Origin of the sequence: Aphanothece sacrum FPU1 (assembly GCF_003864295.1) — a bacterium.
Taxonomy (GTDB): domain Bacteria; phylum Cyanobacteriota; class Cyanobacteriia; order Cyanobacteriales; family Microcystaceae; genus Aphanothece_B; species Aphanothece_B sacrum.
Window position 1 is genome coordinate 230686 of sequence record NZ_BDQK01000016.1, and the last position, 110369, is coordinate 341054.

Consider the following 110369-nt stretch of genomic DNA (forward strand, 5'->3'; position numbering starts at 1 on the left):
TTATTAGCCCACGAAGTTGAAGAAGCAAAATTTCCTATGCCGTCAGAAGATACGGGAATGGTAGAAAATGAATGGGCAATTCATCAGATTGAAACCAGTGTCAATTGTTCCTTTAATCCTTTTTTAAATTGGTTTTGCGGCGGACTAAATTTTCAAATTGAGCATCATTTATTTCCAAATATTTGTCATATAAATTATGCTTATATAGCCCCTATTGTTGAAAAGACTTGTCAGGAATTTGGCGTAAAATATCAAACAAATAAGTCACTTTTTGCTTCTTTGTCATCACATTTTCGATTACTGCGTCGTCTTGGTAAATCAAGTTCAACTCTTTAATTTATTTGGCTAGGTTGGCTTTCTTGTATTAAGTAAATAGCCAACCTATTTTTATTACTCTCCTAACTTTACAGAATCATAGTGATTGTTCTAAAATTATGTTATAGTTTCTCAAAAAGCGAAGATCTGATTTTCATGAAAAATGGAACATAATGCTATCGCAAAAACTCTAATAAACCATTATTTTGATCATTTCTGATTGTTATGACTACCATCAAATTAGCAACAAATACTCTACTCAATGAAACTCAAGAAAATAAGTTAGCTAATCAAAATTCTATTGCTCGTCTGAGTAGAATAGCTGACATTATTTTTGCGCTGGCAATGGCTCAATGCTTTTTTGCTGTCGATTTTCCAGTTAAATTTGATCATCCGACTAATTCACAAGCGATCACTTTTTTACTAGAGCAAATAAAACCTCTAATTAGTTATATAATTGCTTTTGTTATTGTGGGGTTTTATTGGGTTGATAATCTCAATCAATTTAAGTATTACAAGAAAACAGATTCCGTCCATAGTTTTATCTATCTACTCTATTTAATGGGAATGTTTCTGATTCCTTACTGTGATACTTTAGTTATCTATTTTCCCGACAATGCACTTGTCAAAATCTGCTTTAGCATCAACACTACATTTATTGGGTTGCTCTCATGTTTGAACTGGATTTATGCTACTCATAAACGTCGGCTAGTAGATTATGATCTAAATCATAAAACTATCATTTCAACACGCTGGCGAATCCTAATAGAACCGATTTTTTCTCTATTAACTATTGGAGTAGCTTTAATCGATCAATCTTGGTGGGAATATGTCTGGTTTTTATTGCCCATTCCTTATTTTTTGAATGACAAAATATTTGGAAATTCTGAACAAAGGTAAATTATGTTTTCCTCTCCCTTACAATTACCTAACTTTCGTTGGCTTTGGTTAGGACAAACTCTAATTTTTGCGGCAGTTCAATTCTGGTTTGTCTCATTAGCTTGGTTGGTACTCCAGAAAACAGGTTCAGGTTTAGCTGTTGGTTTGGTCTTAATGTCGGCTGCTATCCCACGAGCTTTATTCATGTTAATAGGAGGAGGTATTAGTGATCGACTACCTCCCAAAAATGTCACTACTATTTCCTCTTTAATTAATGCTATTCTCATAGGATTAGTTACTATTATCTTATTTTTTGATGCTTTTGGGCTTAAATATTTGATCGTCATTGCTATTATTTTTGGACTATCAGAAGCTCTTTTATATCCATCAATTCTGGCACTTTTACCTCAATTAATTAGGAAATCTAAATTAGCACAAGCTAATGCCTGGATACAAGGTAGTGAAGAACTTTCCGAAATTATTGGCCCTGCTACTGCGGGCTTTATTATTGGTGCATTTGGCATAACCTTTGCTTTTGCTATCAATACTCTGACCTTTGCTTTTGGTAGTCTATTTATTTATCTAGTTCGGACTCGCCGTAAATTTGCTATTACTGAGTCACAAACACACTCTTTAAAAGATGAAATTATCGTCGGTTTACGCTATGCTTGGACACAACCTGCTATACGCATCAGTCTGTTACTATTAGCAATGATTAATTTGGCTATGTTAGGCCCTTTAATTATTGGCGTTGCCGATTTAGTATACTTACGTTTTAACGGTAATGCTACAATTTTTGGCTATTTACAGTCAGCCTACGGTATAGGAGCATTAATCGGTGTCTTTTTTGCGGGTCAACTTAATAGTATTAAGACTCCTAAAACTGCTTTAATCTTGCTTACTTATGGTCTAGGAATAGGACTAATATCATTAGGATTTCTGTATAATATTTGGGTAGTATCAGGGGTAATTTCTTTGATGGGAATAGGATGCGGTATGGTCAGTGTATTAGGAATGACTTGGTTGCAAAAAAATACACCCGTTCAAATGCAAGGAAGAATAATGGGTCTAACTATGTTTGCAGCAGTAGCTCTTGACCCTTTTTCTCAAGCTATCTCTGGAATTTTACTTGAGATAAGTCTTACAGGTTTATTCGTGGTAGCAGGGGTCACAATGGTACTTACAGGATTAATTTCATCGATGACTAACTATAAGGAGATAATAAATATGTCTGCGCCTTCCTTTTTGCCAAAATTTCGTTCTTGGCAATGGATTTTAGCGATTGCTGTTGGGGCCACAAGTATCTTGAGTGTTGGTGTTGTTTCTCAATTTCTGCCCCTGAAAGGGAGTAGTTCACCCCTGAAAGAGTCCAAAGCAACAATTCCTCCTATCACCAAAGTTGCTGCTTTAGGACGCTTAGAACCGGAAAATGAGGTCATTCGTCTGGATGTACCTTTACCATTAGAAGGAGATTTGGTCGAACAATTATTAGTTAAAGAAGGGTCAAAAGTATCAGCTAATCAAGTAATAGCTATTTTAGATTCTCGTAGTCGCTTACAATCCTTGGTAACACAAGCTCAAGAACAGTTAAAAATAGCTCAAGCGCGTCTGTCTCAAGTTCAAGCTGGTGCTAAAATTGGAGAGATTAATGCCCAAAAATCAACAGTTGAAAAAGTTAAAGCTGATTTAGATGGGCAAATGAAGGAACAAAAGGCAACTATTGCTAAATTAGAAGCTCAGTTATGGGGAGAAACCGCAACACAAAAAGCAACAATTTCTCGTTTACAAGCAGAATTAGAAAATGCTAAAACTGAGTGTCAGCGTTATCAGATTTTATATCAAGATGGAGTTGTTTCTGTTTCTGATTATGATAGTAAATGTCTCAGACAAACAACTCTTCAAGAAAGTGTCAAAGAATCTCAAGCTAATCTTAACCGTATCATCACTACTTATCAAGAACAAATACAAGAAGCTCAGGCTAATTTAACTCGTACTTTAGCAACAGGAAGCCAACAAATTCAACAAGAAAAGGCTACACTTAACCAAGTTTCTGAAGTTCGTCCAGTTGATATACAAATAGCTCAAGCTGAAGTTGATAATGCTTTTGCTAATTTACAACAAGCAAAAACTAACTTAAATCAAGTCTATATAAAAAGCCCTATTAATGGACAAATTATTAAAATTCATACAAGAGTTGGGGAAAAAATTGGTGATGCTGGTTTAGTAGAATTGGCACAAACCAATGATATGATTGTTGTTGCAGAAATCTATCAAACTGATATTGAGAAGGTAAAATTAGGACAAAAAGCTGTTATTACTAGCCAAGCTTTTTCGGGTCAATTAAAAGGGACTGTCTCTCAAATTGGTTTACAGGTGAGTAAGCAAAATATTTTTAGCACTCAACCTGGAGAAAATCTTGATCGCCGGGTGGTAGAAGTGAAAATACGTCTTAATCCTCAAGATGCTAAAAAAGTAGCTGGTTTAACTAATTTACAAGTCCAAATTAAGCTTGATATTAAAGAATAAAGTATCTAAAATATTCAGACTTATATAAAAATCAACTAATTATTTATGTTCACTAAATTTTTTCGGAAAACTCCTTTAGCATGGCATCAATTAATCAAAGAAAAAATACGTCTAAGTGTTGCCATTGCCGGGATTGCTTTTGCTGATATTCTGATTTTTTTTCAATTAGGAATTTTAGACTCTCTTCTTGATGGATCTGCCAAATCTCATCAGATTTTACAAGGAGATCTGGTATTAGTTAACTCTCAATTTCAAACATTATTCTTAGTCAAAGATTTTCCCAGAGAAAGACTACAGCAAACTCTCGCTTATGATGGAGTAGAATCAGTATCACCCGTCTATATAAAGTTTGCTCAGTGGCGTAATCCTCAAACTCAGCTTAGCCGTAGTATTTTAGTCTGGGGAATTGATCCAATTAATTCACCTTTTTCTTTCCCAGAAATTAAGGATAATCAATCACAATTACAATTATTAGGTAATGTGTTATTTGACCAAGGATCTCGACCTGAATATGGAACAATACCCGACTTATTAAAAGAGCAAGAAAAAGTAGAAATTCAGATTAATGAGAAAACTGTAAATGTGATTGCTTTATTTAATCTAGGAGCTTCTTTTGTTACTGATGGTAACGTAATTATGAGTGATTCTACTTTTTTAAGCCTCTTTCCTAATCAGCAACCTAACGATATTTCTTTGGGATTAATTAAAGTTAAAGTTGGGACAGATATTAAAGCACTTCAAGCACAAATGATTGCTAATTTACCTAAAGATATCAAAGTCGTTACTCCCTCTGAGTTAGCTCAAAATGAAATTGATTATTGGACAACTCAAGGTATTGGTTTTATCTTTGAGTTAGGGGTAATGGTAGGTTTTATTGTGGGTGTTGTAATTGTTTATCAAATTCTTTATTCGGATGTATCAGATCACTTACCAGAATACGCTACTCTCAAAGCAATGGGATACAGTGATGGTTACTTATTAGGTGTCTTAATGCAGTCTGCATTATTATTAGCAATTTTGGGTTATATTCCTGGTTTTGTATTATCTTTAGGTCTTTATCAAGTTGGTTCTGTTGCTACTCAATTACCGATTATGATGAAAGTTAGTCGCGCTCTTATCGTGCTAATTTTAACAATTATTATGTGTGCTATTTCAGGGGTGATCGCTATGAATAAACTTCGCTTAGCTGATCCGGCTGATATTTTTTAGTTTTAAGGATAGTTTAATCTATGCAAAGTCTTTCATTTAACCCAACAAATTCAATAGAACCTGTTATCTCTATTGGTTCTCTTAATCACTATTTTGGTGAAGGAAAACTCCGTAAACAAATCTTATTTGATATTAATCTTAATATTAATCTAGGAGAAATTGTCATTCTTACAGGTCCTTCTGGTTCTGGCAAAACGACTCTACTAACTTTAATGGGTGGGTTACGTTCTGCTCAAGAAGGAAGTCTAAAAATTTTGGGACAGCAAATACGTGGAGCAAATAAAAAACAATTAACTAAACTTCGTAAGCAACTTGGCTATATTTTTCAAGCACATAACTTAATGATGTTTTTAACAGCTAAACAGAATGTTCGTCTATCTTTAGAACTTCATGATCATTTCCTAGAGCAAAATCTTGATGGTAAAGCACAATCTATATTAGAAGCAGTTGGTTTAGGTAATAGAGTCGATTATTATCCAGAAAATTTATCCGGTGGACAAAAACAAAGAGTAGCGATCGCTCGTGCTTTAGCAAGTAACCCTAAAATTATTTTAGCAGATGAACCCACTGCCGCACTTGATAAAAAATCGGGGCGAGATGTAGTAGAATTGATGCAGAATTTGGCCAAAGAACAAGGATGTACTATTCTTCTTGTTACTCATGATAATCGGATTCTTGACATCGCACATCGCATTATTTATATGGAGGATGGCCGCTTAATCCCTAATCCGGTTTAGTTAATGGCGTTGCATCACTGCGGGATGATTTATAATAAAGGGAAAAATTTTATGGCAGCGATCGCCGCTAAAATTAGAAACTTTAAAAATTAGGAAAAAGTCAAATCATCCCGCAGTGATGCAACGCCTAATTTTGAGTATAATTTTTTATTTTTTATTTTTTAGCGATCGCTAAACTCTGTAGTTTAGACTAAATGTGTTGGTATACTTTGACTCTAAAGAAAGCCTAAAAAATAGAGACAATTTGACAATAACAGACTAAAACCAAAGAATCAAAGATCAATTAAGGGTAAGAATAATGAAGATCGCCCACAATATTACAGAACTGATCGGTCGGACTCCCTTAGTTCAATTAAACCGTATTCCTCAGTCAGAAGGCTGTTTAGCTCAGATTGTGGTGAAATTAGAAGGAATGAACCCTGCGGCTTCCGTTAAAGACCGTATCGGGGTAAATATGATTAATGCCGCCGAACGAGAGGGATTAATTATTCCGGGTAAAACTCTTTTAGTAGAACCGACATCAGGGAATACGGGAATTGCTTTAGCTATGGTTGCAGCAGCTAAAGGCTACAAATTGATTTTAACCATGCCTGAAACCATGAGTCAAGAGCGACGGGCCATGTTACGCGCTTATGGAGCGCAATTAGAATTAACCCCTGGCAATGAAGGGATGAGTGGGTGTATTCGACGGGCCCAAGCTTTAGTAGACACCCTACCCAATGCTTATATGCTGCAACAATTTAATAATCCTGCTAACTCAGAAATACACCGTTTAACCACGGCTGAAGAAATTTGGGAAGATACGGACGGACGAGTTGATTTTGTGATTGCTGGAGTCGGAACCGGAGGAACTATTACGGGGATAGCTGAAGTAATTAAGCAACGCAAACCCACCTTTAAAGCGATCGCTGTTGAACCTGCTACTAGTCCGGTTTTATCGGGAGGAAGGCCAGGTCCTCATAAAATACAGGGTCTTGGGGCAGGTTTTATTCCCGAAGTCTTGAAGGTAGAATTAATTGATGAAGTTATTACCGTTACCGATGAAGAAGCCATCAATTATGGGCGACGGTTAGCTCGTGAAGAAGCTATATTATCAGGTATTTCTAGTGGTGCGGCCCTATATGCAGCTATTAAAGTTGCTCAACGGCAGGAAAATCTCGGTAAACTAATTGTGATGATTCAGCCAAGTTTTGGCGAACGCTACTTAAGTACGCCCCTATTCCAAGACTTAGATCCCCCTTTATTGGCCGCACTAACTTAAGGAAAGGTTGGCTGACCTGAGTTAGGTGTTAGGAGTTCGCCAGGTCGGAGTTCTGATCTTTTCAACGATAGAATAGAGGTTGCCAGACTACTGATTTTGACAAGTTGTCCACCAAAATCCTTATGTCTAACTCAGGTGGCTGATGTCCCCGATGTAATCACAAAATACCATGACAGATGCCAACCATTACCAAATCCTCGAAGTTAGCCAAAATGCTACTCAAGTCGAAATTAAACAGGCCTATCGAAGGTTAGTTAAGCAGTTTCATCCTGATACTCAAAGAGAAACCGCGAACCACGAAACAATGATCCGCCTTAATGCTGCTTATGAGGTATTAAGCGACCCTCAACGACGGCAAACTTATGATCGACAGTGTATCCCTAATTATCCATCAGCCCGACGACAACAACGAACATCTGAGGCTCAGTCTCATTATCAACGTCGTCGTCAAGTGGAAAAAAACATAGAAATCTGGGTTAGTGATTGGATTAAAGACATTTATAAGCCGATCAATCCCTTAATTGCTTCTATTCTTAACTCCTTGGAAGAACAAATAGATGAGTTAGCGGCTGATCCCTTTGATGATGAGTTAATGGCAGTCTTTCAGGATTATTTGGGTGATTGTCGCACTTTATTACAACAGGCTAAACAAATTTTTGCTTCACAACCCAATCCTGCACCTATGGCTAAGGTAGCAGCTTCTCTTTATTATTGTCTCAATCAAGTGGGGGATGGAATTGATGAATTAGAGTGGTTTTCTCTTAATTATGATGATCATCATTTACATACGGGTCAGGAATTATTCCGCATTGCTCAAGGATGGTTTCAGGAAGCACAAGAATTCATAGAATTGACGCACATCTAAATTTTATTTTTGACGAGGATTATAACTTTTGTGGCTCAATTATCACAAGAAATAACAAAAATAGTTTTAATAATCTACAGATTGACTAGGATAAGATATCTCAAGCACAAGACATTCCCCATCAGCCATAAATGGTCCATGTACTTCACCAGGGGGACGACTGGCATAGTAGCCCGTCGAAAGCCACTGATTAAAGGCTGAGTCAAAGAGACGACCGGATAGAATCAGAATTTCTTCGGGATAAGTATGACTTTTTGACCCAAATTCTGAAGTATTGGCACCATCAATAAACTTGGTCAGTCTTGTATAATCACCATTTTTTGCATCAATGGATAGGGTTAACTGCCACAACTGGCCATTAGACCCTTCAACTTCTTCCCATTTGTGACTATTGGCTGAATCTAATGGATTCCAATATGTTGCGAATGATTTCATTAATCTTAACCTTGATCTGATTTTTATGATAAATACTTGTTAAACTGTTTTTGTCCCTAACGACGGTTTAAAACTAGAGGTATGTTCCCTTCTAAGCTTAAACAGTGATATGGTCGTTAGTGGGGAACATTCCCTTAAAATTCCTTTTAAAAATATCTATGAATCCCATTAATATTTCTAACTTATCTGAACTAACAACCGATCATTTACCTATCAATGATGATCAACCCCTAATAGATATCCTTGAAGTCAGCAAACCAATGATAGAGGATGAAACCCTTAATATACAAGAGGAACCCGATAATATTATTCCTGTTTGGGTTAAAAATTGGCTTAATCCTTTAATTACACCCTGGGGAATAGGAAGTTTTGCTTTATTATTATTGACTAATCTGATGATTGTGGGGGGGCAACTCTGGCAAGCTAAACAGTTAAATATTGCTCAAAAATCCTCACAGATAAATACTTCCGTTGTTTCGCCCCAAAAACCTACTATTACTTCCAGTCTTAACCTAGCGAGAAGCCATTCTCAGACATTTTTCTTAGATTCCTTAAGTATCTTAACCCCTCAATACTCATCGACGAAAGTTGCTAATTCATCGGTTGGGGTGAATGTCCCCAATACGGTCTATCGGACTCAAACCCCATTGAGTCTCAGTCAAGCTTTATTACCCCCTTCCTTACAACCTCAATTAATTCCGTCTTATTCTATGTCAGAAGTACCAATCTCGATACCAATACCTCCCAAAGTACAAACCCCTAGTAAAATAGCAATGCCCATTGCGCCGCCAACGGTTCCTATTCCCTCTGTTAAACCCATAGGGATAGAACCGCCGCCTCCTCCCCCAAGTGTGTCTAATATCTCCCCCGATGATAAAGTACGTCAATCTATACAACAACAACTTAGACAGGAAGAAGCCAATGGTTCAACAATTCCTTTGGGGTTTAATCAGAAAACTCGCTTAGAAATGCAAAATCAGCAAAATAAAGTGACTCCTGCTTTGCTACCTCGACAAATTAATCGTCTCGAAAAACTCCAAGAACGAGAAGTCCTAGATTCCGTCAACAATGGACGTAGTAATAATTAAAAAAAAAGCTAGTCATACCTTGCCATATATTAAACGTTGAACAATTAACAATTGTTATTGACAACCATCCCATAAAAAGCTGTCCTTGTAGGACGGGCAACCTCAAACCCAAATTTCCGGTAAAGTAGGAATAGGTTATTTATTAAGGGGGATGATAATGGAATGGTTAGAACGAATTAGTAGGGTTGTCCGCGCTCAAATTAATTATTTAGTTCAGGAAAATCAAGATCCTGAAAAGATTCTTGAAGACGCGATCTCTCTAATGGAACAGGAATTGATTACTATGCGACGAGCTTTAGCTGAAGCGATCGCTACTTATAAACAAGGGCAACGACAAGTCAGCCTCAATGAAAGAGCGGGTCAAAAATGGTATGAACGGGCCCAGTTAGCCTTAGATAAGGGTAATGAACCTTTAGCTAGAGAAGCTCTCGTTAATCGTCAATCTTATCAGATCCAAGCTCACGAAATCACAACCCAACTCGAACAACAACGGCAAATTATCGACAAAGTTAAACAAGATTTATATGAACTTGAACGCAAATATAACCAAACGAAAACAAAAAAAAATATTTATTTAGCCAGACTGCGATCTGCTACTGCCTCCCAAAAAATGCAAGAAGTGATGTCTAATCTCAATACAACAGGATCTAATAATATTTTTGAGCAAATAGAAGCCCGAATTTTAGAACTTGAAGCTCACTCAGAATTAATGAATGGTATGAGCAGCGATCCTTTAGAAAAGCAATTTACCGCTTTAGAAGGTAATCACACAGTTGATAATGAATTAGCTAATCTCAAAGCCAAAAAGCTTAAACCAAAGCAATAATTACTATAAATTATGAATTATGAATTATGAATAGGATGTCAGTATATTTTAGCAAAAAAGTACTAAGATGGGCGGCAAAAATGCTGTAAGATGAACTGTAATCAATGGCTAATTTAAATCGCAATTAATATGAAAAGTTTGGATAAAATACTTAATCCTCGTCATTATGCTTGGGCAGTCGTTGCTTTATTATTTTTTGTCGTACTACTCAATTACGTTGATCGCTTAATGATCACTTCCATGCGACAATCAGTCGTTAGTGACATTCAAATGAACGATGCTAATTTTGGGCTATTGACATCAGTATTTTTGTGGTCTTTTTGTCTGGTCAGTCCTTTTGGGGGATATTTGGCAGATCGTTTCAGCCGTCGTTGGGTGATTATTCTCAGTCTATTAGCCTGGTCAATTCTAACTTGGTGTATAGGATATGTTCATTCTCTCGGTGAAATCCTGGTGATGCGGGGATTGATGGGAGTTAGTCAGTCTTTTTATATGCCGGCCGGACTAGCCATGATTGCTGACTATCATCTCGGTCAGACGCGATCGCAAGCGATTGGTTGGCACATGGGAGGACTTTATACAGGGGCAGCTTTAGGAGGAATCGGAGGCTATATGGCTGATTTGTGGGGCTGGCGGCAGGCTTTTATCGTTTTTGGAGCGATTGGAGTAGCTTATGCTTTGTTATTGCTATTTACTCTTAAAGAAGCACCCAAAACCATAAGTGTTGATCCGGTTAAAAATCAGGTTGAAAGGGTTAGCTTAAGACAGGGACTCAAGACTCTTTTGACTAATCGGTCTTTTCTATTTTTGCTACTGTATTTTTGCTTATTTTCTCTGGCTAATTGGGGAATTAACGGCTGGATGCCGACATTTCTTTTAGAACGCTTTCGTTTAAGTCAAGGTGAGTCGGGACTAATGGCAACCCTGTACATTCAAGCGGCTTCTTTTGTTGGGGTACTAGGTGGCGGCCCTTGGTCAGATAGTTGGCGGCGCAGAAATCCTCGTGGACGGCTTTACGTGCCTTTTCTGGGCTTTTGTCTGGCGGGGCCATTTTTGTTTCTAGTGGCTACAACTTTCTCTACTTTTTGGGCGATCGCAGGGATGATTGCCTATGGTATTGGTCGAGGTTTCTCTGATACTAGCACCATGCCCATTCTTTGTCAGATTGTTAACCCGAAATATAGGGCGACGGGTTTCGGTATTCTCAATGGTTGCAGTAGTTTCGTGGGTGGTGTGATGATTTATGTCGGAGGACTACTGCGGGATCAAGGAGTTAATTTAGGACAAGTGTTTCAATTTTCTGCTTTGGGATTGACGATCGCTGGTGTGGTATTGTTAGCAATTCGACCAGAAAAAGATGCTTTAACAATTGATAATTAACCAGAGAAATTAAACAAGTTCTCATTAGAAAGGTAGGGGTCAACGGCCGTTGACCCCTAAAGTTTACTCAAGATTAGCAGGGTTGTAATCTTTTATGTCGATGGTAACGGGGTTAACTTGCCAAATTTCTTGACAATATTCCCGAATGGTACGATCTGAGGAAAATTTACCCATCCTCGCTGCGTTAAGAATTGACATCCTTGTCCATTTATCTTGGTCGCGGTAAGCTTGACTGACTTCATCTTGAGAGTTAACATAAGCTTGATAGTCCACTAACAACATATAGGGATCATGGGATAATAAGGGATCGATAATGGGTTTAAAGAGATCTTGATTACCATAACTGAAGTAACCCGAAGAAATACGATCAATGACTCCCCGCAGTTCTTCATTACGGTCGTAATACTCCTTGGGATAATATCCTTTGGCTTTCATGGTGTATACTTCTTCGGCCGTTAAACCAAATAAGAAGAAATTCTCTGGGCCAGCTTCTTCGCGTATTTCAATATTAGCCCCGTCTAAAGTACCAATAGTCATGGCCCCATTCATGGCAAATTTCATATTACCTGTTCCAGAAGCTTCTTTTCCAGCCGTAGAAATTTGTTCAGACAAATCAGCGGCCGGGTAAATACGTTGACCCAAGGAGACGTTAAAATTAGGCAAGAAAACGACTTTGAGACGACCTCTGACATCAGGATCTTTATTGACCACTTCACCGACCGCATTGATCAATTTAATGATCAATTTGGCAATAAAATAACCAGGTGCCGCTTTACCACCAAAAATAAAGGTACGAGGCAAAATATCAATGTTAGGGTCTTTCTTAATACGGTTATAAAGGGCGATAATGTGTAAAACCGCTAAATGTTGCCGTTTGTATTCGTGAATACGTTTAACTTGTACATCAAACAAGGAATTAGGATCAACTTGGATGTTACAGTTTTTGAGAATATAAGCCGCTAAATTGCTCTTATTTTGCTGTTTAATTTCTCGCCAGCGATCGCGAAAATCCCCGTCTTCAATGAATGCTTCTATCTTACGCATTTCATCCAGGTTTTTTAGCCAACTATCACCGATTTTTTCCGTAATTAAGGACGCTAATTCCCGATTACTTAGTAAAATCCAACGACGCGGTGTAACCCCATTGGTCTTATTATAAAACTTCTCGGGCCAGAGTTTAGCAAACTCTTTGAGGGTGTCTTTTTTCAGGAGTTCGCTATGTAAGGCAGCCACTCCATTAATAGCATGAGAACCCACACAGGCTAAATTAGCCATACGAATCAGTTTTTCTTCTCTTTCCTCAATTAATGAGAGATTAGAGATTAATTGATCATCTTGTGGGAACCAAGTCTTAACATCTTGTAAGAAACGGTAGTTGATCTCATAGATGATTTCTAGATGTCGGGGCAGTAAACTACTAAATAGACTTACAGCCCATCTTTCTAAGGCTTCTGGCATTAGAGTATGGTTGGTATAAGCCAGGGTTTTTTGGGTGATATCCCAGGCTTTGTCCCAATTATAGTGATAGTTGTCTACTAATAAACGCATTAACTCAGCTACGGCAATGGCCGGATGAGTATCATTGAGTTGAATGGCAACTTTTTCGTGGAACTGATCTAAATTGGCATGATTTCGTAAATGAATACGGATTAAATCTTGTAAAGAAGCCGCGACAAAAAAGTATTGTTGTGCTAGGCGTAATTGTCGTCCGGCCGGGGTGTTATCATTGGGATATAAAACTTTGGAGATGGTTTCTGCATCCATTTTCTCCTCAACTGCACGATCGTAATGTCCAGCGTTGAAGGCTTCAAAATTAAAGGCTTCACTGGCTTCTGCTTTCCACAGTCGTAGAGGATTAACTGTATTGGTTTGATAACCAGGAACGGGGGTATCATAGGGAACAGCTAAAATGGTACGAGCAGGAATCCACACAGTTTTGGGTCGGCCATATTCATCATGACTCATTTCTGTGTGTCCCCCTAATTTTACCGTGACGGCCTCGTCGGGACGGGGTAATTCCCAAGGGTTATCAAACCGTAACCAGTTGTCGGGAATTTCTACCTGCCAACCATCTTGAATCATTTGATGGAAGATGCCAAATTCGTAACGAATGCCATAACCAATAGCTGGCATGGCTAAAGAGGCTAGAGAATCCAAAAAACAAGCGGCTAACCGTCCTAAACCTCCATTACCCAGGCCTGGATCTGGTTCTTGTTCGATGATTTCATCAAAATCTAGTCCTAAGTCTTCCACAACCTGACGCATTTTATCATAAAGTCCCAGGTTTAGCAAGTTATTGCCTAAGTGACGGCCCATCAGGAATTCTGCGGAGAAGTAGGAGACAATTTTAACCTGTTCTTTTTTGTAGGTTTCTACTGTCTTTAAGAAACGATGCAACAAGCGATCGCGGACTGTATAAGATAAAGCTAGGTAATAATCGTGTAAGGAGGCTTGAGAACGATCGATTCCTTGTAGATAAAAGAGGTTGTCTAGAAACGCCCGTTTGAGGGTTTCTACACTCATTCCGGTGCGATCATCTTCAGTCTTAATGTTAGGGTTTTCTGTTTGATGGGTCAAGGTACTATCCATAAATTAGTCGTGAATGGGTTAACCAAAATTATTGAGATGATCTAGATTAGCAATTAATCGTTAGCATATACGATCATGTGGGGGTCTTCGCTTTTATTGGTTACGCTTTATTGACAAAGTGATTTTTATCAATATTATATAAGCTTATCTCGTTAAAACATTGTTAAGTTTAAGATACGGTCTTGATTCAATGTTGGTAACAGTTTAGATATAGCTAATTTTGGGTTTTATCTTAACGGATAAGGGGACAATTAAACTTCTCTCTTTATGTTTATTTAATGGTTCTGATGAAATATTAATTAATGTTTAATAGTCGCCGCCATTTGGGGCATTTACAGATTCACGAAACCAGTAAATAATATCATCATCAAGATATAGTGTAATCTGAGTTTTATCCTTAATAACTATACAAATAATAGCCGTCCTTTTGGTTCAGGAATGGTTCGTCCTAATTCTTTTGCCGTTTCAATCCATTCTTGAATAACAATTTCAGCATTTTGTACAGCTTCTTGATAGGTTTCTCCATCTGCCATACATCCTGCTAATTCTGGAACTTCAGCAATAAAAGCTTGATCTTCTTCACTCCAATAGATAATTAATTCATAGCGAATTTTCATCTTTCCCTCCTAATTTATATTTTAAAATTAGATTACGAATTTGTTTGACTTGATAAGTTTTTGCTTTTCCTTGACTACTTAATGTCAAAGAATGCAAGTTTTTTAACAAGAGTTTAACCCCATATATTAATATTTATAGTTCTATTAATACCCTGATTTTAGCTGCTTGTGTATCAACTTTCGGCTTAAGAATAATTTCAATATCTTTATCAAGAGCATTGAGGATAGAAAACAAATCTTCAAGAAAAAATTGACTAAGTTTTCCCTTGATTAATTGAGATGCTTCTAATTTTGATATGCCTAAAGTTTCTGCCGTTTCAGTTTCCGTGAAGTTCCTTTCATTGACAATATCAATAATACGAGATAGAATCTGAGCGCGGACTAAAGTTTGTTTTGCTTCTGGATCACCTAAATCATCGAAAATATTACCATTACTTTTTTCAAAATCGCTCATTATCGGACTAATTCTTCCCGTAAAACACGACGCGGTAAAGCTTCTAATGATTCATCTTTATACTGTATATGTTCCCGTAAAACTTCGTTAATTAATTTTTGATAGTTGCCTCCATTTTTGGCATTTACAACTTCACGAAACCAGTCAATAATATCATCATCAAGGCATAGTGTAATCTGAGTTTTTCCTTGAGGAATAGGATCAATTGCACATTATTTTTGTGGTAATAAAATCGTATTACTATTTCATAGTTTATTCTTCATATTATTCCACTTATTCTTTATTTAACCCTGCCTTAAAAATATTCTCGATTTCTTGATAGTTCATTTGGGAAGGGGGGGGATATTTAAAGAGGTTTTTTTTACGATCTAGTAAGATTTCTAAGGCTTGACTAAAAGCTTCTTCATCGTGGCGATGTTCAGATAAATATTGACGAAGTTCAGTGTTATTCATGTCAGAGAGTTGTTTTTTCATAATTCAAAGTCCCAAATTCCTGCTTGATTGATTGTAATTTCTAGTCCATTATTAATTCCTGCTAAGAGGTAGATTGTTTTTAGTCTTTGGTCATAACGGAATAGGTTGATGGGTTGATAAAGATTTGAGAGTAGTTGACAAATAAAGATTGCGGTATCTTTCTGTTGATCGGTAGGCAATGAATTATTAACTCCTTGTATTAATTTCTATTCTATCTTGTAAGAGTTTAAACATCTATTTTCTCATTCTAGCTTATTATCCTTGTAGGGGCAAATGGCATTTGCCCTCCGATATGATATTCTACCCCCTGGAAAATCCTGCTGAGTTTCGCATTATTGGCGATCGCAAACTTTACGATCGCTTCCTCGGTCAAGAAATCAACGACCTAAGCAACCCCGATAAACCCAGAATTTGGCGACTCCTGCTCAAAAGAGACGGTTATTCCTATATCTTCCCTGCCCTCCCGGAAAACAATCCCAAGTTAACTATTCCCGTGGCGATCGTTTATGAAAGGGATAATGGTGTTCAGTTAACAATTCTTAATTCTTCCCCATCCTGACCTTGATGACGATTCCCCTTTCCGTTGTAAATTTATCCGTAGGGTCTTAATAATATTAAGCTTGATCGATTTGGATGATGGGCGGGTTTATTTAACATATTGGTCACAATCATAGGCTTTTGTCAAAAACCCGCCCCTACAAGTTCTAACTTTTTTAAACTCCTACATTAAAGAAAATAGTTGCACGACGAATCCCTTTTTCACTTCCTTGACTACTTAAAGTCAAAGAATGCAAGTTTTTTAACAATGGTTTAACCCCAAATTCAACCACCCGCGCAATGGGTAATTTTTGAGTTAAAATAGGTTGAGTTTCTGTCCAATTGACATAAAAATAACCATCATTTTCAGGAGATAATCCCTCAATAACGTGCTGAAATTCTTCCGTTTCTAATAACTTAGGTGTGGTATTTGAAATAGCTTGAGAAATTCCTTCTACAGAACTCGAAAAAATGACATAGTTGTCAATTTCTCCATGTACTCCGCTTACTTGCGCTTCTAAACGGGCTAAATTAGTCTTACCTTTGTTAATAGCTGTACTTAACTTTGTCCAAGCAGTAACATCGGTATCTAATAAGGATAAATTCCCTACACTATAACCCTGGTCTTGTGCTAATTCATCAAACTTTTCTAGCACTTCATTAATATTAACTCCAGGAATTTTTTGCGCCACAAAAATCCAATCGGGTTCACCCCCATCAGGATGAGGCACTAAACCTAAACTAAATTCCCCTTGAACCCAAGGAAACACCTCTTTAGACAAATTTAGACCTAAAGGTTCTTGTAGATAGGTTATAGAACGATTTAAGAATTGTTGTAAGGGGCTATCTTTTTCTAATCCTGTCTCAATTTGCTGCCATAATTGATTTAAATCTGTTCCTGCGGCCGTTAAGACGCTACTAGCAGGAATATAAGCTAATGCACCTACAGGGTTAGATAAGGCAGCAGGACGATCATTTGCACCGGATACGCCAATTAAGGCGGTTTGTGCGACTAAACCCTCAGATTTAAGGGAAAATGCCACTGTTAAGGTTTGGGTAATTTCGGGTAATTCAGGAATGGATAAATTGCTTAACCAAGCAGATAAGGCCGGAAAATTAGTATAAACAATGCCAATTCTAGGGTCTATAATGGTATCTAAAGCTTGTTGATAAGCGGTTGAATTTTTTAAATTTAAGTCAGGAACTTGTACATTATTGATCGCTTCTTTTAACACAATTGGATCGTTAGCAAATAACACCATGTTATTAACAAATGCACTCGCTGACAGAGGAGTTTTAGAATTAATTTCACGAGAACGTTGATAAATTAAATTAATGCCTTTGTAAGCTTCAAAAACCAAATCAGAAGTTCCCGCGATCGCGTCTTTAGAATAGGAAGTTTGGAGAAATTCTTTAGCTAACTGTTGATCTTTTGTGGAAACTGCTAATAAATAACCAGCATTAATACCATTATCTCGATTATGATCAAAATCAAGAGAAGTAACAGCTAGAGTAATTTCTTCTCCTAACCAAGGTTGAATTTGAGTGGAATAGTCTAAACCTGTTTTAGCGAGTAAAGTTTCTTCTATCTGACGAATTTCTCGACGCGATCGCCGTCTATTTTGAGGCAAGGCGATCAAACGAGCAAAGCTTTCTAAGCGATCAGGATTGGTTAGTAATGATACCATAACTGGGGCTTGTTTAGGAACAAAAACTGCTGCCACAGGATTTTTTGTTACCCCACCCTCTAACAAATTGAGGGGACTTTGGGCTAAGATCGAATAGAGACTACCACCAGCGAGGGATAGGAAAAGGACAGCAGTTATAGCGAGGGTGATCAAGAAAGGACGAAACTTCACAGTAATTTTTCTGGGGTGATCGACTACCATTATTGATTGTAATCTGCTTTGATAATTAAAACCGTATTAATCGTTTAAGCTGTTAAGTTAGATAACAATATTCTTTTTTTTACCATTATGTCTCCATATCCACCCCTTTCTCAGATTACAGTTGAAGAATTAGCTAAAAAATTAACACAAAGAGATCATGAGTTACAATTGATAGATGTGCGAGAATTTCATGAAGTAGAGATAGCCTATATCCAAGGGTTTGAAATACTTCCCCTAAGTCAAGCAACCCAATGGTCTGAGGAGATTAACACTCGCTTTAACCCTGAGATAGAAACTTTAGTAATCTGTCATCATGGAATGCGATCGGCCCAGATGTGTTATTGGTTACTGAATAAGGGCTTCACTAATGTTAAAAATGTCTTGGGTGGTATTGATGCTTATTCCCTGAAAGTTGATCCGAGTATCCCTCAATACTAATTATCGGCAACTGAGGGCAAGAACTCAAATCTTCTGCTGTATTTTTTAAGAATCTTGGTTCAACCTGTCTATTTTCTCCCAAGAGGCGTTATACTGTCAGGAAAAATTGACTTAAGATTTTGTTTTTTTAATACAATTAGCCAATTTATCTAATGATGACTGTTGCAACCTCTTTAACTAAACGGTATCAAAATATTTTACGAGCAACTATTCAACATTATATTGCCACGGCCGAACCTGTTGGGTCAAGAACCTTGGTAGAAGAATATAATTTTAGTGTTAGTTCAGCGACTATTCGTCAAGCATTAGGAAAATTAGAAAAAGATGGGTTATTATATCAACCTCATACCTCTGCGGGAAGAATTCCTTCTGACTGTGGTTATCGAATTTATGTTGATAGTTTGATGACACCAGATAATAAAATTGGTCAAAAGATAGAACAACGTTTAACTAAGGAATTAAGACGAGAAACCTATAGTTTTGAGAGTTTGTTACAGAGGGCCACTCAAATTTTAGCTAATTTAAGTGGTTATATTGCCCTAATTACTCTGCCTCAAACTTCTACTAATCAATTACGTCATCTGCAATTAGTTGAAGTTTCTTCAACACAAGTTATGTTAGTTATTGTGACTGAAAATTATCAAACTCAGTCAATTTTAATTGATCTTCCTGCTTCTAATTGTCAAAATGAGTCAAACAATGAAGATAATTTAACGGAAGAATTACATATTTTATCTAATTTTTTAAATGCTCAACTAAAAGGCAAATGTATATCAGATTTTGCTACTTTAAATTGGCGAGAAATTGATCAAAATTTTGCTTGTTATAGAGATTTTTTAAAACAATTATTACAACAATTACATTACTCTTTAAAATCATCAATTTCTACTCCGATAATGGTTCATGGTGTGTCAGAAGTCCTCAGACAACCAGAATTTTCTCAATTACAACAGGTGCAAATGTTGTTACATTTATTAGAAGAAGAACAAGATCAATTATTACCGTTAATTTTTGAAACATTTGAACATCAACCATTAAATAGACGGGTTAGTATTAAAATAGGCTCAGAAAATCCTTTAGAATCTATGCGTCCCTGCACTTTAATTTCGGCTATTTATCGACAGGGTGATATTCCCGTAGGAAGTGTAGGAATTATTGGGCCAACACGAATGTTATATGAGAATACTATCTCCTTAGTTGAATCCACTGCCGATTATTTATCAGAAACGTTACGTTAAATTATGAATTATGAATTATGAATTATGAATTATGAATTATGAATTAAGTAAGTACACAAGATTAATTACCCAAAATTTGTAGTAGGGGCGGGTTTTTTACATAAATCAATGATTCTCACCAAATAAATAAACCTGCCCCTACCGTTGTCTCTGTTAAACTTTATCTAGGTATTAAAACGAAAAATGAACCGATTAAAAAAAGTCAATAAAATTCTAATTTATAATTTATAATTTATTTAAAGGTTATAACCAGGTGGAAACTGAGCGTAAAGTATCAGGAATAGGAGTATCTAGAGGGAATTCTAAAATTGTTTCTGAATAGCCTAAATAACCCGACTCAGAAAAGGAGAGAAGCATTCGAGATAAAGCAACCCAAACAGGTTGATCAAATTCCCAATTACATTCTTTTCTAGTATAACAGGCAATAGATTTCAATGCCCAAAAATAACCATTGCGAACAATAGATCCACCTTTTTTATAAGGGGGTAAATCTTCTTTGTCAATTACCAAAATTTCATCTTTTAAATAAGCTCTCATAACTTATAATAACTATATCTTTTTCTTTTTCTATTAAATCACAAAAAATAAAACCATAGAAATATTGTTAAAAATGAATAATAAGTCAATATATAGGATAATTTTTATAAAAATTGAGCAATTTTTTCTACTGCTAATTCTAAAATTGGTGGCTCATGAACTAAAGCAAATCTAACATAACCCTCACCCTGTTGACCAAACCCCGCACCAGGAGATACAGCTACTCCTGTTTGAGCAACTAACTCAGTACAAAATTCAATAGATCGTCTTTCCCAAGGTTTAGGTAACTTAGCCCAAACATACATTGTTGCTTGAGGATAATCAACTGGCCAACCCCTATTATTTAACGCTTTAATAAAAGTATCCCGTCGCTTTTGAAACCTTGCTACAGTCTCTTTAACCGTCTCTTGAGAACCTTGCAAGGCAGCGATCGCCCCATTTAAAATGCCTCGATATTGATTAAAATCAACGACGGCTTTAACTTGTCTAAGTGCCTTAATAATTTCAGCATTACCGATAGCATAACCAATACGAAACCCTCCCATATTATAAGATTTCGAGAAGCTAAATAATTCAATAGATAAAGACTTATCTCGATCTGCTTGAAAAATAGACGGAGGTGAAGCAATACCATCAAAAACAATATCCGCATAAGGAAAATCATGGACTAAAATTAACCCATGTTTCTCACAAAAAACAACAGCTTCCTCAAAAAAAGATAAAGGGGCGATCGCGGTTGTTGGGTTGTGGGGATAACTCAAGAGCATTAAACGAGCTTTAGCCAATACCGAAGACGGAATATCAGGGAAAATAGGCAAAAATTGATTCTCGGACCGTAAGGGCATAGGATAAATTTGTCCCCCGGCTAAATAGACACCCCCCGCATGAGAAGGATAACCCGGATCGAGTAATAAAGCATAATCTCCCGGATTAAGGAACGCTAGGGGCAAATGAGCCGTCCCTTCTTGAGAACCGATCAACGGTAACACCTCCGTCTGAGGATTAACCGGAATACCGAAACGTTGAGTATACCAATGAGCCACCGCTTCCCGGAAATCATGAGTCCCATGATAGAGTAAATAACCGTGAGTCGTTGGGTCATGTAACGACTGCTCAATAGTAGCGATCGCCACCGCCGAGGCCTGAAGATCGGACGATCCCAAGGATAAATCTAGGATAGTTTTCCCAGAGGCGATCGCTTGAGACTTAGACCGATCCATATCGGCAAAAACATTAGTTTGCAGGGCTTGTAGGCGGTTGGCAAAACGCATAGTTCATTTAATCGTGGGTCAGATGAGGATCAAGCATTGATTGAAGTTGTTGTTTACCGATCGCCCCTTCATAAGAAACTAAAAGTTCTTGTCCCTTAAAGAGTCTAATAGCGGGAACCCCTTCTACTTGGCATTTTGAACGAGCATTAGGGTTAGGATCAACCGCTAATTTCACCACCTTGAGGCGATCGCCATACATTTCCGCAAGGGCCTTGACGGAAGGAGAAACCAGACGACAGGGGCCACACCAGTCTGCCCAAAAATACACTAATACAGGGACATCGGAGTTAAAGACTTCTGTTTCAAAGTTAGGATCAGTAATTTCGAGAACACTACTCATTTTGATAATTGATAAATTCGAGGTAATTATCTATTGTCGATTTTTGAACGTTGATGAATATTAGAGATTATCGAGTTGTTTGCGTAACTGTTCTAATTCATCATCAACCACTGAATCTTTAGAAGTCCCTTGTGGGGGTAAAGACTTTTGATCCATAGAAGAACCTGAGATTTGTTGACCAGTCCCAGAACCCGAAAACTGAGCTTTGAGCATAGCTAATTCGTCTTCTACATCACTTCCTGATTCTAAAGCAGCCCATTGATTTTCCACCCCAGTTCCGGCCAATTCTCCCATAGCTTGAGAACGAGCTTCCATGTCTAAGACCTTGTTTTCCATGCGTTCAAAAGCGGCCATAGAACTGCCCACATCCATGTTGCCCAAAGTTTTGTTGACTTCTTCGGTTGCTTTAGCTGCTTTTGCTCTAGCGATGAGCATATTTTTCTTAGTTTTAGCTTCAGAAATTTTGCTCTCTAAAGCCACTAAATTACGGCGTAGGGTATCAACTTGACTATTTTGCATATCGAGTTGTCCTTTCATGGTAGTGGCTGTTTCCGTAAAGGTTTTTTTACGGACTAAGGCCTCTCTGGCCAAAGACTCCTCTCCTTTAGAAAGAGCTAGTTTAGCCCGTTGTTCCCATTTATTGGATTCAGAGAGATTTTGTTTATATTGTTGTTCAGTGCGGTTACGATCAGCCATAGAACGAGCGACAGCTTGTTTCAATTGAATCAAGTCCTCATTCATGTCAATGATCGTTTGTTCTAAAACTTTTTCAGGGTCTTCGGCTTTACTAACCAGATCATTAAGGTTAGCGCGGACAACTCGGCTTAGGCGATCAAATAATCCCATGATTCTATATTATCCTCTCAGGGTTTACAGGGTGGAGTCAAAGTTTAAAATATTGATTGCTTTTTCTAGTTTGGCATATCACAGGTCAAGAATTGCTGTAGTTAGGGTAGTTTCGTAGGTTGGGTTGAGGAACGAAACCCAACAGACAGATTTTTTTTGTGAGGTAAGGGCGAGTTTATTTAATATATTGCTTAAAATCCCGTTTCCTAGGCTCTCCATCTATAATCAAATAAAATGTAGCGATAGCTACGTTTTACCTCCCTGGTGAAGAATGGATATTCATTTCGATACTTTATTGGGATTTCCTAACGTTACGATTTTCACTTGTTATCAAAAAGAAGGATTTATTATTTTAGAATTAGAGTTGACTAATCAAGGAATTAACTGTCCTCATTGTCAAACTTATACTGATAAATTACATCTTAAAGGAAGATTTCAAGATAAAATTGCTACTGTTAATAATCACACCCTAATAATATATGGATGTTAAAGCCGCCGTTGCTCTTGCCCCTGGCCAACCTCTTAGTATTGAAAAAGTACAATTAGAAGGGCCCAAAACCGGAGAAGTATTAGTTGAAATTAAAGCCACAGGGGTTTGTCACACGGATGCTTATACCCTCTCAGGAAAAGACCCAGAAGGGTTATTTCCGGCTATTCTAGGTCATGAAGGGGCAGGTATGGTAGTTGAGGTCGGGGCGGGCGTAATTAGCCTTAAACCTGGCGATCATGTGATTCCTCTTTACATCCCGGAATGTCGTCAGTGTGAGTATTGTCTTAGCCTAAAAACGAATCTTTGTCAAGCAGTACGAGCAACCCAAGGACGGGGGTTAATGCCGGATGGAACTAGTAGGTTTTCTTTAGGGGGTGAGAAACTGTATCATTATATGGGAACTTCTACTTTTTCTAACTATACTGTATTACCAGAAATTTCCTTAGCTAAAATTAGAGAAGATGCCCCTTTTGATAAAGTTTGTTATATCGGTTGTGGGGTAACAACTGGTATCGGTGCTGTCATTAATACGGCTAAAGTTGAACCGGGTTCTAAGGTTATTGTTTTTGGGTTAGGGGGTATTGGTTTAAATGTGATTCAAGGAGCAAAAATGGTCGGGGCAGATATGATTATAGGAGTAGATATTAACCCCAAAAAACGCAGTTTAGCTGAAAAATTTGGCATGACACATTTTGTAAATCCTCAGGAAGTAGTGGGAGATTTAGTGCCATATTTAGTCGATTTAACTAAGGGTGGGGCAGATTATACTTTTGAATGTATTGGTAATGTTAAATTGATGCGACAGGCCTTAGAATCATGTCATAAAGGATGGGGAGTTTCTACTATTATTGGAGTAGCCGGTGCGGGAGAAGAAATTAGTACCCGTCCCTTTCAATTAGTAACAGGAAGGGTCTGGAAAGGAACGGCTTTTGGTGGAGCAAGAGGACGTACCGATGTGCCAAAAATTGTTGATTGGTACATGGACGGTAAAATTAATATTGATGATTTGATTACTCATGTAATGCCATTAGAAAAGATTAATGATGCGTTTGAGTTAATGCACCAAGGAGAATCCATTCGTAGTGTTATTATGTTTTAGTTTAAGCAGGTAGATTTTTTATTGACTCTGGATGTAAATAAACAATATCCACTACATAAGTATTTTTGCTAATGTAGCCTATCAGATCGGCGATCGCACTATTAATTATGTAGGGTGGAAAAGCGTGCGCGTAATCCACCATGAAATCAATAAGCGTAACTCCTAGGTGCGTTACACGCACCTAGGAGTTACGCATTGACAGAATCCTATAAATGTGTATCTAGGTAGAACGGTATAAAATAATACAAAAAACTACCGTGAATGAATATCACTGGCGATCGTTCAATGGTTCAAACAATTGAAAAATCGTAGCTAGATTATAGTAATAATGTACGATTCGTAACTCCTAGCACGTTTTCGCACCCTACAAGATCAGCGATCGCACTATAGTGCGGGTTCACCAAATTCAGGAAGGGCTACTTTAACTTCTGTCGAGTTGTAACCAAAGGCTTCAACTTGAGATTTAATAAGTTCAAGGGAATCATAATAAGCAAGACTTATTCCTTTATAGAAGGAGGAATCTTCACCTTTAATGTTAGCTTCTTTAATCTGTTGTAGTGACTCGTTGTACTTTTCTTTGAGAAGAAGTACATGATCTTTAATAAAATTAACTGATTCTGGATTCATTGTCCTCTTTCCTTAAGTATTCCTTCAAGTATGGTTTTCTGCTCTATTTGTCGCTTGATATCGCTTTGCCATTTTTGAGGAAGGGCTTTTTGTTGTCTGGGATCAAGATTATTAAAGTTAGATATATATTTTTGAGGGTTTCTAATTTTATCTTCATGTTCTGAAATTTGCTTATTTATAGAGTCAATACCCTTTTGAATTTCAGTGTTTGACCTTGTGGTATATTCGTTATAGAAGCCAGAGTGTTTACCTCCTTGTTGAGCAATATTATATGCTTCATTCACTATTTTATCCTTAGTTATATCTGAGCTTCTCTAATACAACTATTATAACTATAATACGAGATCGCCTATGTATTAGGTTATTATCGTTGGGTTTCGTTCCTCAACCCAAGCTAAATTCGTCGGCGTTGCATCCGCACTCGCAAAGCGAGACCGCACTACAGATCTTTAGGTTGCAAACCTGTTTTTTTAGCAATACGGGACAGCATCTTGGGGCCTATCTCCTCTCTATCATGAAAGGCAAAAACGAAGTCTGGCCAGTCAGGATGGGAAAGAATACAATGAGATCCTTTTGTTTCTCGTTTAATCTTCCAACCAATTTGCAGTAATGCGGCTAATAATTGCTTAGCTTTTGTTGATCTCCATTGACTCATGCTGGTTGAAAAGATACGTTAATTAACCCTGATGAGACATTCTTACCATTTTCTAGATTATCTGCTAAGATTCGTAATGCTAGTGCTTGAACTCGTGTTATTGCTTCTTCAACGGTTTGACCATAAACCATGACACCTGGTAAATCTACTACTTCCGCAATCCAGCGTCCGTCTTCTTCTTGTTCAACTTCAATTGTATAATTCATAATATTACTCTTAATAAGCTTTTAATGCCCAGATTTTAACAACAATTATAACCCAATAAATTAGGTGCGTTACACGCACGTTTTCGCACCCTACAAGATCGGCGATCGCACTTTGATTCAGCAACGCCAGTCACATAATAGGGCATTGGTTGGGTTTCGTCCCTCAACCCAACCAACAAGATCGATGATCGCACTGCACTATACTCTAACAGGTGTTAGATGATAAATACAAGCAAATTTAGCAGCCGTTTTCAGGTCATTGTCACCCAGTGCTAAACGAACAGTATCCAATTTTTCTGCATCTTCAAGGGATAAATAAGGAGACCATTCATCATCATTATAACTCAGTTCAACTTCAATTTCTGCCATATATTCTCCTTCGTGAATGATTTTAGTTTGAGTTTTAGTCTTCATGATTTTTTCCTCGTAAAATTATTTTCCCAAAGGCTAGGATCTGGTCGATAGGCTGTCACTAAAACCGCAGGAGATTCAGCATTTTTAGGAATTCCCCAAACAACGTGAATCGGCTGATTTTCTGCATCTTGTTGTAGTACGAGAACACAAGCTCCTTTGGGATAATCAGGATAGTCTTCTATGATTTGAGCCTGTGTTATGCTATTGACAATATCTCCGACAAAAATATTGTCGTTAGCCAGTTCATCATAGCCATGTGCTGATATTTTGACTTCCCTATTTTTAACCAATTTTATAATTTTTGTGAATGTTTGACTCATAGAATTTAATATTGATTTATCGTTGTTGGGTTTCGTTCCTCAACCCAACCTACAAGATCGGCGATCGCACTTTCCCCGTTAGTGATTGTTCAGATGAATTTTTAAGATAAGCTTTCAAAGCCTCATTAATTAATGTTTGATAACCTAGTCCAGCAGTTTCAGCACGTTCTTGGAAAGTGGCTAAAATTTCATCGTCTAGATATAGGGTGATGCTTGTTTTCCCTTCTGATGGAATGATAGCACCACGCTTACCTTTTGAAAAATCATATTCCTTCCTCATAAGATTTAGCCTCGTGGGATGTTGCGCGACGAGCAGAAATTAGCCTAATTTTGTCACCGCGCATGGTGTAAACAACGACCAACAATAATCCTGAGTTTCCCACTCCCACTGCAATGAAACGTTCTTCTCCTATTGCGTCAGGATCAATGTCATGAATGGCAAGGGGATCAAAAAACACCAATTCAGCTTCAGCAAAGGAAATCCCATGCTTTTGCCGATTAGTTTGTGCTTTTCGGGGATAATATTCAAAGGTCATTGTTTAACAACAATTATACCTTAACAAATTAGGTGCGTTACATTTAATTAAAATCTCCGACAAGATCTGCAACAAATATTTAGAGTTAAGGAGGAGATGATATATAACAATGCCATCACCATAAAAGATTAATTACAATGTCAAATTATCGAAGATTATCTGTGTCTGGAGGGACATATTTTATTACTCAAGTCACTTACCATCGGCAAAAATGGTTATGTAGTGAAATAGGACGAAAATTTCTGAGAGAAGCTATAGAAAAAGTCCTGGCGTGGGGACATGAAACCCTGAAAGCCTTACCAGATGACGAAAAGAGCAAAACATGGTAAAAAGAAAATGTTCTTTTTTTAGCGATCGCCGTCTAAACCCAAAATGTTACCAGAAATTTATAACAACCATTTAACAAAGTATCTGAAAAAATCGGAATATTTAATACTGTTAATCATGATAGAATTAGTGCAAGTATATAGGAAAATTAGGTTTTATGAGTTAGCTAGTTATTTTCCCAGTCCCATTTTATTTGAAAGTAAGAGAAAAAAGTTAAAACGGTTTTTCGAGATTCCTTGTTTGACAATTGAAGGAGTATGGATACCTATCATAAAACAGTGGTTAAAGCAATCATTTAGTACAGGAGATGTCTTACATATTGCCATAGATAGAACCCAATGGGGGTTGATTAATATTTTGATGGTAAGTCTGGTAATTGATAATAGAGGAATTCCCTTATATTTTGAGTTGCTAGATCACATCGGTAATAGTAACTTTGACACACAGAAAAGTATATTAGCCCGAATATTACTCTTTCTAAAAGAATATAAAATAGTTGTCTTAGGGGATAGAGAATTCTGCTCAGTTGAACTAGCAAAATGGTTACATGGACAAAAAAGAGTTTATTATGCACTCAGATTGAAGAAAAGCAACTATATTGAAGTAGAAAAGGAAATGTGGACGCGACTAAAAGATTTAGGATTATCTTCAGGAATGTCTTTATTTTATCAAGGAGTTAAAGTTACGAAAACAAAAGGATTTATAGGCAGTAATATAGTGGCGAAATGGAAAAAGAAGTATAGAGGAATAGAGACAAAAGAAGCTTGGTTTATTATCACAAATTTAACCAGTATTGATGAGACGATTGACGCTTATAAAAAGAGATTTTGTATTGAGGAAATGTTTCGGGATTTTAAGAAAGGTGGTTATGATTTAGAAAGAACGAAATTAACAGGACATCGCCTTACTTCCTTAATTATATTGATTACTCTAGCTTATTCAATGGCAACATTTTCTGGAAAAATTATTAAAGAGAAAGGATTGGCAAAATATGTGGGGAGAGTCAGAAAAAACAAGAAAATGCGACGGAGACACAGTAACTTTTATATCGGTCTTCATGGAAAAGATTGGGTTGACTCTTGTGATTTATTTACCGTTGAAGCCCAGGCATTAATGCAATTAAGCCCCGAAAAACGCGCCTATTATCGACGAGGACGACGGGCTATATCCCTGATTAAGTCTAGCTTATAGATTTTTATGTCCCCACGCCAGAACAATTTCCTAAAGTCCGACTACAGAAAGGATAAAGGGCAGGTTTTAAAAGTAACTTTACCCCTAAAACTCGCCCTAAAAAATCATAACAATTAATTAGTTATTATTAGCTAAATTCAGCATAGCGATCATAACCCCTAAACTTTCTTGATACAAAGCATCAGGCCCCCACCGTTGCAGTTGTTTTCCTAATAATTGTTCGGTTTTTTGATCCGCTAAAGAGGTCACTTGTTCAATACGACAAGCTTGGGCCCCACCCGATGCTTCCATACGCATACATCCGGTAGTTCCCGAACACAACACCGTACAACAGTCAGCTTGTAGATTAGTAGAACTCAATTTTAGACTAATTAAGTCCCCTAAAACTTCGCCCCAGTCGGTCATAGGAACGCCCGCTAACTCCGCTTCAATGGTCTTCTGTTCACCGTTGAGGAACTTAATACGACGGATATCATAATCTCCCCCTTCGTATTCGTAAGCAACAGGCCGCCATTGTAAACGATTTGCCACCCAAGCTAAATACATCAACGCTTGAGACGGATTTCCTTGTTCATAATCAATGGTAACCCGATCAACTTCCTTAACCGCATTGCGACGTTCTGGAGGATCAAAAGCTGCGGCCGTTAATTCTTGCCAAGGGCCAATTCTTGCCCAGTTTAAATCAGCTAGAGGAATCTTTTGCTCTAACATCTGGCCTAATTCTAACAGATTCTCTTGAGGATTAATAAAGGTACTAGAATCAATAATAACCGTATCCCCTCTAGACGCTAAGCGTTTAAACAGTCCATATTCTGGTTGTGGACTCGCTTTCCACCAAACAAAGGTAGGAAGTCCACTAATAATCAATTCTGAGATAATACCGCCAATTCTTTCTAAAGCGGCAGCAGTCCCCCGTAAAGTAACATATTCACAACAAATTAGGGCATTATGACTGCGTTTATTAATGGGACAGTAGGCAGATACTTGCGCTTTGACCCCTTCATCTTCCCCAACGGTGGGACATAGGGTAATAATACGGCAAGGGTTAGATGCTGCAATACTATCCGTCAAACCTGTTCCTTCTAAGTCAGGAGAATAGGACTTAGCCGCTTTTTGTTGTGCTTCACTTAATCTACCATCGGTTTTAGCTAACTCAAATTCTGCTTGTAATTTTTCGATAAATGCTTCATTAGATTTGCCCGTTGTTTCCATTCCGTAAGCTTTCTGGGCTGATTTAATGGCGGCCATTGTACGAGGGCCGGCAATACCATCAACAGGGCCCGTATAAAAGCCTAAAACAGATAACAAATATTGAGTCGGTTCGGGTTCATAGACAATAAAGGTGAAAGTAGTCGCCCTGGTAGCGGCTATTCCATCTTCATTATTGCTGTATGTTTGCCAAATACCGCGTAATTCTTGCTCAATGACATCAATAGAGACATCTTTGGGGTCTTGTAGGGAAACGAGAGGGGGAGTTTGAGTCGTCATAGTGTTTTTGGTAGTGACTGAGAAGTTTGTCGGGAAGTTTTTTCACCGTAGGGGCGGGTTTTTCACAACAATTTGTTATTGTCACAAATAGATCAAATAAACCCGCCCGTGCATTATTGTTTTAACCGATAAATTAGATCAACCCGCCCGTACATTATGATTCAGCATTAGGGGCTTAATATTATTAAGCCCCCACAGAACTTACAAGCGTCTCCAACGACGACCATCACGGTTAATTAAGAATTCAGCTTCGGTGGGTTCCCAGGTTCCTGCTTCATATTGAGGCACACTATTAGGTTCTGCGGGGCCATCCCAAGCGGACAGTACAGGTGTTACCACACGCCAAGCTTCTTCTACTTCATCCGCACGGGTAAACAGGGTTTGATCCCCTAACATAGCATCAAGTAAGAGACGATGATAAGCATCAGCACTAGCCATTCCAAAGGAGGAACCATAGTCAAAGTCCATTTCTACCGTACGGGTGCGTAGTTCTGACCCTGGCATTTTGGCTTCAAACCTCAGCGCAATACCTTCATTGGGTTGTATCCGCATACTCAAAATATTGGGACTGGTTTGATGGGCCGCAGATTGGAAAATGAGCAAAGGTACTTCTTTAAACTGAATGGCGATCTCGCTGACTTTTTTGGGTAGGCGTTTTCCTGTTCTCAAATAGAAGGGAACCCCTTTCCATCGCCAGTTATCGATCATCAATTTCATGGCCACATAAGTGGGGGTAGTGGAGTTGGGGTCAACCCCTGGTTCTTCTAAATAACCGGGGATGGGTTTTCCTTTCATCCATCCGGCTTTATATTGTCCCCGAATGGCTGATTTTTCCAGGTTATGAATATCTGCTAAATGGGTAGCTTGTAGTACCTTAACTTTTTCGTTACGAATACTATCCGCATTGAGGGCGTTGGGTGCATCCATCGCCGTTAGACAAAATAGCTGCATTAAGTGGTTTTGCAGCATATCCCGCAAGGCCCCAGAATGATCATAATAACCGGCCCTATCTTCTACTCCAACGGTTTCAGCAACGGTTATCTGCACATGATCAACAAATTGACGGTTCCACAATGGTTCAAAAATGGCGTTAGCAAAGCGGAATACTAACAGGTTTTGAACGGTTTCTTTGCCTAAATAGTGGTCAATACGATAAACTTGTTCTTCTTTACAGACTTTTTGAACAATACGGTTCAGTACCTGGGCTGAACTTAAGTCTTTACCAAAGGGTTTTTCAATGACAATACGATGTTTCAGGGGATCATTTAACATCCCGGCGGCCCCTAATTGTTTGATACCAGGGGGGAAGAAATTGGGCGCGACGGAGAGATAAAAGACGCGGTTGCCTCTTGTTCCTCGTTTGCCGTCTAATTCTTCGAGAAATACTTTTAATTTCTGATAACTTTCCCCTTCATCCATGTTACCGGAACAATAGTATAATCCTTCGGCAAAGTCAGCCCATAATTCTTCGTTACCAATGCCATCGGAAAATTCTTCAATTCCCTGACGCATTTGTTCTCTAAAATAGTCATGAGTCCAATCTCGACGGGCTACCCCAACAATGGTTAATTCGGGGGGTAGTCGTCGTTCCTGTTTCATTTTGTAGAGGGCAGGAACGAGTTTGCGTTGTGTGAGGTCGCCAGAGGCTCCAAAAATAACGAGTATTAAGGGTTCTGGGGTTCTTTCTTGGCGTAATCCAACGCGAAAAGGGTTTTCTAACAGCGTTACCATAGGCTTTACTTGGCTCCTTCAATAGTCTCTAGTTTAGCGACAACTTTTTTAAGAGAGGGTAAGTTATTACACAAAATTAAGCTTTCCTCCTGTTTATTTGATTTTGAAGGTTTTAAAGTAACATAACCGAAAATCTATCCGTAAAGTGACTTCACTTTGATACATTGGTATAATTATGTAATCTTCTCAATTAGGGGGGCTTTTGTAGCAATAACAGCAATGCCTAAAACATTTATTCCCTTCTTTTGTAGCAACTTTGTTACTTCTTTGGCTGTTGTTCCTGTGGTATAAATATCATCAATCAGCAGAATTGGTGTTTGAGGGGGGTGTTTTTGGAATGATGAATCTAACTCAAATGCTTGCTTAATATTTTCTTGTCTTTGCTGTGGGTTTAAGCCAAACATGGCTTCTGTTGCACGAATTCTAATTAATCCCTTAACTTTTAAAGGATATTTCGTAATTTGACAAAATCCTTTAGCCATCATTTCAGCTTGGTTAAATCCTCTTTCTTTCTGTTTTTGTGAATGAAGGGGAATAGGTATCACAATGGGTTTTATATTAGTTTTAATTAATCCTAACTCTTGCCAAGTTTCCCCTAACCAATAGCCAAAAAGTTCGCCAATTTGAGGATGTTTATCATACTTTAACGTAGCGATCGCTTTTTTCAATTTACCATCATATTTTCCCCAAGCCAAGAAAGGTAAATCTCCTTGCCAAAATTGACGAGGATTTTTAAACTGATAGCTTTTAACTTGTCGAGAACAGTCACGACAAATCTGATCTTCTGTGGGTCGCTTACATAAAGGACAGTTATCTTTGAGAAACAAAGACAGGAAACTTTTTAACATTAAATAAGGGAGTGAGAAATTGAAAAAAAGTTTGAGGAAGTAACTGAGTGGGGGATTTTAGGTGAACAAATCCCTTACTTCCTCGTCTTACAGAGTAGGTTTGACTGACCAAGGGATGATCTAACCTTAATTAAACCGTTGCTGCATCAACTTCAACGATTAATTGATTGCCACTTGGTAACTCTAAACAGTAACCTGCACCATACACTGTTTTGATATAACAGGGATGTCTGGGATCTGGTTCTAATTTAGTTCTCAAATGACGAATATGAACCCGAATGGTTTCGATATCGTCATCAGGATCATATCCCCACACTTCTTTGAGAATTTCACTGGGGGAAACAGTTTGTCCATGACGCTGTAACAAGCAATGAAGTAATTCAAACTCTAAATGAGTTAGTTTGACGGTTTTGTCAAACCAAATTGCTTCAAATCGCTCTGGAATCAGAGTTAATGGCCCAAAGTTCAGTATTTCTGAATGTTTAGCGGCTTGGGGAATGCGATCAGTACGACGTAATAAGGCACGAACCCTGGCTAACATTTCTTCGACTTCAAAGGGTTTGGTCAGATAATCATCTGCCCCCGCATTGAAACCTTCGACTTTATCTTGTGTTTGACCTAACGCACTCAACATCAAAACGGGGATATCAGCAGTTCTCTCATCTCGTCTGAGTCGCTGACAAACCGTAAACCCATCCACTTTGGGTAGCATCAAGTCAAGCATAATTAAGTCCGGTTGTAGCTGAACAGCTAATGCCTGCCCTTTAATGCCGTCTTCTGCTTGATTGATATCGTAACCGGCCATCTCCAGGTTTATGGAGACTAGTTCTGAAATTGCTGAATCATCGTCTATTACAAGTATTCGAGGCATCACTAGAAATGAATTACTATTGTTTAATGTAAATGTTCGCGAAGAATTGCGATCGGATTATCAAGAATCCTGTCCTGATTATAAGCACGATTCCCAAAATGGTTCTCTTTTTGTTAAATTTTCCAGATACAATTTTTTTTGTCCCCTGTTTATATTGAGATTTGTAACAATTCTTAAATTTTTGTTAAATTATGTCTTTATTATTCTATCCTACACCTTTGCTTAGAGATGGCTTAGGGATGACGCTTTATGCGGCCTTTCGTATTGGTCATATTTGGGAAAATATCACTCCTTATCCAGAACCATTATATCAAGATCATATTTTTCGGGGAGCCAATGATGTCCCGATTTTTGGACGTATTGCCCTTCCTGATGCGCCTAAAGGCACAATTATTGCTACTTATGGTATTACTGGGGATTTAAACAATCAATGGTTTCTGCGGGCCTTGGGGCGTAAAGGACTAGGGCGACAGTATGGTATGGTTTTATTTGATTGGCGGGCCCATGGCAAAACGGCTGAATTATCCCCTGCCTTAACTTCTGATGGGTTGTATGAGGGGGAAGATTTTGTTTGTATTGCCTCTCAAGCGAAACAGATGGGCTTTCCTGCACCCTTTTGGTTTGTGGGCTATTCTTTAGGGGGACAATTAGCTTTATGGGGTATTAAAACGGCTCAAACTTTAGACAGTTGGGGACATAATTTAGGATTAGAAATTTCAGATATTGGAGGAGGGGCAGTTGTTTGTCCAAATTTGGATTCTAATCGTTCTTTAAAATATTTAGTTCGTCATCCTTTGGGACGCTATATTGAGCGTTCTATTGCTAATAAATTAAAAAATCTGGCTTGGGAAATTTATCAGAATTATCCTGATTTTATTGACCCAGATGCTATTGAACGGGCTAATAGTATTTGGGGATTTGATCAAGAATTAGTTATTGGCAAATTAGGTTTTTCTACTGTTGAAGAATATTATCAAGCTAGTAGTCCTTTGCCTTTATTACCTCATTTAACTAAACCTACTTTAATTTTATATGCGGCGGATGACCCGATGTTTGATCCTTCCATTATACCAGATTTACAAACAGGTTGTCAAGATAATAATTTTATTAAATTAATGTTAACTAAGTTTGGAGGTCATGTTAGTTATATTAATAGTCAAAAAGGTAAAAAATTAGCTAATGATGTTGATATTTGGTGGGCTTGGAATCGCGTCTTAGATTGGATAGATTCACACTCATTATAGTAAGTAGGTAGACAAAATTAATTACACAAAATTTGTAGGGGAGGGTTTTTTACATAAATCATGGAATAATGACAAAACAATAATGGGACTTAAGTTGTGATAAAAATTTAATAATTAAAGTTAATTAATCGTAATTTTTTTGAGTTTTAATTTGATTAATTTCACGTTGAAGTTCTTCGATTTGTTGACGTAAATTATCGACTTCATTTTCTTTAATATCAGCATTAACTGACCCTTCTTTGCCAGCTTTTTGGTAATTACCTTGACGAATGTTTTGATAATCATTTGAAGTTGACCATTCTTGCAGATAATGTAATCTTTCTACAGGAAAAGGATGAGTTAAAAATACCCCATTTCCTCCATTATACATGAAAAATTTATACAATTGATTTAAGTTATCTTGATCTAAATCTCGATAATTATTAGATTGACGAATAAATTCATCTAAATGACATTCATGGGCATATTTTTGACTGCCTCCTGCCATTTTCATCATGGTGGTTAAAATGGGGTTAACATCATCCATTACTAATAAAGCGGCCCTATCTGCTGATAATTCTGCTTTGCGTCGCCATTCATAAAAAGCATAAATTAATCCGGTAGTAATTAAATTTCCTAATCCTAAGGTAATTTCTCCTAATAAAGAAGCCGCTCCCATGGCCCAAATTGCCATTTGAGTTAAGATGGTATGATTACATTTAATATGCCCTAATTCATGAGCAACAACGGTTCTTAATTCGGTTTCACTTAATAAGTCCAATAAGCCTGTATTAAAAATTAAATAAGGTTGTTCATGACCTAAAGAATAAGCATTAACTTGAGGATTTTGGCTTACATATAAAGTCGGTTCAGGATAAATATCTAAGTCTTTTACTGTCTCCCGAAATATGCCATAAAGGGTAAAATATTGTCGAGGGCCAGCTTTAACGCTATTGCCCATCAAATAAATTTGCTGTGGTCTTTCATATAAGTATTCTATAAAACTTTTAGCCAAAATATCAAAGCCAGGAACACTTCTTAAAGTTTGTTCGGCTTGTTTATCAAGGGGATGACGAAAAGCTTCGCTTGAAATTCCAGGATAAGTAGGCATTTTTCCTCTAGTTTATTAGTTGAGATTTAGCAGGATTTTTGACTGATTTAGAAAACCAATGTAATAAATTAATGGCTAATAAAATCAATAATTGTCTGGTCATTTGTATGGCTAAAACTGTACCAGTATCACCCCCTAATTGTGTGACTGTAGCTATCATTGCTTCCACTGCACCAGGGGTAAATGCTAATAATGAAGTAATGGTATCTACATGAGTAATTAAATGAAATTCATAGCCAATTCCTAAACAACAAAATACTAGGATAACCACTAAAAAGCTTTTAATTAATACCGCTTTCCATAGTCTATGAATAGTCTGCCAATCAAATTTTAGTCCCGTAGAAAGAGCCACTAAAATGAGTCCAATAATGAATAAAATTCGGGGTACATAAAATTGATGAGGAAAGCTCCAAAATAGGGTAATTGCTAAGAGAAAAGACCCTAAAAATCCCGACGTGGGAAGATTTAACCACTTTCCTAATATAATTCCTAAACTACAACATCCCGCCAATGCTAAAAGATTAACACTTGTTGGTACAGTATGAACGCTAAGATTTGTAGGCAATAAATATGTATTATTGGCATGATCCAGATTAGGAGCGAGAAAAGTTGCGATCGCGGGAACTATTAATAAGACTAACATCATGCGCAGGTACTGCAGTACAGCAACTGAAGCTGCATCCGCCCCCAGTTCCTCACTCATGGCCACCACACTAGAAGCTGAACCGGGAATTGATCCTAAAAAGCTACTAATTTTGTCAATTCCTGTCCATTTTGACAGTAAATAACCATTGAACATACTTAGTGCGGCGGTGGTGATAATACACAATAATAGGGGTATGGTGTAATGTTGAGCCAGACTGAGGGTTTCCGGGGAGAAACGAGCGGCCGAGGACACTCCAATCAAAGCTTTACCAACGGTGATAAAATTAGAAGGTAGGGGCTTAGGAGTGCCTTGAATGAAGGCATAGACAATGCCTAAGACTAAGGGGCCCATTAGCCAGGCTACAGGAACCTTAAGCCAGTTAAAGAGGAACCCGGTGGCTACGGCCAAGGCTAAGGGTTCAAGGACACTGTATATCTTTTTCCCACCTAAAATCATAGACTCCTGCCAAGTGATTAAAGAGTCGTCATCTGTGTTAACTAAGAGTTGGGGGTTAAGAGAAACAAAGCGCACCCAATTAGTGGTTAGATAGGTAAAAATAGCGAGTAAATTCAAGGCAAAATAAGATCGATTTTAGAATATAATATAATTTTAGCGCATTTGATTCACTTAATGCTACCCTCTGGATAACTTTTCTGATGAAAAATCAAGTTCTTAGTTAGGGCTTTAGCCTGTAAAAAAGTTATAAATGACTGACTACAAGCCTAAATAAATGAATTTTGTCGTTAAGATTTTATCCATGAGAAAGGGTTGATAAAATCCTAGAAAATTTGCTCCCTATCAATAGGAAATTAATTATGGAAAAATTTGCTCTTGAATTTACTTTGTATGAGAATAATTTAAGTGTATCAGAATTGTTATATAAATATCTCAATCAATACTGTTCTGCTTCCGAATTTACCACCGAATTTAAACGGAGATCCCATTTATTTGTTCCCATCAATAAGCCCAGATATCTAGAAAAAGTAGGTAAGGGAGAAATTGCAGCAGATGGCTTTATTTGGGATCTAGAAGATAGCATACCCACAGAACAAAAACAAGCAGCAAGAGACAGTATTAAACACATTCCTCCTAAACCTGGCAATGTGGAATATAATGTTAGAATTAATGTGGGTGATGTTCAAGAATTAGCGGCTGATATTAAAGCGATCGCTCAATTTCCTTTTGATTCTATTACTTTACCAAAAGGAGAATCTGCGGCTGAAATTTATCATCTGATGGAGACAATAGGAACCGATAAAAATTATATTGTTACCATTGAAACAATTAAAGGTCTTAATGCAGTAGATGAAATTGCCAGCGTGTTAAGAAAAGGCAAAGATGGGTTAGGATTTGGCGTAGGTGATATTTCAACAGATTTAGAGGTAGCGCGAATTTCAACTTTTGAGAGTCCCCTATTTCAACAAATTTTAGGGATGATTGCTTTAACGGGTAAAAAATACGGACTGGATTTATTTGATAGTGTTTCAGCTAAATTTAATAAGCCAGAAAATGCTCGTAATGAAGCCCAACTTTCTCGTCATATTTTTGGATTTACAGGCAAAAAATTAATTAATCCTAAACAATTAGAAGCCATTAATTCAGTCTATTCACCCAAATTATCAGAAATTGAAGAACATTTAGCCACCTTAGAATCATTTCTCGGTTCTGGAGAAACTAATGCTCATGTGGTAGGAGGTGAATATAAAGGAATGCCTGCTTTTAAGAAAGCCGATCACAAAATCAAGAAGTATTTGAGACAAGGTTATCTTATTTTAAAATAATTCTTTGGTGGGAATTGCCCACCCTATGCAAGTCTAAGCTACTGCTATAAAAAACTCAAAAAATCACCCAATAATTATGGATATCAACTTACAAAATAAACTCGCCTTAGTAACAGGTTCTAGCCGAAATATTGGCAAAGCTATAGTCAAAGAATTAGCTTATCATGGGGCTACAGTTGTTATTAATGCTCGTACCAGTCAAGAAGAAGCAGAAAAAACAGTCAAAGAGATAGAAATTTTAGGAGGAAAAGCCATCTATGTTTTAGCCGATGTGGGGGATGAAATACAAGTTAAAAATATGGTTAGAACGGTTTTAGAACAGTTAGGAGCAATTGATATTTTAATCAATAATACAGGATTAAGACGTTCTTGTTCTATAACTGAAATGACAACAGAACAATGGCGTAATGTTTTAGCGGTTAATTTAGACGGGCCTTTCTTTTGCTGTCGAGAAGTTGTCCCCAGTATGTTAGCTAAAGGTGGGGGAACAATTATTAATGTATCAGGACTTAATGCTTTTATTGGACGTGCTAACTGGAGTCATGTTTGTGCTTCAAAAATGGGAGCGATCGGCTTAACTAAAGCATTAGCGGTAGAATTAGCACTAAATAATATTACTGTTAATCATATTGTTCCAGGTCTAATTGATACAACCCAAGGCTATTCAAACGATAAATTAATCAAAAAAGATCCTTCAGCTTCTCCTCAAAAACGGTTAGGACTACCGGAAGAAATTGCCAGTATGTGTCTATATTTAGCATCAGATGCTGCCCGTTTTATTACGGGTCAAACCTTACATATTAATGGGGGTGCATTGCGATATTAAATAAGTAAATACCCATAAATAAAAGAATGTTTGTAGTAATTCTTTTAGGAATAACAAGTTTTGTTTAATATGAGGCTAAAGCCATTACTACAAATTTTTATATTTTATAATAATGACAAGTTGCTCAAGATCTTTGTTATAATTGTAACTTAATATAAATATAGCAAGATAATCTTAAGATAACGCGATTTTCCTCTCCCAATTAAGATACCATTATTGATAATCGCAGTAGAAAGCCATGACCATCACCCAAACCCTATCCCTTACTAATACCCCAGCAAAACATGAGATAATCTATCCTCAAGGAGAATTTTGGAGTGACGAACCCCCATTGGAAACTAACTTACATCTGACTCAAATTATTTTATTGATTAAATGTTTAGAATGGCTATGGCAAGATAGAGAAGATTACTTTGCAACAGGGAATTTAACAATTTATTATAGTCCCAATCAGAAGAAATCAGAATTCTTTCGTGGCCCAGATTTTTTTGTAGTATTAGGAACAACCCGCAATGAAAACCGTAGAAGTTGGGTAGTATGGCAAGAAGAGGGAAAATATCCCAATGTAATTATTGAAATATTATCTGATAGTACCGCCAAAACAGATAGAGAAGAGAAGAAACAAATCTATCAAGATACCTTTCGGACTCCTGATTATTTTTGGTTTGAGCCTTATAGTTTAGAATTTAAAGGATATACGTTAATTAGGGGAAAATATCAAGAGATTGAAGCCAATGAAAATGGCTGGTTATGGAGTGAAGAATTAGGCTTATATTTAGGAATATATGAGTCTAAATTGCGTTATTTTAGTCCTAATGGGGAATTAATATTAACACCTGAAGAAGCCAATCTTCAAGAAAGACAAGAAAAAGAATTAGCCTTACAACAACAGGAATATGAACGCCAGCAAAAAGAGTTAGCTTTACAACAACAGGAATATGAACGGCAACAGAAAGAGTTAGCCTTACAACAACAGGAATATGAACGCCAGCAAAAAGAATATGAACGTCAACAAAAAGAATTAGCTTTGCAAAAAATTGCCGAATTAACGGCAAGATTAAGAGAGTTAGGCATCAATACCGATGAAAATTTGTGATTTTGCCAGAGACTAAAAATAACCTTATCCCCCTACACATCAATTTAGTGAATTTCAACATAGGGGATAGATTATTTTACAGAATTAGAAGTGTAAAATATTATTATCGATAATCAGAACCTAAAGCCATGACCATCACTCAAACTCTATCTCCTAGCCATACTCACCCCAATAATGAGATAATCTATCCTCAAGGAGAATTTTGGAGTGACGAACCCCCATTGGAAACTAACTTACATCTGACTCAGATTATTTTATTGATTAAATGTTTAGAATGGCTATGGCAAGATAGAGAAGATTACTTTGCAACAGGGAATTTAACAATTTATTATAGCCCCAATCAAAAGAAATCAGAATTCTTTCGTGGCCCAGATTTTTTTGTAGTATTAGGAACAACCCGCAATGAAAACCGTAGAAGTTGGGTAGTATGGCAAGAAGAGGGAAAATATCCCAATGTAATTATTGAAATATTATCTGATAGTACCGCCAAAACAGATAGGGAAGAAAAGAAACAAATCTATCAAGATACCTTTCGGACTCCTGATTATTTTTGGTTTGAGCCTTATAGTTTAGAATTTAAAGGATATACTTTAATTAGGGGAAAATATCAAGAGATTGAAGCCAATGAACAAGGATGGTTATGGAGTGAGGAATTAGATTTATATTTAGGAATATATGAGTCTAAATTACGTTATTTTACAGTTGATAGAGAGTTAGTGCCAACACCTGAAGAAGCGGCCATTCAACAACAGCAAGAGAAGGAATACGAACGGCAACAGAAAGAATATGAACGTGAACAAAAAGAATTAGCTTTGAAAAAGATAGAGGAATTAACAGCAAAATTGAAAGAATTAGGCATCAATACCGAGGAAAATTTGTGATTTTGCCGGAGGCTAAAAATAACCTTTGCAGAATTAGAATTGTAAGATATTATTATCGATAATCAGAGCCTAAAGCCATGACCATCACTCAAACCCTATCCCCTACTAATACCCCAGCAAAACATGAGATAATCTATCCTCAAGGAGAATTTTGGAGTGACGAACCCCCATTGGAAACTAACTTACATCTGACTCAGATTATTTTATTGATTAAATGTTTAGAATGGCTATGGCAAGATAGAGAAGATTACTTTGCAACAGGGAATTTAACAATTTATTATAGCCCCAATCAAAAGAAATCAGAATTCTTTCGTGGCCCAGATTTTTTTGTAGTATTAGGAACAACCCGCAATGAAAACCGTAGAAGTTGGGTAGTATGGCAAGAAGAGGGAAAATATCCCAATGTAATTATTGAAATATTATCTGATAGTACCGCCAAAACAGATAGGGAAGAAAAGAAACAAATCTATCAAGATACCTTTCGGACTCCTGATTATTTTTGGTTTGAGCCTTATAGTTTAGAATTTAAAGGATATACTTTAATTAGGGGAAAATATCAAGAGATTGAAGCCAATGAACAAGGATGGTTATGGAGTGAGGAATTAGATTTATATTTAGGAATATATGAGTCTAAATTACGTTATTTTACAGTTGATAGAGAGTTAGTGCCAACACCGGAAGAAGCGGCCATTCAACAACAGCAAGAGAAGGAATACGAACGCCAACAGAAAGAGTTAGCCTTACAACAACAGGAATATGAACGTCAACAAAAAGAATATGAACGTCAACAAAAAGAATATGAATGTCAACAAAAAGAATTAGCCTTGCAACAACAGGAATATGAATGTGAACAAAAAGAATTAGCCTTAAAAAAGATAGAGGAATTAACAGCAAAATTGAAAGAATTAGGCATTAATTCTGAGAAAATTTAGTAAATTTAATCAATTTTATCCTTAACAATATTGTTAAAAAAAACATGAAAATTCATCAAGTCCGAACCTATCCTTCTAAAGTTTATTTACCCCGTGAAGATCAATTAGCTTGGAAAATTGCCTCTGTTGCTTCTGATAATGTCGAAGTCGAAAAAGACGTAATAGAAATGATTATTAACCGTATTATTGATAATGCGGCCGCTGCTTGTGCAGCCCTTAATTATCATGGGGTACAAACAGCTAGGGCCCAAGCTTTAGCCCATCCCCGTCAAGGTGGGGCCACCCTTTTTGGTGTTACTCCAGAAACTACCGTCTGTGCAGAATGGGCAGCCTGGGCTAATAGTGTAGCCGTCCGAGAACTCGATTATCATGATACCTTTCATGCGGCTGATTATTCCCATCCAGGAGACAATATCGCCTCAATTTTAGCTGTAGCGCAACAATGCGATCGCAATGGTGCAGATTTAATTCGGGGGTTAGCTACAGGATACGAAATTCAGATTGATCTCGTCAAGGGAATATGTCTGCATAAGCACAAAATTGACCATATTGCCCATTTAGGCCCCTCAGTCGCTGCCGGAATTGGTTCTTTGTTAGGATTAGACACAGAAACCATCTATCAATCAGTACAACAAGCCGCCCATACTACCATTACCACCCGACAGTCTCGCAAAGCAGACATCTCCAGTTGGAAAGCTTACGCCCCTGCTTATGCAGGTAAAAACGCCCTAGAAGCCGTAGATCGTTGTATGCGGGGGGAAGGTTCCCCTTCACCCATTTATGAGGGAGAAGATAGCATTATTGCTTGGATTTTGGGGGGACCTGATGCTGTTTATGAAGTGCCTTTACCCGAACCGGGAGAACCCAAACGGGGCATTCTTGAATCTTATACTAAAGAACACGCAGCAGAATATCAGGCCCAAGGTTTAATTGATTTAGCCTTTCGCATGAGAACTCAAATTGATGATTTTGAGAAGATTAAGGAAATTGTGATTCATGGCAGTCACCAAACTCATTATGTCATTGGTACAGGTTCAGGTGATCCACAAAAAATCGATCCCAATGCCAAACGAGAAACCCTGGATCATTCTATCATGTATATCTTTACTGTAGCGTTACAGGACGGACGCTGGCATCATTTTGACTCTTATACCCCAGAACGGGTCAGTCGTCCCGATACGGTGCGTTTATGGCATAAAGTACGGACATTAGAAGATCCCGAATGGACAAGACTGTATCATCATCCTAACCCGAAAGAACGAGCTTTTGGGGCGCGAGTTGAGATATTTTTGGAAGATGGGTCTAAAATTGAGGATCAATTAAGGGTTGCTAATGCTCATTCTTATGGGGAAAAACCTTTTCAAAGACCCAATTATATTCATAAGTTTAAGACCTTAACTGAAGCCATTATTGAACCTCAAGAACAGGAATTTTTCTTAGATTTAGTTCAGCAATTACCTACACTTAAAACGGAGGATTTAAGAAAACTTAATTTAATCGCGGTGAAAGGTTATTTATTAGAGAATTCTTTATCGGGAATTTTTTGAAATATGAACATTTTTGGTACAGGCTAGAAGCCTGTACGATGAACAGATGTTAGTATATATTCATCGTGCTAAAACCCATTATGTCAGTTTACCAACTCAACCAGTAATGACGACAACTCAAACCCTATCTCCTAGCCATACTCACCCCAACAATGAGATAATCTATCCTCAAGGAGAATTTTGGAGTGATGAACCCCCATTGGAAACTAACTTACATCTGACTCAAATTATTTTATTGATTAAATGTTTAGAATGGCTATGGCAAGATAGAGAAGATTACTTTGCCACAGGGAATTTAACGATTTATTATAGTCCCAATCAAAAGAAATCAGAATTCTTTCGTGGCCCCGATTTTTTTGTAGTATTAGGAACAACTAGAAACCCAAAGCGAAAAAGTTGGGTAGTCTGGCAAGAAGAGGGAAAATATCCTAATGTAATTATTGAAATATTATCTGATAGTACTGCTAAAACAGATAGGGAGGAAAAGAAAGAAATTTATCAAAATACTTTTAGAACTCCTGATTATTTTTGGTTTGAGCCTTATAGTTTAGAGTTTGAAGGATATACATTAATTAGAGGAAAATATCAACCCATTGAACCCAATGAACAAGGATGGTTATGGAGTGAGGAATTGGGCTTATATTTAGGAATTTATGAAGATAAATTACGTTATTTTAGTGCTAATGGGGAATTAATCCCAACGCCTGAAGAAGCGGCCATTCAACAAAAGCAACAGAAGGAATATGAACGTCAACAAAAAGAATTAGCTTTGCAAAAAATTGCCGAATTAACCGCAAGATTAAGAGAATTAGGCATTAATCCTGATGAAAATTTGTGATTTTTTGCAGGATAAAAATAACCTTGGGGTTTTAAACCCAAATTTTCGATAAGGGTCAACAGCCGTTGACCCCTACGAATTATTTATTTTTTGTTAGTTTTCTTGGCTAATTTTCGTTTGAATGTTGCACCAAATCCCAGAGCGGTTCCTGCACCAAGGACAGTTAAAGGTTCAGGTATCGGTTGCGGAGTACCTACTGTGATGGTGTAAAATGTCTCTTCTCCAGTGCGAAAGAAAGCGCCTAGATTGCTACCTACTCCAAATAGGCTATAACCATCTGCATTGGGTAAACTATTAAAGTTAGTAAGCGCAATCGTTGCCGTCTTGTCTGTTAAAAATTCCCAATCGGTTAAATCAGCTAGGGTAAAGGTAGTTGTCGTGGGACTGCTCGCTAAACCCGTAAAGGAGAGGGAAAACCCTAACACTCCGCTGGCGTGGGGACATAAAAATCTATAAGCTAGACTTAATCAGGGATATAGCCCGTCGTCCTCGTCGATAATAGGCGCGTTTTTCGGGGCTTAATTGCATTAATGCCTGGGCTTCAACGGTAAATAAATCACAAGAGTCAACCCAATCTTTTCCATGAAGACCGATATAAAAGTTACTGTGTCTCCGTCGCATTTTCTTGTTTTTTCTGACTCTCCCCACATATTTTGCCAATCCTTTCTCTTTAATAATTTTTCCAGAAAATGTTGCCATTGAATAAGCTAGAGTAATCAATATAATTAAGGAAGTAAGGCGATGTCCTGTTAATTTCGTTCTTTCTAAATCATAACCACCTTTCTTAAAATCCCGAAACATTTCCTCAATACAAAATCTCTTTTTATAAGCGTCAATCGTCTCATCAATACTGGTTAAATTTGTGATAATAAACCAAGCTTCTTTTGTCTCTATTCCTCTATACTTCTTTTTCCATTTCGCCACTATATTACTGCCTATAAATCCTTTTGTTTTCGTAACTTTAACTCCTTGATAAAATAAAGACATTCCTGAAGATAATCCTAAATCTTTTAGTCGCGTCCACATTTCCTTTTCTACTTCAATATAGTTGCTTTTCTTCAATCTGAGTGCATAATAAACTCTTTTTTGTCCATGTAACCATTTTGCTAGTTCAACTGAGCAGAATTCTCTATCCCCTAAGACAACTATTTTATATTCTTTTAGAAAGAGTAATATTCGGGCTAATATACTTTTCTGTGTGTCAAAGTTACTATTACCGATGTGATCTAGCAACTCAAAATATAAGGGAATTCCTCTATTATCAATTACCAGACTTACCATCAAAATATTAATCAACCCCCATTGGGTTCTATCTATGGCAATATGTAAGACATCTCCTGTACTAAATGATTGCTTTAACCACTGTTTTATGATAGGTATCCATACTCCTTCAATTGTCAAACAAGGAATCTCGAAAAACCGTTTTAACTTTTTTCTCTTACTTTCAAATAAAATGGGACTGGGAAAATAACTAGCTAACTCATAAAACCTAATTTTCCTATATACTTGCACTAATTCTATCATGATTAACAGTATTAAATATTCCGATTTTTTCAGATACTTTGTTAAATGGTTGTTATAAATTTCTGGTAACATTTTGGGTTTAGACGGCGATCGCTAAAAAAAGAACATTTTCTTTTTACCATGTTTTGCTCTTTTCGTCATCTGGTAAGGCTTTCAGGGTTTCATGTCCCCACGCCAGAACACTCCGTTGACATTGCCGGGGTAGCTAATGAAGGTATCCACTTGTAATAAACTATCATCAATGTCAAAATAACCGCTTCCCGCAGAATTAAAAGAAGTTCCAGAAAAATAAGTATAGGTCAATGGGACGCGAACGGTAGCCGCTTCAGCAGCAAAGGAAATGGTAGTTAAACCGATGGCGGTAGCAGCGATCGCTAAAGAGGTTTTAAAGGACATTTATGACTCCTTAATAAAAAAACATGATTAGTTACGAAGCTTAACACGGGGGGGGGGGGGAAGTCAAGTATGTTCAAAAAAATTTATATCTTTTAACAATTAATGCCTGATCAATAAAATATATCCCAGATTATCGTCAAAACAAGGCGAGAACCAAAGACTAAGGATATTAATGCTATGATTATTAGTTGTAATGGTTCTTTATTTTCTCCTTTATGTCTGCCAAAGATATTTTTCATGATGCAGTGAGAAAAGGATTAGAAAAAGAGGGTTGGCTGATTACCGATGACCCTTTAAGGCTTGAAGTGGGTGATGTTGAAATGTATGTTGATTTAGGAGCAGAACAACTTTTAGCCGCAGAAAAAGACTCAGAAAAAATAGCTGTTGAAATTAAAAGTTTTATTGGTAAATCCAGTATTTCAGAATTTCATACAGCCATTGGACAATGTTTGAACTATCGCATTGCTTTAGAAGAAAAACAACCCGAAAGACGGTTATATTTAGCTATTCCTTCAGATATTTATTATAGTTTTTTTGAGTTGCGATTTATTCAAACCGTTATTAAACAATTGCAAATTCACTTAATTATTTACGATCCCATTGAGGAGGTTATTGTCGAATGGAAAAATTAGAAAAATATCGTCACTATGTTAAACAATTGATTACCGAATATTCTCAGATAGGAGCATCAAAAGATCCTATTGAACAACAGTTAATTTTTGATACCGTTAACGATCATTATCAATTAATGTATGTGGGTTGGCAAAATAGAAAAAGATATCATGGTTGTGTCTTACATCTTGACATTAAAAATAGCAAAATTTGGATTCAACATGATGGAACGGAGATTGGAATTGCCAATGAATTAGTTAATTTAGGTGTTCCTAATGAGGATATTGTTTTAGCTTTTCATGAACCTTTAGTTAGACAATATACAGGGTTCGCAGTAGGTTAATTTTTTAATTTTAAGCATTAGAGATGAAATAAGTCCGGTAGAACCTAAATTTTGTTTGAGGAGACATAACTATTGATGATGAACAGATGTTAGTATAGATTCATCGTGCTAAAACCCATTATGGGGAATAGTTGCTCTTTATGTCAGTTTACCAACTCAACCAGTAATGACGACAACTCAAACCCTATCTCCTAGCCATACTCACCCCAACAATGAGATAATCTATCCTCAAGGAGAATTTTGGAGTGATGAACCCCCATTGGAAACTAACTTACATCTGACTCAAATTATTTTATTGATTAAATGTTTAGAATGGCTATGGCAAGATAGAGAAGATTACTTTGCCACAGGGAATTTAACAATTTATTATAGTCCCAATCAAAAGAAATCAGAATTCTTTCGTGGCCCCGATTTTTTTGTAGTATTAGGAACAACTAGAAACCTAAAGCGGAAAAGTTGGGTAGTGTGGCAAGAAGAGGGAAAATATCCTAATGTAATTATTGAAATATTATCTGATAGTACTGCTAAAACAGATAGGGAGGAAAAGAAAGAAATTTATCAAAATACTTTTAGAACTCCTGATTATTTTTGGTTTGAGCCTTATAGTTTAGAGTTTGAAGGATATACATTAATTAGAGGAAAATATCAACCCATTGAACCCAATGAACAAGGATGGTTATGGAGTGAGGAATTGGGCTTATATTTAGGAATTTATGAAGATAAATTACGTTATTTTAGTGCTAATGGGGAATTAATCCCAACGCCTGAAGAAGCGGCCATTCAACAAAAGCAACAGAAGGAATATGAACGTCAACAAAAAGAATTAGCCTTGCAACAACAGGAATATGAACGGCAACAGAAAGAATATGAACGTCAACAAAAAGAATTAGCCTTGAAAAAGATAGAGGAATTAACAGCAAAATTAAGAGAATTAGGCATTAATTCCGATGAAGTTTAATCAATTTCTCGATTAACCGTATTGTCAACAAAAAATTATGAAAATTCATCAAATCCGAACCTATCCTCTAAAATATTAATTAAAATAGTATATTTAGCCTACTGTACATAGCAGGTGAGATACATCTTGTACCTTTATATCTCATGTGAAATATATAAATACAAAAAAGCAATGAATAAACACAGCAAAAAACATAAATTTCAATTCTATTTTATCTATTTATTTATTAGTGTTAGTATAGTAATAATTCTACCTTATATATTCTCTAAACCAATCATTGCCCAAACCTCAAAAGTTGAGCAAATTGCCCAATCTTCTAAAATTAAAGTTCAGAATCTCCAATTATTGGTTCTACAGGACTTATTATGCTAAAATGTTAGTAAATATTTGAGAAATTGCCAAAAATGAAGCGACAATTAACTAAACTTCTTAGTCTCCCAGGGTTAATAGTAAAATCGCATAAACAATTAGAAAAAACTCTGATTTGAGAAATTCAAAATTGTTGGCTATTTTGAACAAAGAACAACTAACGCAGTAGTAGAAGGAATTAATAACCGTTTAAAGGTTTTAAAACGTTGTGCTTTTGGGTTTAGAAATTTTGATAATTTCAAAAAAAGAGCCTTATTATTTTGGCATTTAACTGATAGTTTAGCATAATAAGTACTGTAGAACCCTAAATGTTCAGGGATATTTACAATTTCTAAACCGCGTGGTCGCAAAAGTGACGCAACAAACTCATGATTTTTATACCTACCTCTTATCTTCTTCAATTAACCATAATTTAGCCATGAAAAAACTAGCAATTGATTTAGCATCAATTAATTCTCCAGTTAAAATTGCCTGTTCAAATTCATCAAAACTCATTAAAATAACTTCAATATCTTCATCATCATCCTGTTGAGGTGGTTTCTCTAATTTTTCTAAATCTTGTGCTAAAAAAGCATAAATATATTCATCAGAATAACCAGGGGCCAGAGGAAATTGACCTAAATAATTCCATTTGTGAGCATGATATCCCGTTTCTTCTTCTATTTCTCGTTGAATAGTAATAGACGCATCTTCATTAACTTCAAGAGTTCCGGCCGGAAATTCTAAAATACGTCCTTCTATCGCAAAACGATATTGTTTCACTAATACCAGTTTACCTTCTGATGTAATAGGAACTGCTAAGGCCCCTCCAGGATGACGAATACACTCCCAGTTACCCTCAACCCCATTCGGTAAACGTAAAGTATGAACATCAAAATTAAATTTTCGTCCTCTATAAAAGAGACGTTGTTGTAAATAAGTTGGCGATTCTTTTTGATTAGACATAGATTAATTTAAGAAATTATAGTCTCTAGGTTGATAAAGATTAACACCTTCACAGTTTACCTTATTAAGTAGTTCAATGATCGTTTTTTTTGCAACTGGATGTATCCAATTTGGTGCAATTTCGGACAAAGGGACTAATACAAATGCCCGTTCTATCATACCAGGATGAGGAACTTGTAAAATAGGAGTTTCTAAGATGAAATCACCATATAATAATAAATCCAAATCTAGGGTTCTTGGTCCCCATTTTTCTCGACGAATTCGCCCAAATTGTTGTTCAATATTAAGGAGAATTTGTAATAATGCTTCCGGGATTAAACAAGTTTCTAGGATAGCACAACCATTGAGATAATCGGGTTGAGGTGGGCCAATGGGGGCGGTTTTATACCAATGAGAATGAGAAATTAAATCAATTGATGGGGTTTCGGATAAAAGAGTAATTGTTTTCTCCAAAATGAGTAAAGAATCTCCTAAATTACTTCCTAAAGCAATCGCACATTTAGCTTTATCCATTCTTAATTATTTTTGAATCTGTTTAAATTTGTTCACTGATAATTTACCCCAACTATCCTCTAGTAAAGTATACAAAACAGGAACAACAATTAAACTTAATAAAGATGAGGTTATTAATCCTCCAATAATAGCAACTGCCATCGGTTGTCTTAATTCGGCCCCTGCACCTAATCCTAACGCAATAGGTAACATTCCTAAAATCGTTGATGCAGTTGTCATCACAATGGGACGTAAACGAGTTTCTCCTGTGGTTAAAATCGCCTCATAACGACTTATTCCCCTTTGTCGTAACTGATTAATATAATCCATCAATAATACGGCATTTTTATTTAATAATCCTAATAAGAAAATTAAGCCGATTAAAGAAATCATACCAAACTCACTTTGAGTAATTAATAAACCAAACATGGCCCCGACAATAGAAAGGGGTAAAGATAACACCACTACTAAGGGTTCTAACCACCGTCCAAACGGAATATATAACACAGTTAACATACAAATAATTGCCAAAATTAATGCAAATCCAAATTCCTGAAAAATACTACGAACTTGTGCTGATGCACCTTGTACATCTAACTTAACCCCTGATGGCACGATAGTTTTAGCTGTTTTGACGACTTTATTAGTAACATCTCCTAAGCCAACTTCTTCTAGTAAATTAGCAGTTATATAAACAACTCTTTGTTGTTGGAAATGCTCAATAATTAGATTATTTTTGTCTCCAGATATTTTAATATCAACTAAACCAGGAATGTCTTTAAGCTGTTTTTTGAGAGTTTCTGCTGTTTGATTAAGAGTTTGTAAATTCTCTCCTAATAACGCCACTTTTAGGGGTGCATCGTCTCCTGTTTCCACAAATAAAATATCTTCTATACTAATAGTTCCCCCTTTTAATGGAGGTAATTTTTCTCTAATTTTTTCCTGCATTTCACTGGTGTTAAGTTGGCGATCGCTTTTTAATTGAACATGAATTTTTCCCTTCAAAGGATTTCCTTGAAATCCGGCGATAATATAAGCTGATTCTACATTAGCATTGTCTAAGGCTATTCCTTCTAATTTTTTACCCACTCTATAAGTTTTTCGTAATAAAAAACTCTCTGGAGATTTAGCTATTTCTCCGAGTAAAGAAGAACCGCTATCATCGGTTTTATTTGCTTCAATATTCTTGAGAAATCTTGCAGGAATTTTCGGAGTTGGTAAGGTATAGATAATATTAAATTCTCCCCGATCAAGTTTAGGAATAAATCCTTTAGGAATCAAAGGAATTAAACTAACTCCTGCAACAAAACTCACCATAGCTATCCCAATAACTAGCTTACGATGACTCAAAGACCAAATTAATAATTTACGATAAATTGGCACTAAAAAAGAATCAGTAAGGCTTTTTTTAGTTGCTTTTATTGGATTAGGTTTCATCCAATAAATAGCTAATACTGGAGATAAAGTACGCGCCACTAATAAAGAAATTAATACGGATGCTGCTACCGTAATACCAAAGGGTTTAAAGAATTGTCCTAAATTGCCCCCAATAAAAGCAATAGGAAGAAAAACAGCCGCTAAAGTTAAGGTAGAAACTGTTACAGTTAAGCCAATTTCATCTGTCCCTTCAATTGCAGCTTGACGGGGACTTTCTCCAAGATCAATATGTCTAGAAATATTTTCAACGTCTACAATGGCATCATCAACAATAATACCAATTACTAATGCTAGACCTAAAAGTGTAATAGTTTCTAAGTTAAATCCAGCAATAGCCATCACAATAAATGTTCCTAACAATGAGATAGGAATAGCTAAAGCTGTAATTAAAGTAGACTCAAAATTCTTTAAAAAGAAGAAAATAATTAAAACAGCTAAAACAATCGCCCCAATTAGAGCTTCAATAGTAGCATTAGTAGCTTCTTCAATATAACCGGCTGGGGTATCTCCTAAATTGAATTGTAGCTCAGGTAAGCTTTTTTTGACTTGTCCCATGACTTGCTCTACCTGACTCATCACATCTAAAGTATTAGCATCGGCCCGTTTAACAATTTGTAGGGCTAAACTATCGGTTTTATTAAACTGAATTAAAGTAGGAGGGTTAGTAGTAGGAGTATTTTCTATTTTTGTTTCTCTAAAATTACCATCTCCTAATAAATCAACCCGAAGCAAACCAGATATTTTTTCTAGGGAAGGAACGATTTTATTTCTAACAATTTGAGCGACACTTTCTAGAGATTGGTTTTCACTCGAAATTGCATAAGTAACAACTATTGATTCATTTAAGTTAAAAGGAATGACCTCTAGAGTAGCATTCGGAGGCAAAGAGACATTTTTTAAAGCAGTTTCTACAGCTTTTGTAGAATCATCTAGGTTAGAACCTCCGGAAAAAGCTACATTAATAACTGCTTGTCCTGGATAGGTAGAAGAAAATACCTCTGCCCCAGACAGCGATCGCAAAGAGGTTTCAATAGGATTAGTTAATTTGGACTCAGTGACTTGGGTAGTGTCTAAGGTCGCACTAGCATTAACAATAACAACCGGAAAAGGAACTTCAGGAAAAAGGGCGTATTTGAGAGAACTAAAGGCAAACATTCCCGCAACAGCCACAGCAATCCAGAAAAATAAAGTAATTCGTGCGTATTTAATAGCTAAACGAGAAATATTTAAGTTTTCTCGCAAGGATTGTTTCATAGAATTGCCTAAAAGAATGTTACCTTGTTTGGTTATCGAAAAATTGGGTTTAAAACCCCGTCCTTTTAGGACTGCTTTGTGTTATACTATTAGAATCTTCAGGTTGAAATTCCGGCGTACATCGTGAAAATTCTACTGAAATAGTGTAGCACTTTTGAGAGCGAAATAGAAAGACAAGAGCCACCGAAAACTCTTAAAACGCTCGCAGTAACCAATTTGCATTGGTGAATGAACAACTAAAAAAGCTTTTGTGGCAAGACAGATAGGGTAGGGCATACCCGAATCTTGCTTGAAATACCAAAACGCTTGGGGAGTCATCCACAAAAGGGTATCTAGATAACAAGTGATCTTCTAGCAAACTCGCATGGGACATAACCGTGTAAGACCTAAGTAGGGGTAGCTCGAAAGGGCGGTGCTTAGCGCAAGAATCCCCGCAGTTTTAGGGCGCGGGAGATTGTATTTAGGATGAGTTGGGAAGTCAAAAAAATAAAAAAACTTCCCGAAAAAAACCAAACAACTTAATTTTCTGTGATTTATTGCTGTTGGCTGGATTTTCTAATTGTCAAAGAGTACGTTGTCTAAAATTTCCTCAAAGCAAGTTTGTCCATAAGTTGTTAAGGTTTTTTTCGCGTTGGCATCTCCACTGCGATATTTAGTTAATAATCCAGTAAAGGCTGGCGATGAGTATTTTTTACGCAAAGTACTGACAGTACAAGTACAGCCTTGTTGGGCCTCAGCTTTAGTCATGCCCGCTTTTTGAGCTTGGGGAACACAATCTTTATTAAAGAAATCCATAAAGGGGTCTGAGGCTGCATTGACCTGTTGTGTGGCGATCGCAGTACCTAAACTCAAGGTTAATAAGGCCATGAAAGTCAGAATATTTCGACTGTAGTTCATATTATTTTTAGGACGCGAAACGAATAAACTTGATGGGTGGACGCGCCTAACCTCCTCCATACATTAGTCTATCGCTTCCTTAGTCAGAGAAAGTATGATTTATGGCAGTTTGTTAAATTGCACAATCTATAGCATTACGTATTAAGGTTAGCACATTTATGACCTCTAAAACCTTGTCTGGGTAGGGGTCAACGGCCGTTGACCCCTACTTAAACTTTTCGAGTAGTGCTATATCTTTAGGTTTTGTGATATGATCAAAAGAATGTAAAGATGGCGGCATAGCCAAGTGGTAAGGCAGAGGTCTGCAAAACCTTCATCCCCAGTTCAAATCTGGGTGCCGCCTCTCTCCCTAACCTATATATAATGCGGACTTTCGGCTTTTTGAATTTTTAGTTTTCATAGCCGAAATCCTATTATATTTTGGCTCTCATTTTTCAGGAGATTAGGCACTCTAATTGGTTATCTTTTCCCTGAGTATCAAAAAAGAGTACCCCGTTTCCGTAGGCATAATTTCTAAAATAAAGAAAATTAGCGATCAGTCAATATCCTTGAAAATTGTTATTATAACTTAATAGCAAATCATAAGGTGTGAAGAGATTTATGGCTGTTCAATTAAAACAAGCTCTCGTTGTTGCTCAGTATATCATTACCCAACGTTTAAGGGGTCGTAAACGCTTTCCTCTAGTGTTAATGCTAGAACCTTTGTTTCGTTGTAACTTAGCTTGTTCAGGATGCGGAAAAATTCAACATCCTGCTGAAATTTTAACCCGTAATCTTACCCCTGAAGAATGTTTTACCGCAGTTGAAGAATGTGGTGTTCCTGTGGTATCTATTCCTGGTGGTGAACCTTTACTTCATCCCCAAATTGGTGAAATTGTTAAAGGTTTAGTCGAACGGAAAAAATTTATCTATTTTTGTACTAATGCTATTCTTTTAGAAAAAAGTCTCGATAAATTTGAACCTTCTCCTTATCTAACTTTTAGTGTTCATTTAGATGGTTTACGGGAACATCATGATAAATGTGTTGATCGTAAAGGTGTATTTGATAAAGCAGTTCAAGGAATTCGTGCAGCTAAAGCTAAAGGGTTTCGGGTAACAACAAATACCACTGTATTTGAAGGAACAGACCCTAAAGAAATGCAGGATTTTTTTGATTTTGTGCAAACATTAGATACAGATGGAATGATGATTTCTCCTGGATATAGTTATGAATGGGCCCCAGACCAAGATCATTTCTTGAAACGGGAACAAACTAAAGCTTTATTTCAAGAAATTTTAAGTCCTTGGAAATCAGGTAAAAAGCGATGGAATTTTAATCATAATCCTCTATTTTTAGATTTTCTTTTAGGAGATAAAGATTATGAATGTACCCCTTGGGGAAGTCCTAGTTATAGCGTTCTTGGTTGGCAAAAACCTTGTTATCTTCTCAATGAAGGTCATTATAAAACCTTTAAGGAATTGTTAGAAGAAACTCAATGGGAAAATTATGGAAATAAAAGCAATAATACCCAATGTGCCGATTGTATGGTACATTGTGGATATGAACCCACTGCGGCTGTTGATGCTATGAACCCTGCTAATATGGGCCGTGCTTTAGGTAGTTTGTTAAGTGCTTAATTAGTCTTATAATCAGGGAATGGACGCTATATTTATAGTTGCCATTCTCTGTTTCAAGTTAAGAGATAATGGTGAAAAATAATGATTTATTTATCAGATCTTAATAAATTTAATATTTTTATAGTCTTAATTTTGATGGCTTTATATGGAGCATCTACAATAATTTTGATCTTAGAAAAAATCTAAAATGGTTAATAATTCTGAATCTAGAGAAAGCAACAAAATTTTCGGTAGTTTAATTCCTATTATTTATAAAAGTAACTTATTAGCAACTGAAACAGAACCTAAATCTTTACCTATGTTAGATAAAATAAATCTAGATTTAACAGCAGATAAAATTTTTTCTTGGTTAAAAATAAAACCTTAATAAAAACATTATTATTTTCTTAAATTATTATGTTAAAATAGTAATATTGAGTGCCTAATTTTATATAAATCACTGCCTATATTAATTTTTAATCTCTCATGACTACCACATCTATTCTAACCCTTAGTCTCGCAGATTTTCTGAATAAATCCCAGATTGATGAATCACCCGCTTGGGAATATATTAATGGCAAAATGTTGCAAAAGCCTATGCCTCAAACTCACCATAGCCGACTACAACTTAAATTAGCGACCACGATTGAATTAGTTGCTGAACCTAATCAAATTGCCCTTGCTTTTCCTGAATTGCGCTGTACTTTTGGTGGACGTTCTATTGTTCCTGATATTGCTGTTATTCTTTGGGAAAAAATACCCTTTAATGAAGTAGAAGAACCTGAAAATAGCTCGTTCTTCTCTGCACCTGATTGGACAATTGAAATACTTTCTCCTAAACAAAATTCAACCAAAGTCATTGATAATATACTTTATTGTTTACAACATGGTAGCAAATTAGGATGGTTAATTGATCCTGATGAACGCTCAATTTTGGTCTTTCAACCAAACCAAACCCCAACTATTTATAGAAGTGACTTATTAGAAACTGAGACAGAGCAAAAAACTTTACCTATTTTAGATAAAATTAATCTAGATTTGACAGCAGATAAAATTTTTTCTTGGTTAAAAATTAAACATTAGACAAATAATCCTGATTAAATATTATGGTTAATTTTATTACACTCATTGCTTCTGAATTATCCCTTACTTCCCAACAGATAAAAAATGCTTTAGACTTATTAATAGAAGGTGCAACTATTCCCTTTATCGCACGTTATCGGAAAGAAAAAACAGGTTCTCTAGATGAAATACAAATCAGAGATATTTGGGAACGATATAATTATTTGATGGAGTTAGAGAAACGAAAACAAACAATTTTAGAATCAATTAATGCTCAAAATAAACTCACGGATGAAGTGAGAAACCAAATAGAAACTTGTTTACAAAAAAACGAACTCGAAGATTTATATTTACCCTATAAACCAAAACGACGTACTAAAGCAACTGTTGCTAAAGAAAAAGGATTAGAACCTTTAGCATCATTGATTAAATCTTTGAACAATCCTACCACAACAACTCTATCTTTAGAACAAGAAGCAAGTCAATATATTTCTGAAGAAAACGGAATTATAACTGTTCAAGATGCGCTCAATGGTGCTGCTGATATTTTAGCAGAAGAAACCGCAGACAAAGCTAATTTACGTGCTTATCTTCGAGAATATTTCATGAAAGAAGGAGTCTTTATCTCTCGTATAAAAAATGAACATCCTGAAGGCAGTACCAAATATGAAATGTATCGAGACTTTAGAATTGGTGTTCAAAAAATAGCTTCTCATAATATTTTGGCTTTATTTCGTGGAGAAGAAGAAAAAATAATTTCTCTTGATATTGAATTTGATGAATCCTTTGTTTTATCTTATTTAGCTTCTCAGGAAATTAAGACTAAAAACTCTCAAATTAAAGCTGTTTATCAAGAAATGCTTAAAGATTCATTTAACCGTTTAATTAAACCTTCATTACTAAGAGAAGTACGTTCAGATCGCAAAAATTGGGCCGATATTGAATCTATCAAAACCTTTGAAACTAACTTAAGAGAATTACTTTTATCTTCTCCTGCAGGAATGAAACCAACCTTAGCTATTGATCCAGGATTTCGTACAGGTTGTAAGGTCTCTATTCTATCAGAAACAGGTCAATTTTTAGAGTATCAAGCTATCTTTCCCCATACGGGAGAAGGAAAACGAAAAGAAGCAGAAAAAATCTTGACAAATCTAATTCAAAAATATAAAATACAATTAATTGCTATTGGAAATGGAACCGCTTCTCGTGAAACAGATCAGTTTGTATCTGAAGTCATGAAACCTTTAGAAAACAAACCAATTCAAGTGATAGTTAATGAGTCAGGTGCATCAATTTATTCTGCAAGTGATGTTGCAAGAGAAGAATTTCCTGATCTAGATATTACCATTAGAGGTGCGATTAGTATTGGGAGAAGATTACAAGATCCTCTTGCTGAATTAGTAAAAATTGATCCAAAATCTATTGGAGTTGGACAATATCAACATGATGTTGATCAGAAATTATTAAAAAAGAAACTAGAAGAAACAATTGAAAGTTGTGTGAATTATGTAGGAGTTGACTTGAATACTGCTTCCCAACAATTATTAACCTTTGTCTCTGGTATCACTCCAACTATTGCTAATAATATTGTTAATTATCGTAATCAAAATGGGGTTTTTAAAAACCGTAAAGAGTTATTAAAAGTAGCAAAATTAGGAGCAAAATCATTTGAACAAGCAGCAGGTTTCTTAAGAATTCGTGGAGGAAATAATCCTTTAGATAATACCGCAGTTCATCCTGAAAGTTATCCTGTAGTTGAAGCGATCGCCAAGACTTTAAATATCTCCTTAAACCAAATCAGTGAAGCAAATTCTCCTCTAAAGTCTCTTGATCTTAACTTATTTGTTACTGATAAGATTGGTTTACCAACCCTAAAAGATCTTATCACAGAATTAGAGAAACCAGGACGAGATCCTAGAGAAGAATTTAAGTATGCAACCTTTAAAGAAGGGGTAACAGAAATTAGTGATTTAAGGGAAGGAATGATTCTAGAAGGAATTATCACTAATGTGGTTAATTTTGGTGCATTTGTTGATATTGGAGTTCATCAAGATGGGTTAGTTCATATTTCCCAACTTGCTAATTATTTTATCAAAGATCCTAAACAAGTTGTCAAGGTAGGACAAGTTGTCAAAGTCAAAGTATTAGAAGTCAATGAACAACTTAAAAGGATTAATTTATCCATAAAAGATGCTCTACAATAAGGGATTGTATCCTGAGTTAAAGATAACCTGATCTTTCCTTTTTAAGAACCATCGCTAAATTACTGGGTAATTCTTCTAATTTAGCAGATATTTCTACTTGAGAAAAGGGAGAAGAAAAAGTATAACAAGGATCACATTCTCCATCTTCATAAACTTGAATAACCCACTTATCGGGTAAATCTTTGATAGCAATTTCCACAATATACCACCATCTATCGGGAATTGTACGAGAATTAAGCACAACAAACCAATCTTTTTCTTGACTGGGAAGTTCCCATTCTTCCATCACAAAATTGATGGCTAAATCTTCAGCATCAGCTAGAGAAATCATGACTAATTTTCCACCTCAATAACTTTTTCAAATTCCCAATGATCCGCATCCATTTCACTCAGTAATGCCTCAAGTTTTTGTTTAGCTTCTTGACTTGTTTTCGCTTTAATTGAAAAACAAGCACTGATAACAATTTCGTAAATTTTATCGGGATTAAATGGCTTAATAGTGTGTTGCATAGTAATAATTAATCACAAATAAGAGGAGCAGTAGACAGGTCAAAGAATATTTTTATTGGGTTACTCTCATAAGAGAATTATAAATCAATATTCTCAGCCTTATCTATAAAATTAATGTTAATGTTATCTTTTTGTGTTCTCTTTTAATTTATTTAATGTTAATTTTCTTATATAATATTTATTAATCTATAAATAATTTAACAATTTAGCTTAATCATTTTTAGTGATAATTAGTAAATATTTTTAAATCATATTTTTGTATTTTATGTTACGATAGATACAAAATATTCTACAGAAAATCTCTATGAAGCAGACAAATAGCCAAGCGATTGAAATTCAGCAGATTACTGGACTCAAACCGAGGCATTTTGCTGATTTAGTCAGGGCAGCACAATTGATTTTCGATCCCAGTGGAGGGGTGTTAGGTAGACACTCCCAAGTGAATTGGTCTGTATTTGGTCTTTCGGAAACCATCTTAGAAAATTTAAAGGAATTAGGGCAAAAATATCAATATGCGTCTCCTCACATTCCTGTGCAAATCATCTGGAATCAGTTAATACCAGAAACTCGTAGTTGGTTCATTGATCACAAAAATATTTTGTGGCAAATTGAGGAGGTTTTACCTCCTCTGGATGAGGACTAATTTGACAGTGAATAGTTAACAGTTAACAGTTATCCGTTAAGTAGGTATTCACGGATTGAATGGGAGTTAGGGGCATAATATATTATGCCTCTACTCAATACCTAAGTTATTTTATCGATATTTAAGTTTCAACACCAGAATTGGAAAAGCTAAGATAAAAGTTGCTGTATTGGTCAGAATAACCGGTACATTTTGCAAAAAAAATCCATAAAGAATCCATAACAAAAGTCCAGTACAAAACAGAAGAAACATTTCTAAAGAGATATCTTTAGTAGAATGAGTTTTCCAAGTTTTAATAACTTGAGGTAAAAAAGATATGGTTGTAAAAGTACCAGCTAATAAACCCAGAAAAGTAATAGGTTCCATCGGTTAGTCATTGAAATTTAAAGGTTAATTCTATCTACAGTAACGTACCAGAAAAAACAGATAAAAACGCGTCAATCTATGACGCGCTGCCTGTTTAATGTTCCTGTATCATTGATATTTACTAGCTGTAATGTCTTTTGCGTTGTTTATGTTTAGCTAGTGCTTTGCGCTTGCGTTTTTCAATGGGGGTTTCAAAATGCCGATGTTTTTTCATGTCAGTAAAAATTCCTGCCTTACTGACTTGTCTTTTAAATCGACGTAAAGCTGATTCGATACCTTCATTTTCTCCCAGAATTACTTGGGTCATTCCTTCTTTTCTCCTATACTTAATAAAGTTTTTAGCTTAGGTGTGTAAACCATCAGACATAATTGTCCCACGTAGATGAGCGTTCGTTAAATTGATCGTACTCAAATCTACACCACTTAAATTAGCTGATATTAGATTGGTTTCAGTTAAATCTGCACCAGTCAAAACAGCATCCGTTAGATTAGCATAGCTTAAATTCGTTCGTGTTAAATTAGCGCCCCTAAGATCAGCCCCTGTAAAATCAGCACCACTGAGATTTATGTTTCTGAGATTAGCTGCAATCAGCGTCAGATTCCTAAAATCTCTTTGTCCTGCCAGATATCGACTTAAAAGTTCTTTGATATTCATTGAGTCCTTTCATGATTTGCTTGAATAATCGAGTTGAACTAAAGTAAGAGTTTTTTAGCTAGTTAATCTATTGCGAAGCAAACCATTACTCAGTAATGGCCTAACTTCACGACTTTAGAGATAACACCGTCAATAACAATACTTAGTAGCGTCTGGCAGCCCCACCACCTTTATTATTCCGATTTGCCGGTTTTTTATCTTCACGGGGTTTTGCCTTATTAACCTTAAGATTACGACCCATCCACTCAGGCCCCGTCAAGAGCTTCTATTGCAGCCGTTTCCTGGTCTTCTGTTGCCATTTCTACAAAACCGAACCCTCTGGGTTGGCCAGTTTCGCGATCCATCGGAAGTTGAACGCGCTCAACCGTACCGTATTCCGTAAAAATCTCCTTGAGGTTTTCTTGCGTTACCTCATAAGACAGGTTGCCAATGTAAATGGACATAGAAATAATTCCAAAACGAGAAAGTGTAGAGAGTTAGATTCGTCCAGATGCCTGTAAATAAATATCAACAAAACAAACTACGAAAATAAGTCCTATGAAGGTATCCTAACACAGTCTTTAGGGATCATTATGGGAATCTTTAGAGGGTTCCCCCCAAAAATTCTTCTAGTTCCCTATCTCCCAGACGAAAGCTTTGACTAGAAATGACTGAATTTTCAGAACAAGATTTAGTCACCGATTGAGCTACTAACTCCCAATCTCTAACTTTAGCTTGTTGTAATTCTGTGACTTGCTGTTCTAAGATTTCAATTCGGTCGAGCAACAGTCGAATAACTTTAGCTTCTGAGTCAGGAAGATTGCCATGTTCTAAGGGATTGACTCTTACCCCTGATTGATAAATTACTCGTCCGGGAACCCCAACAACTGTACAGTCAGAGGGAACATCTCGTAACACCACAGATCCTGCTCCAATCCGCACATTGTTACCAATATTAATATTACCCAGGACTTTAGCTCCTGCGCCAACTACAACATTTTTACCCACGGTTGGATGGCGTTTACCACTTTCTTTCCCTGTTCCCCCTAAAGTAACCCCTTGATAAATTAAGGTATAGTCACCAATTTGGGCTGTTTCTCCGATAACTACCCCCATACCGTGGTCAATAAATATCCCTTGTCCAATGGTTGCCCCTGGATGAATCTCAATACCAGTGAAAAAACGAGCAAAATGAGAGATAAGTCGAGGAATTAACGGAAGCTTTAGATGGTATAGTCCGTGAGCGATACGATGGAATAGTAAAGCCTGTAAACCAGGATAACAAAACAGAACTTCCAGCCAGTTACGGGCGGCTGGGTCACGTTCAAAGATAATACGAAAGTCAGCAATCAGGGATGATAGCACTGATGATTTTCCTGCTCGGTAATAAGCGTCTTAAACTTATTTTATCATTAGGGGTCAATCCCGTGCTTAAAGAATCTTAATTATTAAAGATCTTAATGACATCACAGACAATTATGACGGCTTTCGTTGAAATAATTTATCATAAAGTTAAGGAATCTCATAAAGAAGCGTGATTTTACCGATTCTTTTGTTGTTGTGTTTCTTCCTCCTCATTATTCGTTATTATTGAATGTTAGACCAGATTCTTGATTCTTCTCTCTCTTTGAGCCTAAAAACTCCTTTATTGCTCCTTGTTCTTATTGCCTTAGAAGCCGTATTGTCTGCGGATAATGCTATTGCTTTAGCGGCGATCGCCCAAGGGTTAGAGGATCGCAAATCCCAGCGTTTTGCTCTTAATGTTGGGTTGGTAGGGGCTTATATTTTACGAATGTCTCTGATTTTGACTGCCACCTGGGTAATTAAGTTTTGGCAATTTGAATTATTAGGGGCTGTTTATTTGCTGTGGTTAGTCTTTAATTACTTTACCTCTCAAGAAGACGAACAGCATCATCACCATGGCCCTAAATTTCGATCTTTGTGGCAAGCTATTCCTTTAATTGCTGTGACAGATTTAGCCTTTTCTCTTGATAGCGTTACCACTGCGATCGCTGTTTCTGATGAAACTTGGCTAATCTTAATTGGAGGAACTATTGGCGTAATTACTCTACGGTTTTTAGCCGAATTATTTATCACTTGGTTGCATGAATATACCCACCTGGAAGATGCGGGATTTATGACCGTTGGTTTGGTAGGATTAAGATTATTAGTAAGGGTTATTAATCCAGCTTGGATTCCCCCAGAATGGGTTATGATTAGTGCGATCGCTATCGTATTTGCTTGGGGATTTTCTCAACGTACAAACCCCATTACAGAAACAGAAACTGAAATTATTCCTCAAAAAACCGAGATTCAGGAAACTAAAGAACCGGAAAAAATTTCGTCTTAAATCTCTTTTCACTGCTCAGAAAAAGAGTTTGGTTACTGTAGGGGTTAACGGCCGTTAACCCCTAATTTTTTTAGGTTTTATTCGTATAACCAAGGAGTCATAGTGGGTTCCCAACTGACTAATTCTTGATCACTAAACCAAAGACTAATCTCCCGTTGAGCAGTTTCAATAGCGTCTGAACCATGAATAAGGTTCCGTCCAACACTAACCCCATAATCTCCGCGAATGGTTCCTGGTGCAGCAGCTAAGGGGTTAGTAGCACCAATTATATTGCGGGCCGAAGCTACTACTCCATCCCCTTCCCATACCATCGCTACTACAGGGGAAGAAACAATAAATTTAACTAAGCTGCCAAAAAAAGGACGTTCTTTATGAACATCATAGTGTTGTTCTGCTAATTCCTTAGAAACTTGCATCAACTTGAGTCCTACTAAAGTAAACCCTTTAGTTTCAAAGCGATGGATGACTTCACCCACTAAACCTCGTTGGACTCCATCCGGTTTGATCATGATAAATGTACGTTCCAAAGCTAACTCCTTGTTATTTTTCGATAATCAATTAGAGGACAGATCGCCCCTTCAAGATTTTACCGATATTGGTGACAATAAACTCTAATTAAGTGGGTTCTACCATATAATTTATGCTAAATTATTACCAATAAAAGACCTTAACTCTTTAGAGTTAAGCTATATAAACAAAGGTTGCCTACGCAACCTAGAATTTAGTCCCAAAAAGCGGACTTCGTTTTCATATAATAAGGCTTTAGCCTTTTATTAATTATTAGTTTAGCATACTAAGTCTGGTAGAACCGAATAATATAGGACTCAATATTGTGTAGATTTTGAATAAATGTAGGTTGGGTTGACGAACGAAACCCAACACAAGAGTTTTGTTGTTTGATTTCACTTTAATTTTTAATTAATCTGCAAAAATATTGTGTCAGAATAAAATTTAGTTTCCTCTGTATATGTGATGCTAAATTATCACAAATAATAACTCTTCATAGTAGGGATCAACGGTCGTTGACCCCTACTATACAAACAAAAGTTGCCTACGCAACCTAGAATGAGCGTCCGCGCTTGTCAGACGTGGTTTTTATATAATTAGGCTTGAACGTATTATTAATTATCAGTTTAGCTTACTGAAATGTTCCGTTAATTAAATAATCATTAACATTCTATTATTTATCCTAATTAGTGATTATAATATAATTAAGTAGGTAGACAAAATTAATTACACAAAATTTGTAGGGGCGGGTTTTTTACATAAATCCATGATTCTCACAAAAAATTTCAATAAACCCGCCCTTACTACCTTTGTTACTCAACCATTACGACTATATCAAAACCCGCCCCGACTGTGCAATTAATTTTGCGCACGGTACTTATATTTATCTTGAAAAAAAATAAATTATGACCTATTGTTTAGGAATTATTAATCATGCTGGAATTGTAATGGGGGCTGATTCTCGGACTAATGCAGGAGTAGATTATATTTCAGCATATCGCAAATTGTTTGATTTTTCTAAACCAGGTGAACGAGTAATTTTAGTTTGTGCATCAGGAAATCTTTCTGTTACTCAAGGGGTGATTAGTCAAATTAAAAGAGATCTTCAGAACCCCGAAGAAATCAATCTTCATAACCTGTCTAGTTTCTCAGATATTGCTCATTATATTGGTCAGAAAAGTAGAGAAATTCAAGATAGAGATCGTTCTTGGTTAGAACGAGATAATATTGATTATCATTGTAATTTTTTAGTAGGGGGACAGATTAAAGGAGAAGAAGCACAACTTTATTTAATTTATCCTCAAGGAAATTGTATTCAAGCAACGAAAGAAACCCCATTTTTACAAATCGGGGAAACTAAATACGGTAAGCCGATTTTAGATAGAACAATTAAATATGATACTCCTTTAGAAGCTATAGCAAAATGTGCTTTACTTTCTATTGATTCTACCATGAAATCTAATATTTCTGTGGGGCCACCAATTAATTTAGTGATGTATGAAATCGATAGTTTAGTGATTCGTCATAAATTACAATTACGATTAGGTGATCCTTATTTAGCCAAAATTCGTAAATTATGGGAAGAATCTTTACGTCAAGCGTTTGATGCTATTCCTAATCTTGAATGGGAACCAGAAGAAAGTCAATTAAATGATGATATTTTAATTGATTAAAATAAATCTTAGATACCCTAGATATCATGATAGTGAAAACCAAGCAAGACGTATTAAAAATATTGGAACAACATCAAGACCTTTCTAATGGACGTTATACAGATCCGTTTAAATAACACAATTTTAGTGTATTTAAGATTAGGGTTTGTTGGGTTTCGTTCCTCAAACGCCACTTCCTCTACTTGGGGAAACCCCAAGACCGGAGTGGCTCCTCAACCTAGGAGAATTGTTAGTCTTGTAGGGGCGAATGGCTATTCGCCCTTAATTAGTATATTAACGATGAGACGCTCTTAATTGTCCACAAGCGGCATTCGCTTCTAGTCCCCTAGAATAACGGATACTCACAGCAATGTTATTATCTTGAAGTAGCTTCATAAATTGTTGTATTTGCTGTGGTTTTGGTCGTTGATAGTCTGCTTCAGCAATGGGGTTATAAGGAATTAAATTAACATGATTTTGGAACCCTTTTAAGTGTTTGACTAATTCTAGAGCATGATGAGGTAAATCATTGACTCCCCCTAATAAAACATATTCAAAAGTGATCCGTCTTCCCGTTATTTCCACGTATTTACGACAGTCAGCTAAAAGTGCTTCGAGACGATAATGTTTAGCACTGGGAATGAGTTTTTCCCGTAATAATTGATTAGACGCATGAAGACTAACCGCAAAAGTTACTTGCAGATGCTGTTTAGCAAACTCTATGATTTTTTTCGGTATTCCTACCGTAGAAATTGTCAACGATCGCTGTCCAATTCTTACATCTTGATTGAGAGTTTTTACAGCTTTAACCACTTCCTCTAAATTGAGTAATGGTTCTCCCATTCCCATAAAAACAACATGACTAACTCTTTCTTGAAAATCTTGTTGAACTGTTAACACTTGATCGACAATTTCTGAGGCAGTAAGATTACGATCATAACCCCCTTTTCCCGTAGCGCAAAAATCACAGGCCATGGGACAACCCACTTGTGAAGACACACAAACTGTTAGACGTTTAGAACTAGGAATACCCACCGCTTCAATGATTAATCCATCGGACAAACATAAGAGGTATTTACGAGTAGCATCGAGGGCAATAGTACGATGATGAATTGTAGAACGACCAAGGGGATAATTAATTAGTTTCTCGCGCCAATCTTTAGGAAAAACTGAGATTTCATCGAGCGATCGCGCCCCCTTTTCATATAACCATTGATGGAGTTGTTTACCTCGATAAGCAGGTTGTCCTTGTTGTTGTACCCATTGGGTTAATTCGTCTAAAGATTTACCTAAGAGGGTTTCTTGCGTTAGAACCATTACCTTGTATTGATAAAAAATATAATCTATCTTTCAGTGTATCTTATTTATTCAGAAGTGTTTAATTGTTCTGTTAATACTTCATGAAAATGACGAATACGAGATTCTTGATAATTACCTAACGTAATTCCCTGTTTTGCCGATGTTTTTAAGCCTTTTTGGATACGATATAAATTAGATGTATCTTGCTCTAAAACTGCTCCAAGTCCACCTAATTCTGGGGCATCCGTCCACTTTTGTTCTGGGGTTAGGTAACGGGTTTTAGCGGGGTTAGGAGAACTATTAGGAGGAATCGGTTGTAAAAGCAGAATATCCATGATACAACTATCAGGATTATTACCATCAGGACGAAAGCGAAATTGAAGGGGTGAACCTACACCTGGCCAACTCATAAAGTTTGGGAAAATAAAATAAGAAATCACATCTAACATCTCTGTATCTGAAACATTATTATATTCTATTCCTAATAACTGTTTAAAGGTTTGTCGAGATAATTGGGCAACATAACTACGGGGTTCAATATCATTATTTTCTGGTATTTGTATGCTGTCTGGGTTGCCTCCTGAAAAGGCTAAAAATGCTTTAATGGGATCATATTTATTTTGGGGTATTCCTAAGTGGGGACTTTGTACGGCAAAGGGAGTAATCATGCGATTGTGACGACCATAAATATCATACTGGGAATTAGCATCTCCGGTAAATTTAAGAATTTGTGGATGGGTTGTAATGGTGTGATACGCTTCTAAAAATGCCCCTAAGACAACTTTCCAATTAGCGGGCATTGTTTTGACAACATGAGCAGCAATAAACCGTTTTTGCAGAGAAAATTGTTGAAAATGTTCAGGTAAGTTTTCGAGATAATTTTCTAAAGATTCAGAGTTGTGATCAAAATTAATAAAAACAAAATCTTGCCATGTTTCAACTTTAATTTCTGGAAGACTAAATTCTTCGGTTTGAACATGATTAAAATCCCATTGACAAGGTATATGAGCTAAAGTGCCATCTAATTTCCATGTCCAACCATGAAAGGGACAACGTAAGGCTAAACTATGACCACTATCTACACATAATTGAGTGCCTCGATGCAAACAAGCGTTATAAAAAGCCCGGATTTTATGATTGTTGCTACGAACAATAATGACTGAAAGATCAGCAATATCATAAACAAGATAGTCTCCAACATTAGGTATATTTTCTTCTCGACAAACCCATTGCCAAACTTTTTTCCACAACTTTTCAAATTCTAAATCGTGATATTGATGAGATAGGAAAACTTCGTTAGGTATATCTTCAGTTCCTAGATTTTTTTGAGATTCTTGTAATAATACAGCAGGGACATTTCGGCTATCTTTTTCTAAAATAGACTGAACATTTTCCATCTTATCTTGAGTTGGTTTATTCATGTTTATTCTGGGTTTAGGCTAAGTCTGATTTGGTTAAATTATAGCCCAAAATATTACTTATTACTTAATGGACTTGAAAGTTTCTATATATTAGCAAAACTTATTAAAATCAATTTAATTGATCATTTATTTGAATCCTTTGACTTTCTTCACATAACTTTATACATATTAAGTTTTGCTTGATTTTGCTCAAATTTGCCAGAAAATCAAAATTTGGCTTTTTTCAAAATTTGCTATACTGATGTTATATTGGCCTATCTATGTGCATTTATCAATTTATAGCCCTAAATCCTCTCTATCTCGTTATTTGTCTCTTTCCTCCTCTCCAAAATTCTTCTGTTTTAATTTCTATTTTAAACAATATTTATTTACTATAATAAAGTTTTGTAAATTTAAGTTTGACAATAATTGTTTTTTGTGTATTTGTCTTGACCTTGTGGGTATTATTATTACAAAGCTGAAAATTTGACGAATAAATTTAAGAACATAAGTAATAATTAATTATCATTTTTAAATTGATTAGTTAATAATTTAAGAATTTCTACAATGTCTTGTTGTCGTCGAGAAAGTTCATCTTGTCGTTGATCTAATGCTTCATGACGTTGATAGATATTACTCTGAAACTGTGCATGAGTTTCAGCCATTTGTACTTGGGATAATGCCAGATCTGCCATTGCTTGATAAAATCTTGCGCGATCGCGTTGTGCTTCTTGTTGATTAGCTACCATATTATTAGTTAAAGCTTCGATAGCGCGAGCATTAGAATCAACTCTTTTTCCAAGTGCTTCGATAGCACGCGCATTAGCTTCAATCAGTGCTTCAATACGATCTAGACGGTTGGGATCTGAATAAGTCATAATCTTAATTTAAAATCTGTCTAGTAAGAATTATAGCAAATAGTAGTTTATAATTTACTCAATCTATAATAATTCATTTATATGATAATTTATCTCTCTTGATTTTCATCTTGATTTAAAAGTATTTGTTTAAGTAAAGAGATAATCTGATTATTTTCTATACTCATATTTTTTAGATCATTCTCAATCATTATAAGACGTGCATATAAATCTGAAATTGAAGGTTCTCTAACATTATTCTGTGTAGATTCAATTATTGGTTGATGATTAAGTTTATTGGCTAAGCTTTCCCAACTATTAGCTTTAATGTCAAAGTATAATTTTGCCTCTCGTAATGTTTTATACTGTTGTTTGAGATTGTTAACTGTATATAAAATAGTCTCAGGAGATGAAGTGTCTTTGTCTAAGTCTTCATTAACCATATCAACAACTTCATCAATTAATTGATCATGATTTTCTGCGATTTGAGCAGCAGCACCTAAAATACGAGAGGTGGCTTTAATTTGTATTTTTGTTTCTTGTTTAAGTTGATCAGCAATGGTGCGTATTTGTTCTGCCATTGATGATTTTTTCTGGTTTATAGGTGCTGACTTTTTATTCATTTTGGTTCTTTCGTATATGTTATGCTAAATTATCATAAATAATAGAGCTTAACTCTAAAGAGTTAAGCTAGATAAACAAAGATTGCCTACGCAACCTAAAATTTAGTCCGCGCTCGTCGGACTTAGTTCTTGTAGAATCAGGCTTTAGCCTGTTACTAATTATCAATTTAACATAGTAAGTCCCGTAGAAGCTTCATTTTTTCTTGATTTACTCCCCTAAAATCTCTCTAATTGCTTGCCAGATTTTTTTGAGTTTATCTAACAAAGCAATAGGAGTATTACTAGATTCATTGTCTACAGAATCAACTAAGTCCTGAATCCTCTCCATTCGTTCAGCTACAAGATATAAATTATTGACAGCTTCTTCTTTTCTTTCTAAAGAATCTTTAAGTAACAGTGTCATTTTACCTATTTCTTGTTTTAATTTTTCATTTTCTTTCTTTCTGCGGGTATTCCATCCTTTAATTCCTGCTTTGGATTGACGCTCATGTTTAAGCTCTGTTTGAGCTTCATGATATAATGTTAGATAAGTCTCTTTTTGAACATTTGCTTCCTGATAAAGTGTCAAGGTTGTATGATATTTATTTTCCCATTCATTTCGTTCATTGACTACTGTATTTAATTGTGTATTTGTTTGTTGATATTTATGCAATAATTCGATTGATTTTACTTTTTCTTGCTCATAAAGAATCAAAACTTCTTGCTGTTTATACTGTTCATCTAAATAAAGCTTATGGTTGTTATTAGCCTGAACTTTCCAGTCTTTAAGTTCACCCTGAACTATTTCAATTTCCTGCTGAAAATGAACTAATTGTGTCGCTGCTGCCTCGTTTTCTTTAGCTTTTTGTTGCCATTCATCTCGTTGATTACGAACTGTTGCTAAAAGTTGCTCTAGTTCACGAGTTGGAACTGGTTCTTTTTGATGACCTATAGGATATTTAATCGCGTGATCATCATTAGAAGTTTTTCTATCTGCCCTTCTCATTGCCATAACCTAAATCCCTAATTATAAGAAAGATTAAAATCAGGAATATCAACTACAGATATTCTATTAATATTGTACTTAAATTTCTGACAATTCGTCTTCAGTAAATTCACGGATAATTAGTGAGCATCGTGTAGTGTCGGGGCGGGTTTATTTAACTTTTTTGTGAGCATCATGGAAAGAGGGCGGGTTTATTTAACTTCTGTGTGAGCATCATAATTTCTGTAAAAAACCCGCCCCTACAAAAACCCGCCCCTACATCTAATTAATTGCGTCGTTTTAACTCAGCTTCAACAGCATTAATTACTGTGTCCAAAACATGAACACGGGCATAATATTTGTCATTTCCAGGTACAATACTCCAAGGTGCAGCAGGGGTACTTGTACGAGCAACCATTTGATTAACTGCCACATAATATAAAGGCCATTTTTCACGATTTCGCCAATCTTCATCCGTTAACTTATACTCTTTAAACTGATTATCTTTCCTCTCCTCAAAACGTCTTAATTGTTCCTCATAACTGATATGCAACCAAAACTTAACTAACACATATCCTGCAGTAGTTAATTGCGCTTCAAACTCATTAATTTCCTTATAAGATTGTCTCCAGTCTAACTCAGATGCAAATCCTTCAATTCTTTCAACTAATACCCTTCCATACCAACTACGATCAAAAATTCCAATGGTTCCCCCACCAGGAATATGTCGCCAAAATCGCCATAAATAATGATATTGTTTCTCCTCAAAACTTGGGGCAGCAAAAGCATTGACTTTATAACTTCTGGGATCTAAAGTATCTGTAAGACGTTTAATGGCCCCTCCCTTACCTGCTGCGTCCCAACCTTCAAACAAAACTAAAACAGGAACCTTTTCTTTAAAAATCTTGAGTTGCAACTGTCGTAGTTTAACTTGCGCTTCCCTTAAACGTTGACGATAATCTTCTTTAGGCAAATGCAAACTTAAATCTATCTTCTCTAAAAAATCCGGTTCTGTGGGTTGTAATTCTGTTTGAGGAGGTAAAGCAGGAATATCCGTTTTCGGCAGTTTAAGACGGTCTAAAGCTTGGGTAATCGTAGCAACTATCTGAGATAACACCTTAACCCTAGCCCATCGTTGACAATCTCCTTCTACCAACGTCCAAGGAGCATGACCCGTACTCGTATAGGTTAACATTTCCTCAGCTAAAGTCGCATATTCATCATAACGCTTAGCCTGTTGCCAATCTTCTGGGCGAACTCGCCATGATTCTAACTCATCAGACTCATATTTTTTCAGTCGCTTTTTCATCTCTTTAAGACTCAAATGAGTCCAAAATTTAGCAATAGCAACCCCATCATCTACAAGCTGACGTTCAAACGCATTAATATCTCCCATTAATAAGGGAACACCCCCATCTGTTACCCTATCAAATAATCTATCTTCCAACACATGGGTATACCAACTATGATAAAAAATACCAATGCTACCTTTAGGGGGTAATTTATGCCAAAATCGCCACAGAAACGGATAATTTTGCTCATGTTCAGTTGCAGCTAAAATTGGATGAACCACAAACCCACGAGGGTCCATATATCCGATAGTTTTTTGTAATAATTTTCCTTTTCCTGCTGCTGCCCAACCTTCTAAGACTATAATTACAGGTAATTTGTTATCCCAACAGTCTTTTTGTAGCGATCGCAAATGACGCATTAATTCTTCTATTTGGGATTGATATGTCTCTTTATCGAGGGTTAAATTGAGATCTAGGGTATCTAACATAGTCTAAAATCAATAAACTTTTTAGTGTAAAAGCATAAATGCCAAAGTTCGGAATCATTTGGCTTTTCTTAATAGATGGATATATATTATATTAAACTAACCCGTGTAATGATAGAGATCGCAGCTTTGTTTCCTATTAACCCATTTAATTTAAGGAGTTCTTGTGTCTAATATAAAACCAACTATTTTAGTAACAGGTGGAGCAGGATACATAGGTTCTCATGCTGTTCTAGCCTTACAAAAATCAGGTTATGAAGTGATTGTATTTGATAATCTTTCTTATGGTCATCCTGAATTAGTCCATGATATTTTAAAAGTAGAATTAATTGTCGGAGATACTAGCGATCGCCTTCTATTAGATAAAATATTTGCCACTCGTAATATTACTGCAGTAATGCACTTTGCTGCTTTTATTGCCGTAGGAGAATCTGTGACGAATCCGGCTATGTATTATCGAAATAATGTGTTAGGAACCCTAACTTTATTAGAAGCGATGATCGCGGCTAAAATCAATAAATTTGTCTTTTCTTCTACCTGTGCAATTTATGGGATGCCGCAAGAAATTCCCATGACTGAAACTCATCCTAATAACCCATTAAGTCCCTATGCTGCAAGTAAGTATATGGTAGAACAAATGTTGAAAGATTTTGATCAAGCTTATGGATTAAAGTCCGTCACTTTTCGTTATTTTAACGCATCAGGAGCCGATCCAAATGGACAGTTAGGAGAAGATCACACCCCCGAAACTCATTTAATTCCCTTGGCGTTATTAACTGCCCTAAAGAAAAGAGAATTTTTGTCAATTTTTGGCACTGATTATGAAACACCCGATGGAACAGCCGTCAGAGATTATATTCATGTCAATGATTTAGCCTCAGCCCATGTTTTAGGATTAGAATATCTCTTAAATGGGGGTAAAAGTGATATCTTTAATTTAGGTAATGGTAACGGTTTTTCAGTCCGAGAAGTAATAGAAACCGCTAAAAAGATCACCGGAATAGACTTTTTGGTTAAAGAAAGCGATCGCCGTGCAGGAGATCCTTCTATGTTAGTGGGAAGTAGTCAAAAAGCCCAGTCAATATTGGGTTGGAAACCTCAATATGCAGATTTAGAAACCATTGTTTCTCATGCTTGGCAATGGCATCAAAAACGTCATGGTAAGCTAGAATAAATCTGGGCAATATTTCACTAATAAACTTTCAAAATTAACCTCTTAAGTATTAACATGAATTCTCATTTAGACCTGTTAGAATCAATTATAGAGCGTATAGGAGAATCCGTAATTGCCAGTAATGATACCGTAGAAAAATTCGCGCATAGTATGAATACTCTAAGCGAAAAAATACAACAACAAGAGTATCAAATTGAACAGCAAGGATATCAAATATTTGCTTTGACTGAAACTATACAAACCTTAGTAGATAGTCAAGTAGAATCAAGAGAACAGTTAAATCAAGTAACCTCTTTATTACAAACCTTAGTAACCACTCTCAATGATCAAGTTGTGAACAATGAAAAATAAAAAAGCCCTGTCTCTAATCCTTTCATATTTAGCAATTTCTCTCAATTTTATCTTAGTTAGTTGTGCAGAAACCAAGGTTTCCCAATGTCAAAAAATTATTTTAATTACTCAAAAAATTGTACAAGAAAGTCAAAATAATCGTCAAACAAAAGATATTAAACAAGCCTTAAAATTTGCCGATGTCTTTGAAGAAGCAGGACAAAAAATGAAACAGTTAAAAATAGAAGACGAACAATTAGCAAAATATCAACTAGGATTTGCTGAAATCTATCAAGGAAATGCCGATACTACCCGTCAATTTGTGTCAGCATTAAACAATAAAGATATTAGTACCGCCAGATTAATGAAACAACAAGTTCAACAATTAGGAAAAAAAGAGCAAGAATTAGGAAATCAAATGAATACTTATTGTCAAAAATGACATAAGAGTAATACAAAAGGTTTAAGATTAAAAATATAATTCAATTAAAGGAACAATTTAGCTAACTGTCTTACAATTTAGTTAAGCTTGGGGAAATTCAGGCGATCGCAAGTTTTGCCGTCCCAGTCCTTCCCTTCCCAACTTTTGCACTAATCCTAGTTTATGCAGACTAACACTTTAATCCAACTGTTACAACAAAGCTTTCATATCGGGGTGGGAGCAACCGCTTCCCTCCTAGAAACTTTCCAAGACCCCCAAAAACGGGCCGAAACCTTATCACAATTCCACCAACAGTTTAACCTACAAACTCAGCAATGGGCAGAAAAAGGAGAACTCACCGAAAAAGAAGCTCGTCGTATACTCGATGAGTTGTTAAAGCAACAAAAAAACTCAGACAAAACTGGGGTTCAGTCTCCCTCCTCGTCTGACCCCAGTAATTCTAATATTGAATCGGAAATTGAGGAACTCACCCAACAAGTGATTGCCCTACGCACCGAACTCGAAAATTTACGTCAATCTAATTAGTCACTATTCCAGGATTCTGAACCTATTAGTTCTCCAATGCGATCACGCAGTAAATAGTCACATCTCTCTAATTCACTCTCAATACAGACCCATTCTCGGGCCGGAATATACTCACATAACTTATAAATTGGTTGTTGACGACTGATTATACCTCGCTTGACGAGTTGACGAGCTTCCTCTTGAAGCACTTCAACGGAATAACGGGTATGTAAAGAGGAGGGTAAGGTGGGAGTATTCATGAGACACCAAATGAGTTAGTATTGAGTCCTACTTACATGGTAATCTAACTTCACTAGAAAAAAAGCGAAGTCAATTTCGTAATTCTAGTTACATTTTTGTACGCTTTTGTCAGAATATTGATAAAATTCTGATTTTCTTAAGGATCTTGAACTAAATTATCCCCATTTACCATGCTCTCGTTATCAAGGAACCTATATAATTTAAGTCCCAGTCAAGGGACTAGGACTTGATAAGATTGAAAAGAAAATGATAAGTGACAATGTTTATTAGTGCTTCATTTAAGCATCATACAGTAGAAAAAAAGTTACCCTAATAGGAGACAATTTAGTCACTGTCCCAATTCTCACAAGCTATTAAATCTCCAATTTGATCTCTTAGTAAATAATCACATCTCTCTAACTCGCATTCAACACCTACCCATTCGCGAGCAGGAATGTACTCACACAACACATACAAGGGTTGATGACGACTCACCGTTCCTTTTTCGACGAGTTGGCGAACTTCGTCTCTAATTAAACCAATACTATAATGGGTTGTGGGACGAGGGGATAAGGTAGTAAGGCTCATAAAAATTTTCTGACTGGCTAACAACGCTCCATGACTACTATAATCTAATTCGCTCAGATAAAATAGCCCCTTTGCTGTAACAAGGTATACAATTTTCTTATCATTCCCTTAAGTCTTATCCTGTCAGGCTTTTCATAATGTTAAAATATATTAACGTTAAGGGGTTAACTGACCTTAACTATGAGCAAGGAGAAATAAGACAATTGAAGTTGGGGGCGATCGCTAAGATCATTATAAATCTTTTGATCCCTTTGAGTCGCTCGTTCAACCACCCAAGATCGTTGCAAAAGCTGGAACTGTTGCAGTATTTGCCAAACTTGATCATAGACAGAACTAACTTTGAGCAGTACCACCACATCAGCATTTTTAAAGATTTGGTCTAAATGTTCTATGTGATATAGAGCAGGAACAATAACTAGGCGATCGCTTCCCTTGGTCAGAGGAATGCCTAAAACAGAGGTGGCCGCCATAGGTGAACAAATACCCGGAACTGTCTCTATTTTAATCTGAGGGTCGTAGTCAAGGATAGTTTGGGCTAAATAAGTAAAGGTGCTGTAAAAGCTGATATCTCCTTCGCAAGCAAAGGCTACATCTTGTCCTTGTTGAAGATGGGGTAAAATCTCCATAGCCGCTTTTAGCCAAGCTTGTTGTAATTCTTGCTCATCTTGGACATAGGGAAAGGATAAAGATAGGGTTATTTGTTCAACTTTTAACCAAGGTGCGATAATTTGTTGAGCGATACCTGGTTTATTATTAATTCCGGCAGGAAAAGCCACAATAGAGACTTTTTGTAATAAGCGTAACCCTTTAACTGTAATTAGTTCAGGATCTCCTGTTCCTACACTAATGCCATACAATATCCCTAATTTTTTGCTCATATTTCTTAATATTAATTTAATATCTTTTTCCTAATAACCATAACTAAGCTTGAAGTATTATAACTGAACCAATACAAATAAATATTGACAAAAAGTTAAGCAAAATGCTAAGTTTATTATCAACTAGATAGTAAATCATCTAGATTATTGGATGTTAAAACTAAAAATTATTGATTTTTTGGTCAAAATCATAGATTGGTATAACCTGGCCTATGAAATATAAACTTTACTAATCACCACAGATAGGAGAGAGTTATTTATCTCCTTTTGCCAGATGGGGCGTTGTCTTTTCCCTGTTCCTTATTCCTCGTAAGATAGCAACATAAGTATTTTGTGTATAGCTAATATTATAAGTTAATTACTTTTGTATTTATTACAAAAAAAGAGAAAGCGGAAATTGAAGATTGGACAAAAATTGTTAATCAAAAAAAAGCAAGCAGGGAAAAAGTTATGAATTACCAGAGTTACACCGAAGATAACCTTCAAATAGAGGGAGAAAAATCCTATAAATTTATTCTTGAAAATTTGCCTGATTGTCTAGCTTGTCATAAGTTAGATGGCTGTTATAATTATGTTACTCCTGCCTGTCAATCTTTACTAGGATATGCTCCAGAAATCATAATTGGGCAATCAATTAAGAGTTTTTGTCACCCCGAAGATTATCACTTAATTGAGCAGTTTTATCAACAACTACAACAGCAGTCAGTCATTAATCCTATTGTTTACCGAATGCGTCATCAAAGTGGTCATTACTTATGGATAGAAACTTCGGCTAAAGTGATTTTAGAACCCCGGACAGGAGCGATTGAACAAATTATATGTATTTCCCGTGAGATTACTAAATATAAACAAATAGAAGAAGCATTTAATCAAGCGGAAAATCAATATCGTCGGATTTTTGCTCATAGTAGTCAGGGCATCTTTAAAATGACTGCTAAAGGCTATTATTTGAACATTAATACTGCTTTAGCTCAAATCTACGGTTTTGGTTCTCAAGAAGAATTTATGCAGAGTGTAATTCATCGAGAAAAGCAACTTTATGTAGAACCGAAACGTCGAGAAACCCTATTAAAAATTTTAGATATAGAACAAGAAATTGTCAACTTTGAATCCCAAGTTTATCACCAAGATGGGAATGTAATTTGGATTTCAGAAAATGCCTGGACAGTCTGTGATCAATCGGGTAATTTTCTTTACTATGAAGGAACCGTTGAAGATATTACTTTTCTTCATAATACAGAAGAAAAATTACACAGGGCAACCTTTTTTGATAACTTAACAGGGCTGCCTAATCGAGATTGGTTTTCCTTACAAATACAAGAAGTTATTGCTCTATCTTCTCTGCATGAATATTATAACTTTGCTGTCCTTTTTGTTGATCTCGATAGCTTTAAAGTGGTTAATGATAGCTTCGGTCATTTAGTAGGAGATAAACTCTTAGTTCAGGTAGCAAAACGGTTACAAGGAAGTTTAAGAACAGGGGATAAAATTGCCAGATTTGGGGGAGACGAATTCGCCATATTATTAGAAAATATTCAATCTGTCCGAGAAGCGATAAACGTCGCGGAACGTATCTTAGCGAGACTTCGTTCTCCCTTTAACTTAGAAACTGGACAAATTTTTACTAAAGCTAGTATTGGAATTACTTTTAGTGATATAAATTATCAACTTCCTGAAGATGTACTCAGAGATGGGAATTTAGCTATGTATCGAGCTAAAACCGAAGGAAAAGATTGTTATGCTGTATTTAATAGTAATATGCAACTTGCCGCCTTAAATCGCTTACAGATAGAAAACGATTTAAGAGAAGCAATTAAGCAAGAACAATTATGTTTATATTATCAACCGATTATTGAGCTTATGAGTGGTCATTTAAGTGGTTTTGAAGCCTTAATTCGTTGGCAACATCCCACTAAAGGATTAATTTATCCCGATGAATTTATCCCTATTGCTGAAGAAACTGGACTCATTAATCCTATCGGTTGGTGGGTAATTCAGCAAGCTTGTTATCAATTAAAATGTTGGGAAAAAGAACATCCCAAAGGGTTGAAATTAAGCATTAATGTTAATTTATCCGCTCAACAACTCAAACAAAAAGGATTAGTTGAAAAAATAGGAGATTTACTAACAGAAACGAAAATAGAGGGGAATCGTTTAAAATTAGAAATCACGGAAAGTTGTTTACTCGAAACTGTAACAATAGAAGCACAAAGAGTTAATCAAATCAAGGAATTAGGTATTGGTTTATGTATCGATGATTTTGGGACTGGTTATTCTTCTTTAAGTCGTTTGTATGAGTTTCCTATTGATACTTTAAAAATTGATCGTTCGTTTATTAGAAGATTAGAATTTTCACAAACTGCTATTGTACAAATTATTGTGAGTTTAGCTCATACTTTGGGTATTAATGTGGTTGCTGAAGGTATTGAAACCCTTGAACAATTAAACCATCTGCAAGGATTAGGCTGTGAGTTAGGACAAGGTTATTTATTCTCAAAACCCGTTGATAGTGCTAAAGCTAATCAACTCTTGCATAACTATAATTCAGAAGGTAATAGGGGCGGGTTTATTTGACTTTTTTGTGAACATCATAAAAGAGGGGCGGGTTTATTTGACTTTTTTGTGAACATCATGGACTTATGTAAAAAACCCGCCCCTACAAAACCTGCCCCTACAAAAACCTGCCCCTACAAAACCTGCCCCTACAAAATGCTTGCCAAGTGTCAGGCAAATGTGAGATAATAACCGATTGTGTGTAAATTTAATCAAGCACTGACTTGTTCAATTAAACTATGGCCAGCAAAAAAGGTGTCCGCCTCATTATTACTATAGAATGTACCGAGTGCCGGACAAATACTAACAAGCGTAGTCCCGGAGTTTCCCGCTATACCACCAGCAAAAACCGTCGTAATACTACCGCTAGACTCGAAATCAAAAAATTCTGTCCCCACTGTAATACTCACACCGTCCATAAAGAAATTAAATAACTTACCTACCACAAAATCCGTAAAAAGTCAAGAAAAAGATTATGAGTTACTATCGCAAACGTTTGTCCCCCATTGCCCCTAGTCAACCCATTGACTACAAAGATATAGAAATGTTAAGGAAATTTATCACAGAACGGGGTAAAATTTTGCCTAGACGAATTACAGGGTTAACTGCTCAACAGCAAAGAAATTTAACTGCTGCCGTCAAACGGGCTAGATTTTTAGCTTTATTACCTTTTGTCAATACAGAAGCGTGAAACAATGAACAATTGACAATGAACAATTGAGAATTACCTCTCCCTTGAAGGATGAGTACCCTCGAAATAGAAAAATTTTTGCTTTTTTCCTCTTAAAAAGGGAGGTTTAAAACCTCAAATTAATCAATTGTCAATTGTCAATTATCAATTGTCCATTGATAATGACCAGCAAGCGTTAGTAAACAAGGCGTAAAGCCGGTGGAAAAAGGAAAACTCATTGAAATTAGGCTACAAGGAGAACGCCGTCTGGCGGTTTTAGATCGTCCAGAAGGCAAAAAAGATTGGATTGTTATTGATGAAGCAGGGCATCCTCATAAAATTCGACCGCAACGGATAGAATATGAAATAGAAGGAGGCCCCTACGAAAAATCCGATATTCCTCAATTTCTCAAGCAGGTTCAAGCTTATCTTGATCCTTCTAGTTTGGAAGTCGCTTGGGAATTATTAGTAGAAGATGGAGAAGCGGTAACACCTAGTGAGTTAGCTCAACTTTTGTTTTCCGAAAAAAGCCCCGTGTTGTGTTATGCTGCCCATAGCTTATTGTGTGAAGATAAAATTTATTTTAAGAACAAAGGCAATAAGTATGAACCTCGTTCTGCTAACCAAGTTGAAGAAATTAAACATCAATTAGATGTAGAACAACAACGTCAAGAAGAAAAAGAAGTATTTTTTCGTCATATCCAACAAGCGATCGCTAAAGAAAAAATCCAATGGACAGATAACGATCGCAACCGTTTAGAATCATTAGAAAGGTTTGTTTTACAACCAGAACAAACCCATCGTAACGCTCAAGATATTCTTAGCGAAATTGGGCGAGCAACCACCCCAGAAGCTGCGTTTAATTTATTATTAGAGTTAGGGTGGTGGAGTCCTCACGAAAACCTCTTTCTTCGTCGTAGTTCTTATCCTATTAACTTTTCTAAGAAGGTACTTGACGTGGCGCATTCCTATTTACACACACCTCCCCCTGATGCTGATAGCGATCGCTTAGATTTAACTCATTTCAAGGTATATACTATTGATGATGAGAGTACCGAAGAAATTGACGATGGTTTAAGCGTTGAATTTTTAGAGGGTGATCAGATAAAATTATGGATTCATATTGCTGATCCTACTCGTTTAGTGAGTCCTGGGGATGAACTGGACTTAGAAGCAAGACGACGCAGTACCACTCTGTATTTACCTACGGGCATGATTTCCATGTTTCCCCTAGAATTGGCTACAGGCCCCATGAGTTTACGTCAAGGTAAAATCTGTCCTGCCCTGAGTTTTGGGGTCAGATTAGATGATAAAGGGGCGGTACTGGATTATTCTATCCATGCTAGTCTGATTAAACCGACTTATCGCCTAACTTATCATGATGTGGATGAGATGTTACAGTTAGGTATTACGGCTGAACCAGAAATTGACCTATTGGCTAAAGCGTCTCAACAGCGTCACTTATGGCGACAGTCTCAGGGGTCGATTACTATTAAGATGCCAGAAGCGGTGATTAAGGTTAAATCTGAAGACGATATTGTTATTGAATTGGTGGATAATTCGAGATCTCGTCAATTAGTGGCAGAAATGATGATTTTAGCGGGTGAAGTAGCAGGCCGTTACTGTCAAGAACATAGTCTTCCTGTTCCTTTTCGTGGCCAACCCCAACCGGAATTACCTTCTGATGAAGAACTTCTGGCCTTACCACCTGGCCCAGTAAGGGCTTGTGCTTTGCGTCGTTGTATGCCTCGTAGTGAGATTGGAACTTTGCCCAGTCGTCATGCGAGTTTGGGGTTAAATACTTACACTCAAGTAACTTCACCAATTCGCCGTTATACGGATTTATTGACTCATTTTCAGCTTAAAGCCCATTTACGGGGTGATCCCTTGCCGTTTGCGTTGGATGTGATGCAGCAGATTGTTTATAGTGTAACCTTATCGGCGCAGGAAGCGACTTTCGTCGAACGACAAACTAACCGTTATTGGGGGTTAGAATTTTTACGACGCAATGGGGATCAAATCTGGCAAGGGGTTGTGTTACGCTGGTTACGAGAGGATGAAAAATTAGGGGTATTACTGCTTGAAGAATTGGGGTTAGAATTGCCTCATCGCTTTGAGAGAAGTGTCTCTTTGGGCGATCGCTTGAATGTTCAAGTTAGTCGTGCCGATCCTCATCGGGATGAAATTCGTTTCCGAGAAATGCTCGAACATGAATCATCTTTGATTTAGCAAACAATTTTTATGTCTGAAGTGTCTGAATTTAGTCCTCATCAGATTGTTTGTTTAGAACATCATAATCGTTGTTTATATGGTGAGGTGATTCAAGTTATTGAGTCCCGTAAAATGTGTTGGGTACGTCCGTTATTTTTGGCAATTTTAGCGGATGATATTCACGTTTATAGTCAATTATTTCCCCCTAAAATTTTGATTGATGTTCGGTTAACTTCTGATTTATTATATCCGACCAAATTATTTAGATCGGCTTTCGATACAGAAGTTATTCCCTTATTAAATGAGTTGGAAAGTCAAGATTATTCAGCAGAAAAAATTCAAATAGCTAGACAACAATTACGTCAATTTATTGTTAAAATTTGGCAAGATAATCCTGAAGAATTTAAGTAGTTTAGAGGTAATAAACCCGACATCTTGGGGTAAAATGTATAATCAGCTACAATACTTAATATGGTGGGTTACGACGCGCCTTAAAAGTTATGGGTTTTTCATCAAAATAATAGCCGCGTCTAACCCACCCTACGAATTATAAGCTTTACTTATCACCACAGGTACGGGAGAGCCATAGTGATCGCAGTAGTAATCAAAAACCAGTAAATTGACGCTGAGTTTAAGGGTATTAGGGTAGGGGTTTATAATAATCATTCTCCTTAACAGAACCAATGTCCTCTTGATTTTGGTTAATACAGGCGGGTTTCTGTGCATAATTACAAACTCTGGCCCATAAGCGAGCGCGGGTTCCCACGGGGCCAGAGGAAAAGATTACTTTATCTCCCCCTTGAATCTTTACACCACACACTGGACAAGTTTGTACGTTAGGATTAGCCATAAGTATTTATTACTAATTGTAAACAGAATTTGACATAGGATACCTTAATCTGCTATAAAAAAAAGTTATTTTTGTTACACTTAATCTTGATAATTCCAGAACTTGATGAAACAGTTTATAGATTTTTATCAAAGGTAACTTGATAAATCATCGGTTATAGTCTATGATTATAAAACATAGGTTAAAATAAACTCAGTCAAAAACATGACTGAATTATATTTTAACGAATAACTCTAGAATGCCCAGAGGAAATGACCCTTGATTCAAGCAACCTTACACCAGTTAAAAGTATTTGAGGCAACTGCTCGTCATGGGAGTTTTACCCGTGCTGCTGAAGAGTTGTTCATCACTCAACCGACAGTATCAAGTCAAATCAAACAACTTACTAAATCAATTGGTTTACCCTTATTTGAGCAAATTGGCAAGCGATTGTATTTAACTGAGGCCGGACAAGAATTACTCAGAACTTGTCAAGGAATTTTTGAACAGTTAGACAATTTTGAGATGAAAGTAGCTGATTTGAAGGGAACTAAACAAGGGCAATTAAAATTAGGTGTTATTACCACTGCTAAATATTTTATTCCCCGAATTTTAGGGGCTTTTTGCCAACAATATCCAGGAATTGATGTATCTCTCACCGTCACTAATCATCAGCAAATTCAACGACGGATGATGGAAAATGAGGACGATCTTTATGTTGTTAGTAATCCTCCCGAAGAGTTGGATTTATGCACCCAACCCTTTCTTGATAACCCTTTAGTGGTCATTGCTTTAAAAAATCATCCTTTGGCCGGAAAAGAAAATATTCCCATTACCAGTTTAGAAGGGGAACCCTTTATTATGCGAGAATACGGCTCAGGAACTAGACAAGCCATTCAAGGTCTTTTAGGGGAGCATAACGTATCTGTGGCCGTGCGTTTAGAATTAGGGTCAAATGAAGCTATTAAACAAGCGATCGCAGGCGGATTAGGAATTTCCATTCTCTCTCAACATACTCTAATTTCTGAGGGAAGGGATAGTGAACTAACTGTATTAGATATTCAACATTTCCCTATTGAACGTCGTTGGTATGTGGCATCTTTGGGAGGAAAACAACTATCCGTGATTGCTCAGGCATTTTTGGGTTATTTACTCGAAGAAAGTCCCAAATTTTCGGTTCCTCCTTTACATCGTTTAGCGAGAGTTTAAAAAGGTGGGTTATGACGCGCATAAAAAGTTATTAGTTTTTCATCAAAATCATTGCCGCATCTAACCCACCCTAAGAAATATTCGTAGCCTGGCGTGGGGACATGAAACCCTGAAAGCCTTACCAGATGACGAAAAGAGCAAAACATGGTAAAAAGAAAATGTTCTTTTTTTAGCGATCGCCGTCTAAACCCAAAATGTTACCAGAAATTTATAACAACCATTTAACAAAGTATCTGAAAAAATCGGAATATTTAATACTGTTAATCATGATAGAATTAGTGCAAGTATATAGGAAAATTAGGTTTTATGAGTTAGCTAGTTATTTTCCCAGTCCCATTTTATTTGAAAGTAAGAGAAAAAAGTTAAAACGGTTTTTCGAGATTCCTTGTTTGACAATTGAAGGAGTATGGATACCTATCATAAAACAGTGGTTAAAGCAATCATTTAGTACAGGAGATGTCTTACATATTGCCATAGATAGAACCCAATGGGGGTTGATTAATATTTTGATGGTAAGTCTGGTAATTGATAATAGAGGAATTCCCTTATATTTTGAGTTGCTAGATCACATCGGTAATAGTAACTTTGACACACAGAAAAGTATATTAGCCCGAATATTACTCTTTCTAAAAGAATATAAAATAGTTGTCTTAGGGGATAGAGAATTCTGCTCAGTTGAACTAGCAAAATGGTTACATGGACAAAAAAGAGTTTATTATGCACTCAGATTGAAGAAAAGCAACTATATTGAAGTAGAAAAGGAAATGTGGACGCGACTAAAAGATTTAGGATTATCTTCAGGAATGTCTTTATTTTATCAAGGAGTTAAAGTTACGAAAACAAAAGGATTTATAGGCAGTAATATAGTGGCGAAATGGAAAAAGAAGTATAGAGGAATAGAGACAAAAGAAGCTTGGTTTATTATCACAAATTTAACCAGTATTGATGAGACGATTGACGCTTATAAAAAGAGATTTTGTATTGAGGAAATGTTTCGGGATTTTAAGAAAGGTGGTTATGATTTAGAAAGAACGAAATTAACAGGACATCGCCTTACTTCCTTAATTATATTGATTACTCTAGCTTATTCAATGGCAACATTTTCTGGAAAAATTATTAAAGAGAAAGGATTGGCAAAATATGTGGGGAGAGTCAGAAAAAACAAGAAAATGCGACGGAGACACAGTAACTTTTATATCGGTCTTCATGGAAAAGATTGGGTTGACTCTTGTGATTTATTTACCGTTGAAGCCCAGGCATTAATGCAATTAAGCCCCGAAAAACGCGCCTATTATCGACGAGGACGACGGGCTATATCCCTGATTAAGTCTAGCTTATAGATTTTTATGTCCCCACGCCAGTTCCTATAATATTTAATCCGTCTTTTGTCCAGATAAAATGCTCTGACCAATGATGATATCTTGGATTAAATAATGATACTTCTGTTTGAGTTTGTGGATCAATTCCAGAAGTAAAGTTATACCTTCTTTGGTTACAACGATGACAAGCTAAAGCTAAATTACTCAAATCGTCTGATCCACCTAAAGATTGAGGAATAAGATGATCAATTGTAAAAGGAGTGGCGTTTGAACGTTCGGGAGAGTGACAATATTCACACAAATAATTGGCCCTTTTACGAACATTTAAACCGATAAAATTGTTAATAACCACTATTAAGAAGCCAGTTTTGCATTAATAAAGCTAAAGATTTTCTCTAATTCTAATAAACCTGCTAGTTCCGCTTCTTCCTCAGAATTAAGCAAATTTTCTTTGTTTTTTTCTAGTAATTCCTCTAATCTTATTTGTAAGTCTTCCGTAAAGGAAAAAGGACGATATTGATCAGATGGGTTCAGGGTTATTCCATTGGGTAGCCAAGATGACGGCTGTTTCATTAATTGTTTCATTGCTATTGTTGTTACTTATTGAGTAAAAATTGACCAATTTTCATTATATCAAAGATAAAATTAATTATTTTAAATCCTTAATCTGTTTAAAGAAAGTTTAGAATAATTTTCCAAGAAACGGGCTAGAATATATCAGTTAAGGTGCGTTACATTTTATTAACGCACCCTACAAGATAAGCGATCGCACTAAAATAGCACTGTGAACAATAGGTATTGATATTCACAATTAATAATTCAATAATGAACACCATCACGCTTAATGTAAAACCCGTTCAACTCACCGATGAAGAGTTTTATCAACTTTGCCAAGTCAATCAAGCATGGCGATTGGAATTAACGGCTAAAGGAGAATTATTGATTATGTCCCCATTAGGTGGAAAAAGTGGTAGTCGAGAAGCCAGATTAATTAGTAAAATATGGTTATGGAATGAACAAACAAAATTAGGAATCGTCTTTAGTTCTTCAACTGTTTTTCGTTTACCTAATGGGGGAAAACGTTCCCCTGATGTGGCATGGGTTAAATTAGAAAGATGGGATAGTTTAACGGATGAAGAACAAGAAAAATTTCCTCCTTTATGTCCTGATTTTCTGATAGAGTTACGTTCCAGAACCGACAATTTAGAAGACTTACAAGAGAAAATGGCGGAATATCTTGATGCAGGATTACGGTTAGGATGGTTAATTAATCCCCAACAGCAACAAGTAGAAATTTATCGACTAAATCAAGATAAAGAAATTATATCTCTTCCTGCTAATTTATCGGGGGAAGATGTGTTACATGATTTTATTTTAGATATACCTGTTATATAATTCTTTAATCATTGGGTAGCCAAGATGACGGCTGTTTCATTAATTGTTTCATTGCTATTGTTGTTACTTATTGAGTAAGAATTGACCAATTTTCATTATATCAAACATAAAATTAATTCTTTTAAATCCTTAATCTGTTTAAAGAAAGTTTAGGATAATTATCAAAGAAATGGGCTAGAATCTATCAGTTAAGGTGCGTTACATTTCATTAACGCACCCTACAAGATCGGTGATCGCAATATAGTGTTAGTTTGAGATAGTGCCTTTAATAACTACACCAAAAACACGGCCAACTGTGTGAACGACATGGGTGGGAACATTTTCGCTAGAATGAGCAGGATCATGGATTTCTTGATTATAAGCATCATGTTCAGCATCTTCAGAAAGACCTTGGACAAAACCTTTAACTGCCGCCGTAGCTAGTCCAAATAACAAGTCTTCAGGATTATTCATAACTTTTTTTCCTTTATTATAGCATCATTAAATACATCATAATTAATAAACTTATGAACTGCCAAGACGGCAAAAAACGGAAATTATCCTCAATCTTCTGAAAATTCAGAAATAGATAATCCTGATATAATTGAAACAGAAAATCTATTGATTGAGGATAAATTAAAGCAAGCAAAATTAGAAACTGTTTTAATTAGTTCCTCTAATTGATTATTCGCTTCTTTTAAGTAAAGTTTTTGCATAAAATTTAGCTCCATTTTTTATTTGTATATTTACATTAATTATAGCTTAACTATCATTGATTTATGTTGAGGAATTTGATCCCCATCTTCTAATAACATCAATAAATGAACCCTAACTGCTTCTTTAATTTCTTGAATTGCTTCCTCTTGACTATCTCCATGTGCCATAATATCCAATTCTAAACATTTAGCTAAATATGCCTCATCTTCTGAGGAAAATTCAACGAGATAAGAATAATTTTTAATGTAATCATTAATATCAATCATGATTTTCTCCTTGTTGAATTTGTTTGAGTTTAAGTAAAGCTAATCTTACTTGTTTAACTTGATAAGGTTTTGCATTACCGTCTTTACCTTTTTGAAGATTTATTCTGGGTTCTCCCTGCCAAGGTACTTTAAAAGGATAATGACTTGAACCTCTATTTCTGGGTTGATCAAAAAAACTTTCTGTAATCTTCATCAAACGAGAAAATTTAATATTTTTAGTCTTTTCAAGTTCCCTGATAGCTTCATCAATATCCATCATAAATCTATTTTATCTATTGCATTAAATCAATGATTTGGATTTTTGTATTATAACTGAGCTAATCTTACCAAAATTATAGCAGCATTATTTTAAAAACATTTAATTGTAAATTTGTCAATACTTAATTAAATAACTTTTATAAAGCAAAATCTGAGTATACACTCAGTCAATTTGTCAATAATTGTAACAAAATGTTTCATTTTTCTTTGCAAATTGTGTCAAATTATCGAGTAAACACTCAATCGGGTGTCATTTTCTGCTACAAACACAGAGGAGTCCTATTTCATTTGTTGTCAACTCCTCTAAGGGGTTGGCCTGTTTATAACCTGTTTAGGCTATCATCAAAATTAAGGAGCATTATCATAGATGTTTACTCACGTCAAGTCCACCATTCGCCATATCGTTCCAGAGGCAATTAATGGTCGTTCTTTGCTCAAGGTGGTCTATGTCGTGTTAGAACCACAGTATCAAAGTTCTCTCTCGGCGGCCGTTAATGCTATCAATAAGAATAATCCTAATTTAGCCATCGAAATTAGTGGTTATCTCATAGAAGAACTGAGAAACCCGGAAAATTACGAAGATTTTAAGCGAGATGTGGCTAAAGCTAACTTATTTATTGCTTCTCTCATCTTCATTGAAGACTTAGCCGATAAAGTGGTAGAAGCGGTTCAGCCCCATCGTGATAACCTAGATGCTGTGGTGGTGTTCCCTTCTATGCCCCAGGTGATGCGTCTCAACAAGTTGGGAAGCTTTTCTATGGCCCAGTTGGGACAGTCCAAAAGTGCGATCGCCCAATTTATGCGGAAACGCAAGGAAAATTCTGGGGCCGGTTTCCAAGATGCGATGTTAAAGTTATTGCGAACATTGCCTCAAGTTTTGAAGTATCTTCCGGTAGAAAAAGCCCAAGATGCTCGCAATTTTATGTTAAGTTTCCAATATTGGTTAGGGGGTTCATCTGAGAATTTAGAGAATTTTCTGTTAATGTTGGCTCATAAGTATTCTTATCAAGAATTACTCAAAGATCAAAAGGTTGAATATAAAGATCCGGTGGTGTATCTTGATATGGGAATTTGGCATCCTTTATCCATGAAAATGTTTGAAGATGTCCCCTCTTATTTGAAATGGTTTAACAGTCGGACTGATATTTCTGATGAATTAAAAGATCCTTTGGCCCCTTGTGTGGGATTAATATTACAACGGACTCATCTAGTAACAGGAGATGATGCTCATTATGTTGCTATGGTGCAAGAATTAGAATGTATGGGGGCAAGAGTTATTCCTGTTTTTGCCGGAGGGTTAGACTTTTCTAAACCTGTAGAAGCTTATTTCTTAGACCATAGTGTTAAAGGAGTAGAACCATTTCCTATTGTAGACACGGTAATATCATTGACAGGGTTTGCTTTAGTAGGCGGTCCAGCGCGTCAAGATCACCCCAAAGCGATAGAATCATTAAAACGCCTTAACCGTCCCTATATGTGCGCTTTACCCCTGGTATTTCAAACTACCCAGGAATGGGAAGCAAGTGATCTAGGGTTACATCCGATCCAAGTTGCGTTACAAATAGCCATACCTGAGTTAGATGGGGCCATTGAACCTATTATTTTATCAGGACGGGACGGTAATACGGGACGGGCGATCGCACTTCAAGATCGGATTGAAGTGGTGGCCCAACGGGCGATGAAATGGGCAAATTTACGGAAAAAACCCAAATTAGATAAAAAAGTCGCTATTACGGTGTTTAGTTTTCCACCGGATAAGGGAAATGTAGGAACTGCAGCGTATTTAGACGTATTCGGGTCTATTTATGAGGTAATGAAAGCATTACAGGGAAATGGCTATGATGTGCCAGAATTACCAGAGTCTCCCAAAGCGTTGATGGAAGCGGTTATACATGATGCTCAGGCTCAATATGCCTCTCCTGAGTTAAATATAGCTTATCGGATGTCTGTAGAACAATATGAGCGTTTAACCCCTTATTCCGTCCGTTTAGAGGAAAATTGGGGGCCACCTCCAGGAAATTTAAACAGTGACGGACAAAATTTACTGATCTATGGTAAACAGTTTGGCAATGTATTTATTGGGGTACAACCTACCTTTGGATATGAAGGTGATCCTATGCGGTTACTGTTTTCGAGATCTGCGAGTCCTCATCATGGGTTTGCTGCTTATTACACCTATTTAAACCAAGTTTGGAAAGCAGATGCGGTCTTACATTTTGGAACCCATGGATCACTGGAATTTATGCCAGGAAAACAGATGGGAATGTCTGGGGACTGTTACCCTGATACTCTCATTGGAATGATTCCTAATTTGTATTATTATGCGGCAAATAATCCCTCAGAAGCGACTATTGCTAAACGTCGCAGCTATGCAGAAACCATCTCTTATTTAACTCCTCCTGCTGAGAATGCAGGGTTATATAAGGGTTTAAAAGAGTTAAGTGAATTAATAGCTTCTTATCAAACCTTAAAAGATAGTGGTCGCGGTGTTCCTATTGTTAACACCATCATGGATAAATGTCGGTTAGTGAATTTGGATCAGGATATTCAATTACCTGATACAGATGCTAAAGATATGACCCAAGAAGAACGGGATAATATTGTCGGTTTGGCCTACCGAAAATTGATGGAAATTGAGTCTCGTTTGTTACCTTGTGGACTTCATGTAATTGGAAAACCTCCTACCGCAGAAGAAGCGATCGCAACTTTAGTAAATATTGCTGCTTTAGATCGAGAAGAACAAGAACTTCTCGCGTTACCGCGCATTATTGCTGATAGTTTGGGACGAAATATTGAGGACATTTATCAAAATAGCGATCGCGGTATTTTAGAAGATGTAGAGTTGCTACAACAAATTACCTTAGCAACCCGTGAAGCAGTTTCTGCTTTAGTTAAAGAACAAATAGATGCAGAAGGACGAGTTTCTTTTGTCTCTAAACTGAACTTTTTTAACATGGGTAAAAAGACACCTTGGGTAGATACTTTACACAATTTGGGTTATCCTAAAGTCGATCAAGATGCCTTAAAACCTCTGTTTGAATACCTAGAATTCTGTTTAGAACAAGTTTGTGCGGATAACGAATTAGGGGGTTTACTGAAAGCATTAGAAGGGGAATATGTATTACCTGGGCCCGGTGGTGATCCTATTCGTAACCCTAACGTTTTACCTACTGGTAAAAACATCCATGCGTTAGATCCCCAATCTATTCCTACATTAGCCGCCATTAAGTCTGCTAAAATTGTAGTAGATCGCCTTTTAGCCCGTCAAAAAATCGATAACGGAGGCCATTATCCTGAAACCATTGCTTGTGTATTATGGGGAACAGATAACATCAAAACTTATGGGGAGTCCCTCGCACAAATTATGTGGATGGTAGGGGTTAAACCCGTACCCGATGCGTTAGGAAGGGTAAATAAATTAGAGTTAATTTCCCTCGAAGAATTAGGAAGACCTCGTATTGATGTGGTTGTCAACTGTTCTGGTGTGTTCCGTGACCTATTTATTAACCAAATGAACCTTTTAGATCAAGCGGTTAAAATGGCAGCAGAAGCGAACGAACCCTTAGAGATGAACTATGTTCGTAAACACGCTTTACAACAAGCAGACGAAATGGGAATTAACCTACGTCAAGCTGCAACCCGTATTTTTTCCAATGCGTCCGGTTCCTATTCTTCTAACGTTAATTTAGCGGTAGAAAATAGCAGTTGGGAAGAAGAAAAAGAGTTACAAAATATGTATCTCAACCGCAAAGGTTTTGCTTTTGACTCTGATAACCCAGGTGTCATGAATGATAACCGTAAAGTGTTTGAAGCAGCGTTAAAAACTGCTGATGCAACCTTCCAAAACTTAGATTCTTCCGAGATTAGTTTAACGGATGTTTCCCATTATTTTGACTCAGACCCGACAAAAGTTGTGTCTAGTTTACGGGAAGATGGTAAAAAACCTTTTGCTTATATTGCGGATACAACTACTGCTAATGCACAGGTTCGTACCCTATCCGAAACCGTCCGTTTAGATGCGCGTACCAAGTTATTAAACCCTAAATGGTATGAAGGAATGTTATCCCATGGTTATGAAGGTGTACGGGAACTTTCTAAGCGATTAGTGAATACAATGGGATGGAGTGCAACTGCTGATGCGGTAGATAATTGGGTCTATGAAGACGTGAATACAACCTTTATTCAAGATGAGGAAATGTGTAAACGTCTGATGAATTTAAACCCCAATTCTTTCCGTAAAATGGTCGGTACTTTATTAGAAGTAAATGGCCGGGGTTACTGGGAAACCTCAGAGGAAAACTTAGACAGGTTACAGGAATTATATCAGGAGGTTGAGGACAGAATTGAAGGAGTAGAGTAAAATAGTAGGGTGGGCAATGCCCACCCTTAAACTTTTTAAAGTGGGTAAACTAAGTAAATTAATTCAAAAATTGCTCTCCCGTCCTCCAGAAGCACGTTTTGAGGATGTCCGCTATGTTTTAGAATCATTTGGTTATGTGGAAATTCGTTCTAGAGGAAGTCATCATGCTTTTGAAAATGATGCAGGAGATATCATTATTATTCCCAAAAAAGGAGGGAAAAAGGTTAAACGGACTTACCTAGAAGAAATCATCAAGTTATTAAATTTAGAGAATTGGAAAGATGACAATAAATAAAGAGTTAGAACGTCCGTCTTTAGACTATTTTTTATCTCTTAAATATCCTATCTCAATTTATCCTGAAGATGAGGGAGGATATACTGCTTTAATTACTGATTTACCAGGGTGTATAACCCAAGGAGAGACACTAGAAGAAGTTGTAATGAATATTGAGGAAGCGAGAGAATTATGGATAGAGACAGTTTATAATAGTGGTAAAAGAGAGATCCCGTTACCTTCTAGAAAAAGATGACACAAGAAGCATTTATACCCGATATGGAAAAAATAAAAGCAACTTCAGCTAAATTTAAGGAACTTTGTCAGCGTATGGATGCCCACATTTTAGTGTTAGATGATATCATTGCTCAATTAGAGGAAGAAAATAGACGTTCTCCTTTATATCAATATCGCTTGAATAGGGCAAAAAGATTATTAAATAGTAACATTAGTGTTAAGTAAGATTGGCAAATTAGAGAATTAGAAAGATGACACTAAATAAAGAGTTAAAACCTTCATCTTTAGACTATTTTTTATCTCTTAAATATCCTATCTCAATTTATCGGCGAAGATGAGGGAGGATATACTGCTTTAATTACTGATTTACCAAGGTGTATAACCCAAGGAGAGACACTAGAAGAAGTTGTAATGAATATTGAGGAAGCGAGAGAATTATGGATAGAGACAGTTTATCATAGTGGCAAAAGAGAGATTCCGTTACCTTCTAGAAAATAGTAAATACGTTAAATAAGTGCATTACACTTTCATTAATGTATTCTACAAGATAAGCAAATGACAAAAAAGTATAGAATTTATATGGATGTCTGTTGTTTCAATCGTCCTTTTGATGATTGGTCACAATTAAGAATTCGTCTTGAAGCAGAAGCTATTTTAACAATTATTAATTATTTTCAGACAGAAGAATGGTTATTAATTGGTAGTATAGCTCTTGACTCAGAAATTGAGCAAACCCCTGATCTGGAGAAAAAACAACAAGTCAAGGATTTGTTAACCTTAGCAAAGACTAAAATTTCCCTGACTGAAGTGATTCAAAAAAGAACGAAAACTTTAGTAAAATTAGGTTTTAAATCTTTTGATGCTTTACATCTTGCTTATGCTGAATCAGGTATAGTAGATGTATTCTTGACAACGGATGATAGATTATTAAACAAAGCAACCCTTAATCAAGCTATATTAAAAGTACCTGTAAAAAATCCTATTTCTTGGTTAATGGAACAATCAAACGATTGAGGAATATAATTATGATGACTCCAATGGAATTAAATGAAAAGGGATTCAAAGCATTAGTTGATGCACTGGGATATGCTGATTCTATTCGCTTCTTAAAACTATATTATCATGGTAAAGGAGACTATACTAAAGAGCGTCATCAATGGTTAGATCAAATGATTCTTGATGATATTTTTGCTGATATTAAAGAGCGAGAGTCTAAATAGTTAATTATATAAATAGGGTTCATTACACTTCGTTATTATAACCAAGTGATTGAAATGCTTTTCATTTTCCCTGATTATTAGGGTTAGATGGATTCATAGAATATTCTGTGAACTTACGAGGATCAATCTCAGCAAATTTTGCCCTTGGTAGTGGGTTTCCAGATTGCCAATTTTGATCCATCTTAAGCGTGTTTAGAATTCTGTTTTGATATTACCATGAAAACCATTAAATAAGGCGCATTACACTTCGTTAATGCACCCTACAAAAAGAGCGATCGCACTAAGCAGTTAAAATTATCGCTATACGAATAAGATTAATAACATCTTCAGCATTAACTCTCACATTTGGGTCGTGAGAATGTACAATCGCAACTCGATTTGCTTTACTAGAAATTTCTAGCGGTACTGACTCCTGCCAAGTATCTTTGCGATCACTTGGTCCCCCTGGAATCAATTGTCCATTAACACCAAAAGAATGTTTTCCTGATATGTGCGCCCTTCCTTCTTGGTTATAAATGACAACAATAACCGATCCTGTAAAACCTTTCAAATCTACTTTTGTTCGAGTGTGAGTCTCTGCTGTAAGCTGTCCATCAGGTGAAACTGTAACCTTAGTTGTCATTGTTCCTCCTGCTACTTGGTTTGTTTGTTCAGCCCTTACAGGTTGAGGATTATTGCCATTTCTTCCTAATCCTTCGGGGACTTTAACCCCTACAAATGAGATATTAAATACTTGCCAAAGATCATTCTCATCTCTCCCCGAAAAGCAAGTAACTTCCTGTTGAAATGCTGTTAAATCATTCATCAGTTGACCACCGTGAGAATGTAAAGCAAAACCTGTATTTACATGAATTAATCTGACTCGTTTACTATCATTCCAAATACCTCCTCCTTCTATTTCTATTTTCCATAAATCATTACTATCACCTGAACCAGAAAACCCAAAACAAGTTACTTCTTGTTGTCCAGTTATAGGAGAAGGAATTCCAGGGTGACTATGCAAGTTTTTTTGCGTTAAAATATGTTCAAATCTCAACATATCACCATCCTTGACAGCTTGAAGTTCATTGTCTCTCGGATTGCTAACATTAACACTTTTAACAATCCAAAAATCATTGTCGTCACCACCAGCACCATTATTAAAGCAAGTTACTTGTTGCTGTTGTGAACTGTTGGGATGTTTATAATTAATTGGATGAGAGTGAAGATGAAAACCGGTCAAGGTATGTCTCATCTTGATTTGACTTCCATATTGAACGTCCATACTTATCTACTCCTTTTGGGTACAATTATTAACTAAAGAGCAATATGACAGAAAACTGATTAAAATAGTGTTCTTGTAAGTTATATAAAGTCAGAAAAAGACGGAACTTTTGTAAATAATCTTTACAAAAGACTGCTTTTAGCGGATAATAGCGGATAAAGACTTGTAAAAACCATTAAATAAGTATGAATCCTCAAGAGTTAGTAAGCTATTTAGAGGAGTTGATATTCTCCTCAACAGGTAAACACATTGATAGTTTACAAACGGCTATTTTAAAAGGAGTCTTAAACGGTCAAAAATATGCTGATATTTCTCAAGAATATAACTGTAGCAAAGGTCATGCAAAAGATGAAGCTTATAAACTTTGGCGACTTCTATCTGATACTTTAGGAGAAGACATTAATAAATCTAATTTTCGTGCAACGGTTGAAAGAATGATCGCAAAAAATTTTAGAGGTATTGGGAATATTGGTCAAGTTAACAAACTGAATTTTTGTCCTAATTCTGCTAATGACCTTGAAGATAATGACGATATTATTAACGATGATAAAATTATAGTAGAAGCTATAGAGAAGAAAATGAAAAGAGAAACGATTCCTAGATTAGTTAAATTAGGATTAACCTCAGAACAAATTGCTGAAGTATTAGATTTATCTGTTCAAGAAATTAATAAAATTATAGTTAGTCAAAAATAGTATAATGAGAAGGAGTCATTTATGTCTTACACGCCTTTCAAAAAAAATCTAAACAGGGAATTACTACCCCCAAACAAGAAATAGATTTAGTGAAAAAACGAAGAGAACAAGCTCAACAACACTATCAAACTTATTATGCTAAATAAACACCTGATTTAATCTTTTTATCACCGATAGGGATAGGTGAAATACTGAATAATTGTTAAAAATTAATCTATTCCTATAAACTTTATCTAAATCAGAAGGAGAAATTATGAATCAAGACATTGACTTTTATCCTAGTAGTGGAAATATTTTTGAAGACTTAGGCTTTGAAAATGCTGATGAAATGTTAGCGAAAGCTGAATTAATTAGACAAATAACGATAATTATTCAGCAAAGAAAATTAACAGATGAAGAAGTTGCTACATTATTGAAAATAGAAACTTCTCAAGTCGTGGAATTAGTAAAAGGAAAACTATTAAAGTTTTCTACTGATAACTTAATTCGATTCTTGACAGCTTTGGGTAAGGACGTAGAAATTGTCGTAAAAAATACCCCATCTGTCTCAGGAAAAGTCACTGTTACTAATACATAATTTTCCTTTATATTAAGTTAACAATGACACGCAATAAAGAGTTTGAAAATTCTAAAATTGGAGATAAAGTAAAACCTATCTAGAGTAAATTAATAAATGCTTCTATGCTCAAATCAGCATCTCGAATGATAGCTCTTAATGTACCTTTAGCTAGTTCTTTATGATCGGGAATAACAACTTGTGCAAAAGGTTCATCTCTCCTCAAAATAACATGACTGCTTTCTCTTCGCTTTTCATAGAAACCGACTTTGCTAAGAGTTTTTATACAATCTTTTCCAGAAATATTTGGAAGTTTACTCATACAACAACCAGAAATGTTTCAAAATTTTCTTCTGGAATAGGCAAACCATCTTCTTCTAAAGCACTAATATAACCTGAAATAGCTTCTTTAATATTAGTAAGAGCTTCTTCTTTGGTTTTACCTTGACTCAGGCAACCTTTGAGACTTGGACATTCAACAATCCAGTAACCATCTTCATCTCGGTATAAAATAACTTGTCTCATATTAGTAATTGTTTAAAGAAGTTCAAGAAGTTAGTAAAACTATCCCTAGTCAGAACCAAAGTTTTTTCTGCTAAACTAGAATTAATTATAACACTTTTAAATTCTTATGACTCAAGTAACCCTATCTCAAGATATTATCACAGGTATTACCAAACTTGCGAATCAATTGAAAATTATTAAAATTACAATAATGTAAATAATACACATCATTACTCGCAAGTGTAAAAATTTAGAAGATCAAAATATAATATAATAAAGAGAAATAATAACTGAGGATGTGTTACCTGATTTCGTCTTAAATTTAGAATTAATTTGGTAAATTAGTAAATTATGGAGTAAATCATATGGTTAATACAGTACAATTAAATCTTAATGTTTTTGAGTTAACGGATGAAAAGTTCTATCAAATTTGTCAAGATAATCGAGATTTACGGTTTGAAAAAAATGCACAAGGTTACTTAATTATTATGTCACCTACAGGAGATGAAACCAGTTATCGAAATGGACGCTTGACACAACAATTATTTAACTGGTCAGATCAAGATCAAAGAGGAATACCTTTTGATTCTTCCGCAGGATTTATTCTTCCTAATGGCGCAACTCGTTCTCCTGATGCTGCTTGGATACCCTTGGAAAAATGGAATAAAATTGACCGTCACAAACGCGAAAAATTTAGTCCTATTTGTCCTGATTTTGTCATTGAATTACGTTCCCCTAGTGATAATTTAAAACCCTTACAAGAGAAGATGAAAGAGTATATAGAAAATGGAACAAGATTAGGCTGGTTAATCAATCGTCAAGATAGACAAGTTGAAATTTATCGACAAGAAAAAGAAGTGGAAATATTAGATAATCCTAATAGTTTATCCGGTGCAGATATTTTAAATGGGTTTGTGTTAGATTTAGAATTGATTTGGTAAGTAATAAATAGTATAATCTCATCCTATTTAATGAACATTTTAGCGATATTTTGGGGTAATAATCTCCCAAGTATCGGCGCGACGTAAACAGGTTTGTTGTAACTCATTTAAAGTAGATGAACCTGTACAAAAAGCCGCAATTTTTAACTCTTCAAGGAGAATAGCAAACTTTTCGTAAACCGCTTGAGATTGATAGGTTGCCGCTTCTAATAAAGGGGCCGCACTACCCACTAAAGTAGCCCCTAAAACAATAGCTTTAGCCGCATCTAAACCGCTACGAATGCCCCCACTAGCAAAAATGGGTAATTCTCCCACCTCTTGCCGTACTTCCATCAAAGATAGGGCGGTAGGAATACCCCAACCAGCAAAACAATGGGCAATTTTGCGACGACGAGGCTCATTTTGTCGATAAGCTTCCACTTCACTCCAACTGGTTCCCCCTGCACCTGCAATATCTATCGCTGCGATGCCACAATCAGCCAGACGACGCGCTACACTGCCACTGATACCATTACCAACTTCTTTGGCAATGACGGGAACCTCTAACTGAGTGGCAAGGGTTTCAATTTTTTGATACAATCCCTTCCAATTGCGATCGCCTTCTGCTTGAACCGCTTCCTGTAAAGGGTTAAGATGGAGAATCAAGGCATCCGCTTCGATCATCTCTACCGCTCGTCGCGCTTGTTCAAGACCATAACCATAGTTTAGCTGAACGGCTCCTAGATTAGCAAACAAGAGAATATCGGGGGCAACTTGACGAATTTTATAAGTTTGACCCAAATTTGGCTGTTCAATACCTGCCCGTTGTGAACCTACCCCCATAGCAATGCCCAAAGCTTGCGCGGCTTCTGCTAAATTTAAATTAATGGTGTGAGCCTGTTGTGTCCCCCCTGTCATGCTACTGATGAGCAATGGAGCTTGTAATTTTCTGCCCCAAAGCTGTAAACTAAGGTCAACTTCATCAAGATCGATTTCCGGTAAGGCTGTATGTTCTAAGAAAAATCGCTCAAACCCTGTGGTGACTCCTTTACTCCCCACATCTTCTTGCAGTACAATTTTAATGTGGTCAGATTTTCGGGTTTCTGTGACGCTAGATAAGTTAATTTGAGCTTCATTTAATTGGGGGGACATAGCTGATACTTGGGAATAGTGAACAATTTTTCAATAATCTTTTTTAAACTATTTTGCACTAAGATTTAAAATTTATCTACTTAATATTTGATAACATGGGTTTTAATCACAACTTAAATTTAGTTTAATGTTATTATTATATCACAAATATTATTTTAAATATTAATTTATTATTGTTATTTTTGAGACATATATAACATGGAAATTCTCCCAGGTATTAATAAGTTACGTCAACTTAATCAAATTAATGTACAAAATAATTGGTTAGCTACTTCAGAAGATATAGATCTAAACTCAATTAATTTTGATAAATTAGAATTAATTCAACCTAATGATCAAGGATATTTGACTTGGGAAGCCGGACATAAAGTTAAATGGTTCGTCCAAAAAATACTTATTCCTGAGCATTTACAAGGCTATCCTTTAGGGGGAATGATATTAAGATTATCTTTAGCTTGGTGGGCCGAAGATGCTCAAATTTTTGTCAATGGCCAATTAGTTCAAGCAGGAGATTTATTTGATTCTTCAGCTAGAATTTTATTAACTTCTTCGGTTCGACCAGGACAAGAAATTATTGTCACTTTACGGTTAATTAGTCCGGGTCATGATATTGGAGGTTTGATGCGTTCTCTTTTAATTTATGAAAGAGATTCCCATATTGATCCTGGTTTTGTAGCTGATGAATTAACTATATTATACAATTATTTAACTACATTTGAATCTAATAATTTAACTTATTTAGAAGATTCCCTTAATCAAATTGAGTGGGAAATAGTGGGGGATGCTCATAAATTTGATAGTTGTTTAATGAAAATACGTCAAACATTAGAACCTTTAGGAAATAAGATTAAACAGCGTAATTTTAATATACTAGGTCATGCCCATTTAGATATGGCTTGGTTATGGACAGTTTCTGAAACTTGGGAAGTGGCCGAGCGTACATTTAATTCAGTTATTAACTTACAAAAAGATTTTTCTTATCTCACATTTGGTCATACAACCTCTGTTCTTTATGCTTGGATAGAAAAACATCGTCCTCAGCTTTTTCAGCAGATTCAAGCTTCATATAAAGCAGGTACATGGGAAGTTTTGGGGGGGATGTGGGTCGAACCAGAGGTTAATTTAGTCTCAGGAGAATCTTTAGTAAGACAATTACTTTATGGGCAAAATTATCTTAAAGAAAAATTTGATCAGATAACAAAAGTTGCTTGGTTGCCCGATAGTTTTGGTTTTTCATGGCAACTTCCCCAACTTTTTAAACAAAGTGGAATTGAGTATTTTGTTACAGGTAAACTTCACTGGAATAATAGTTTTAAATTCCCTCATGGTGTCTTTTGGTGGCAGTCTCCTGACGGCACAAAACTATTAACTTTGATGTCTCCTCCTAATGTAGCTGGTGTGATGGATACTAATCCAATTACCATGACTAATTATAGTGTTCAATGGGAACAACAAACAGGGTTAAAAGAAATATTTTGGATTCCAGGAATAGGGGATCATGGTGGTGGCCCAACCCGTGATATGTTAGAAGTTAGTCAACGTTGGCAACAGTCTCCTTTCTTCCCTAAAGTTGAGTTTGTAACTGCTAAAAATTATTTAGATAAAGTCGCTAATCTCATTGATAAAAGTTTGGATGTTCCTGTTTGGAATGATGAACTATATTTAGATTTACATCGAGGTTGTTATACCAGTCATGCTGATCAAAAATATTTTAATCGTCGTAGTGAAGAATTATTATATAAAGCTGAATTATGGTCATCTTTAGCAACAATTATACAAGGAAAATCAGGAAATAATAATAAGCAAGAAAAAATAGAATATGCTTGGAAAAAAGTTTTATTTAATCAATTTCATGATATTTTACCAGGTACTTCAATTACAGATGTTTTTGTAGAAGCAAATGAAGATTGGCAAGAAGTTGAAAAAATCGGCACAGAAATATTAGAAGATGCTTTACAAAACATTATTTCTCACATATCTTTTCCTTCTCCTCCTCATATAAATAGTCAACCTATTGTTATTTTTAATCACTTAAACTGGCAAAGATCAGAAGTTGTAGAAATTCCTATTACAGATAATAATGTACAAGTTTATGATCTCGAAGGAAATCAATTAATCCCTCAAATATCTCATGATAATAAACTACTATTTTTAGCCCAAAATATTCCTGCTATTGGTTATCGAGTCTATTGGTTATCTAATAAATTAAATTATTCACCAAATCAGACATTATATACTGAAAATAAATATGTTTTACAAAATGAATATTTAATCGTTAAGATTAATTCACAAACCGGAAATATTGATAGTATTTATGATATAAAAAACCAACGAGAAATTTTACAAGGAATTGGTAATGAACTGCAAAGTTTTAGAGATAAAGGTCAATACTGGGACGCTTGGAATATTGATCCTGAATATCATAAATATGCTTTGCCTGATACGGAATTAAAATCTATTGAAACCTTAGAAAGTGGGCCAATTAGATGGCGAGTTCGTGTTATTAAACAATTAGGTAAATCAGAATTTTGTCAAGATTATATTTTACAAATTAATTCACCCATTTTAACTATTAAAAATCAAGTAAACTGGCAAGAAAAGTATGTTTTAGTTAAAGCATCTTTTCTCTTAAACTTAACAGGTGATTATACAACTTATGAGATTCCTTTTGCAGCTATTGAACGCACAAATTTACCTCAAACACCAGAAGAATCTGCCAAATGGGAGGTTCCTGCTTTAAGATGGGCAGATTTAACCGATAATTCAGGAGACTATGGGGTAAGCTTGTTAAATGACTGTAAATATGGCTATGATAGTCAAAGCGATCGCCTACGACTGACTTTATTAAAAAGTCCTCGTTGGCCAGACCCTACTTGTGATCAAGGCATTCACTATTTTACTTATGGTATTTATCCCCATCAAGGTAATTGGAAAGAGGCAAAAACTGTACAACGAGGTTATGAATTAAATCTTCCTTTACAGGTAGTTTTTCCTAATAAGAAACTCTCAAAAATTACTCAATTACCGCCTGTAGCACAACTTCTCAATATTTTAGATGATAATCTGATATTGTCAGCCTTTAAACCCTCTGAAAATCAAGCTAATTGTTGGATTTTACGATGTTATGAATCACAAGGGAAACCCGCTAAACTATGTTTAGAAAGCGATTTAAACTTACAAGTAACACATCCAGTTAATATTTTAGAGAACTCTGTACCTGAATTTTCTCAAATTGAACCTTGGAAAATTGTCAGTTTTTCTGTTAACATTATTAAGTAGATATCATTTCCCTTTGAGATATGGATGTGGAACGGGCATTTTGCCTGTGTCACAATTTTTAACATGGTGGGTTACGACGCGCCCTAAAACTTATTAGTTTTCCCTCGAAATCGTTGCCGCGTCTAACCCACCCTACGAATCTTTTGTATTAAATATTTAAAAATTATGTCTGAGAATTTTAAAAAAATTGTTATGGTTTTAGCGAGTCTTGCTTTCTTAGCTACCATGATATTTCCCTTAATGGGGTCTTTAAATAAATCCCCATCATCCTCAGAAAAAAGCAATGCAACGACGAATGAATCTGAAGACAAACAATTAAATGCGGTGGTTCAAGGATACGAAAAAGTCTTAGCTAGAGAACCCAATAATCCTACTGCTAAACAAGGATTACAACAAGTTTTAGAAGCTTTAGTTGTAACTAAAATCAAACAAAAAGACTTAAACGGTGCGATTCCGGTGATGGAAAAATTAGTTAAAGTTGACCCTAGTAATAGTAAATATAAAGAGATATTGACCAACATGAAACAAGAAAAATCCAAGCTAACAAACAAAATATTAGAACCTATACCTCAAGCTACACCTGAACTTATTCCTGAACCCATTCCTGAACCTGCTATCCCAACAAATCCCTAATAATTGAGAGACAAAATGAATTAAATAAAATTTGTGGGGGCGGGTTTTTGTAGGGGCGGGTTTTTTACAGGAGTTATGATGCTCACAAAAAAGTTAGATAAACCCGCCCTATGTTCCCTGATGCTCACAAAAAAGTTAGATAAACCCGCCCCCTAAAAGTCATGGCGGTTGCTATATGACCCAAAAAAAAGTCCGCGTTACCGGACTTATCAAAATTAATAATTAGGGTTTTTGCCTTTATCTAGGTTTAATAACCAACCGTCTATCAGGTTCTTGACCCCGACTTTCTGTCTCTAAATCAGGAGAATCCTGCAAAAACGAATGAATTTGACGACGTTCAGCCGAAGACAGAGAAGACATTTCTATTTCTCGGCCCGTCTGACGAACTTGTTGAGCAATCTGTTGCACCCAAATTTTCAGTTCTTCCTGACGCTTGAGACGATAACCGCACAATTCAACCGTAAATCCCTGTTGTTCAGAAGAATCTACACTTAAATTAATTAAAGTATTAGCAAGATACTGTATAGCATCAAGACCTTCCCCTCCATTACCCAATAAAAGGGCAATCTGTTCCGGTTTCAGTTGGTTATCATTAATTATTAACCAACACTCATCAGAGTCCGAGAGTCCATTGCTGCGATAGTCTAGCTTAACCTCTGCCGGAAGACCCATCAATTTTAGTAGAGTTTCTAGCCACTCTTTACCTGGCTTCCCTTGTTGCTCCATTTTTACGACTTTGACCTATGTTTTAGTGAAACTTTAAGAGGTTTTTTCTTTTTTCTTAGAACGCTTCTCAAATGGTAAGGCTTCCTTCGCTTTTTCCGCTTTTTCTTGTTGTATCACTAATTTTTGCAAGTTTTCTGGTAAAGGTTCCCGCATCAGGATAACTGTTTGTAGAGTTTGGAAAATATTAGCCACCACGATATACATCAGAACCCCTGATGGCAAAGGAAAAAAGAGAAACATAGCACTAAAAATCACCGGAGTAATTTTATTGACCGCTTGTTGTTGTTGGGCCCCACCCCCCGAAGAACCAGACAATTCTTGGTTGATATAGATACTGATACCAAAGAATAACACCATCCCCAGAATATCCCAGTTAATGGTTCCATCGGCAGCCGTCACTCCCACTTGTCCCAAAGCTTTAATAAAGAGGAAACCCGTATTAGCCGCAATACCTGGAATTGTGGCCTGAATAGTAGCGTCTCCAGGAATCAAAGCTTCAATCGTGCCATCTTCATTGATTTTTAGCCGTTCTGTCCCTTTAGTAACTGTAAGCTTAGGTTTTAGGTCACTATCTGGAATATTAGCCTCTAATTGTGACAGAGACTTGCCTTCAGTAGTTTGAAATTCAACCGTTGTTTTGTCTCCCACTGCCAGCTTATTGCCCCCAGGTAACAGGGCCGTAATTGGATAATGAAGACCATCACTGATGTAAATGTTACTCGGTTTAGTGGCAAACGGTTGAGGGGCAATAAGTTCAATCTGTTCTCTAGGGAGAATTTGGACATCAACCGTATAATTAATGTCAGAAAAAGGTGAACCGCGCAAAGTCGCAAACAACGCGAATAAAATCGGCATTTGTAACAGCAATGGTAAGCAACCCGCTAAAGGATTACCAAATTCCTGCATTATCTTACCCATTTCTTCCTGTTGTTTAGCCGGATCATCTTTATAGCGTTTTTGAATTTCTTCTTGTCGCTCTTTCATTAGCGGTTGAGTAATCCGCATTTTTCGCATATTGCGAATTTGTCCCGCACTCAGAGGATATAAACCAAAGCGAATTACTAGGGTTAAGGCAATAATACCAAAACCGTAGCTAGGCACAATCCCGTAGAAAAAATCCAGGATTGGCAGCATAATATTTGTGGAAATAAATCCGACACCAAAATCCATTAGTCTTAATCCAAGCTTTTCCGCTCTAAAGTGATCTATCGTCTAATTTACTCAATAATAAAAGTCAGCAAGAGATTAATGATCCTCCTGCCTCGTTTAATTTTAGAATCTATTAACTGGTAATTGCGTCAATGGAACGACCCGTTTTAGCCGCCACCTTTTCAGCCATATAGTCATAAATTTCCCGAAATTGGGGAACAGCCCGCATCTCCAAACGACTTTTATCTCTGAGGGTGACAACAATATCTCCCCACATACCAATTCCTCGTGGCATTTTGACGATCTTAACAATTTCACCATAGATAATATCAGTGCGATCGCGTCCCATCCAACCCCCAGTCACAGAAATGCGACGGTCAGTAATCCGATAACGTAACCAGATAGCGCGAACAACCGCAGAGACAGTCAACGGTAAACAAATCACCGTAAACCCCAATAAAATATTGATGATTAAATCCCCAATGTGGGGGCCGCCTTCATAAAAGGTGTTTTCTCGTATGCCCATAGATAATCTCGGCTTTGATGAACAACTCCTCTAATTCTCGCAAAAAATGTTCATAATTGCACTCAACTGCGTTACGCTTTACGGCTACCACTACCTTACATCCGGTAGAAATAGCCGGGATTAAAGGGCGAATAACCGCTCTAATTTGTCGTTTGAGACGATTACGAACAACGGCTTTTTTACTAACCTTTTGACTCACAGAAATGCCAAATTGAGGAGGTTCTGTTTCTCCAAGCGGATCAGTCTTTGATAGCACCCGTAACACAAGATGAGGGCTTTGATAACGACGACCCTGTTGATAGACGGATTGAAACTCTTTGGGGTGCTTCAGTCGGTTAGCTTTGGGTAATCCCACTGTTTTGACAGTTTAGCCTCAATGGTTAAGAGAATTTGTCCTATTTTAGACGCTTAACCGATGCCGTCCTTTTTTCCGTCTGGCTTGGATCACTCTACGACCGTTTGCTGTCTCCATTCTAGCCCGAAAACCGGACGTTCTCTTGCGTTTACGATTAGTTCCCCCAAGGGTACGCTGAGTCACAAATTTATTCCTCCAAAAAGCTACTGTTGTCTTAAGTTCTTAAAAGACACAGCTTTTCATTATATCCTGAAACCTTACACAGGTAAAGGGGTCATCTTATGAGTACGATTGAAATTTGACACACCTCAATTTGTTGCTATAGTAATAAAATAGTAATAAATAAAAAGGTTGCTATGACTCAATTACTGAAGAAAGCATTTTCTGAAGCCTCAAAATTGCCAGAAAATGCTCAAGATGCGATCGCTGAAATTATCTTAGCTGAGATTGCCTCACAAGAGCGTTGGAATGATTTATTTGCTAAGTCTCAAAATGTGCTGGCTGACCTTGCTCAAGAAGCACTGGCTGAGTATCAAGCGGGTAAAACTCAACCGCTTGAATGTGAGGATCAATGATTTCCAGAACAACGAAAAAGTTTTGGAAAGCTTATGCCAAACTTGATGAAACCATCCAGCAACAAGCTCACAATTCCTATCGTCTTTTCCGTCAAGATCAATACCATCCTAGCCTACACTTCAAGAAAGTGCATGACACTTTACCCATCTATTCTGCTAGAGTAAACCTTGATTATCGTGCAGTTGGTATTCTTGATAATAACGAAATTATCTGGTTTTGGATTGGTACTCATGATGCCTATGAAAAGCTTCTTTCTCGACTTTGATGGGTTATAGTCTAATAGGCTTACCAAATAAGAATAAAATAATCATTCACTCTTTCTATTTAAAATTTGTTGAGAAAACCAATTTGCCACACTAACATTTGTTTCTTGGTCTAAGCGTTCTAAACTTTCCACTAATAACTTAATTGGTAATCCTCTTAATACTAAGGATACATCCCCTTGTTGATATTGTCCATTATCTTGTAATTGAAAAGCAAAAACTCGTTTTGCTTGTACATCAATTACCCAATATTCAGGAATTCCTAAATCAGCATAGAGATGTTTTTTTTCATCTAAATCACTGGATAAAGTTGTATCTGAAATTTCTCCAACTAGGTTAGGAACTGGCCATTGATCTAAATTAATATAACGACTTTCTCCCTGTTTCCATTTGGGGTAATCTTTTCCCAAATAAACTACTAAATCTGGTGCTGCTGAACGTTTTTCTCTCTTTTCTAATAATACACCTCCAAAACTATTCATGTTTATTTCTGGATGTTGGCTAAACCAAATAAACAAGATCATGGTAAATAAATCATTAATAGAAGTATGATTAATCCCTTCTTTTCCCATTTGAATTAAGAGTTTATTTTGATAATAATATAATTTAATTCTTTGCTCTTCTAAAGTATCACGATAGTTAAGATAATCATCCCAATTTGCTGTTTTCCATTGGGGTAAAGAGAAGAAAAAAGAGTATGATATTTCTGGAGAAATTATTGAAGTCATGATGTTGGTTATAGATTGATTTATGGGTTCTACCAGACAAGTTATGCTAAATTATTACAAATAATAAACGTTAATTATTAGTTTAACATAGTAAGTCCGACAGAACCTAATTCTGTATCATGACTTACGCATCAGCAATAAATTTAGGGTCAATTCATGAATTGACCCTACCAAAACACTCCATATATAGAGCAGTTGTTTAAATCCAGGGAATTTTGCCTTCTTAGTTAACCTTTTTCAATGGATAAAATCCAAGTTCCTACATAAAGTCGAACGGGAATATTGCCAGAACTCAGCACATCACAAATAAAATAATAAGTTCCAGAACTGGGATTTTTCACATTAGAAAAGACAATATCAACTTTTTGACTAGCTTCAATATTTTCAGCTAAATCAATTTCAATCACTCGACTTTCTTTATCCCAATATACTTCTCGTATAGGAACAGTCTTTCCTTTAATACGAATTTGTACAGAGTCTAGGTCAAATTTTCCATTAAATTCGGGTTTCTCTAAGTAGGAGATATAAAACTTACTGACTCCTTGAGTGAGTTTCTTCCCAGGTACATAGAGTTTATAACGTTCCCCAACATTCTCTGGCCGGCCACCAAAGTCTAAATGATAATCAAGGATATTATTACGGTTATCAACCCCACTAAAAATGGTTAAACCAGGGTTACTTCCGGCCCAAGTCAAAGCTTGTAGACCGGTCAATAAGCAACCTGATACAGCTAGGGCCGCTAGTAATCGTTTAGAGACAAAGCTTAAGGAGAATTTAGGGTGCTTATTCATAAAAGGTTTTATTAGAAGAAAATGGGTTTTTGGACAGAGTAAGCTAGACTTACCCTAAATTTAAGGATAGCAAACTAGAATCTATATCGGTGGCAGTTCAGCTTAAGACATTGAAATTTATGGTTTTAATCCAAAAATGCGATCGCCTTACCAATAATAATTAATTTAATTTTTTCTTGAGAAATTGGATAAGATTCATAAGGATTGTCTTTTAAGAGATATAACAACTTAGTTACTTGTTTTGCTAATCCAGCACTCACAAGCTTTCTCGTGTCTTTTTCAGCTTGTTTAGTAAAAAATAATTGCCAATTATCCATTTAAAATGTCTCTAATTGCCGCTTCATTTATACAATCTTCAATCGGTGTATTTCCCCCTTCAATGATGGACTTAACCATACCAGGAATAGAATGTAAATAAAGTGTTTCTTGAATCGAATTCCAATCTTCTTCTGCAATTAAAACAGCATTTCCTTGTGTACCCGATAAAAGAATCGCTTGATGATTATCATTGGTTTGATTGACCAACTGCTCGATTTCATCCTTAGCTTGATTAATATTAATAATTTTCACAAAATACTTCTTGGATATGCTTAACTATAATTATTATAGCAACTGATAAAACAGCAAAAAGCACCCCCTTTATAGAGAGTGCTTTTTGTTAATTATTCAGTTTTATTTAATCAAGGAATTAACCATTGATAGCGGGAGCAGAAATAGGTTCAGCAGAAGCTAAATCTAAGGGGAAGTTGTGAGCGTTGCGCTCGTGCATTACTTCCATCCCGATACCAGCACGGTTTAATACATCAGCCCAGGTTCCGATTACACGACCTTGTGAGTCTAGAATGGATTGGTTGAAGTTAAATCCGTTTAAGTTGAAAGCCATGGTGGACACACCCATTGCGGTGAACCAAATACCGATGACAGGCCATGCTCCTAAAAAGAAGTGTAAAGCGCGGCTGTTGTTAAAAGAAGCGTATTGGAAAATTAAACGGCCAAAGTAACCATGAGCAGCTACAATGTTATAGGTTTCTTCTTCTTGTCCAAACTTGTAACCGTAGTTTAAAGACTCGATTTCAGTGGTTTCACGAACTAAAGAAGAGGTTACTAAAGAACCGTGCATCGCGGAGAACAAAGAACCACCAAAGACACCAGCAACTCCCAACATATGGAAGGGGTGCATCAAAATGTTGTGTTCAGCTTGGAACACGAACATGAAGTTGAAGGTTCCAGAGATTCCTAAAGGCATACCATCAGAGAAAGAACCTTGTCCGATGGGATAGATTAAGAATACTGCAGTTGCCGCAGATACGGGTGCGCTGTAAGCGACACAAATCCAAGGACGCATTCCTAAACGGTAGGAGAGTTCCCACTGACGACCCATGTAGCAGAAAATACCAATTAAGAAGTGGAAAACCACTAATTGGTAAGGGCCGCCGTTGTAGAGCCATTCATCAAGAGAAGCTGCTTCCCAAATAGGATAGAAGTGTAATCCGATAGCGTTAGAAGAAGGAACAACTGCACCAGAGATGATGTTGTTTCCATAAAGCAAAGAACCAGCAACTGGTTCACGGATACCATCGATGTCTACGGGAGGAGCAGCGATGAAAGCGATGATGAAGCAGGTGGCAGCAGTTAAGAGGGTGGGGATCATTAAAGTACCGAACCAACCTACATAAATGCGGTTGTTGGTGCTTGTTACCCACTGACAGAACTGTTCCCATACGGAGACGCTCTCGCGTTGTTGTAAGGTAGTGGTCATGTGCTTATAATTCCTGTATTAATTTGTCAAGGTACGATGTTTTGACTTCTCTATATTAAACAATATTTCAAGTTTTGTAAAGTTTTTTCAGAAAAATTATTTTTATCTTAATCATAAGTTTAGCTTATGTAATTTTCTTTATGTACAGTATAGGATCATATTTGAATTTAATTTCAACCTGAACGATATATGATGAATTAGGGGTGATTCTGGCTTTTATGTATTAATGGGTAAAAAACGTGATATTAAACAGGTCGATGCGATCGCCGGAGAGTTTCATATGTCAGCCGAATTAAGAGATGCTTTTGGCATATTTCTTGAAAAAGAAAAAAACAATGGTTATGGCGGTACTTTAAATGATAGAGGCGATTTTACCTATGGAGAACTCCGCCAAAAAGCTAAAGAATTTTTAGAGGATTTTAATTATGGCAACTAAAACTTCTATTACTAATTCTCAGAGTGATTTAAAACAAATTATTAGATTAATTACTAAAAGAATTGTCGGTGAAACTTGTCATAAAGTTTTATTTAGATATGGAGATGAATTACTGTTAGCTTTTGGTGAAATGACACCTTATTCTCATCCTAAGTTAGCACATTTATACAAAGGAAGTTGGCGATTAGGAACAAGGGCAACACCTTGGATTTGTAAACACAATAATCATATTTTAGTATCTTCCACTGAACTGGATTCAGAGGAAAAAATACAAACGGGAAAAAATTTATTAAAACAG

132 protein-coding genes, 1 tRNA gene and 4 pseudogenes (2 of these 137 only partly in view) are annotated in these 110369 nt (G+C 36.2%); 66 read left to right on the forward strand and 71 right to left on the reverse strand.

Annotated elements, in window-relative coordinates:
• The 7 genes from AsFPU1_RS19140 to AsFPU1_RS19170 form a co-directional block, all read left to right on the forward strand.
• Nucleotides 1-336 carry the 3' portion of a fatty acid desaturase family protein gene (locus tag AsFPU1_RS19140; RefSeq protein ID WP_124972808.1) on the forward strand. The gene continues 798 nt to the left of window position 1, outside the view, so the window shows 336 of its 1134 coding nt (coding positions 799-1134); its start codon lies beyond the left edge, outside the window; the stop codon is at nucleotides 334-336.
• 204 nt (nucleotides 337-540) lie between these two features.
• Nucleotides 541-1215 (forward strand): TMEM175 family protein, encoded by a 675-nt coding sequence (locus AsFPU1_RS19145; protein ID WP_124972810.1) that lies wholly within the window; start codon nucleotides 541-543, stop codon nucleotides 1213-1215.
• A 3-nt stretch (nucleotides 1216-1218) separates the two neighbouring features.
• Entirely contained in the window at nucleotides 1219-3720 is a 2502-nt protein-coding gene (locus AsFPU1_RS23655; RefSeq protein WP_124972812.1) for an MFS transporter, read from the forward strand.
• A 45-nt stretch (nucleotides 3721-3765) separates the two neighbouring features.
• Nucleotides 3766-4929 (forward strand): ABC transporter permease DevC, encoded by a 1164-nt coding sequence (gene devC, locus AsFPU1_RS19155; protein ID WP_124972814.1) that lies wholly within the window; start codon nucleotides 3766-3768, stop codon nucleotides 4927-4929.
• Between the two features lie 20 nt (nucleotides 4930-4949).
• A complete protein-coding gene (locus AsFPU1_RS19160) occupies nucleotides 4950-5666 on the forward strand; it encodes a DevA family ABC transporter ATP-binding protein (RefSeq protein WP_124972816.1) in 717 nt (238 codons plus the stop codon).
• A 298-nt stretch (nucleotides 5667-5964) separates the two neighbouring features.
• Entirely contained in the window at nucleotides 5965-6927 is a 963-nt protein-coding gene (cysK, locus tag AsFPU1_RS19165) for a cysteine synthase A (protein WP_124972818.1), read from the forward strand.
• 169 nt (nucleotides 6928-7096) lie between these two features.
• Nucleotides 7097-7792, forward strand: coding sequence for a J domain-containing protein (locus AsFPU1_RS19170; protein ID WP_124972820.1), 696 nt, complete (start codon nucleotides 7097-7099; stop codon nucleotides 7790-7792).
• Between the two features lie 66 nt (nucleotides 7793-7858).
• Here the strand turns inward: AsFPU1_RS19170 and AsFPU1_RS19175 are convergent, their stop codons facing one another.
• Nucleotides 7859-8227, reverse strand: a complete 369-nt coding sequence (locus AsFPU1_RS19175) for a cupin domain-containing protein (RefSeq protein WP_124972822.1) — start codon at nucleotides 8225-8227, stop codon at nucleotides 7859-7861.
• Nucleotides 8228-8385: 158 nt separating this feature from the next.
• Here AsFPU1_RS19175 and AsFPU1_RS19180 point away from each other — a divergent pair, with 158 nt between their 5' ends.
• The 3 genes from AsFPU1_RS19180 (at nucleotide 8386) to AsFPU1_RS19190 (ending at nucleotide 11521) form a co-directional block, all read left to right on the forward strand.
• Complete coding sequence (locus AsFPU1_RS19180) at nucleotides 8386-9315, forward strand: hypothetical protein (RefSeq protein WP_124972824.1); 930 nt, start codon at nucleotides 8386-8388, stop codon at nucleotides 9313-9315.
• A gap of 157 nt (nucleotides 9316-9472) precedes the next feature.
• Nucleotides 9473-10141, forward strand: coding sequence for a PspA/IM30 family protein (locus tag AsFPU1_RS19185; RefSeq protein ID WP_124972826.1), 669 nt, complete (start codon nucleotides 9473-9475; stop codon nucleotides 10139-10141).
• 129 nt (nucleotides 10142-10270) lie between these two features.
• A complete protein-coding gene (locus AsFPU1_RS19190) occupies nucleotides 10271-11521 on the forward strand; it encodes an MFS transporter (protein WP_124972828.1) in 1251 nt (416 codons plus the stop codon).
• 63 nt (nucleotides 11522-11584) lie between these two features.
• Here the strand turns inward: AsFPU1_RS19190 and AsFPU1_RS19195 are convergent, their stop codons facing one another.
• The 6 genes from AsFPU1_RS19195 to AsFPU1_RS19225 form a co-directional block, all read right to left on the reverse strand.
• Nucleotides 11585-14110 carry a glycogen/starch/alpha-glucan phosphorylase gene (locus AsFPU1_RS19195; protein ID WP_124972830.1) on the reverse strand — a complete coding sequence of 842 codons (2526 nt, stop codon included), beginning with the start codon at nucleotides 14108-14110 and terminating at the stop codon, nucleotides 11585-11587.
• 404 nt (nucleotides 14111-14514) lie between these two features.
• Nucleotides 14515-14727, reverse strand: a complete 213-nt coding sequence (locus tag AsFPU1_RS19200; RefSeq protein WP_124972832.1) for a type II toxin-antitoxin system HicB family antitoxin — start codon at nucleotides 14725-14727, stop codon at nucleotides 14515-14517.
• A gap of 133 nt (nucleotides 14728-14860) precedes the next feature.
• A complete protein-coding gene (locus AsFPU1_RS19210; protein ID WP_124972834.1) occupies nucleotides 14861-15181 on the reverse strand; it encodes a helix-turn-helix domain-containing protein in 321 nt (106 codons plus the stop codon).
• Nucleotides 15181-15387, reverse strand: a complete 207-nt coding sequence (locus AsFPU1_RS19215; protein WP_124972917.1) for a BrnA antitoxin family protein — start codon at nucleotides 15385-15387, stop codon at nucleotides 15181-15183. Before AsFPU1_RS19215 ends, AsFPU1_RS19210 begins: the two co-directional genes overlap by 1 nt.
• A 67-nt stretch (nucleotides 15388-15454) precedes the next feature.
• Nucleotides 15455-15655, reverse strand: a complete 201-nt coding sequence (locus AsFPU1_RS19220; RefSeq protein WP_124972836.1) for a DUF6887 family protein — start codon at nucleotides 15653-15655, stop codon at nucleotides 15455-15457.
• The gene (locus tag AsFPU1_RS19225) at nucleotides 15652-15834 is read right to left on the reverse strand and encodes a DUF6888 family protein (protein ID WP_124972838.1); all 183 of its coding nucleotides are present in this window, start codon (nucleotides 15832-15834) and stop codon (nucleotides 15652-15654) included. Before AsFPU1_RS19225 ends, AsFPU1_RS19220 begins: the two co-directional genes overlap by 4 nt.
• A gap of 113 nt (nucleotides 15835-15947) precedes the next feature.
• Between AsFPU1_RS19225 and AsFPU1_RS19230 the strand changes: the two genes are divergently transcribed.
• Nucleotides 15948-16214, forward strand: a complete 267-nt coding sequence (locus AsFPU1_RS19230; protein ID WP_227873422.1) for a hypothetical protein — start codon at nucleotides 15948-15950, stop codon at nucleotides 16212-16214.
• A gap of 154 nt (nucleotides 16215-16368) precedes the next feature.
• Here AsFPU1_RS19230 and AsFPU1_RS19235 read toward each other — a convergent pair whose 3' ends face one another.
• Nucleotides 16369-18051 (reverse strand): DUF3352 domain-containing protein, encoded by a 1683-nt coding sequence (locus tag AsFPU1_RS19235; protein ID WP_124972919.1) that lies wholly within the window; start codon nucleotides 18049-18051, stop codon nucleotides 16369-16371.
• A 117-nt stretch (nucleotides 18052-18168) separates the two neighbouring features.
• On the opposite strand from AsFPU1_RS19235, the gene AsFPU1_RS19240 reads away from it, so the two are divergent.
• Complete coding sequence (locus AsFPU1_RS19240) at nucleotides 18169-18519, forward strand: rhodanese-like domain-containing protein (RefSeq protein ID WP_124972840.1); 351 nt, start codon at nucleotides 18169-18171, stop codon at nucleotides 18517-18519.
• A 155-nt stretch (nucleotides 18520-18674) separates the two neighbouring features.
• Nucleotides 18675-19757: a heat-inducible transcriptional repressor HrcA gene (gene hrcA / locus AsFPU1_RS19245; RefSeq protein WP_124972921.1), complete on the forward strand. Its 1083-nt coding sequence runs from the start codon at nucleotides 18675-18677 to the stop codon at nucleotides 19755-19757.
• A 243-nt stretch (nucleotides 19758-20000) separates the two neighbouring features.
• Here the strand turns inward: hrcA and AsFPU1_RS19250 are convergent, their stop codons facing one another.
• The 4 genes from AsFPU1_RS19250 to AsFPU1_RS19265 all read right to left on the reverse strand — a co-directional run bounded on the left by AsFPU1_RS19250 (nucleotide 20001) and on the right by AsFPU1_RS19265 (nucleotide 22751).
• Complete coding sequence (locus AsFPU1_RS19250; protein WP_124972842.1) at nucleotides 20001-20294, reverse strand: hypothetical protein; 294 nt, start codon at nucleotides 20292-20294, stop codon at nucleotides 20001-20003.
• 104 nt (nucleotides 20295-20398) lie between these two features.
• Nucleotides 20399-21565, reverse strand: a complete 1167-nt coding sequence (locus tag AsFPU1_RS19255) for an LL-diaminopimelate aminotransferase (protein ID WP_124972844.1) — start codon at nucleotides 21563-21565, stop codon at nucleotides 20399-20401.
• Between the two features lie 7 nt (nucleotides 21566-21572).
• Entirely contained in the window at nucleotides 21573-21905 is a 333-nt protein-coding gene (locus AsFPU1_RS19260; protein ID WP_124972846.1) for a thioredoxin family protein, read from the reverse strand.
• A 60-nt stretch (nucleotides 21906-21965) separates the two neighbouring features.
• On the reverse strand, nucleotides 21966-22751 hold the full coding sequence (locus AsFPU1_RS19265; RefSeq protein ID WP_124972848.1) for a PspA/IM30 family protein: 786 nt from the start codon (nucleotides 22749-22751) through the stop codon (nucleotides 21966-21968).
• A gap of 271 nt (nucleotides 22752-23022) precedes the next feature.
• Between AsFPU1_RS19265 and AsFPU1_RS19270 the strand changes: the two genes are divergently transcribed.
• Nucleotides 23023-23241 carry a hypothetical protein gene (locus AsFPU1_RS19270; RefSeq protein WP_124972850.1) on the forward strand — a complete coding sequence of 73 codons (219 nt, stop codon included), beginning with the start codon at nucleotides 23023-23025 and terminating at the stop codon, nucleotides 23239-23241.
• Nucleotides 23231-24340, forward strand: coding sequence for an S-(hydroxymethyl)glutathione dehydrogenase/class III alcohol dehydrogenase (locus AsFPU1_RS19275; RefSeq protein ID WP_124972851.1), 1110 nt, complete (start codon nucleotides 23231-23233; stop codon nucleotides 24338-24340). Before AsFPU1_RS19270 ends, AsFPU1_RS19275 begins: the two co-directional genes overlap by 11 nt.
• A 384-nt stretch (nucleotides 24341-24724) precedes the next feature.
• Here AsFPU1_RS19275 and AsFPU1_RS19280 read toward each other — a convergent pair whose 3' ends face one another.
• From AsFPU1_RS19280 to AsFPU1_RS19315, 8 genes are all read right to left on the reverse strand, one after another.
• Nucleotides 24725-24967, reverse strand: coding sequence for a hypothetical protein (locus AsFPU1_RS19280; protein ID WP_124972853.1), 243 nt, complete (start codon nucleotides 24965-24967; stop codon nucleotides 24725-24727).
• The gene (locus AsFPU1_RS19285; protein WP_227873423.1) at nucleotides 24964-25251 is read right to left on the reverse strand and encodes a hypothetical protein; all 288 of its coding nucleotides are present in this window, start codon (nucleotides 25249-25251) and stop codon (nucleotides 24964-24966) included. Before AsFPU1_RS19285 ends, AsFPU1_RS19280 begins: the two co-directional genes overlap by 4 nt.
• A 155-nt stretch (nucleotides 25252-25406) precedes the next feature.
• Nucleotides 25407-25622 carry a type II toxin-antitoxin system HicA family toxin gene (locus AsFPU1_RS19290; protein WP_124972857.1) on the reverse strand — a complete coding sequence of 72 codons (216 nt, stop codon included), beginning with the start codon at nucleotides 25620-25622 and terminating at the stop codon, nucleotides 25407-25409.
• Complete coding sequence (locus AsFPU1_RS19295) at nucleotides 25619-25828, reverse strand: type II toxin-antitoxin system HicB family antitoxin (RefSeq protein ID WP_124972859.1); 210 nt, start codon at nucleotides 25826-25828, stop codon at nucleotides 25619-25621. The genes AsFPU1_RS19290 and AsFPU1_RS19295 overlap by 4 nt, the downstream gene beginning before the upstream one ends.
• 198 nt (nucleotides 25829-26026) lie before the next feature.
• The gene (locus AsFPU1_RS19300; RefSeq protein WP_124972861.1) at nucleotides 26027-26242 is read right to left on the reverse strand and encodes a hypothetical protein; all 216 of its coding nucleotides are present in this window, start codon (nucleotides 26240-26242) and stop codon (nucleotides 26027-26029) included.
• Entirely contained in the window at nucleotides 26239-26562 is a 324-nt protein-coding gene (locus AsFPU1_RS19305; protein WP_124972863.1) for a DUF4258 domain-containing protein, read from the reverse strand. The genes AsFPU1_RS19300 and AsFPU1_RS19305 overlap by 4 nt, the downstream gene beginning before the upstream one ends.
• Before the next feature lie 49 nt (nucleotides 26563-26611).
• Complete coding sequence (locus AsFPU1_RS19310) at nucleotides 26612-26842, reverse strand: BrnA antitoxin family protein (RefSeq protein ID WP_124972865.1); 231 nt, start codon at nucleotides 26840-26842, stop codon at nucleotides 26612-26614.
• A complete protein-coding gene (locus AsFPU1_RS19315; RefSeq protein WP_124972867.1) occupies nucleotides 26826-27098 on the reverse strand; it encodes a BrnT family toxin in 273 nt (90 codons plus the stop codon). The genes AsFPU1_RS19310 and AsFPU1_RS19315 overlap by 17 nt, the downstream gene beginning before the upstream one ends.
• Before the next feature lie 137 nt (nucleotides 27099-27235).
• Between AsFPU1_RS19315 and AsFPU1_RS19320 the strand changes: the two genes are divergently transcribed.
• Nucleotides 27236-27427: a hypothetical protein gene (locus AsFPU1_RS19320; protein ID WP_227873424.1), complete on the forward strand. Its 192-nt coding sequence runs from the start codon at nucleotides 27236-27238 to the stop codon at nucleotides 27425-27427.
• A 43-nt stretch (nucleotides 27428-27470) separates the two neighbouring features.
• Nucleotides 27471-28616 (forward strand): IS4 family transposase, encoded by a 1146-nt coding sequence (locus AsFPU1_RS19325; RefSeq protein WP_124969650.1) that lies wholly within the window; start codon nucleotides 27471-27473, stop codon nucleotides 28614-28616.
• Nucleotides 28617-28733: 117 nt separating this feature from the next.
• Here AsFPU1_RS19325 and opcA read toward each other — a convergent pair whose 3' ends face one another.
• From opcA to rpaA, 4 genes are all read right to left on the reverse strand, one after another.
• Nucleotides 28734-30104: a glucose-6-phosphate dehydrogenase assembly protein OpcA gene (gene opcA, locus AsFPU1_RS19330; protein ID WP_124972869.1), complete on the reverse strand. Its 1371-nt coding sequence runs from the start codon at nucleotides 30102-30104 to the stop codon at nucleotides 28734-28736.
• 201 nt (nucleotides 30105-30305) lie between these two features.
• Nucleotides 30306-31835 (reverse strand): glucose-6-phosphate dehydrogenase, encoded by a 1530-nt coding sequence (gene zwf, locus AsFPU1_RS19335; protein ID WP_124972871.1) that lies wholly within the window; start codon nucleotides 31833-31835, stop codon nucleotides 30306-30308.
• Between the two features lie 173 nt (nucleotides 31836-32008).
• Nucleotides 32009-32683: a ComF family protein gene (locus tag AsFPU1_RS19340; RefSeq protein ID WP_124972873.1), complete on the reverse strand. Its 675-nt coding sequence runs from the start codon at nucleotides 32681-32683 to the stop codon at nucleotides 32009-32011.
• Between the two features lie 130 nt (nucleotides 32684-32813).
• Nucleotides 32814-33554, reverse strand: coding sequence for a two component system response regulator RpaA (rpaA, locus tag AsFPU1_RS19345; RefSeq protein ID WP_124972875.1), 741 nt, complete (start codon nucleotides 33552-33554; stop codon nucleotides 32814-32816).
• A 191-nt stretch (nucleotides 33555-33745) separates the two neighbouring features.
• Between rpaA and AsFPU1_RS19350 the strand changes: the two genes are divergently transcribed.
• Nucleotides 33746-34798 (forward strand): YheT family hydrolase, encoded by a 1053-nt coding sequence (locus AsFPU1_RS19350; RefSeq protein ID WP_125061171.1) that lies wholly within the window; start codon nucleotides 33746-33748, stop codon nucleotides 34796-34798.
• Between the two features lie 124 nt (nucleotides 34799-34922).
• Here the strand turns inward: AsFPU1_RS19350 and AsFPU1_RS19355 are convergent, their stop codons facing one another.
• The gene (locus tag AsFPU1_RS19355) at nucleotides 34923-35888 is read right to left on the reverse strand and encodes a M48 family metallopeptidase (protein WP_124972877.1); all 966 of its coding nucleotides are present in this window, start codon (nucleotides 35886-35888) and stop codon (nucleotides 34923-34925) included.
• 7 nt (nucleotides 35889-35895) lie between these two features.
• Nucleotides 35896-37107 (reverse strand): AbrB family transcriptional regulator, encoded by a 1212-nt coding sequence (locus AsFPU1_RS19360; protein ID WP_227873427.1) that lies wholly within the window; start codon nucleotides 37105-37107, stop codon nucleotides 35896-35898.
• A 242-nt stretch (nucleotides 37108-37349) separates the two neighbouring features.
• Here AsFPU1_RS19360 and AsFPU1_RS19365 point away from each other — a divergent pair, with 242 nt between their 5' ends.
• The 7 genes from AsFPU1_RS19365 to AsFPU1_RS19395 all read left to right on the forward strand — a co-directional run bounded on the left by AsFPU1_RS19365 (nucleotide 37350) and on the right by AsFPU1_RS19395 (nucleotide 44435).
• Nucleotides 37350-38315, forward strand: coding sequence for an HpcH/HpaI aldolase/citrate lyase family protein (locus AsFPU1_RS19365; protein ID WP_124972879.1), 966 nt, complete (start codon nucleotides 37350-37352; stop codon nucleotides 38313-38315).
• A 76-nt stretch (nucleotides 38316-38391) separates the two neighbouring features.
• On the forward strand, nucleotides 38392-39141 hold the full coding sequence (locus AsFPU1_RS19370; protein ID WP_124972881.1) for an SDR family NAD(P)-dependent oxidoreductase: 750 nt from the start codon (nucleotides 38392-38394) through the stop codon (nucleotides 39139-39141).
• 238 nt (nucleotides 39142-39379) lie between these two features.
• Nucleotides 39380-40237 (forward strand): Uma2 family endonuclease, encoded by an 858-nt coding sequence (locus AsFPU1_RS19375; RefSeq protein WP_124972883.1) that lies wholly within the window; start codon nucleotides 39380-39382, stop codon nucleotides 40235-40237.
• A gap of 128 nt (nucleotides 40238-40365) precedes the next feature.
• Nucleotides 40366-41118 carry a Uma2 family endonuclease gene (locus AsFPU1_RS19380; RefSeq protein ID WP_124972885.1) on the forward strand — a complete coding sequence of 251 codons (753 nt, stop codon included), beginning with the start codon at nucleotides 40366-40368 and terminating at the stop codon, nucleotides 41116-41118.
• A gap of 77 nt (nucleotides 41119-41195) precedes the next feature.
• Entirely contained in the window at nucleotides 41196-42050 is an 855-nt protein-coding gene (locus AsFPU1_RS19385; protein WP_124972887.1) for a Uma2 family endonuclease, read from the forward strand.
• Nucleotides 42051-42094: 44 nt separating this feature from the next.
• Entirely contained in the window at nucleotides 42095-43597 is a 1503-nt protein-coding gene (locus tag AsFPU1_RS19390) for an MmgE/PrpD family protein (RefSeq protein ID WP_124972889.1), read from the forward strand.
• A 106-nt stretch (nucleotides 43598-43703) separates the two neighbouring features.
• Nucleotides 43704-44435 (forward strand): Uma2 family endonuclease, encoded by a 732-nt coding sequence (locus tag AsFPU1_RS19395; protein ID WP_124972926.1) that lies wholly within the window; start codon nucleotides 43704-43706, stop codon nucleotides 44433-44435.
• An 83-nt stretch (nucleotides 44436-44518) separates the two neighbouring features.
• On the opposite strand, the pseudogene AsFPU1_RS23205 reads toward AsFPU1_RS19395, so the two are convergent.
• The 3 genes and pseudogenes from AsFPU1_RS23205 to AsFPU1_RS19410 all read right to left on the reverse strand — a co-directional run.
• A pseudogene (locus AsFPU1_RS23205) lies at nucleotides 44519-44617 on the reverse strand (PEP-CTERM sorting domain-containing protein); the annotation flags it as partial.
• A gap of 268 nt (nucleotides 44618-44885) precedes the next feature.
• On the reverse strand, nucleotides 44886-46031 hold the full coding sequence (locus AsFPU1_RS19405; RefSeq protein WP_124969650.1) for an IS4 family transposase: 1146 nt from the start codon (nucleotides 46029-46031) through the stop codon (nucleotides 44886-44888).
• Between the two features lie 81 nt (nucleotides 46032-46112).
• Nucleotides 46113-46355: a hypothetical protein gene (locus AsFPU1_RS19410; RefSeq protein ID WP_124972893.1), complete on the reverse strand. Its 243-nt coding sequence runs from the start codon at nucleotides 46353-46355 to the stop codon at nucleotides 46113-46115.
• A gap of 215 nt (nucleotides 46356-46570) precedes the next feature.
• On the opposite strand from AsFPU1_RS19410, the gene AsFPU1_RS19415 reads away from it, so the two are divergent.
• The 4 genes and pseudogenes from AsFPU1_RS19415 to AsFPU1_RS19430 form a co-directional block, all read left to right on the forward strand.
• Nucleotides 46571-46987 (forward strand): XisH family protein, encoded by a 417-nt coding sequence (locus AsFPU1_RS19415; protein ID WP_124972895.1) that lies wholly within the window; start codon nucleotides 46571-46573, stop codon nucleotides 46985-46987.
• Nucleotides 46975-47310, forward strand: a complete 336-nt coding sequence (locus tag AsFPU1_RS19420; RefSeq protein WP_124972897.1) for a XisI protein — start codon at nucleotides 46975-46977, stop codon at nucleotides 47308-47310. Before AsFPU1_RS19415 ends, AsFPU1_RS19420 begins: the two co-directional genes overlap by 13 nt.
• Before the next feature lie 166 nt (nucleotides 47311-47476).
• The gene (locus AsFPU1_RS19425; protein ID WP_124972899.1) at nucleotides 47477-48268 is read left to right on the forward strand and encodes a Uma2 family endonuclease; all 792 of its coding nucleotides are present in this window, start codon (nucleotides 47477-47479) and stop codon (nucleotides 48266-48268) included.
• Nucleotides 48269-48763: 495 nt separating this feature from the next.
• Nucleotides 48764-48925: pseudogene (locus tag AsFPU1_RS19430) on the forward strand (transposase); the annotation flags it as partial.
• A gap of 93 nt (nucleotides 48926-49018) precedes the next feature.
• Here AsFPU1_RS19430 and AsFPU1_RS19435 read toward each other — a convergent pair.
• The 4 genes from AsFPU1_RS19435 to AsFPU1_RS19450 all read right to left on the reverse strand — a co-directional run bounded on the left by AsFPU1_RS19435 (nucleotide 49019) and on the right by AsFPU1_RS19450 (nucleotide 53662).
• Entirely contained in the window at nucleotides 49019-49582 is a 564-nt protein-coding gene (locus AsFPU1_RS19435) for an NUDIX hydrolase (RefSeq protein WP_124972901.1), read from the reverse strand.
• Between the two features lie 3 nt (nucleotides 49583-49585).
• Complete coding sequence (gene folK / locus AsFPU1_RS19440) at nucleotides 49586-50095, reverse strand: 2-amino-4-hydroxy-6-hydroxymethyldihydropteridine diphosphokinase (protein ID WP_124972903.1); 510 nt, start codon at nucleotides 50093-50095, stop codon at nucleotides 49586-49588.
• A gap of 6 nt (nucleotides 50096-50101) precedes the next feature.
• Nucleotides 50102-52765, reverse strand: a complete 2664-nt coding sequence (locus tag AsFPU1_RS19445) for an efflux RND transporter permease subunit (protein WP_124972905.1) — start codon at nucleotides 52763-52765, stop codon at nucleotides 50102-50104.
• 555 nt (nucleotides 52766-53320) lie between these two features.
• Nucleotides 53321-53662 carry a hypothetical protein gene (locus AsFPU1_RS19450; RefSeq protein WP_124972907.1) on the reverse strand — a complete coding sequence of 114 codons (342 nt, stop codon included), beginning with the start codon at nucleotides 53660-53662 and terminating at the stop codon, nucleotides 53321-53323.
• Between the two features lie 272 nt (nucleotides 53663-53934).
• Here AsFPU1_RS19450 and AsFPU1_RS19455 point away from each other — a divergent pair.
• From AsFPU1_RS19455 to AsFPU1_RS19475, 5 genes are all read left to right on the forward strand, one after another.
• Nucleotides 53935-54005: transfer RNA gene (locus AsFPU1_RS19455), tRNA-Cys, on the forward strand.
• Nucleotides 54006-54262: 257 nt separating this feature from the next.
• The gene (gene hpnH / locus AsFPU1_RS19460) at nucleotides 54263-55279 is read left to right on the forward strand and encodes an adenosyl-hopene transferase HpnH (RefSeq protein WP_125061172.1); all 1017 of its coding nucleotides are present in this window, start codon (nucleotides 54263-54265) and stop codon (nucleotides 55277-55279) included.
• 187 nt (nucleotides 55280-55466) lie between these two features.
• Nucleotides 55467-55646, forward strand: coding sequence for a hypothetical protein (locus AsFPU1_RS19465; protein ID WP_124973173.1), 180 nt, complete (start codon nucleotides 55467-55469; stop codon nucleotides 55644-55646).
• A 98-nt stretch (nucleotides 55647-55744) separates the two neighbouring features.
• A complete protein-coding gene (locus AsFPU1_RS19470) occupies nucleotides 55745-56341 on the forward strand; it encodes a Uma2 family endonuclease (RefSeq protein WP_124973171.1) in 597 nt (198 codons plus the stop codon).
• A gap of 23 nt (nucleotides 56342-56364) precedes the next feature.
• Entirely contained in the window at nucleotides 56365-58524 is a 2160-nt protein-coding gene (locus tag AsFPU1_RS19475; RefSeq protein ID WP_124973169.1) for a Tex family protein, read from the forward strand.
• 16 nt (nucleotides 58525-58540) lie between these two features.
• Here AsFPU1_RS19475 and AsFPU1_RS19480 read toward each other — a convergent pair whose 3' ends face one another.
• Complete coding sequence (locus AsFPU1_RS19480; RefSeq protein WP_124973167.1) at nucleotides 58541-58855, reverse strand: hypothetical protein; 315 nt, start codon at nucleotides 58853-58855, stop codon at nucleotides 58541-58543.
• Between the two features lie 2 nt (nucleotides 58856-58857).
• On the reverse strand, nucleotides 58858-59034 hold the full coding sequence (locus AsFPU1_RS22785) for a hypothetical protein (protein ID WP_172957467.1): 177 nt from the start codon (nucleotides 59032-59034) through the stop codon (nucleotides 58858-58860).
• 304 nt (nucleotides 59035-59338) lie between these two features.
• On the opposite strand from AsFPU1_RS22785, the gene AsFPU1_RS19485 reads away from it, so the two are divergent.
• Complete coding sequence (locus tag AsFPU1_RS19485; protein ID WP_124973165.1) at nucleotides 59339-59677, forward strand: hypothetical protein; 339 nt, start codon at nucleotides 59339-59341, stop codon at nucleotides 59675-59677.
• A 111-nt stretch (nucleotides 59678-59788) separates the two neighbouring features.
• On the opposite strand, the gene AsFPU1_RS19490 is transcribed toward AsFPU1_RS19485, so the two are convergent.
• From AsFPU1_RS19490 to cysE, 5 genes and pseudogenes are all read right to left on the reverse strand, one after another.
• On the reverse strand, nucleotides 59789-60043 hold the full coding sequence (locus tag AsFPU1_RS19490; protein WP_124973163.1) for a SemiSWEET transporter: 255 nt from the start codon (nucleotides 60041-60043) through the stop codon (nucleotides 59789-59791).
• A gap of 121 nt (nucleotides 60044-60164) precedes the next feature.
• Entirely contained in the window at nucleotides 60165-60350 is a 186-nt protein-coding gene (rpsU, locus tag AsFPU1_RS19495; RefSeq protein WP_124973161.1) for a 30S ribosomal protein S21, read from the reverse strand.
• A 36-nt stretch (nucleotides 60351-60386) separates the two neighbouring features.
• A complete protein-coding gene (locus tag AsFPU1_RS19500; protein ID WP_124973159.1) occupies nucleotides 60387-60698 on the reverse strand; it encodes a pentapeptide repeat-containing protein in 312 nt (103 codons plus the stop codon).
• Between the two features lie 142 nt (nucleotides 60699-60840).
• A pseudogene (gene rbp / locus AsFPU1_RS19505) lies at nucleotides 60841-61141 on the reverse strand (RNA-binding regulator).
• Between the two features lie 139 nt (nucleotides 61142-61280).
• Nucleotides 61281-62042: a serine O-acetyltransferase gene (cysE, locus tag AsFPU1_RS19510; protein ID WP_124973157.1), complete on the reverse strand. Its 762-nt coding sequence runs from the start codon at nucleotides 62040-62042 to the stop codon at nucleotides 61281-61283.
• Nucleotides 62043-62271: 229 nt separating this feature from the next.
• Between cysE and AsFPU1_RS19515 the strand changes: the two genes are divergently transcribed.
• The gene (locus AsFPU1_RS19515; protein ID WP_124973155.1) at nucleotides 62272-63027 is read left to right on the forward strand and encodes a TerC family protein; all 756 of its coding nucleotides are present in this window, start codon (nucleotides 62272-62274) and stop codon (nucleotides 63025-63027) included.
• A 77-nt stretch (nucleotides 63028-63104) separates the two neighbouring features.
• Here the strand turns inward: AsFPU1_RS19515 and ndk are convergent, their stop codons facing one another.
• Nucleotides 63105-63554: a nucleoside-diphosphate kinase gene (gene ndk, locus AsFPU1_RS19520; RefSeq protein ID WP_124973153.1), complete on the reverse strand. Its 450-nt coding sequence runs from the start codon at nucleotides 63552-63554 to the stop codon at nucleotides 63105-63107.
• 885 nt (nucleotides 63555-64439) lie between these two features.
• Here ndk and AsFPU1_RS19525 point away from each other — a divergent pair.
• Nucleotides 64440-65207, forward strand: coding sequence for a proteasome-type protease (locus tag AsFPU1_RS19525; RefSeq protein ID WP_124973151.1), 768 nt, complete (start codon nucleotides 64440-64442; stop codon nucleotides 65205-65207).
• Nucleotides 65208-65480: 273 nt separating this feature from the next.
• Here the strand turns inward: AsFPU1_RS19525 and rlmN are convergent, their stop codons facing one another.
• The 6 genes from rlmN to pap form a co-directional block, all read right to left on the reverse strand.
• Nucleotides 65481-66503: a dual-specificity RNA methyltransferase RlmN gene (gene rlmN, locus AsFPU1_RS19530; protein WP_124973149.1), complete on the reverse strand. Its 1023-nt coding sequence runs from the start codon at nucleotides 66501-66503 to the stop codon at nucleotides 65481-65483.
• Between the two features lie 47 nt (nucleotides 66504-66550).
• Complete coding sequence (locus tag AsFPU1_RS19535) at nucleotides 66551-67906, reverse strand: aromatic ring-hydroxylating oxygenase subunit alpha (RefSeq protein ID WP_124973147.1); 1356 nt, start codon at nucleotides 67904-67906, stop codon at nucleotides 66551-66553.
• Nucleotides 67907-68403: 497 nt separating this feature from the next.
• Nucleotides 68404-68763, reverse strand: a complete 360-nt coding sequence (locus AsFPU1_RS19540) for a hypothetical protein (protein WP_124973145.1) — start codon at nucleotides 68761-68763, stop codon at nucleotides 68404-68406.
• Between the two features lie 89 nt (nucleotides 68764-68852).
• Nucleotides 68853-69365, reverse strand: coding sequence for a hypothetical protein (locus tag AsFPU1_RS19545; protein ID WP_124973143.1), 513 nt, complete (start codon nucleotides 69363-69365; stop codon nucleotides 68853-68855).
• A gap of 208 nt (nucleotides 69366-69573) precedes the next feature.
• Complete coding sequence (locus AsFPU1_RS19550; RefSeq protein ID WP_172957466.1) at nucleotides 69574-70356, reverse strand: hypothetical protein; 783 nt, start codon at nucleotides 70354-70356, stop codon at nucleotides 69574-69576.
• Nucleotides 70357-70615: 259 nt separating this feature from the next.
• Entirely contained in the window at nucleotides 70616-72109 is a 1494-nt protein-coding gene (gene pap / locus AsFPU1_RS19555) for a polyphosphate:AMP phosphotransferase (RefSeq protein WP_124973141.1), read from the reverse strand.
• Between the two features lie 163 nt (nucleotides 72110-72272).
• Between pap and galE the strand changes: the two genes are divergently transcribed.
• The 4 genes from galE (at nucleotide 72273) to AsFPU1_RS19575 (ending at nucleotide 74577) form a co-directional block, all read left to right on the forward strand.
• Nucleotides 72273-73280 (forward strand): UDP-glucose 4-epimerase GalE, encoded by a 1008-nt coding sequence (gene galE / locus AsFPU1_RS19560; RefSeq protein WP_124973139.1) that lies wholly within the window; start codon nucleotides 72273-72275, stop codon nucleotides 73278-73280.
• Between the two features lie 54 nt (nucleotides 73281-73334).
• Complete coding sequence (locus tag AsFPU1_RS19565) at nucleotides 73335-73631, forward strand: hypothetical protein (RefSeq protein ID WP_124973137.1); 297 nt, start codon at nucleotides 73335-73337, stop codon at nucleotides 73629-73631.
• Nucleotides 73621-74052 (forward strand): hypothetical protein, encoded by a 432-nt coding sequence (locus AsFPU1_RS19570; protein ID WP_227873435.1) that lies wholly within the window; start codon nucleotides 73621-73623, stop codon nucleotides 74050-74052. Before AsFPU1_RS19565 ends, AsFPU1_RS19570 begins: the two co-directional genes overlap by 11 nt.
• A 162-nt stretch (nucleotides 74053-74214) precedes the next feature.
• A complete protein-coding gene (locus tag AsFPU1_RS19575; RefSeq protein WP_124973135.1) occupies nucleotides 74215-74577 on the forward strand; it encodes a hypothetical protein in 363 nt (120 codons plus the stop codon).
• Here the strand turns inward: AsFPU1_RS19575 and AsFPU1_RS19580 are convergent.
• From AsFPU1_RS19580 to AsFPU1_RS19590, 3 genes are all read right to left on the reverse strand, one after another.
• Complete coding sequence (locus tag AsFPU1_RS19580) at nucleotides 74574-74816, reverse strand: DUF4327 family protein (RefSeq protein WP_124973133.1); 243 nt, start codon at nucleotides 74814-74816, stop codon at nucleotides 74574-74576. The two genes, AsFPU1_RS19575 and AsFPU1_RS19580, sit on opposite strands and share 4 nt — an antisense overlap.
• Nucleotides 74817-75141: 325 nt before the next feature.
• A complete protein-coding gene (locus AsFPU1_RS19585; RefSeq protein ID WP_124973131.1) occupies nucleotides 75142-75384 on the reverse strand; it encodes a DUF4327 family protein in 243 nt (80 codons plus the stop codon).
• A gap of 164 nt (nucleotides 75385-75548) precedes the next feature.
• Nucleotides 75549-76262 (reverse strand): precorrin-2 C(20)-methyltransferase, encoded by a 714-nt coding sequence (locus AsFPU1_RS19590; protein ID WP_124973129.1) that lies wholly within the window; start codon nucleotides 76260-76262, stop codon nucleotides 75549-75551.
• 450 nt (nucleotides 76263-76712) lie between these two features.
• On the opposite strand from AsFPU1_RS19590, the gene AsFPU1_RS19595 reads away from it, so the two are divergent.
• The 5 genes from AsFPU1_RS19595 (at nucleotide 76713) to AsFPU1_RS19615 (ending at nucleotide 82107) form a co-directional block, all read left to right on the forward strand.
• Nucleotides 76713-78836: a sensor domain-containing protein gene (locus tag AsFPU1_RS19595; RefSeq protein ID WP_124973127.1), complete on the forward strand. Its 2124-nt coding sequence runs from the start codon at nucleotides 76713-76715 to the stop codon at nucleotides 78834-78836.
• A 218-nt stretch (nucleotides 78837-79054) separates the two neighbouring features.
• Nucleotides 79055-79249 (forward strand): 50S ribosomal protein L33, encoded by a 195-nt coding sequence (gene rpmG, locus AsFPU1_RS19600; RefSeq protein ID WP_124973125.1) that lies wholly within the window; start codon nucleotides 79055-79057, stop codon nucleotides 79247-79249.
• A 41-nt stretch (nucleotides 79250-79290) separates the two neighbouring features.
• Nucleotides 79291-79506 (forward strand): 30S ribosomal protein S18, encoded by a 216-nt coding sequence (rpsR, locus tag AsFPU1_RS19605; RefSeq protein WP_124973123.1) that lies wholly within the window; start codon nucleotides 79291-79293, stop codon nucleotides 79504-79506.
• A gap of 198 nt (nucleotides 79507-79704) precedes the next feature.
• Nucleotides 79705-81714 carry a ribonuclease catalytic domain-containing protein gene (locus AsFPU1_RS19610; RefSeq protein ID WP_124973121.1) on the forward strand — a complete coding sequence of 670 codons (2010 nt, stop codon included), beginning with the start codon at nucleotides 79705-79707 and terminating at the stop codon, nucleotides 81712-81714.
• Nucleotides 81715-81735: 21 nt separating this feature from the next.
• Nucleotides 81736-82107, forward strand: a complete 372-nt coding sequence (locus AsFPU1_RS19615; protein WP_124973190.1) for a hypothetical protein — start codon at nucleotides 81736-81738, stop codon at nucleotides 82105-82107.
• Nucleotides 82108-82336: 229 nt separating this feature from the next.
• On the opposite strand, the gene nblD is transcribed toward AsFPU1_RS19615, so the two are convergent.
• Nucleotides 82337-82546 carry an NblD family protein gene (nblD, locus tag AsFPU1_RS19620; protein WP_124973119.1) on the reverse strand — a complete coding sequence of 70 codons (210 nt, stop codon included), beginning with the start codon at nucleotides 82544-82546 and terminating at the stop codon, nucleotides 82337-82339.
• 258 nt (nucleotides 82547-82804) lie between these two features.
• On the opposite strand from nblD, the gene AsFPU1_RS19625 reads away from it, so the two are divergent.
• Nucleotides 82805-83734: a LysR family transcriptional regulator gene (locus AsFPU1_RS19625; RefSeq protein WP_124973117.1), complete on the forward strand. Its 930-nt coding sequence runs from the start codon at nucleotides 82805-82807 to the stop codon at nucleotides 83732-83734.
• A 194-nt stretch (nucleotides 83735-83928) separates the two neighbouring features.
• Complete coding sequence (locus tag AsFPU1_RS19630) at nucleotides 83929-85074, forward strand: IS4 family transposase (RefSeq protein WP_124969650.1); 1146 nt, start codon at nucleotides 83929-83931, stop codon at nucleotides 85072-85074.
• 4 nt (nucleotides 85075-85078) lie between these two features.
• Here AsFPU1_RS19630 and AsFPU1_RS19635 read toward each other — a convergent pair whose 3' ends face one another.
• Complete coding sequence (locus AsFPU1_RS19635; RefSeq protein WP_124973115.1) at nucleotides 85079-85405, reverse strand: HNH endonuclease; 327 nt, start codon at nucleotides 85403-85405, stop codon at nucleotides 85079-85081.
• A 2-nt stretch (nucleotides 85406-85407) separates the two neighbouring features.
• A complete protein-coding gene (locus AsFPU1_RS19640) occupies nucleotides 85408-85638 on the reverse strand; it encodes a hypothetical protein (RefSeq protein WP_124973113.1) in 231 nt (76 codons plus the stop codon).
• A gap of 240 nt (nucleotides 85639-85878) precedes the next feature.
• Between AsFPU1_RS19640 and AsFPU1_RS19645 the strand changes: the two genes are divergently transcribed.
• Nucleotides 85879-86448: a Uma2 family endonuclease gene (locus tag AsFPU1_RS19645; RefSeq protein WP_124973111.1), complete on the forward strand. Its 570-nt coding sequence runs from the start codon at nucleotides 85879-85881 to the stop codon at nucleotides 86446-86448.
• Between the two features lie 246 nt (nucleotides 86449-86694).
• Here the strand turns inward: AsFPU1_RS19645 and AsFPU1_RS19650 are convergent, their stop codons facing one another.
• From AsFPU1_RS19650 to AsFPU1_RS19660, 4 genes are all read right to left on the reverse strand, one after another.
• Entirely contained in the window at nucleotides 86695-86901 is a 207-nt protein-coding gene (locus AsFPU1_RS19650) for a hypothetical protein (RefSeq protein WP_124973109.1), read from the reverse strand.
• An 89-nt stretch (nucleotides 86902-86990) separates the two neighbouring features.
• Nucleotides 86991-87143: a hypothetical protein gene (locus AsFPU1_RS22790; protein ID WP_172957464.1), complete on the reverse strand. Its 153-nt coding sequence runs from the start codon at nucleotides 87141-87143 to the stop codon at nucleotides 86991-86993.
• A 39-nt stretch (nucleotides 87144-87182) separates the two neighbouring features.
• Complete coding sequence (locus AsFPU1_RS19655; protein WP_124973107.1) at nucleotides 87183-87410, reverse strand: type II toxin-antitoxin system HicB family antitoxin; 228 nt, start codon at nucleotides 87408-87410, stop codon at nucleotides 87183-87185.
• The gene (locus AsFPU1_RS19660) at nucleotides 87403-87669 is read right to left on the reverse strand and encodes a toxin HicA (protein ID WP_227873434.1); all 267 of its coding nucleotides are present in this window, start codon (nucleotides 87667-87669) and stop codon (nucleotides 87403-87405) included. Before AsFPU1_RS19660 ends, AsFPU1_RS19655 begins: the two co-directional genes overlap by 8 nt.
• 366 nt (nucleotides 87670-88035) lie before the next feature.
• Here AsFPU1_RS19660 and AsFPU1_RS19665 point away from each other — a divergent pair, with 366 nt between their 5' ends.
• From AsFPU1_RS19665 to AsFPU1_RS19695, 7 genes and pseudogenes are all read left to right on the forward strand, one after another.
• Nucleotides 88036-92028 carry a magnesium chelatase subunit H gene (locus AsFPU1_RS19665; RefSeq protein ID WP_124973105.1) on the forward strand — a complete coding sequence of 1331 codons (3993 nt, stop codon included), beginning with the start codon at nucleotides 88036-88038 and terminating at the stop codon, nucleotides 92026-92028.
• Between the two features lie 16 nt (nucleotides 92029-92044).
• Complete coding sequence (locus tag AsFPU1_RS19670) at nucleotides 92045-92323, forward strand: type II toxin-antitoxin system HicA family toxin (protein ID WP_124973103.1); 279 nt, start codon at nucleotides 92045-92047, stop codon at nucleotides 92321-92323.
• Nucleotides 92310-92558 (forward strand): type II toxin-antitoxin system HicB family antitoxin, encoded by a 249-nt coding sequence (locus tag AsFPU1_RS19675; protein WP_124973101.1) that lies wholly within the window; start codon nucleotides 92310-92312, stop codon nucleotides 92556-92558. The genes AsFPU1_RS19670 and AsFPU1_RS19675 overlap by 14 nt, the downstream gene beginning before the upstream one ends.
• The gene (locus AsFPU1_RS19680) at nucleotides 92555-92764 is read left to right on the forward strand and encodes a hypothetical protein (RefSeq protein ID WP_124973099.1); all 210 of its coding nucleotides are present in this window, start codon (nucleotides 92555-92557) and stop codon (nucleotides 92762-92764) included. Before AsFPU1_RS19675 ends, AsFPU1_RS19680 begins: the two co-directional genes overlap by 4 nt.
• Nucleotides 92765-92790: 26 nt before the next feature.
• Nucleotides 92791-93037, forward strand: a pseudogene (locus AsFPU1_RS19685) (type II toxin-antitoxin system HicB family antitoxin).
• Between the two features lie 57 nt (nucleotides 93038-93094).
• Entirely contained in the window at nucleotides 93095-93553 is a 459-nt protein-coding gene (locus tag AsFPU1_RS19690) for a PIN domain-containing protein (protein WP_227873433.1), read from the forward strand.
• A gap of 11 nt (nucleotides 93554-93564) precedes the next feature.
• On the forward strand, nucleotides 93565-93759 hold the full coding sequence (locus AsFPU1_RS19695) for a hypothetical protein (RefSeq protein WP_124973097.1): 195 nt from the start codon (nucleotides 93565-93567) through the stop codon (nucleotides 93757-93759).
• Between the two features lie 280 nt (nucleotides 93760-94039).
• Here AsFPU1_RS19695 and AsFPU1_RS19700 read toward each other — a convergent pair whose 3' ends face one another.
• The gene (locus AsFPU1_RS19700; protein ID WP_124973095.1) at nucleotides 94040-95023 is read right to left on the reverse strand and encodes an MIR domain-containing protein; all 984 of its coding nucleotides are present in this window, start codon (nucleotides 95021-95023) and stop codon (nucleotides 94040-94042) included.
• Between the two features lie 185 nt (nucleotides 95024-95208).
• Between AsFPU1_RS19700 and AsFPU1_RS19705 the strand changes: the two genes are divergently transcribed.
• The 3 genes from AsFPU1_RS19705 to AsFPU1_RS19715 all read left to right on the forward strand — a co-directional run bounded on the left by AsFPU1_RS19705 (nucleotide 95209) and on the right by AsFPU1_RS19715 (nucleotide 96295).
• Nucleotides 95209-95718 (forward strand): helix-turn-helix domain-containing protein, encoded by a 510-nt coding sequence (locus AsFPU1_RS19705; RefSeq protein WP_124973093.1) that lies wholly within the window; start codon nucleotides 95209-95211, stop codon nucleotides 95716-95718.
• Nucleotides 95719-95735: 17 nt separating this feature from the next.
• Nucleotides 95736-95864: a type II toxin-antitoxin system RelE/ParE family toxin gene (locus tag AsFPU1_RS19710; protein ID WP_124973185.1), complete on the forward strand. Its 129-nt coding sequence runs from the start codon at nucleotides 95736-95738 to the stop codon at nucleotides 95862-95864.
• A 107-nt stretch (nucleotides 95865-95971) separates the two neighbouring features.
• Nucleotides 95972-96295 carry a helix-turn-helix domain-containing protein gene (locus AsFPU1_RS19715; RefSeq protein WP_124973091.1) on the forward strand — a complete coding sequence of 108 codons (324 nt, stop codon included), beginning with the start codon at nucleotides 95972-95974 and terminating at the stop codon, nucleotides 96293-96295.
• Nucleotides 96296-96374: 79 nt separating this feature from the next.
• Here AsFPU1_RS19715 and AsFPU1_RS19720 read toward each other — a convergent pair whose 3' ends face one another.
• Together AsFPU1_RS19720 and AsFPU1_RS19725 are read right to left on the reverse strand one after the other, a co-directional pair.
• Nucleotides 96375-96596 carry a type II toxin-antitoxin system HicA family toxin gene (locus AsFPU1_RS19720; RefSeq protein ID WP_124973089.1) on the reverse strand — a complete coding sequence of 74 codons (222 nt, stop codon included), beginning with the start codon at nucleotides 96594-96596 and terminating at the stop codon, nucleotides 96375-96377.
• Nucleotides 96593-96799 carry a type II toxin-antitoxin system HicB family antitoxin gene (locus AsFPU1_RS19725; protein WP_124973087.1) on the reverse strand — a complete coding sequence of 69 codons (207 nt, stop codon included), beginning with the start codon at nucleotides 96797-96799 and terminating at the stop codon, nucleotides 96593-96595. The genes AsFPU1_RS19720 and AsFPU1_RS19725 overlap by 4 nt, the downstream gene beginning before the upstream one ends.
• A 344-nt stretch (nucleotides 96800-97143) precedes the next feature.
• Here AsFPU1_RS19725 and AsFPU1_RS19730 point away from each other — a divergent pair, with 344 nt between their 5' ends.
• A complete protein-coding gene (locus AsFPU1_RS19730; protein WP_124973085.1) occupies nucleotides 97144-97719 on the forward strand; it encodes a Uma2 family endonuclease in 576 nt (191 codons plus the stop codon).
• A 39-nt stretch (nucleotides 97720-97758) separates the two neighbouring features.
• On the opposite strand, the gene fni is transcribed toward AsFPU1_RS19730, so the two are convergent.
• Complete coding sequence (gene fni, locus AsFPU1_RS19735; protein ID WP_124973083.1) at nucleotides 97759-98850, reverse strand: type 2 isopentenyl-diphosphate Delta-isomerase; 1092 nt, start codon at nucleotides 98848-98850, stop codon at nucleotides 97759-97761.
• A 198-nt stretch (nucleotides 98851-99048) separates the two neighbouring features.
• On the opposite strand from fni, the gene AsFPU1_RS19740 reads away from it, so the two are divergent.
• Together AsFPU1_RS19740 and AsFPU1_RS19745 are read left to right on the forward strand one after the other, a co-directional pair.
• A complete protein-coding gene (locus AsFPU1_RS19740; protein WP_124973081.1) occupies nucleotides 99049-102129 on the forward strand; it encodes an alpha-mannosidase in 3081 nt (1026 codons plus the stop codon).
• A gap of 165 nt (nucleotides 102130-102294) precedes the next feature.
• Nucleotides 102295-102762 (forward strand): tetratricopeptide repeat protein, encoded by a 468-nt coding sequence (locus AsFPU1_RS19745; RefSeq protein WP_124973079.1) that lies wholly within the window; start codon nucleotides 102295-102297, stop codon nucleotides 102760-102762.
• 237 nt (nucleotides 102763-102999) lie between these two features.
• On the opposite strand, the gene AsFPU1_RS19750 is transcribed toward AsFPU1_RS19745, so the two are convergent.
• The 5 genes from AsFPU1_RS19750 to rpmH all read right to left on the reverse strand — a co-directional run bounded on the left by AsFPU1_RS19750 (nucleotide 103000) and on the right by rpmH (nucleotide 105701).
• Nucleotides 103000-103488: a Jag family protein gene (locus tag AsFPU1_RS19750; RefSeq protein ID WP_124973077.1), complete on the reverse strand. Its 489-nt coding sequence runs from the start codon at nucleotides 103486-103488 to the stop codon at nucleotides 103000-103002.
• A 33-nt stretch (nucleotides 103489-103521) separates the two neighbouring features.
• The gene (yidC, locus tag AsFPU1_RS19755) at nucleotides 103522-104658 is read right to left on the reverse strand and encodes a membrane protein insertase YidC (RefSeq protein ID WP_124973075.1); all 1137 of its coding nucleotides are present in this window, start codon (nucleotides 104656-104658) and stop codon (nucleotides 103522-103524) included.
• 112 nt (nucleotides 104659-104770) lie between these two features.
• The gene (locus AsFPU1_RS19760) at nucleotides 104771-105163 is read right to left on the reverse strand and encodes a PH domain-containing protein (protein WP_124973073.1); all 393 of its coding nucleotides are present in this window, start codon (nucleotides 105161-105163) and stop codon (nucleotides 104771-104773) included.
• Nucleotides 105135-105518, reverse strand: coding sequence for a ribonuclease P protein component (gene rnpA, locus AsFPU1_RS19765; RefSeq protein WP_124973071.1), 384 nt, complete (start codon nucleotides 105516-105518; stop codon nucleotides 105135-105137). Before rnpA ends, AsFPU1_RS19760 begins: the two co-directional genes overlap by 29 nt.
• 45 nt (nucleotides 105519-105563) lie before the next feature.
• Complete coding sequence (gene rpmH / locus AsFPU1_RS19770; RefSeq protein ID WP_124973069.1) at nucleotides 105564-105701, reverse strand: 50S ribosomal protein L34; 138 nt, start codon at nucleotides 105699-105701, stop codon at nucleotides 105564-105566.
• 173 nt (nucleotides 105702-105874) lie between these two features.
• Here rpmH and AsFPU1_RS19775 point away from each other — a divergent pair, with 173 nt between their 5' ends.
• Together AsFPU1_RS19775 and AsFPU1_RS19780 are read left to right on the forward strand one after the other, a co-directional pair.
• Nucleotides 105875-106093 (forward strand): hypothetical protein, encoded by a 219-nt coding sequence (locus AsFPU1_RS19775; protein WP_124973067.1) that lies wholly within the window; start codon nucleotides 105875-105877, stop codon nucleotides 106091-106093.
• A complete protein-coding gene (locus tag AsFPU1_RS19780) occupies nucleotides 106090-106359 on the forward strand; it encodes a ParE family toxin-like protein (protein ID WP_124973065.1) in 270 nt (89 codons plus the stop codon). Before AsFPU1_RS19775 ends, AsFPU1_RS19780 begins: the two co-directional genes overlap by 4 nt.
• A gap of 42 nt (nucleotides 106360-106401) precedes the next feature.
• Here the strand turns inward: AsFPU1_RS19780 and AsFPU1_RS19785 are convergent, their stop codons facing one another.
• The 5 genes from AsFPU1_RS19785 to psbA form a co-directional block, all read right to left on the reverse strand.
• Nucleotides 106402-107085: a Uma2 family endonuclease gene (locus tag AsFPU1_RS19785; protein WP_124973063.1), complete on the reverse strand. Its 684-nt coding sequence runs from the start codon at nucleotides 107083-107085 to the stop codon at nucleotides 106402-106404.
• A gap of 227 nt (nucleotides 107086-107312) precedes the next feature.
• Nucleotides 107313-107876, reverse strand: coding sequence for a DUF2808 domain-containing protein (locus tag AsFPU1_RS19790; protein ID WP_124973061.1), 564 nt, complete (start codon nucleotides 107874-107876; stop codon nucleotides 107313-107315).
• A 125-nt stretch (nucleotides 107877-108001) separates the two neighbouring features.
• Nucleotides 108002-108193 (reverse strand): type II toxin-antitoxin system RelE family toxin, encoded by a 192-nt coding sequence (locus tag AsFPU1_RS19795; RefSeq protein WP_124973059.1) that lies wholly within the window; start codon nucleotides 108191-108193, stop codon nucleotides 108002-108004.
• Nucleotides 108186-108446, reverse strand: a complete 261-nt coding sequence (locus AsFPU1_RS19800) for a type II toxin-antitoxin system Phd/YefM family antitoxin (protein WP_124973057.1) — start codon at nucleotides 108444-108446, stop codon at nucleotides 108186-108188. The genes AsFPU1_RS19795 and AsFPU1_RS19800 overlap by 8 nt, the downstream gene beginning before the upstream one ends.
• Nucleotides 108447-108564: 118 nt before the next feature.
• Nucleotides 108565-109635 carry a photosystem II q(b) protein gene (gene psbA, locus AsFPU1_RS19805; protein ID WP_124971604.1) on the reverse strand — a complete coding sequence of 357 codons (1071 nt, stop codon included), beginning with the start codon at nucleotides 109633-109635 and terminating at the stop codon, nucleotides 108565-108567.
• Between the two features lie 226 nt (nucleotides 109636-109861).
• Between psbA and AsFPU1_RS19810 the strand changes: the two genes are divergently transcribed.
• Nucleotides 109862-110071: a hypothetical protein gene (locus AsFPU1_RS19810; protein ID WP_124973055.1), complete on the forward strand. Its 210-nt coding sequence runs from the start codon at nucleotides 109862-109864 to the stop codon at nucleotides 110069-110071.
• On the forward strand, nucleotides 110061-110369 hold the 5' portion of the coding sequence (locus AsFPU1_RS19815; RefSeq protein ID WP_124973053.1) for a hypothetical protein. The gene runs 213 nt beyond the window's last position; 309 of the gene's 522 nt are visible here — the first part of the coding sequence; the start codon lies at nucleotides 110061-110063; its stop codon lies beyond the right edge, outside the window. Before AsFPU1_RS19810 ends, AsFPU1_RS19815 begins: the two co-directional genes overlap by 11 nt.

What these genes read in the sequence shown, in the direction of transcription:
- AsFPU1_RS19145 (WP_124972810.1), top strand. Translation starts at nt 541, where the DNA reads ATGACTACCATCAAATTAGCAACAAATACTCTACTCAATGAAACTCAA.
- AsFPU1_RS23655 (WP_124972812.1), top strand. Translation starts at nt 1,219, where the DNA reads ATGTTTTCCTCTCCCTTACAATTACCTAACTTTCGTTGGCTTTGGTTA.
- devC (WP_124972814.1), top strand. Translation starts at nt 3,766, where the DNA reads ATGTTCACTAAATTTTTTCGGAAAACTCCTTTAGCATGGCATCAATTA.
- AsFPU1_RS19160 (WP_124972816.1), top strand. Translation starts at nt 4,950, where the DNA reads ATGCAAAGTCTTTCATTTAACCCAACAAATTCAATAGAACCTGTTATC.
- cysK (WP_124972818.1), top strand. Translation starts at nt 5,965, where the DNA reads ATGAAGATCGCCCACAATATTACAGAACTGATCGGTCGGACTCCCTTA.
- AsFPU1_RS19170 (WP_124972820.1), top strand. Translation starts at nt 7,097, where the DNA reads ATGACAGATGCCAACCATTACCAAATCCTCGAAGTTAGCCAAAATGCT.
- AsFPU1_RS19175 (WP_124972822.1), bottom strand. Translation starts at nt 8,227, where the DNA reads ATGAAATCATTCGCAACATATTGGAATCCATTAGATTCAGCCAATAGT.
- AsFPU1_RS19180 (WP_124972824.1), top strand. Translation starts at nt 8,386, where the DNA reads ATGAATCCCATTAATATTTCTAACTTATCTGAACTAACAACCGATCAT.
- AsFPU1_RS19185 (WP_124972826.1), top strand. Translation starts at nt 9,473, where the DNA reads ATGGAATGGTTAGAACGAATTAGTAGGGTTGTCCGCGCTCAAATTAAT.
- AsFPU1_RS19190 (WP_124972828.1), top strand. Translation starts at nt 10,271, where the DNA reads ATGAAAAGTTTGGATAAAATACTTAATCCTCGTCATTATGCTTGGGCA.
- AsFPU1_RS19195 (WP_124972830.1), bottom strand. Translation starts at nt 14,110, where the DNA reads ATGGATAGTACCTTGACCCATCAAACAGAAAACCCTAACATTAAGACT.
- AsFPU1_RS19200 (WP_124972832.1), bottom strand. Translation starts at nt 14,727, where the DNA reads ATGAAAATTCGCTATGAATTAATTATCTATTGGAGTGAAGAAGATCAA.
- AsFPU1_RS19210 (WP_124972834.1), bottom strand. Translation starts at nt 15,181, where the DNA reads ATGAGCGATTTTGAAAAAAGTAATGGTAATATTTTCGATGATTTAGGT.
- AsFPU1_RS19220 (WP_124972836.1), bottom strand. Translation starts at nt 15,655, where the DNA reads ATGAAAAAACAACTCTCTGACATGAATAACACTGAACTTCGTCAATAT.
- AsFPU1_RS19230 (WP_227873422.1), top strand. Translation starts at nt 15,948, where the DNA reads ATGATATTCTACCCCCTGGAAAATCCTGCTGAGTTTCGCATTATTGGC.
- AsFPU1_RS19240 (WP_124972840.1), top strand. Translation starts at nt 18,169, where the DNA reads ATGTCTCCATATCCACCCCTTTCTCAGATTACAGTTGAAGAATTAGCT.
- hrcA (WP_124972921.1), top strand. Translation starts at nt 18,675, where the DNA reads ATGACTGTTGCAACCTCTTTAACTAAACGGTATCAAAATATTTTACGA.
- AsFPU1_RS19250 (WP_124972842.1), bottom strand. Translation starts at nt 20,294, where the DNA reads ATGAGAGCTTATTTAAAAGATGAAATTTTGGTAATTGACAAAGAAGAT.
- AsFPU1_RS19255 (WP_124972844.1), bottom strand. Translation starts at nt 21,565, where the DNA reads ATGCGTTTTGCCAACCGCCTACAAGCCCTGCAAACTAATGTTTTTGCC.
- AsFPU1_RS19260 (WP_124972846.1), bottom strand. Translation starts at nt 21,905, where the DNA reads ATGAGTAGTGTTCTCGAAATTACTGATCCTAACTTTGAAACAGAAGTC.
- AsFPU1_RS19265 (WP_124972848.1), bottom strand. Translation starts at nt 22,751, where the DNA reads ATGGGATTATTTGATCGCCTAAGCCGAGTTGTCCGCGCTAACCTTAAT.
- AsFPU1_RS19270 (WP_124972850.1), top strand. Translation starts at nt 23,023, where the DNA reads ATGGATATTCATTTCGATACTTTATTGGGATTTCCTAACGTTACGATT.
- AsFPU1_RS19275 (WP_124972851.1), top strand. Translation starts at nt 23,231, where the DNA reads ATGGATGTTAAAGCCGCCGTTGCTCTTGCCCCTGGCCAACCTCTTAGT.
- AsFPU1_RS19280 (WP_124972853.1), bottom strand. Translation starts at nt 24,967, where the DNA reads ATGAATCCAGAATCAGTTAATTTTATTAAAGATCATGTACTTCTTCTC.
- AsFPU1_RS19290 (WP_124972857.1), bottom strand. Translation starts at nt 25,622, where the DNA reads ATGAGTCAATGGAGATCAACAAAAGCTAAGCAATTATTAGCCGCATTA.
- AsFPU1_RS19295 (WP_124972859.1), bottom strand. Translation starts at nt 25,828, where the DNA reads ATGAATTATACAATTGAAGTTGAACAAGAAGAAGACGGACGCTGGATT.
- AsFPU1_RS19300 (WP_124972861.1), bottom strand. Translation starts at nt 26,242, where the DNA reads ATGAAGACTAAAACTCAAACTAAAATCATTCACGAAGGAGAATATATG.
- AsFPU1_RS19305 (WP_124972863.1), bottom strand. Translation starts at nt 26,562, where the DNA reads ATGAGTCAAACATTCACAAAAATTATAAAATTGGTTAAAAATAGGGAA.
- AsFPU1_RS19310 (WP_124972865.1), bottom strand. Translation starts at nt 26,842, where the DNA reads ATGAGGAAGGAATATGATTTTTCAAAAGGTAAGCGTGGTGCTATCATT.
- AsFPU1_RS19315 (WP_124972867.1), bottom strand. Translation starts at nt 27,098, where the DNA reads ATGACCTTTGAATATTATCCCCGAAAAGCACAAACTAATCGGCAAAAG.
- AsFPU1_RS19320 (WP_227873424.1), top strand. Translation starts at nt 27,236, where the DNA reads ATGTCAAATTATCGAAGATTATCTGTGTCTGGAGGGACATATTTTATT.
- AsFPU1_RS19325 (WP_124969650.1), top strand. Translation starts at nt 27,471, where the DNA reads ATGTTACCAGAAATTTATAACAACCATTTAACAAAGTATCTGAAAAAA.
- opcA (WP_124972869.1), bottom strand. Translation starts at nt 30,104, where the DNA reads ATGACGACTCAAACTCCCCCTCTCGTTTCCCTACAAGACCCCAAAGAT.
- zwf (WP_124972871.1), bottom strand. Translation starts at nt 31,835, where the DNA reads ATGGTAACGCTGTTAGAAAACCCTTTTCGCGTTGGATTACGCCAAGAA.
- AsFPU1_RS19340 (WP_124972873.1), bottom strand. Translation starts at nt 32,683, where the DNA reads ATGTTAAAAAGTTTCCTGTCTTTGTTTCTCAAAGATAACTGTCCTTTA.
- rpaA (WP_124972875.1), bottom strand. Translation starts at nt 33,554, where the DNA reads ATGCCTCGAATACTTGTAATAGACGATGATTCAGCAATTTCAGAACTA.
- AsFPU1_RS19350 (WP_125061171.1), top strand. Translation starts at nt 33,746, where the DNA reads ATGTCTTTATTATTCTATCCTACACCTTTGCTTAGAGATGGCTTAGGG.
- AsFPU1_RS19355 (WP_124972877.1), bottom strand. Translation starts at nt 35,888, where the DNA reads ATGCCTACTTATCCTGGAATTTCAAGCGAAGCTTTTCGTCATCCCCTT.
- AsFPU1_RS19365 (WP_124972879.1), top strand. Translation starts at nt 37,350, where the DNA reads ATGGAAAAATTTGCTCTTGAATTTACTTTGTATGAGAATAATTTAAGT.
- AsFPU1_RS19370 (WP_124972881.1), top strand. Translation starts at nt 38,392, where the DNA reads ATGGATATCAACTTACAAAATAAACTCGCCTTAGTAACAGGTTCTAGC.
- AsFPU1_RS19375 (WP_124972883.1), top strand. Translation starts at nt 39,380, where the DNA reads ATGACCATCACCCAAACCCTATCCCTTACTAATACCCCAGCAAAACAT.
- AsFPU1_RS19380 (WP_124972885.1), top strand. Translation starts at nt 40,366, where the DNA reads ATGACCATCACTCAAACTCTATCTCCTAGCCATACTCACCCCAATAAT.
- AsFPU1_RS19385 (WP_124972887.1), top strand. Translation starts at nt 41,196, where the DNA reads ATGACCATCACTCAAACCCTATCCCCTACTAATACCCCAGCAAAACAT.
- AsFPU1_RS19390 (WP_124972889.1), top strand. Translation starts at nt 42,095, where the DNA reads ATGAAAATTCATCAAGTCCGAACCTATCCTTCTAAAGTTTATTTACCC.
- AsFPU1_RS19395 (WP_124972926.1), top strand. Translation starts at nt 43,704, where the DNA reads ATGACGACAACTCAAACCCTATCTCCTAGCCATACTCACCCCAACAAT.
- AsFPU1_RS19405 (WP_124969650.1), bottom strand. Translation starts at nt 46,031, where the DNA reads ATGTTACCAGAAATTTATAACAACCATTTAACAAAGTATCTGAAAAAA.
- AsFPU1_RS19410 (WP_124972893.1), bottom strand. Translation starts at nt 46,355, where the DNA reads ATGTCCTTTAAAACCTCTTTAGCGATCGCTGCTACCGCCATCGGTTTA.
- AsFPU1_RS19415 (WP_124972895.1), top strand. Translation starts at nt 46,571, where the DNA reads ATGTCTGCCAAAGATATTTTTCATGATGCAGTGAGAAAAGGATTAGAA.
- AsFPU1_RS19420 (WP_124972897.1), top strand. Translation starts at nt 46,975, where the DNA reads ATGGAAAAATTAGAAAAATATCGTCACTATGTTAAACAATTGATTACC.
- AsFPU1_RS19425 (WP_124972899.1), top strand. Translation starts at nt 47,477, where the DNA reads ATGACGACAACTCAAACCCTATCTCCTAGCCATACTCACCCCAACAAT.
- AsFPU1_RS19435 (WP_124972901.1), bottom strand. Translation starts at nt 49,582, where the DNA reads ATGTCTAATCAAAAAGAATCGCCAACTTATTTACAACAACGTCTCTTT.
- folK (WP_124972903.1), bottom strand. Translation starts at nt 50,095, where the DNA reads ATGGATAAAGCTAAATGTGCGATTGCTTTAGGAAGTAATTTAGGAGAT.
- AsFPU1_RS19445 (WP_124972905.1), bottom strand. Translation starts at nt 52,765, where the DNA reads ATGAAACAATCCTTGCGAGAAAACTTAAATATTTCTCGTTTAGCTATT.
- AsFPU1_RS19450 (WP_124972907.1), bottom strand. Translation starts at nt 53,662, where the DNA reads ATGAACTACAGTCGAAATATTCTGACTTTCATGGCCTTATTAACCTTG.
- hpnH (WP_125061172.1), top strand. Translation starts at nt 54,263, where the DNA reads ATGGCTGTTCAATTAAAACAAGCTCTCGTTGTTGCTCAGTATATCATT.
- AsFPU1_RS19465 (WP_124973173.1), top strand. Translation starts at nt 55,467, where the DNA reads ATGGTTAATAATTCTGAATCTAGAGAAAGCAACAAAATTTTCGGTAGT.
- AsFPU1_RS19470 (WP_124973171.1), top strand. Translation starts at nt 55,745, where the DNA reads ATGACTACCACATCTATTCTAACCCTTAGTCTCGCAGATTTTCTGAAT.
- AsFPU1_RS19475 (WP_124973169.1), top strand. Translation starts at nt 56,365, where the DNA reads ATGGTTAATTTTATTACACTCATTGCTTCTGAATTATCCCTTACTTCC.
- AsFPU1_RS19480 (WP_124973167.1), bottom strand. Translation starts at nt 58,855, where the DNA reads ATGATTTCTCTAGCTGATGCTGAAGATTTAGCCATCAATTTTGTGATG.
- AsFPU1_RS22785 (WP_172957467.1), bottom strand. Translation starts at nt 59,034, where the DNA reads ATGCAACACACTATTAAGCCATTTAATCCCGATAAAATTTACGAAATT.
- AsFPU1_RS19485 (WP_124973165.1), top strand. Translation starts at nt 59,339, where the DNA reads ATGAAGCAGACAAATAGCCAAGCGATTGAAATTCAGCAGATTACTGGA.
- AsFPU1_RS19490 (WP_124973163.1), bottom strand. Translation starts at nt 60,043, where the DNA reads ATGGAACCTATTACTTTTCTGGGTTTATTAGCTGGTACTTTTACAACC.
- rpsU (WP_124973161.1), bottom strand. Translation starts at nt 60,350, where the DNA reads ATGACCCAAGTAATTCTGGGAGAAAATGAAGGTATCGAATCAGCTTTA.
- AsFPU1_RS19500 (WP_124973159.1), bottom strand. Translation starts at nt 60,698, where the DNA reads ATGAATATCAAAGAACTTTTAAGTCGATATCTGGCAGGACAAAGAGAT.
- AsFPU1_RS19515 (WP_124973155.1), top strand. Translation starts at nt 62,272, where the DNA reads ATGTTAGACCAGATTCTTGATTCTTCTCTCTCTTTGAGCCTAAAAACT.
- AsFPU1_RS19525 (WP_124973151.1), top strand. Translation starts at nt 64,440, where the DNA reads ATGACCTATTGTTTAGGAATTATTAATCATGCTGGAATTGTAATGGGG.
- rlmN (WP_124973149.1), bottom strand. Translation starts at nt 66,503, where the DNA reads ATGGTTCTAACGCAAGAAACCCTCTTAGGTAAATCTTTAGACGAATTA.
- AsFPU1_RS19535 (WP_124973147.1), bottom strand. Translation starts at nt 67,906, where the DNA reads ATGAATAAACCAACTCAAGATAAGATGGAAAATGTTCAGTCTATTTTA.
- AsFPU1_RS19540 (WP_124973145.1), bottom strand. Translation starts at nt 68,763, where the DNA reads ATGACTTATTCAGATCCCAACCGTCTAGATCGTATTGAAGCACTGATT.
- AsFPU1_RS19545 (WP_124973143.1), bottom strand. Translation starts at nt 69,365, where the DNA reads ATGAATAAAAAGTCAGCACCTATAAACCAGAAAAAATCATCAATGGCA.
- AsFPU1_RS19550 (WP_172957466.1), bottom strand. Translation starts at nt 70,356, where the DNA reads ATGGCAATGAGAAGGGCAGATAGAAAAACTTCTAATGATGATCACGCG.
- pap (WP_124973141.1), bottom strand. Translation starts at nt 72,109, where the DNA reads ATGTTAGATACCCTAGATCTCAATTTAACCCTCGATAAAGAGACATAT.
- AsFPU1_RS19565 (WP_124973137.1), top strand. Translation starts at nt 73,335, where the DNA reads ATGAATTCTCATTTAGACCTGTTAGAATCAATTATAGAGCGTATAGGA.
- AsFPU1_RS19570 (WP_227873435.1), top strand. Translation starts at nt 73,621, where the DNA reads ATGAAAAATAAAAAAGCCCTGTCTCTAATCCTTTCATATTTAGCAATT.
- AsFPU1_RS19575 (WP_124973135.1), top strand. Translation starts at nt 74,215, where the DNA reads ATGCAGACTAACACTTTAATCCAACTGTTACAACAAAGCTTTCATATC.
- AsFPU1_RS19580 (WP_124973133.1), bottom strand. Translation starts at nt 74,816, where the DNA reads ATGAATACTCCCACCTTACCCTCCTCTTTACATACCCGTTATTCCGTT.
- AsFPU1_RS19585 (WP_124973131.1), bottom strand. Translation starts at nt 75,384, where the DNA reads ATGAGCCTTACTACCTTATCCCCTCGTCCCACAACCCATTATAGTATT.
- AsFPU1_RS19590 (WP_124973129.1), bottom strand. Translation starts at nt 76,262, where the DNA reads ATGAGCAAAAAATTAGGGATATTGTATGGCATTAGTGTAGGAACAGGA.
- AsFPU1_RS19595 (WP_124973127.1), top strand. Translation starts at nt 76,713, where the DNA reads ATGAATTACCAGAGTTACACCGAAGATAACCTTCAAATAGAGGGAGAA.
- rpmG (WP_124973125.1), top strand. Translation starts at nt 79,055, where the DNA reads ATGGCCAGCAAAAAAGGTGTCCGCCTCATTATTACTATAGAATGTACC.
- rpsR (WP_124973123.1), top strand. Translation starts at nt 79,291, where the DNA reads ATGAGTTACTATCGCAAACGTTTGTCCCCCATTGCCCCTAGTCAACCC.
- nblD (WP_124973119.1), bottom strand. Translation starts at nt 82,546, where the DNA reads ATGGCTAATCCTAACGTACAAACTTGTCCAGTGTGTGGTGTAAAGATT.
- AsFPU1_RS19630 (WP_124969650.1), top strand. Translation starts at nt 83,929, where the DNA reads ATGTTACCAGAAATTTATAACAACCATTTAACAAAGTATCTGAAAAAA.
- AsFPU1_RS19640 (WP_124973113.1), bottom strand. Translation starts at nt 85,638, where the DNA reads ATGAAACAATTAATGAAACAGCCGTCATCTTGGCTACCCAATGGAATA.
- AsFPU1_RS19645 (WP_124973111.1), top strand. Translation starts at nt 85,879, where the DNA reads ATGAACACCATCACGCTTAATGTAAAACCCGTTCAACTCACCGATGAA.
- AsFPU1_RS19650 (WP_124973109.1), bottom strand. Translation starts at nt 86,901, where the DNA reads ATGAATAATCCTGAAGACTTGTTATTTGGACTAGCTACGGCGGCAGTT.
- AsFPU1_RS22790 (WP_172957464.1), bottom strand. Translation starts at nt 87,143, where the DNA reads ATGCAAAAACTTTACTTAAAAGAAGCGAATAATCAATTAGAGGAACTA.
- AsFPU1_RS19655 (WP_124973107.1), bottom strand. Translation starts at nt 87,410, where the DNA reads ATGATTGATATTAATGATTACATTAAAAATTATTCTTATCTCGTTGAA.
- AsFPU1_RS19660 (WP_227873434.1), bottom strand. Translation starts at nt 87,669, where the DNA reads ATGATGGATATTGATGAAGCTATCAGGGAACTTGAAAAGACTAAAAAT.
- AsFPU1_RS19665 (WP_124973105.1), top strand. Translation starts at nt 88,036, where the DNA reads ATGTTTACTCACGTCAAGTCCACCATTCGCCATATCGTTCCAGAGGCA.
- AsFPU1_RS19670 (WP_124973103.1), top strand. Translation starts at nt 92,045, where the DNA reads ATGCCCACCCTTAAACTTTTTAAAGTGGGTAAACTAAGTAAATTAATT.
- AsFPU1_RS19675 (WP_124973101.1), top strand. Translation starts at nt 92,310, where the DNA reads ATGACAATAAATAAAGAGTTAGAACGTCCGTCTTTAGACTATTTTTTA.
- AsFPU1_RS19680 (WP_124973099.1), top strand. Translation starts at nt 92,555, where the DNA reads ATGACACAAGAAGCATTTATACCCGATATGGAAAAAATAAAAGCAACT.
- AsFPU1_RS19690 (WP_227873433.1), top strand. Translation starts at nt 93,095, where the DNA reads ATGACAAAAAAGTATAGAATTTATATGGATGTCTGTTGTTTCAATCGT.
- AsFPU1_RS19695 (WP_124973097.1), top strand. Translation starts at nt 93,565, where the DNA reads ATGATGACTCCAATGGAATTAAATGAAAAGGGATTCAAAGCATTAGTT.
- AsFPU1_RS19700 (WP_124973095.1), bottom strand. Translation starts at nt 95,023, where the DNA reads ATGGACGTTCAATATGGAAGTCAAATCAAGATGAGACATACCTTGACC.
- AsFPU1_RS19705 (WP_124973093.1), top strand. Translation starts at nt 95,209, where the DNA reads ATGAATCCTCAAGAGTTAGTAAGCTATTTAGAGGAGTTGATATTCTCC.
- AsFPU1_RS19715 (WP_124973091.1), top strand. Translation starts at nt 95,972, where the DNA reads ATGAATCAAGACATTGACTTTTATCCTAGTAGTGGAAATATTTTTGAA.
- AsFPU1_RS19720 (WP_124973089.1), bottom strand. Translation starts at nt 96,596, where the DNA reads ATGAGTAAACTTCCAAATATTTCTGGAAAAGATTGTATAAAAACTCTT.
- AsFPU1_RS19725 (WP_124973087.1), bottom strand. Translation starts at nt 96,799, where the DNA reads ATGAGACAAGTTATTTTATACCGAGATGAAGATGGTTACTGGATTGTT.
- AsFPU1_RS19730 (WP_124973085.1), top strand. Translation starts at nt 97,144, where the DNA reads ATGGTTAATACAGTACAATTAAATCTTAATGTTTTTGAGTTAACGGAT.
- fni (WP_124973083.1), bottom strand. Translation starts at nt 98,850, where the DNA reads ATGTCCCCCCAATTAAATGAAGCTCAAATTAACTTATCTAGCGTCACA.
- AsFPU1_RS19740 (WP_124973081.1), top strand. Translation starts at nt 99,049, where the DNA reads ATGGAAATTCTCCCAGGTATTAATAAGTTACGTCAACTTAATCAAATT.
- AsFPU1_RS19745 (WP_124973079.1), top strand. Translation starts at nt 102,295, where the DNA reads ATGTCTGAGAATTTTAAAAAAATTGTTATGGTTTTAGCGAGTCTTGCT.
- AsFPU1_RS19750 (WP_124973077.1), bottom strand. Translation starts at nt 103,488, where the DNA reads ATGGAGCAACAAGGGAAGCCAGGTAAAGAGTGGCTAGAAACTCTACTA.
- yidC (WP_124973075.1), bottom strand. Translation starts at nt 104,658, where the DNA reads ATGGATTTTGGTGTCGGATTTATTTCCACAAATATTATGCTGCCAATC.
- AsFPU1_RS19760 (WP_124973073.1), bottom strand. Translation starts at nt 105,163, where the DNA reads ATGGGCATACGAGAAAACACCTTTTATGAAGGCGGCCCCCACATTGGG.
- AsFPU1_RS19775 (WP_124973067.1), top strand. Translation starts at nt 105,875, where the DNA reads ATGACTCAATTACTGAAGAAAGCATTTTCTGAAGCCTCAAAATTGCCA.
- AsFPU1_RS19780 (WP_124973065.1), top strand. Translation starts at nt 106,090, where the DNA reads ATGATTTCCAGAACAACGAAAAAGTTTTGGAAAGCTTATGCCAAACTT.
- AsFPU1_RS19785 (WP_124973063.1), bottom strand. Translation starts at nt 107,085, where the DNA reads ATGACTTCAATAATTTCTCCAGAAATATCATACTCTTTTTTCTTCTCT.
- AsFPU1_RS19790 (WP_124973061.1), bottom strand. Translation starts at nt 107,876, where the DNA reads ATGAATAAGCACCCTAAATTCTCCTTAAGCTTTGTCTCTAAACGATTA.
- AsFPU1_RS19795 (WP_124973059.1), bottom strand. Translation starts at nt 108,193, where the DNA reads ATGGATAATTGGCAATTATTTTTTACTAAACAAGCTGAAAAAGACACG.
- psbA (WP_124971604.1), bottom strand. Translation starts at nt 109,635, where the DNA reads ATGACCACTACCTTACAACAACGCGAGAGCGTCTCCGTATGGGAACAG.
- AsFPU1_RS19810 (WP_124973055.1), top strand. Translation starts at nt 109,862, where the DNA reads ATGGGTAAAAAACGTGATATTAAACAGGTCGATGCGATCGCCGGAGAG.